93 protein-coding genes, 2 tRNA genes and 1 pseudogene (1 of these 96 only partly in view) are annotated in these 115,343 nt (G+C 59.7%); 40 read left to right on the forward strand and 56 right to left on the reverse strand.

The window, feature by feature from the left end:
- Window positions 1-51: 51 nt before the first annotated feature.
- A complete protein-coding gene (locus TSACC_RS16370) occupies window positions 52-1,167 on the forward strand; it encodes a GntR family transcriptional regulator (protein ID WP_075080296.1) in 1,116 nt (371 codons plus the stop codon).
- A gap of 18 nt (window positions 1,168-1,185) precedes the next feature.
- Here TSACC_RS16370 and vccD read toward each other — a convergent pair whose 3' ends face one another.
- The 4 genes from vccD to vccB are packed head-to-tail and all read right to left on the reverse strand — an operon-like array spanning window position 1,186 to window position 6,765.
- Window positions 1,186-1,815, reverse strand: coding sequence for a Verru_Chthon cassette protein D (vccD, locus tag TSACC_RS16375; protein ID WP_075080297.1), 630 nt, complete (start codon window positions 1,813-1,815; stop codon window positions 1,186-1,188).
- Entirely contained in the window at window positions 1,812-5,297 is a 3,486-nt protein-coding gene (gene vccA / locus TSACC_RS16380) for a Verru_Chthon cassette protein A (protein ID WP_075080298.1), read from the reverse strand. Before vccA ends, vccD begins: the two co-directional genes overlap by 4 nt.
- Window positions 5,294-6,313, reverse strand: a complete 1,020-nt coding sequence (gene vccC / locus TSACC_RS16385) for a Verru_Chthon cassette protein C (RefSeq protein WP_075080299.1) — start codon at window positions 6,311-6,313, stop codon at window positions 5,294-5,296. Before vccC ends, vccA begins: the two co-directional genes overlap by 4 nt.
- 11 nt (window positions 6,314-6,324) lie before the next feature.
- Window positions 6,325-6,765, reverse strand: coding sequence for a Verru_Chthon cassette protein B (gene vccB, locus TSACC_RS16390; RefSeq protein ID WP_075080300.1), 441 nt, complete (start codon window positions 6,763-6,765; stop codon window positions 6,325-6,327).
- A 132-nt stretch (window positions 6,766-6,897) separates the two neighbouring features.
- Between vccB and TSACC_RS16395 the strand changes: the two are divergent.
- The 3 genes and pseudogenes from TSACC_RS16395 to TSACC_RS16405 all read left to right on the forward strand — a co-directional run.
- A pseudogene (locus TSACC_RS16395) lies at window positions 6,898-8,910 on the forward strand (glycoside hydrolase family 38 N-terminal domain-containing protein); the annotation flags it as partial.
- A 676-nt stretch (window positions 8,911-9,586) separates the two neighbouring features.
- Window positions 9,587-11,632 (forward strand): sodium:solute symporter family protein, encoded by a 2,046-nt coding sequence (locus tag TSACC_RS16400; RefSeq protein WP_075080302.1) that lies wholly within the window; start codon window positions 9,587-9,589, stop codon window positions 11,630-11,632.
- Window positions 11,625-12,755, forward strand: coding sequence for a DUF2264 domain-containing protein (locus TSACC_RS16405; RefSeq protein ID WP_075080303.1), 1,131 nt, complete (start codon window positions 11,625-11,627; stop codon window positions 12,753-12,755). Before TSACC_RS16400 ends, TSACC_RS16405 begins: the two co-directional genes overlap by 8 nt.
- Window positions 12,756-13,164: 409 nt before the next feature.
- Here the strand turns inward: TSACC_RS16405 and TSACC_RS16410 are convergent, their stop codons facing one another.
- The 12 genes from TSACC_RS16410 to TSACC_RS16465 all read right to left on the reverse strand — a co-directional run bounded on the left by TSACC_RS16410 (window position 13,165) and on the right by TSACC_RS16465 (window position 34,541).
- Window positions 13,165-16,317, reverse strand: a complete 3,153-nt coding sequence (locus tag TSACC_RS16410) for a glycoside hydrolase family 2 TIM barrel-domain containing protein (protein WP_075080304.1) — start codon at window positions 16,315-16,317, stop codon at window positions 13,165-13,167.
- 240 nt (window positions 16,318-16,557) lie between these two features.
- Entirely contained in the window at window positions 16,558-18,432 is a 1,875-nt protein-coding gene (locus TSACC_RS16415; RefSeq protein ID WP_075080305.1) for a beta strand repeat-containing protein, read from the reverse strand.
- Between the two features lie 418 nt (window positions 18,433-18,850).
- Window positions 18,851-19,795, reverse strand: a complete 945-nt coding sequence (locus tag TSACC_RS16420) for a glycoside hydrolase family 130 protein (protein ID WP_075080306.1) — start codon at window positions 19,793-19,795, stop codon at window positions 18,851-18,853.
- 43 nt (window positions 19,796-19,838) lie between these two features.
- Window positions 19,839-23,237, reverse strand: coding sequence for a DUF4838 domain-containing protein (locus tag TSACC_RS16425; protein ID WP_075080307.1), 3,399 nt, complete (start codon window positions 23,235-23,237; stop codon window positions 19,839-19,841).
- Window positions 23,238-23,313: 76 nt separating this feature from the next.
- Window positions 23,314-23,895: a carbohydrate binding domain-containing protein gene (locus TSACC_RS16430; RefSeq protein WP_075080308.1), complete on the reverse strand. Its 582-nt coding sequence runs from the start codon at window positions 23,893-23,895 to the stop codon at window positions 23,314-23,316.
- Window positions 23,896-24,209: 314 nt separating this feature from the next.
- Window positions 24,210-25,211: a hypothetical protein gene (locus TSACC_RS16435; protein ID WP_075080309.1), complete on the reverse strand. Its 1,002-nt coding sequence runs from the start codon at window positions 25,209-25,211 to the stop codon at window positions 24,210-24,212.
- A complete protein-coding gene (locus TSACC_RS16440) occupies window positions 25,208-28,240 on the reverse strand; it encodes an alpha-mannosidase (RefSeq protein ID WP_084400550.1) in 3,033 nt (1,010 codons plus the stop codon). The genes TSACC_RS16435 and TSACC_RS16440 overlap by 4 nt, the downstream gene beginning before the upstream one ends.
- A 24-nt stretch (window positions 28,241-28,264) precedes the next feature.
- Window positions 28,265-28,903, reverse strand: a complete 639-nt coding sequence (locus TSACC_RS16445; RefSeq protein WP_075080311.1) for a hypothetical protein — start codon at window positions 28,901-28,903, stop codon at window positions 28,265-28,267.
- Window positions 28,896-32,357: a hypothetical protein gene (locus TSACC_RS16450; RefSeq protein WP_075080312.1), complete on the reverse strand. Its 3,462-nt coding sequence runs from the start codon at window positions 32,355-32,357 to the stop codon at window positions 28,896-28,898. Before TSACC_RS16450 ends, TSACC_RS16445 begins: the two co-directional genes overlap by 8 nt.
- A 7-nt stretch (window positions 32,358-32,364) precedes the next feature.
- Window positions 32,365-33,318 (reverse strand): prepilin-type N-terminal cleavage/methylation domain-containing protein, encoded by a 954-nt coding sequence (locus TSACC_RS16455; RefSeq protein ID WP_169809684.1) that lies wholly within the window; start codon window positions 33,316-33,318, stop codon window positions 32,365-32,367.
- 19 nt (window positions 33,319-33,337) lie between these two features.
- Window positions 33,338-33,802 carry a hypothetical protein gene (locus TSACC_RS16460; protein WP_075080314.1) on the reverse strand — a complete coding sequence of 155 codons (465 nt, stop codon included), beginning with the start codon at window positions 33,800-33,802 and terminating at the stop codon, window positions 33,338-33,340.
- A 1-nt stretch (window position 33,803) separates the two neighbouring features.
- Entirely contained in the window at window positions 33,804-34,541 is a 738-nt protein-coding gene (locus TSACC_RS16465; RefSeq protein ID WP_075080315.1) for a hypothetical protein, read from the reverse strand.
- A gap of 120 nt (window positions 34,542-34,661) precedes the next feature.
- Between TSACC_RS16465 and TSACC_RS16470 the strand changes: the two genes are divergently transcribed.
- Complete coding sequence (locus TSACC_RS16470) at window positions 34,662-35,798, forward strand: GntR family transcriptional regulator (RefSeq protein WP_237763986.1); 1,137 nt, start codon at window positions 34,662-34,664, stop codon at window positions 35,796-35,798.
- Between the two features lie 253 nt (window positions 35,799-36,051).
- Window positions 36,052-36,900, forward strand: a complete 849-nt coding sequence (locus tag TSACC_RS16475) for a hypothetical protein (RefSeq protein ID WP_153811487.1) — start codon at window positions 36,052-36,054, stop codon at window positions 36,898-36,900.
- Between the two features lie 1,425 nt (window positions 36,901-38,325).
- Here TSACC_RS16475 and TSACC_RS16485 read toward each other — a convergent pair.
- The 5 genes from TSACC_RS16485 to TSACC_RS16505 form a co-directional block, all read right to left on the reverse strand.
- The gene (locus TSACC_RS16485; protein ID WP_075080319.1) at window positions 38,326-40,275 is read right to left on the reverse strand and encodes a sodium:solute symporter family protein; all 1,950 of its coding nucleotides are present in this window, start codon (window positions 40,273-40,275) and stop codon (window positions 38,326-38,328) included.
- 74 nt (window positions 40,276-40,349) lie between these two features.
- Window positions 40,350-42,401, reverse strand: a complete 2,052-nt coding sequence (locus TSACC_RS16490; RefSeq protein WP_075080320.1) for a cellulase family glycosylhydrolase — start codon at window positions 42,399-42,401, stop codon at window positions 40,350-40,352.
- Window positions 42,402-42,449: 48 nt separating this feature from the next.
- The gene (locus tag TSACC_RS16495) at window positions 42,450-43,163 is read right to left on the reverse strand and encodes a type II secretion system protein (RefSeq protein WP_153811489.1); all 714 of its coding nucleotides are present in this window, start codon (window positions 43,161-43,163) and stop codon (window positions 42,450-42,452) included.
- A 50-nt stretch (window positions 43,164-43,213) separates the two neighbouring features.
- Window positions 43,214-43,936: a discoidin domain-containing protein gene (locus TSACC_RS16500; protein WP_075080322.1), complete on the reverse strand. Its 723-nt coding sequence runs from the start codon at window positions 43,934-43,936 to the stop codon at window positions 43,214-43,216.
- 40 nt (window positions 43,937-43,976) lie between these two features.
- Window positions 43,977-44,984, reverse strand: a complete 1,008-nt coding sequence (locus TSACC_RS16505; RefSeq protein WP_075080323.1) for a LacI family DNA-binding transcriptional regulator — start codon at window positions 44,982-44,984, stop codon at window positions 43,977-43,979.
- 108 nt (window positions 44,985-45,092) lie between these two features.
- Here TSACC_RS16505 and TSACC_RS16510 point away from each other — a divergent pair, with 108 nt between their 5' ends.
- From TSACC_RS16510 to TSACC_RS16530, 5 genes are all read left to right on the forward strand, one after another.
- Entirely contained in the window at window positions 45,093-47,555 is a 2,463-nt protein-coding gene (locus TSACC_RS16510) for a beta-mannosidase (RefSeq protein WP_075080324.1), read from the forward strand.
- A gap of 2 nt (window positions 47,556-47,557) precedes the next feature.
- Window positions 47,558-50,383, forward strand: coding sequence for an alpha-L-rhamnosidase-related protein (locus TSACC_RS16515; RefSeq protein WP_075080325.1), 2,826 nt, complete (start codon window positions 47,558-47,560; stop codon window positions 50,381-50,383).
- On the forward strand, window positions 50,370-51,362 hold the full coding sequence (locus TSACC_RS16520; RefSeq protein WP_075080326.1) for a sugar phosphate isomerase/epimerase family protein: 993 nt from the start codon (window positions 50,370-50,372) through the stop codon (window positions 51,360-51,362). The genes TSACC_RS16515 and TSACC_RS16520 overlap by 14 nt, the downstream gene beginning before the upstream one ends.
- Window positions 51,359-52,069, forward strand: a complete 711-nt coding sequence (locus tag TSACC_RS16525) for an SGNH/GDSL hydrolase family protein (RefSeq protein ID WP_075080327.1) — start codon at window positions 51,359-51,361, stop codon at window positions 52,067-52,069. Before TSACC_RS16520 ends, TSACC_RS16525 begins: the two co-directional genes overlap by 4 nt.
- A 294-nt stretch (window positions 52,070-52,363) precedes the next feature.
- Window positions 52,364-52,439, forward strand: a tRNA-Arg gene (locus TSACC_RS16530).
- A 27-nt stretch (window positions 52,440-52,466) separates the two neighbouring features.
- Here TSACC_RS16530 and TSACC_RS16535 read toward each other — a convergent pair.
- Window positions 52,467-52,748 carry a hypothetical protein gene (locus TSACC_RS16535; protein WP_075080328.1) on the reverse strand — a complete coding sequence of 94 codons (282 nt, stop codon included), beginning with the start codon at window positions 52,746-52,748 and terminating at the stop codon, window positions 52,467-52,469.
- 157 nt (window positions 52,749-52,905) lie between these two features.
- Between TSACC_RS16535 and TSACC_RS16540 the strand changes: the two genes are divergently transcribed.
- Window positions 52,906-53,226 carry a hypothetical protein gene (locus tag TSACC_RS16540; RefSeq protein WP_153811490.1) on the forward strand — a complete coding sequence of 107 codons (321 nt, stop codon included), beginning with the start codon at window positions 52,906-52,908 and terminating at the stop codon, window positions 53,224-53,226.
- Window positions 53,227-53,288: 62 nt separating this feature from the next.
- Here the strand turns inward: TSACC_RS16540 and hisI are convergent, their stop codons facing one another.
- A complete protein-coding gene (gene hisI / locus TSACC_RS16545) occupies window positions 53,289-53,687 on the reverse strand; it encodes a phosphoribosyl-AMP cyclohydrolase (protein ID WP_075080330.1) in 399 nt (132 codons plus the stop codon).
- Between the two features lie 42 nt (window positions 53,688-53,729).
- Between hisI and TSACC_RS16550 the strand changes: the two genes are divergently transcribed.
- The 6 genes from TSACC_RS16550 to fabF all read left to right on the forward strand — a co-directional run bounded on the left by TSACC_RS16550 (window position 53,730) and on the right by fabF (window position 59,026).
- Window positions 53,730-55,616 carry a roadblock/LC7 domain-containing protein gene (locus tag TSACC_RS16550; RefSeq protein ID WP_075080331.1) on the forward strand — a complete coding sequence of 629 codons (1,887 nt, stop codon included), beginning with the start codon at window positions 53,730-53,732 and terminating at the stop codon, window positions 55,614-55,616.
- 39 nt (window positions 55,617-55,655) lie between these two features.
- Entirely contained in the window at window positions 55,656-56,288 is a 633-nt protein-coding gene (locus TSACC_RS16555; protein WP_075080332.1) for a MotA/TolQ/ExbB proton channel family protein, read from the forward strand.
- Window positions 56,285-56,695: an ExbD/TolR family protein gene (locus tag TSACC_RS16560; protein ID WP_075080333.1), complete on the forward strand. Its 411-nt coding sequence runs from the start codon at window positions 56,285-56,287 to the stop codon at window positions 56,693-56,695. The genes TSACC_RS16555 and TSACC_RS16560 overlap by 4 nt, the downstream gene beginning before the upstream one ends.
- Window positions 56,692-57,414, forward strand: a complete 723-nt coding sequence (locus TSACC_RS16565) for an energy transducer TonB (protein WP_075080334.1) — start codon at window positions 56,692-56,694, stop codon at window positions 57,412-57,414. Before TSACC_RS16560 ends, TSACC_RS16565 begins: the two co-directional genes overlap by 4 nt.
- Window positions 57,411-57,650, forward strand: coding sequence for a hypothetical protein (locus TSACC_RS16570; RefSeq protein WP_075080335.1), 240 nt, complete (start codon window positions 57,411-57,413; stop codon window positions 57,648-57,650). The genes TSACC_RS16565 and TSACC_RS16570 overlap by 4 nt, the downstream gene beginning before the upstream one ends.
- A 128-nt stretch (window positions 57,651-57,778) precedes the next feature.
- Window positions 57,779-59,026: a beta-ketoacyl-ACP synthase II gene (gene fabF, locus TSACC_RS16575; protein ID WP_075080336.1), complete on the forward strand. Its 1,248-nt coding sequence runs from the start codon at window positions 57,779-57,781 to the stop codon at window positions 59,024-59,026.
- Window positions 59,027-59,329: 303 nt separating this feature from the next.
- On the opposite strand, the gene TSACC_RS16580 is transcribed toward fabF, so the two are convergent.
- The 4 genes from TSACC_RS16580 to TSACC_RS16595 are packed head-to-tail and all read right to left on the reverse strand — an operon-like array spanning window position 59,330 to window position 60,949.
- Window positions 59,330-59,746, reverse strand: coding sequence for a hypothetical protein (locus TSACC_RS16580; RefSeq protein ID WP_075080337.1), 417 nt, complete (start codon window positions 59,744-59,746; stop codon window positions 59,330-59,332).
- 3 nt (window positions 59,747-59,749) lie between these two features.
- A complete protein-coding gene (locus TSACC_RS16585; protein WP_075080338.1) occupies window positions 59,750-60,172 on the reverse strand; it encodes a hypothetical protein in 423 nt (140 codons plus the stop codon).
- A 54-nt stretch (window positions 60,173-60,226) separates the two neighbouring features.
- Window positions 60,227-60,427 carry a DUF2905 domain-containing protein gene (locus tag TSACC_RS16590; RefSeq protein WP_075080339.1) on the reverse strand — a complete coding sequence of 67 codons (201 nt, stop codon included), beginning with the start codon at window positions 60,425-60,427 and terminating at the stop codon, window positions 60,227-60,229.
- Between the two features lie 39 nt (window positions 60,428-60,466).
- The gene (locus TSACC_RS16595) at window positions 60,467-60,949 is read right to left on the reverse strand and encodes an NUDIX domain-containing protein (RefSeq protein WP_075080340.1); all 483 of its coding nucleotides are present in this window, start codon (window positions 60,947-60,949) and stop codon (window positions 60,467-60,469) included.
- Window positions 60,950-61,009: 60 nt separating this feature from the next.
- Here TSACC_RS16595 and TSACC_RS16600 point away from each other — a divergent pair, with 60 nt between their 5' ends.
- Genes TSACC_RS16600 through purM form a run of 3 tightly spaced genes read left to right on the forward strand, consistent with a single transcriptional unit; the run spans window position 61,010 to window position 64,058 of the window.
- On the forward strand, window positions 61,010-61,555 hold the full coding sequence (locus tag TSACC_RS16600) for a hypothetical protein (RefSeq protein WP_075080341.1): 546 nt from the start codon (window positions 61,010-61,012) through the stop codon (window positions 61,553-61,555).
- 47 nt (window positions 61,556-61,602) lie between these two features.
- The gene (gene purF / locus TSACC_RS16605; protein WP_075080342.1) at window positions 61,603-63,039 is read left to right on the forward strand and encodes an amidophosphoribosyltransferase; all 1,437 of its coding nucleotides are present in this window, start codon (window positions 61,603-61,605) and stop codon (window positions 63,037-63,039) included.
- A complete protein-coding gene (gene purM, locus TSACC_RS16610) occupies window positions 63,036-64,058 on the forward strand; it encodes a phosphoribosylformylglycinamidine cyclo-ligase (RefSeq protein ID WP_075080343.1) in 1,023 nt (340 codons plus the stop codon). The genes purF and purM overlap by 4 nt, the downstream gene beginning before the upstream one ends.
- A gap of 60 nt (window positions 64,059-64,118) precedes the next feature.
- On the opposite strand, the gene TSACC_RS16615 is transcribed toward purM, so the two are convergent.
- From TSACC_RS16615 to TSACC_RS16630, 4 genes are read right to left on the reverse strand one after another with little or no spacing between them, the layout of a single operon-like run.
- The gene (locus TSACC_RS16615; protein WP_075080344.1) at window positions 64,119-66,278 is read right to left on the reverse strand and encodes a glycoside hydrolase family 9 protein; all 2,160 of its coding nucleotides are present in this window, start codon (window positions 66,276-66,278) and stop codon (window positions 64,119-64,121) included.
- Window positions 66,279-66,307: 29 nt separating this feature from the next.
- Window positions 66,308-67,240 carry a GDP-L-fucose synthase family protein gene (locus TSACC_RS16620; protein ID WP_075080345.1) on the reverse strand — a complete coding sequence of 311 codons (933 nt, stop codon included), beginning with the start codon at window positions 67,238-67,240 and terminating at the stop codon, window positions 66,308-66,310.
- A 49-nt stretch (window positions 67,241-67,289) separates the two neighbouring features.
- Window positions 67,290-67,688, reverse strand: a complete 399-nt coding sequence (locus TSACC_RS16625) for a GNAT family N-acetyltransferase (protein ID WP_075080346.1) — start codon at window positions 67,686-67,688, stop codon at window positions 67,290-67,292.
- Window positions 67,685-68,605 carry a LysR substrate-binding domain-containing protein gene (locus TSACC_RS16630; RefSeq protein WP_075080347.1) on the reverse strand — a complete coding sequence of 307 codons (921 nt, stop codon included), beginning with the start codon at window positions 68,603-68,605 and terminating at the stop codon, window positions 67,685-67,687. The genes TSACC_RS16625 and TSACC_RS16630 overlap by 4 nt, the downstream gene beginning before the upstream one ends.
- Window positions 68,606-68,692: 87 nt before the next feature.
- Between TSACC_RS16630 and TSACC_RS16635 the strand changes: the two genes are divergently transcribed.
- Entirely contained in the window at window positions 68,693-69,445 is a 753-nt protein-coding gene (locus TSACC_RS16635; protein ID WP_084400553.1) for a pirin family protein, read from the forward strand.
- A gap of 85 nt (window positions 69,446-69,530) precedes the next feature.
- Here the strand turns inward: TSACC_RS16635 and TSACC_RS16640 are convergent, their stop codons facing one another.
- Window positions 69,531-69,878 (reverse strand): hypothetical protein, encoded by a 348-nt coding sequence (locus TSACC_RS16640; RefSeq protein WP_153811491.1) that lies wholly within the window; start codon window positions 69,876-69,878, stop codon window positions 69,531-69,533.
- Between the two features lie 201 nt (window positions 69,879-70,079).
- Here TSACC_RS16640 and TSACC_RS16645 point away from each other — a divergent pair, with 201 nt between their 5' ends.
- On the forward strand, window positions 70,080-70,871 hold the full coding sequence (locus TSACC_RS16645) for an Fpg/Nei family DNA glycosylase (protein ID WP_075080349.1): 792 nt from the start codon (window positions 70,080-70,082) through the stop codon (window positions 70,869-70,871).
- Window positions 70,872-70,909: 38 nt separating this feature from the next.
- On the opposite strand, the gene TSACC_RS16650 is transcribed toward TSACC_RS16645, so the two are convergent.
- A complete protein-coding gene (locus TSACC_RS16650; RefSeq protein ID WP_075080350.1) occupies window positions 70,910-71,677 on the reverse strand; it encodes an NAD(P)H-dependent oxidoreductase in 768 nt (255 codons plus the stop codon).
- An 83-nt stretch (window positions 71,678-71,760) separates the two neighbouring features.
- Between TSACC_RS16650 and TSACC_RS16655 the strand changes: the two genes are divergently transcribed.
- The 3 genes from TSACC_RS16655 to TSACC_RS16670 all read left to right on the forward strand — a co-directional run bounded on the left by TSACC_RS16655 (window position 71,761) and on the right by TSACC_RS16670 (window position 74,437).
- Window positions 71,761-72,153 (forward strand): winged helix-turn-helix transcriptional regulator, encoded by a 393-nt coding sequence (locus TSACC_RS16655; RefSeq protein ID WP_075080351.1) that lies wholly within the window; start codon window positions 71,761-71,763, stop codon window positions 72,151-72,153.
- 318 nt (window positions 72,154-72,471) lie between these two features.
- Complete coding sequence (locus TSACC_RS16665; RefSeq protein WP_075080353.1) at window positions 72,472-73,470, forward strand: CBS domain-containing anti-phage protein; 999 nt, start codon at window positions 72,472-72,474, stop codon at window positions 73,468-73,470.
- Window positions 73,471-73,498: 28 nt separating this feature from the next.
- Window positions 73,499-74,437 carry a 5'-nucleotidase gene (locus TSACC_RS16670; protein ID WP_075080354.1) on the forward strand — a complete coding sequence of 313 codons (939 nt, stop codon included), beginning with the start codon at window positions 73,499-73,501 and terminating at the stop codon, window positions 74,435-74,437.
- 194 nt (window positions 74,438-74,631) lie between these two features.
- On the opposite strand, the gene TSACC_RS16675 is transcribed toward TSACC_RS16670, so the two are convergent.
- The 4 genes from TSACC_RS16675 to rfbA form a co-directional block, all read right to left on the reverse strand.
- The gene (locus TSACC_RS16675) at window positions 74,632-77,091 is read right to left on the reverse strand and encodes a right-handed parallel beta-helix repeat-containing protein (RefSeq protein WP_075080355.1); all 2,460 of its coding nucleotides are present in this window, start codon (window positions 77,089-77,091) and stop codon (window positions 74,632-74,634) included.
- Between the two features lie 135 nt (window positions 77,092-77,226).
- Entirely contained in the window at window positions 77,227-77,727 is a 501-nt protein-coding gene (locus tag TSACC_RS16680) for a hypothetical protein (protein WP_075080356.1), read from the reverse strand.
- Between the two features lie 167 nt (window positions 77,728-77,894).
- Entirely contained in the window at window positions 77,895-78,359 is a 465-nt protein-coding gene (locus TSACC_RS16685) for a GNAT family N-acetyltransferase (RefSeq protein WP_153811492.1), read from the reverse strand.
- A 203-nt stretch (window positions 78,360-78,562) separates the two neighbouring features.
- Window positions 78,563-79,426: a glucose-1-phosphate thymidylyltransferase RfbA gene (gene rfbA / locus TSACC_RS16690; protein ID WP_075080358.1), complete on the reverse strand. Its 864-nt coding sequence runs from the start codon at window positions 79,424-79,426 to the stop codon at window positions 78,563-78,565.
- Window positions 79,427-79,531: 105 nt separating this feature from the next.
- On the opposite strand from rfbA, the gene TSACC_RS16695 reads away from it, so the two are divergent.
- On the forward strand, window positions 79,532-80,689 hold the full coding sequence (locus TSACC_RS16695) for a M29 family metallopeptidase (RefSeq protein WP_075080789.1): 1,158 nt from the start codon (window positions 79,532-79,534) through the stop codon (window positions 80,687-80,689).
- Window positions 80,686-81,438 carry a putative 4-mercaptohistidine N1-methyltransferase gene (locus tag TSACC_RS16700; RefSeq protein ID WP_075080359.1) on the forward strand — a complete coding sequence of 251 codons (753 nt, stop codon included), beginning with the start codon at window positions 80,686-80,688 and terminating at the stop codon, window positions 81,436-81,438. Before TSACC_RS16695 ends, TSACC_RS16700 begins: the two co-directional genes overlap by 4 nt.
- A 242-nt stretch (window positions 81,439-81,680) precedes the next feature.
- On the opposite strand, the gene TSACC_RS16705 is transcribed toward TSACC_RS16700, so the two are convergent.
- The 9 genes from TSACC_RS16705 to TSACC_RS16745 form a co-directional block, all read right to left on the reverse strand.
- The gene (locus tag TSACC_RS16705) at window positions 81,681-82,580 is read right to left on the reverse strand and encodes an ROK family protein (RefSeq protein ID WP_075080360.1); all 900 of its coding nucleotides are present in this window, start codon (window positions 82,578-82,580) and stop codon (window positions 81,681-81,683) included.
- Between the two features lie 45 nt (window positions 82,581-82,625).
- Window positions 82,626-83,723 (reverse strand): DNA polymerase III subunit beta, encoded by a 1,098-nt coding sequence (gene dnaN / locus TSACC_RS16710; protein WP_075080790.1) that lies wholly within the window; start codon window positions 83,721-83,723, stop codon window positions 82,626-82,628.
- Between the two features lie 161 nt (window positions 83,724-83,884).
- Window positions 83,885-85,273, reverse strand: coding sequence for a chromosomal replication initiator protein DnaA (gene dnaA / locus TSACC_RS16715; RefSeq protein ID WP_075080361.1), 1,389 nt, complete (start codon window positions 85,271-85,273; stop codon window positions 83,885-83,887).
- 496 nt (window positions 85,274-85,769) lie between these two features.
- A complete protein-coding gene (locus TSACC_RS16720; protein WP_075080362.1) occupies window positions 85,770-87,401 on the reverse strand; it encodes a sodium:solute symporter in 1,632 nt (543 codons plus the stop codon).
- Window positions 87,398-88,678 carry an amino-acid N-acetyltransferase gene (argA, locus tag TSACC_RS16725; RefSeq protein WP_075080363.1) on the reverse strand — a complete coding sequence of 427 codons (1,281 nt, stop codon included), beginning with the start codon at window positions 88,676-88,678 and terminating at the stop codon, window positions 87,398-87,400. The genes TSACC_RS16720 and argA overlap by 4 nt, the downstream gene beginning before the upstream one ends.
- A gap of 27 nt (window positions 88,679-88,705) precedes the next feature.
- Window positions 88,706-89,698: an alpha/beta fold hydrolase gene (locus TSACC_RS16730; protein WP_153811493.1), complete on the reverse strand. Its 993-nt coding sequence runs from the start codon at window positions 89,696-89,698 to the stop codon at window positions 88,706-88,708.
- A 144-nt stretch (window positions 89,699-89,842) separates the two neighbouring features.
- Window positions 89,843-91,213 carry a UDP-glucose 6-dehydrogenase gene (locus TSACC_RS16735; protein ID WP_075080365.1) on the reverse strand — a complete coding sequence of 457 codons (1,371 nt, stop codon included), beginning with the start codon at window positions 91,211-91,213 and terminating at the stop codon, window positions 89,843-89,845.
- A gap of 60 nt (window positions 91,214-91,273) precedes the next feature.
- On the reverse strand, window positions 91,274-92,209 hold the full coding sequence (locus tag TSACC_RS16740) for a UDP-glucuronic acid decarboxylase family protein (protein ID WP_075080791.1): 936 nt from the start codon (window positions 92,207-92,209) through the stop codon (window positions 91,274-91,276).
- Between the two features lie 219 nt (window positions 92,210-92,428).
- Window positions 92,429-93,205 carry a PhzF family phenazine biosynthesis protein gene (locus tag TSACC_RS16745; RefSeq protein WP_075080366.1) on the reverse strand — a complete coding sequence of 259 codons (777 nt, stop codon included), beginning with the start codon at window positions 93,203-93,205 and terminating at the stop codon, window positions 92,429-92,431.
- A 229-nt stretch (window positions 93,206-93,434) separates the two neighbouring features.
- Between TSACC_RS16745 and TSACC_RS16750 the strand changes: the two genes are divergently transcribed.
- Window positions 93,435-93,824 carry a VOC family protein gene (locus TSACC_RS16750; protein ID WP_075080792.1) on the forward strand — a complete coding sequence of 130 codons (390 nt, stop codon included), beginning with the start codon at window positions 93,435-93,437 and terminating at the stop codon, window positions 93,822-93,824.
- A gap of 159 nt (window positions 93,825-93,983) precedes the next feature.
- On the opposite strand, the gene TSACC_RS16755 is transcribed toward TSACC_RS16750, so the two are convergent.
- The 3 genes from TSACC_RS16755 to TSACC_RS16765 form a co-directional block, all read right to left on the reverse strand.
- Window positions 93,984-94,835, reverse strand: a complete 852-nt coding sequence (locus TSACC_RS16755) for a glutamate--tRNA ligase family protein (RefSeq protein ID WP_075080367.1) — start codon at window positions 94,833-94,835, stop codon at window positions 93,984-93,986.
- A gap of 35 nt (window positions 94,836-94,870) precedes the next feature.
- Entirely contained in the window at window positions 94,871-95,185 is a 315-nt protein-coding gene (ppnP, locus tag TSACC_RS16760) for a pyrimidine/purine nucleoside phosphorylase (protein ID WP_075080368.1), read from the reverse strand.
- A gap of 43 nt (window positions 95,186-95,228) precedes the next feature.
- Window positions 95,229-95,300: transfer RNA gene (locus TSACC_RS16765), tRNA-Thr, on the reverse strand.
- 279 nt (window positions 95,301-95,579) lie between these two features.
- Here TSACC_RS16765 and TSACC_RS16770 point away from each other — a divergent pair.
- A complete protein-coding gene (locus TSACC_RS16770) occupies window positions 95,580-96,104 on the forward strand; it encodes a hypothetical protein (RefSeq protein ID WP_075080369.1) in 525 nt (174 codons plus the stop codon).
- A 26-nt stretch (window positions 96,105-96,130) separates the two neighbouring features.
- On the opposite strand, the gene TSACC_RS16775 is transcribed toward TSACC_RS16770, so the two are convergent.
- From TSACC_RS16775 to hemL, 4 genes are all read right to left on the reverse strand, one after another.
- The gene (locus TSACC_RS16775; RefSeq protein ID WP_075080370.1) at window positions 96,131-96,826 is read right to left on the reverse strand and encodes a type II secretion system protein; all 696 of its coding nucleotides are present in this window, start codon (window positions 96,824-96,826) and stop codon (window positions 96,131-96,133) included.
- Window positions 96,827-97,074: 248 nt separating this feature from the next.
- Window positions 97,075-98,043 carry a tRNA preQ1(34) S-adenosylmethionine ribosyltransferase-isomerase QueA gene (gene queA, locus TSACC_RS16780; RefSeq protein WP_075080371.1) on the reverse strand — a complete coding sequence of 323 codons (969 nt, stop codon included), beginning with the start codon at window positions 98,041-98,043 and terminating at the stop codon, window positions 97,075-97,077.
- Between the two features lie 31 nt (window positions 98,044-98,074).
- Window positions 98,075-98,647, reverse strand: coding sequence for a sigma-70 family RNA polymerase sigma factor (locus TSACC_RS16785; RefSeq protein ID WP_075080372.1), 573 nt, complete (start codon window positions 98,645-98,647; stop codon window positions 98,075-98,077).
- Between the two features lie 52 nt (window positions 98,648-98,699).
- Complete coding sequence (hemL, locus tag TSACC_RS16790; RefSeq protein ID WP_075080373.1) at window positions 98,700-99,983, reverse strand: glutamate-1-semialdehyde 2,1-aminomutase; 1,284 nt, start codon at window positions 99,981-99,983, stop codon at window positions 98,700-98,702.
- A 121-nt stretch (window positions 99,984-100,104) separates the two neighbouring features.
- On the opposite strand from hemL, the gene TSACC_RS16795 reads away from it, so the two are divergent.
- From TSACC_RS16795 to TSACC_RS16805, 3 genes are read left to right on the forward strand one after another with little or no spacing between them, the layout of a single operon-like run.
- Window positions 100,105-100,485, forward strand: coding sequence for a VOC family protein (locus tag TSACC_RS16795; RefSeq protein ID WP_075080374.1), 381 nt, complete (start codon window positions 100,105-100,107; stop codon window positions 100,483-100,485).
- Between the two features lie 24 nt (window positions 100,486-100,509).
- On the forward strand, window positions 100,510-100,788 hold the full coding sequence (locus TSACC_RS16800; RefSeq protein WP_075080375.1) for a BrnT family toxin: 279 nt from the start codon (window positions 100,510-100,512) through the stop codon (window positions 100,786-100,788).
- A 4-nt stretch (window positions 100,789-100,792) separates the two neighbouring features.
- Window positions 100,793-101,071, forward strand: coding sequence for a CopG family antitoxin (locus TSACC_RS16805; RefSeq protein WP_075080376.1), 279 nt, complete (start codon window positions 100,793-100,795; stop codon window positions 101,069-101,071).
- Between the two features lie 295 nt (window positions 101,072-101,366).
- On the opposite strand, the gene murQ is transcribed toward TSACC_RS16805, so the two are convergent.
- Window positions 101,367-103,121, reverse strand: coding sequence for an N-acetylmuramic acid 6-phosphate etherase (gene murQ, locus TSACC_RS16810; RefSeq protein WP_084400555.1), 1,755 nt, complete (start codon window positions 103,119-103,121; stop codon window positions 101,367-101,369).
- Between the two features lie 21 nt (window positions 103,122-103,142).
- On the opposite strand from murQ, the gene TSACC_RS16815 reads away from it, so the two are divergent.
- The 7 genes from TSACC_RS16815 to TSACC_RS16845 all read left to right on the forward strand — a co-directional run bounded on the left by TSACC_RS16815 (window position 103,143) and on the right by TSACC_RS16845 (window position 113,404).
- Window positions 103,143-103,535 carry a VanZ family protein gene (locus TSACC_RS16815; RefSeq protein ID WP_075080377.1) on the forward strand — a complete coding sequence of 131 codons (393 nt, stop codon included), beginning with the start codon at window positions 103,143-103,145 and terminating at the stop codon, window positions 103,533-103,535.
- Window positions 103,516-105,534: an NAD-dependent DNA ligase LigA gene (ligA, locus tag TSACC_RS16820; RefSeq protein ID WP_075080378.1), complete on the forward strand. Its 2,019-nt coding sequence runs from the start codon at window positions 103,516-103,518 to the stop codon at window positions 105,532-105,534. Before TSACC_RS16815 ends, ligA begins: the two co-directional genes overlap by 20 nt.
- Window positions 105,535-105,592: 58 nt before the next feature.
- Window positions 105,593-106,780: an aspartate aminotransferase family protein gene (locus TSACC_RS16825; RefSeq protein WP_084400634.1), complete on the forward strand. Its 1,188-nt coding sequence runs from the start codon at window positions 105,593-105,595 to the stop codon at window positions 106,778-106,780.
- A 67-nt stretch (window positions 106,781-106,847) separates the two neighbouring features.
- On the forward strand, window positions 106,848-107,744 hold the full coding sequence (gene argF, locus TSACC_RS16830) for an ornithine carbamoyltransferase (RefSeq protein WP_075080380.1): 897 nt from the start codon (window positions 106,848-106,850) through the stop codon (window positions 107,742-107,744).
- Window positions 107,745-107,779: 35 nt separating this feature from the next.
- Window positions 107,780-109,387, forward strand: coding sequence for a CHASE4 domain-containing protein (locus TSACC_RS16835; protein WP_075080381.1), 1,608 nt, complete (start codon window positions 107,780-107,782; stop codon window positions 109,385-109,387).
- Window positions 109,380-111,167 (forward strand): GAF domain-containing hybrid sensor histidine kinase/response regulator, encoded by a 1,788-nt coding sequence (locus TSACC_RS21935; protein WP_075080382.1) that lies wholly within the window; start codon window positions 109,380-109,382, stop codon window positions 111,165-111,167. The genes TSACC_RS16835 and TSACC_RS21935 overlap by 8 nt, the downstream gene beginning before the upstream one ends.
- A 161-nt stretch (window positions 111,168-111,328) precedes the next feature.
- Window positions 111,329-113,404, forward strand: coding sequence for a sodium-translocating pyrophosphatase (locus tag TSACC_RS16845; protein ID WP_075080794.1), 2,076 nt, complete (start codon window positions 111,329-111,331; stop codon window positions 113,402-113,404).
- A 47-nt stretch (window positions 113,405-113,451) separates the two neighbouring features.
- Here the strand turns inward: TSACC_RS16845 and TSACC_RS16850 are convergent, their stop codons facing one another.
- A complete protein-coding gene (locus tag TSACC_RS16850) occupies window positions 113,452-113,802 on the reverse strand; it encodes a hypothetical protein (protein WP_075080383.1) in 351 nt (116 codons plus the stop codon).
- Window positions 113,803-113,997: 195 nt separating this feature from the next.
- Window positions 113,998-115,343: the 3' portion of a monocarboxylic acid transporter gene (locus TSACC_RS16855; RefSeq protein WP_075080384.1), read on the reverse strand. Its footprint extends 283 nt past the window's final position; 1,346 of the gene's 1,629 nt are visible here — the last part of the coding sequence; its start codon lies beyond the right edge, outside the window — the gene reads right to left on this strand; its stop codon occupies window positions 113,998-114,000.

Below are 115,343 nucleotides of genomic sequence, written 5' to 3' on the forward strand. Positions count from 1 at the left end.
CGCATACAATATTGGATTCTTTCGCGTATTTGAATAACCTGAGACCAGACCGTGGCTAAATCATCGTTTCTACCCCGCTACCAGAAGGTTGCGAACGTCGTCCGAAAACGCATCCAGCAAGGAGACTACGCCCTGAAAGCCATGCCCTCGGAACGCGGCTTGGCGCAGGAGCTGGGAGTCAACGCCATGACCGCCCGGCACGGTCTGCAGATCCTCGAGAAAGAGGGCCTGCTCGTCCGACAGGACAACGGTCGCGTCGCAATCCGCAAGGCGCAGCATGGCGTCAAGAAGCACCTAAACTTCGCCTTCCTCGTCCCCACCCTCGCCTCTCACGGAATCGAAAAGTGGAGGCTCGCCATCGAGGCAGTCACGGCTCACCTCCAGTGCAATGTCAGAACGGTCGTTTATATGCACTGGGACGACCCGCTGGTGCTGGACGCCTTGAACGGATTTGACGGCGTTTTCCTCGATCCGTCCCCGGAGCCCATGCCCGAGAGCGTGAGCGAGCAGCTCCGGAACAAGAGGCATCCGGTCGTCTCTGTGGATCACGACCTGAGCATGCTGGGAGTTCCGTCGATCCAGCTTTTTCCACCCGCATTCACCCAGAAGCTGCTCGACCACCTGGATGCCGTCGGTCATCGCAAGATCGGCTGTCTGAACACCCAGCCCGACGATCCTGTGATCGCCGAACGCATCAACATCTGGCGCTTCTGGATGGGAGCGCATGGATACCATGGCCGCCTCGTGAATGAGCCAGTAGCCCCCTATGGCGACGCCATGAAGGCAGGCTATGATGCGATGGCCCGGCAGCTATCCTCTGCACGAGTGCAGGAAACCGCATGGTACTGCACCACGGTCGACTGCGCCATCGGAGCCATGAAGGCCATCCTCGACCGCAATCTCAAGCCCGGCAGAGACATCGCGATCTGCGCAGCAAACGGAGAAGGTATTGCCTCATACTACTACCCGGCGATCACCGCCCTGGAGGCCGCGGACCCTCATCCATTTCTCTCCCTGTGCGTGCAGTGGATGATGGATGGACGCGACTGGCAGGGGCCCCTGCTCATGCAACCTACGGAGATCCCGCTCATGATCCGCGAGTCTTCCGACCCTCGCCTCGCCGCCCGTCTGCCGCTGCTCGACCATCCCGGGGATCACAGCCACTAGGCTTGCCTCGCCACGACGTTAAGGCCGGAAGGTCTGCACTGCCCCGGTCAGGGAATCGATCTGCACAGCGAACCAGTTTTGCGCCGGAGCCGACCCCGAGGTAGGCGCGTTGCCCGGATACAGCGTGGCAAACGCAGAACTCGCCAGCGATGTGGAGCCGTCTGGACGAAAGCGAAAGGCCCGGTAGTTGTAATTACCCCCCACCCCCGGCAGGGTGACGCCGCTGTCGGCACCAGAACCCTGCGTAACATCAACGCGCGATTGATCTAGCAGGCTGGAGTAGGTCGCCGAGTCTGCCATCCTTACCTGAGCCGGGAAATAGACCGGACGCTCAGCAGCGACGAGCCCGTCTTCCTCCACGATAAAAAGCTGCAATCCTCGCCAGGCTTTCTTCGATGCATCCGAGGGATCGGGCAGTTGATAAAGCCGCACCTCAACCGGGCGATTCCTCGTTACCGCCTGCTGTCGCGCAAGCTTCAACTGATCCACCAGACTCTCGGAGGCCGATGAAAGCGCCGTGGCCGACTGGATCTGGTTCATCGCAGGCAGGGAAAACCCAGCAAGAATCGCGATGATGGAAATGACCACCAACATCTCGACCAGCGAGAAAGCCCTGGTGGGAATGTTTTTTCGGAGGAGAGCGATCATGGATTGAACTGTTTGGTTACGGGAACGCGAAACTTGTAAAACCTATCCAGCGGCGCAGCATTGGGAGTCGTGGCATAGTCGGGAATCCGGGAATCATTGGGATCGATATATCGCTCGATCAGCGCCGATCCACGATACTCCCCGGTCACCCGTCCCCTGCCCTCCGTCCACTGGTTCGCTGCATCGCCCTTCCGGTTTTGCAGGGTCTGCACCCGGCAATGCACGGTGAAGGTATTCGATTTAGTGGTCAGGCGCGGATAGATATTGGCGTAGGGACGTTCCTTGGAGTTGTCGCCCGTGAGCAGATAGTTGTCCCAAAAGGTGCTCATTCCCGCGAGGGTCGTGCCTGCCGGATCTTTGGGAATAAGCGGCAGTTCACAAATCTCCGAAGCGGAGTGATAAATATCGTTGCCGGCAAACCGCTGACGCACACCCTTCATCGTCTCATCAACATTCAAATCAAACCGGAAGTCCGCATCCGGCAGCGTGGAGGCCGAAAGTTTATTCAGGTTCTTGTAGTTATTCACCTTCGACTGGGGGATAGCCAGGATGCGCTCCGCCTTCACCGCGGCGCGCAAACCTGTCTCCCGGGTGATGAAGGAAAACGGCATGATCTGGGTATTCAGGTTGATTTTTCCCGCCGTGGAGAATGGCTCACTAATAGCATAAGGCTCGATGACAGGCATCCAGAATAAGTCCATGAAAAGATGGTCCGGCAGCCCGGCGGAGCCCGGATGCTTCCCTGAGGGATCAGGCCGGAACAGCAGGGTGCGCCATGGTTCGCCCGCTTTCACTCCGGTAGAGAGGGAGCCGAACATACCCGAGGAAGGCACCTGCCGGTTCGGGGAAAAATACGTCGTGTTGACCGCACTGTAAGCACCCCAACTCTTGAAGTACGGAGTCTCCCCTGCTGCGCTCATCCCGCTGAGGTCGCCCTCGTCCGGCCTGTTGATGTACGATCCATCTGGCATGGAGGCGATGCCGTTGTCAAAATCCCCGACGGGCATCGCCGGGTCGCCATTGACATGGACCCCGTTGACCGCAGCGGGCAGCACGTTGGCAAACAAGGTGGAGCTGACGTTTTCGATCAACTTTCCCTGCCTGGTGCGCGCAAAGAAGGAAAATCCGCTATTCGCACAAAAGCTGCTCCTCACATTGGGCGCGTCTGGATTGTATGGAGTGTCCGCATAGAGGGTGCCGGACACGTTTCGGAGAAAACTCGTTCTCGCATCTCCCGAGGCCAGCGCCACGGTAACTACTGTATCCTTCGCACTGCCATCACCAGCGCCAAACAGCCGCCAGGTTCCCCCTGTGTCGCCGGAATCGCACTTGGCAAAACGGTCTCCGTAGCTGCCAGAGCCATGTCCCGTGCCAATAAGCCGATATTGATCCTCCGCCTTTCCCGGAAGCGGTATCCTGGGTGACGGGATCGTCACGTTCAGGGTTTGGACAAGATCATCGGCGGCCGTTCCATTACCGGCAAATATCTTTACCGTGATCTCGCCTCCCTTGAAGTCAAAGTACGTGCCGCTGTATCCCAGCTTCGTCGTCGGCAGCACGATCGGCAGGCTGAAAAAGGGATACCTCTGTGGGTCCGAGCCGGAGGCATCAAACCTCTTCCCGATTACAAACCAGCGGGGATCGAGGCCACCCGCGGGAGGCTCATGCCCAAAGAAATCACTGGCGGCAGCCCTGTTAACATAAGTCGACCCCGTGGACGGAAAGCCCATCGCAGCACCGTTGATCTTGAAGTTCTGGAGCCCCTCGACCTGCACCGTGAAGCTCGGGATATAGCTCGGATATCCCATGGCGGGATTCATGAAGCTCATCACCAGATATCCCAGGATCACCTCCGTATTGACGGGAGGCTTCCCATTTCCATCAGTGCCGACGTAGCTGGGTCGCTGGTCTTGGCTGACTGGTGAAGCCGCTGTCACCGGAGTACCCGAGAGATCTCCATTTCCGAGATAAGCAAACGCGACCCCCACCTCAGCCACCGTGGGAAATCTGCCAAAGCCAAGCGTGTCCATCGCGCCGATATAAATCGGTGTCACCTGGCCGGAAGGGGCAAATGGATTTGTCACCCCCTGGTCGTTCAGATTGGTCGCCCGGATATAGTCAAAGGCTTCTGTCAGGATCTGGTCTCGATCGGAATCGTATTTTGCCAGGAAACTGCCATCGAATCCCGGCACCCTGGCTCCCATAAGCCTTTGCAGATAGGAGATCAGTTGCCGGTTCCTTTCGATATCCTGATAATCGCTCGTGGGACTCAGCGAGTCGGCACGTTGAAAATAATACGGCAGCCCGTTGATCGTGGAGCTAAAGGCGATGGTCTGGTCCTGGACTGTGCGATACGCGCTCGAGGACTGACTGTGAATCGGCCACATCGCTACACGCGGCTGATTGAACATATTGACCTCCGGCGCCCGGCTGGCCGTCGTGATGAAGAACCGGCTCTTATCGAGATCCTCCCTGGAAATTCCCTGCGGGTTGCGATCCGGATCAAAAACAAGCTCGTCGACCGAGGCGTACAGTCGATCGTGCTTCAGCTTGACCGGCGTCGTTACATTGCTGACCGTCCCTTCCCGGGAGCCCCCATCGACATACCGCGGCGAGACCGAATACGCCTTGGTCGGCGTGTTGATCGCCGGAAGCGCCGCCGGGAGGTTAACCATCGCCGGATGACCAGGGTATCGCTGAAACTCATTTTTAACCGGCTGGTATTTGCCCAGCTTGCGATCGTAATCCGTAATGACCCGGGGCGTATCCCAGAACGTCCCCTCCGAGGCCGTATTGACATTTACCTTGGCCGTCTCGTCATCTGCCCAGAAGGCGATGCGACCGATGATAGGATTCGCACCCGATGCGCCCGGCACGACCGCGGTGCGGGTGGCGGAGGCAGCAGCATCCGGCGCGACAATGGAGCCATCCTTGAGCACGTAAAGCCACTCGACCGGCATCTCTCCCTTGGCCACACCCGCAGGCAAGGAGGAAAACGAAAACCCCTCGATCACTCCCTCAGCCCCGGGATCAAGGATGGGATATTGCGAGGAGACGGGGGCGTTCAGGTCGGTATAGTGTGCCGGCTTGTCCCTCCAGTTGACGAGGGCCGTAGCCTCGGCCGCCGCATCGACAGAGTTTGTCAGCACCCACGAGCGCGATGAATACAGCTTGTAAGCCCGCAGCAGGTCACCCTTGGTATCATAGGAGCGGATCATTCCCGGCTGGGATGCCCAGGCGACATCCGCCGATGCATTTGTGCCCGCCGTCGCTGTTTTGATCTGGGCCATCACCAGATTGACCGCGCTATCCGCCAGCATGCGGGCCGCCGCGCCATCGGCATAGGCTTTGGAAGACTTCAACTCCGTCCCCACTCCCGCCAGGAACGCCAGCGCGAGAGCGGAGAGAAAAATGAGGCTCGCCAGCACAATGACGAGTGCGGAGCCCGCTTTCCTTTTCTTTGATCTGATCCCGCCTTTCATTGACTCCACTTTGCCCCGCGTATTCCGATATCTGCCTGAAAAACCTGATAATTCAGATTCCGGGATTTCAGCGTGCCCTCGAGTGTCGCGATATCATCGTCCAGCTTCGACGGGTCGTGAAAGAGGGACGGAATCCCGAGATCCGGAGCCGCGTCTCCCACACAGACTCGCTGCGCGGATGGCTCATCCAGGGCGACCATGACCACATGCAGGATCGGAGGCAGCTGATTCATCTGCTGCGGCTGGGTCGTTCCCGACCAAGGGGTGCGCGAGTCGAAGGTGTAGTCAGTGGTCAGCGAGGTCTCGCTGGCATCATCTGCCGCGGACTTCTTCGGAAGTATGACCAGAGCGATGATATTGTCCGCAAGGGGGCGTGTACTCGCGTTGTTCCCTGCTGGAGCAGTCCCACCTGTGAACCACCCGGTACCGGTGGCATTTGCCGTCTTGAAGATATTCAGGTCCTGCAGGGACTGGGTAAACTGCATAAGCCGGAAACGGTGCTTGAGCGGGCTGAGCGCCTCGCTGACAAATCCTGGGCGCCCGCCCGTCGCCGCGTCGTCGTTGTAAGCGACATAATACCCGACCGCATTGAGCGCCCCATCGAGCCCGGACCACGCCGTGCTGTTCGCATATCCGAGCGGAGCCTGAAAGAATACGGCGTGACTGATCTGCGATGGATTGGTCAGCAGGCCGGGACCGGAGATAAAGTGCAAATCGGACTGCCGACCGTACCGCGCAGGCTGCCCGTCATAAGCCGGATCCCGCGGCGTCCGGCCGCTTGCATCGAAATAGTCGTAGTATCCGTTCAAAGTCGCTTGGCCAAGCTTCCTGGTGAGAGACTCAAATGCCGCCCGCGCTCCTTGGAAGGACTCGATTTTTGCCTGGGAGCTCTTCCAGACCCGCCCCGTCTGCTGTGTGATCGAAAAGATAACCAACAGAATGATCGCCAGGATGGCGGTCGAGACCAGCAGCTCGACAAGAGTGAATCCCCGGTGCTTCTGAAGATAAGCGCTCATTTCACCCCTCCCTAGTCATTCTTCACGACCACTGTGGCGATGGTCTTCACCTCGTCGGGTCTGGTGCGATTGCGGATCGTCACCACGACATTTTTTGCCACATCCGGAGACAGGCTTTGCGTGATGGAGTTTGTCAAATTCGCCAGCGTCACACCCATCGTATAAACTCGCTGCTCATCTCCTGCCGAAACAGGGCGCCCGCTTTCATCAAAATAGGCCTCGTACGCCTGCAGCTTGCTGAAATCCGTCAGTACGGCATCGCTGATCGCCTTTTGGGCGATCCGTGATTGCACAGAGGTATCGATGGACGCCCGGAAGGTGTTCATTCCCACCGCAATCAACCCAACGATACCCATCATCGCAAAGCTGACTATCCCCAAGGCGATCACGACTTCGACGAGGCTAAAAGCTCGGCGTCTTTGTCTCAAGGCCATCAAACCGGGGGATTTCATTCTTCGGGGAAGTTATTCATTTTGCATATAAAATATTACTTTTATTGCAAAATATAATACCGAAAACCTGCCATAGGATGCAGGATTGTAAAGGTAAAATCAGCAAAATGCAGGGCCCCTCTTCCAATAAACATGACGGATAAAAAGCACATTAAATCATGTATTTTGCATAAAATATTGATTTCCGCATATTCTTTGGATATCAATTTTACGTTCCAAACACTCACAGCAGTGAACTCCAGCCGCCCCATCTTTCATCTCCTTCCCAACGCGCATCTCGACCCGGTCTGGCTCTGGGACTGGCGGGAAGGTCTCAACGAAGGACTCGCAACTGTTCAGTCCGTCCTCAATCTCATGGATGAGTTTCCCCAACTGACATTCATCCGGGGCGAGTCGGCGATCTATGAGCATGTCGAGAAGACGAGTCCCGCCCTTTTCCGCCGCATCGCCAGGCAGGTGGAGGAGGGACGCTGGGACATCGTGGGAGGCACGCACATCCAGCCGGATTCGAATCTCGCTTCCACGGAGACCCTGTGCCGACAGTTCGAGTACGGGCTTGATTATTTTCGCTCGCGGTTCGGCACGCACCCCACCGTGGCGTGGCAGGCGGATTCCTTTGGCCATACGCCAGGATGGCCCAACATCCTGCATGCCTTTGGGATGACGGACTTTACTTTTACCAGGCCGCAACGCGGACAGTTCCCTCTCGATACGCCTGCCTTCTGGTGGAAAGGAAGCCATGGGAATCGCCTGCTTTGCTATCGACAGCACTGGCCGTGGTATTGCAGTGAAAGAGCGAATCTCCCGGAGATTCTGGACCTCACCCAGAAGGAATCCTCCGGGTTTGGCTTTCGTAATATCGGCATCCTGATGGGGCTGGGCAACCATGGCGGAGGCCCCTCCCGGCGACATATCCTCGAGGTGGAAAAATGGCGGGAACAACATCCCGAGATTGAAGTGCGCTACTCGACCTTGCATGGCTTCTTCCGGGCCCTTCATTCCGAAATCGACGACCATCCCGAAAGCGATGTCCCCACAGTGAATGGCGACCTCGGCTATTGCCTGCGCGGCTGCTATTCCTCCGTCCAAAAATTCAAGACCCTTTACCGGCAGGCGGAGAGCGCAGTCACCGAGGCAGAGTGTACAGCCGCTCTGGTCGAGCAGGCGTTCGACGTTCCTGCCCGTCCCTTGGAGGAAGCCTGGAAGGCGGTTTTATTCAACGCCTTTCACGACATCCTCCCTGGCTCCAGCATCGAGAGAGCCGTCGAAGAACAAAGCGCGTGGATGGGGCTCGCGCTCCATCATGCTCAGGAAGCCCGCTTTGCGGCGCTCAATGAACTGGCCTCCCGCATCGACACCTCCGTCGCCGCCCCGGCCCTGCCAGACCACCCGACCGCTGTGCCCATGTTGGTCTGGAACTCCCAGCCGCATCCTTTCCACGGCCTCGTCGAGATCGAGACATCTGTAGACTACCGGCCCATTTACTCGTACGAAAACCGCGCCGACGAGGTCCCTCTCTCCGTCCATGACTCCAGAGGAAGAAACCTGCCGCTGCAATCTATCAGTACGGAGCATACCTCCATGCCCCATCTACCCTGGCGCAAGAGGGTGCTCGTGCCATTGACTATTCCCCCCTGGGGCTGGCACGTGGTGCGTTTTGCCTGGGATGAGCTTTCCAGCCCCTCGCTGCCAGGTGGCAGTCCAGCCCTCACCGGGAGAGCCGGAAGCACCGGCATCACCAATGGCGACTGGACGATCCATCACGCAGAAGACTCTCTCCGCATCGAACGCAACGGGCTCAATTTCTGGAACACCGGCCGGGATATTTCCCTGCAAGTCGTCGAAGATCCATGGGGCTCATGGGGTGGAATGAACGAGGAGGTGGACTCCTACCAGCTCGATAAAGTAAGGGAAACATGGCGGCTCACCGCGAGCGAGGTGATCGAGACCGGCCCGCTCCGGGCCAAGCTCTGGACCCGCTGGGAGGGAAAGAACTCCTGGATCACCCTCACCTTTTCCCTCGAGCAGGACAGCCCGGTGGTGAAGGTCGATGCCCGCCTGCTCTGGAACGAACGAAGCGCCCGGCTCAAGCTCGTCCTTCCCTGCTCGGGAGACATGGAGTTTGACGTGCCGGGGGCCACGATTCATCGCGCTTCCGCCGGCCAGTTACCGAGCGGGCGATGGGTGCGCCGCGGCACCGGAGGCGGGGCCGCCGGATTTGCCAGCACGGCGTTGAGTGATATAGACTTCTCCTCCGACGAACTCCGCATCACCCTGGCCCGGGCGACGCGTTACGCCAACGACGTACCGACAGGACCGGAGGAGTTTCCATGGCAGCCGGCCGTTGACTGCGGAGAGCTGAAGTTTGCGTTTTCCCTTTTCTCCAGCGACATCGCTCCCGACTCAGCCGCCAGCGCACTCCTCCACCCTCCGGTCGCTCAGATGGTCCACGCCCACCAGGGCGACCTCTCCAGCCTCGGCAGTCTCGGGCAGATGAAGCCGGAGGGCGTACGCGTCCTCTCTTTGCAAAAGCTCCCGACCGGAGAGGTCTTTGCCCGTATCCAAAATCGCAATGACCATACCTGCCACGCCACGGTCGAGGTTTCCGGAGGAGCAGGCAATGCCAGCAATCTGCTGCCGCAGGAAATCCGGACCATTGCCATAGTGCCGACGGCAGCGATTCACCGGCCCAGAGAAGCCGCCGCCACAGCGGTCTCGGCCGCCTAAACCCGGGCTTCCCCCTGTGGGGAACCCTTCCCTCAACTCCCACCGATCCTCCGCCGGACCGCGAAGTGCGCAAGGCGGTCGGAACCCTTGATCCATGCACCTGCTAGACTGGCTCCTCTTTGCCCTCCCCGTAGTCCTCGTCCTCGGAATCGCCGTCGCGGCTCAACGCTACATGAAAAGCGTTGCGGATTTCATGTCGGGAGGGAGGCTCGCCGGTCCCTATCTCCTGGCTGTTGCGTCGGGCGAAATGCAGGCGGGCGCGGTGGTCTTCGCCGCCATGTTCGAGTTGATCTCCAAGTCGGGCTTCACACTGACATGGTGGTGGATGATCGGCACTCCCATCAGCATCATCGTCACCATCTCGGGTTTCGTCTTTTACCGGTTTCGCGAGACCCGCGCCCTCACTCTCGCGCAATTTTTTGAGCTTCGCTACAGCAAGCGCTTCCGCCTTTTCACCGGCATGCTCGGGTTCCTCGCCGGCATCATGAATTTCGGCATCATCCCGGCCATCGGTGCGAGGTTCATGGTGTATTTCCTCGGCCTGCCCCCAGAGGTTCATCTCTCGGGATTTTCCCTTCCCACTTACGTGCTGATCATGGGGGCGTTTCTGGGCATCACGCTATTCATGACTCTCACGGGGGGATTCCTCACCGTCCTCATCGTGAACTGCGTCGAGGGCATGATCACCCAGATATTCTATCTCATCATCATCGGCGCGCTGCTTGTGATCTTCTCCTGGCCCGAGATCAACGCCGTGTTGATCGACCGCCCGGCCGGACAATCGCTGATCAACCCCTTTGATTCTCTCTCCCTGAAGGATTTCAACATCTGGTACATCGTCATCAGCATCTTCGTCGGGGTATACGGCACTGGAGCCTGGCAGAATGCCAGCGCTTACAAATCGGCAGCGATCACTCCTCATGCCTCGGTCATGGGCAATATCATGGGCCGGTGGCGGGACCTGGGCAAAAATGCCGTTGTCACTTTGCTCGCCGTCTGCGCGCTGACCTTCCTCAATCATCCGGATTTCGCCAGCCAGGCTGCGGCAGCACATGTCCAGTCGGCCGCGATCGAGAGCGCCCAGGTGCGCGGCCAGATGGAGGTGCCCATCGCCATGTCGCACTTCCTCCCATGGGGAATCAAGGGCGTCCTCTGCGCCATTCTCCTGATGGGCATCTTTGGCGGCGATGCCACGCACCTGCACTCCTGGGGAACGATCTTTGTGCAGGACATCCTCGTACCCTTGCGCAAGAAAGCCTTTGATCCCAGGCGGCACATCCTCGCCTTGCGGCTGTCCGTTCTCGGAGTGGCAATCTTTGCCTTTATCTTCGGGTCACTGTTTCAGCAGACGGAATATGTCTTCATGTGGTGGGCTGTCACCACCGCCATCTATGTCGGAGGCGCGGGCGCATGCATCATTGGCGGGCTATACTGGAAAAAGGGCACCACCATAGGCGCCTGGGCAGCCCTGCTCTCTGGATCGCTCCTGTCGGGAGGCGGCATCCTGGCGCGCCAGCTCCTCGGCACGGCTTTTCCGCTGAACGGCACGGAGATTTCACTCGTCGCAACTCTGGTTGCCATCAGCATATACGTGCTCGTTTCCCTGCTCACTTGCCGCGAGGATTTCAACCTCGACCGCATGCTTCATCGCGGAAAATACGCTGCTGCTGCTGCAGAGGATCTCGGCGAACTCCCGCAGAAAAAACCGACCACCTCCCGCCTCCGCTTAGGTATCGGCAGGGTCATTGGTATCACGGAGAATTTTTCGACCATGGACAAATGGATCGCTGGCGGGCTCTTTGGCTGGAGCATGCTCTGGTTTGTCATCTTCGCCGTGGGCACGATCTGGAATTTTATCGCACCGTGGCCGACCTCCGTATGGTCGGGCTACTGGCATATCGCAGGGATCGGCATCCCGATTTTCCTGAGCCTCGTGATGGCGATCTGGTTCACTTGGGGAGGCCTGCGCGACATGCGCGAGCTCTTCCGGCGGCTCCGCGTCCAGAAAGTCAACGTCCTCGATAATGGCACCGTGATCGGCGACCAGAACCTCGACGAAGCTGGCGGGAAGGCATTGCCGGAAAAATCAAACTCCTCACCGATGGGATGCCTCCCGAGAAAAATATCGCCCCATGAATGAACGCTACTACTGGACAGGAGTTCTCAAGCGGATCGCATCGCCGGTGCTGCTTCACCTCTCCCGTCGCACCCTGCGCGAGCGCATGCCTGTAGAATCTGGAGGCGACCCGGCCCGTCAGAACTTTACACATCTGGAAGCCATCGGTCGCCTGCTGGCCGGCATCGCTCCCTGGATCGAACTCAGAGAGGAGGACTCTCTTCCGCTGGCGCGGCAGGCACTAGACTCTCTCGATGCCGCCACTGATCCCGCATCACCCGATTTTTGCAACTTCAGCCACAGCTCCCAGCCGCTGGTGGACGCCGCTTTTTTGTGCCAGGGACTGCTCCGCGCTCCGCGCGCGCTATGGGAGCCACTTGACCTGCGGGTAAAGCAAAATGTCATCCGCGCCGTGAAGCAAACCCGCGCCATCCGCGCCTCTCCGAATAACTGGATACTCTTCAGCGCGATGGTCGAAACCGCCTTGTTCGCGTGGGGCGAACCCGACTGGGATCGCATGAGAATTGACTATGCCATCCGCCAGTACCAGCAATGGTATCTGGGCGATGGAGTCTATGGAGACGGCTCTGATTTCCACGCCGATTACTACAATTCCTTCGTCATCCAGCCCATGATGGTTGATATCCTCCGCCACATGCGCGACCAAGAAGACTGGGATTCCTTTACGGAAAAAATCATAGCCCGCGCGCAGCGGGGAGCGGCTATTCTGGAACGCCTGATCTCGCCCGAAGGCACCTTTCCGCCGCTTGGCCGTTCCCTCGCCTACCGGTTTGGTGCCATGCACCTGCTCGCTCAAGCTGCCCTGCTTCATTTCCTTCCCGAAACCATCCGACCTGCGCAGGTGAGGGAAGCCCTCGGCGCGGTGATCCGCCGTATTGTCGAGGCTCCTGGCACCTTCGATGCAAACGGATGGCTGCGCATTGGCTTCTGCGGCCACCAGCCCGAAGTGGCGGAATCCTACATTTCCACGGGAAGCCTCTATCTCTGCGCCACCGTCCTGCTTCCGCTTGGTCTTTCTGCTAATGCGCCTTTCTGGTCCGACCCGCCTTCTCCGTGGACATCGGTCCAAGCTTGGGGCGGCCTGCCGCTGGCGAGTGATCATTCCCTCAATGAGGCGCTTCTGTGACAAAAACCATCAAACGATCCATGGCAGGTGTGATGACTATTGGCCCGAACAATGGCGGTGCCGCAGCTTAATTGCCGCAGACGTCCTCCCCTTCAAACTGGACCTATTTCAGGGGGACCCAGCCACCCGACTGTCCTCAACGGATGATTCCCATGGGAGCAATCCCTTCAGAACCACCTCGCGACGATTGAAGGAACTGGGCTTCGTTGAGAACGAAACCGTAGAAAACCTTCATGGCTATGAGATCCTCAAAAAGGAATCTTTGAGTGTAGTCAATATATCTGACTCCTCGCCATAACTCCGATCTCGATAAAGACAAGCTTGGGCTCGTGCGCGACGAACCCGACACCGAAGAATCCATTTCGCTGGGAGTCTACACATGTCTTAACTTTGCCAAAACAGGCAAAACTCAGCGCACCGTCCACTCCAGATCGAGGGCGAAGCGCTTGGCCTTGATCCGGTAGGGCTCGGTGGTGTCGGGGCCGCAGCTGGCGGTACCGAGGCCGCGATGGGCGGCGTCGATTGAGAGCCAGACTTCGTCGCGCGGCACGAGGTCGATCGTGTGCTTCGCCTCGGTGAGATCCTGCGCGTGCAGGTGGCTCGCCGAGAAGGCGATGGGCGCGGTCGAGGTGACGCGGAGTTCGTTCTCGCCGTTATTCAGCGCGATCCAGCGGGTGTTGCACTTCAGCCCGTGCTCCTGCGGCATCACGTAGGGCACATACTCATTGGTGACGGTGCTCTGGTGCACGGCCTCCCACGAGGATGCCTGACGGTCGGGGTAATTCTCGAGCGGTCCGAGACCGAGCCAGCTCAGATCCTCAAAGCCCGGGGCGACCCGAAAGAGGAGGCCGACGCGCGGCGGATCGGAGATTTCCTTGCCGGTTTCGATCTGGGCCGAGATGCGGACGACGCCCTCGCCAGGAAGCGACACGCGGTAGCTCCAGGAGAAGTCATCCCATTTCTCGCGGCCCGTGGATTCGAACCGATACGTCCACACCGCGCCCGTGTCCTTCGACTGGCGGAAGGTGGAACTCACGAGGCGGGTGACCACCTTGTCGAGGCCCTGCGCCCGGTAGCGGCCGAGCGGCTTCCAGTCCTGGCCGGTCCAAAGTTTAATGCCGTCGTTGTCGGTCGGAGCGCGCCAGACGTTGAGTTGCGGAGCAGCCGTCAGCACGTCCTCGCCGTGAATGCGGATGAGCGAAAGCCCGCCCTCCGTCGGATCGAGGATGAGGTCGAGGTCGCCCGTGCGCACCTCGAAGCGGTCGCCAGAGCGCTTGGTGATCTCAAAGCTCGGCACGAGGGCCGGAGCGGCCTTCGGCTGCGTGAGGATCGAGGCGGGCAGCGCGAGGCTGTCCCAGGCCACGAGGTGGCCCTTGCCGCACCAGTCGGTATCCACGCGGGAGTAGAAGCGCACGAGGAGCGAGGCCTTCTCGCCGACGAGTTTTTTCGCCGGAGCCTTCCACGGCACCTTGGCCGAGGAATGCGGGGTGATGTCGGGCAGGCGGAACTTGCCCGTGCCGGAAACGACGCCGTCGACGAGGAGTTCCCACTCGCACTCGAGCCAGCCGAGGGAGCGGAAGTCGTTCTTGTTCGTGATCTCGATGGCAAGGCCGCGGCTGTCGACGAGCTTCACGCCGACCGGCTGCGCGAGTTTCTTGAACTCAAACAAGGCGGGGTGCGGGTTGCGATCGGGCCACACCATTCCGTCGCAGACGAAATTTGCATCATTCGGCGTGTCGCCATAGTCGCCGCCGTAGACCCAGTACTCCGTGCCATCCTCGGACTTCCGTCGGAGGCCGTGATCGATCCACTCCCAGATGAACCCGCCCTGCAGGCCCGGAATGGTTTCAAAAAGTTCATAATACTCCGCCAGCCCGCCGTTGCTGTTACCCATGGCGTGCGAATACTCGCACATGATGAGCGGGCGTCGCTGGTCGGGATGCGTCGGATCGGTCGCCCACTTCAGCAGGTTCTCCAGACCCGGGTACATCGGACATACGATGTCCGTGACCCTGTCGCCCATCGCATAAATATGCGTCCAGGGGTGCTGCTCCTCCCGCAATCCCTGAATCCAGATCCCCGGTTCATAATGCAGCGGACGTGTCTCATCACGACCGCGCACCCACCCCGCCATGCCTTCCTGATTCGGCCCGAGACCTGTCTCATTGCCCAGCGACCAGAGGATGACCGAAGCGTGGTTTTTATCCCGCTCCACCATGCGGACCGCGCGATCGAGGAATGCGGTAGCCCAGCGCGATTCGTGGCCGAGTTGATAATAGTAACCGTGGGCCTCGAGATCGGCCTCGTCGATGACGTAAAGACCGAGCTCGTCGCAGAGATCGAGCCAGTACGAGTCGTTCGGGTAATGCGAGCACCGAACGGCGTTGACGTTGAACTGCTTCATCATCAGCGCATCGAGGCGCATGGTTTCGCGATCGAGCGCCTTGCCCTGCGTGTCGTGGTGATCGTGGCGGTTCACGCCGTGGATGAGGACGCACTTGCCGTTGACGAGGAGCTGCCGGTCGCGCACCTCGACGGTGCGGAAGCCGACGCGAGTGGAGGTCGTCTCGACCTTCTCGCCAGACGGGCTGATGAGCGTAACAACCAGCGTGTAGAGATTCGGAATCTCCGCCGACCACTGGAGAGGCTTGCTCACCGGGAGGGAGAACCTCGCCAGCAGGCGGTCGATGACTCCCGAACGATCGGCGGGAATCTCCTTCTCGGCCCCCTTTTTCAGGACCGCCTTGCCCTTGGGATCAAAGAGCTGCACGGCGACTTTCCAGCCCACCTCGGGAGAGCCCGGGAAACCCGCGCGCACGGTGATGTCGAGCAGGCCGTCCTCGTATTCCTCATCCAGCTTGCCCTTGGCAAAGACGTCGGCGATGTACACCGGTGCGGTCGAGTAGAGATAGACCTCGCGATGCAGGCCGCCCATCCACCATTGGTCCTGGTCCTCGATAAAGGTGGCGTCCGACCACTTTACGACCACGGCGGCGATCGTATTGACGCGACCGACTTTGACGAAGTCCGTGATGTCAAACTCCGAGGGAAGGCGGCAGTCCTTGCCAAAGCCCACCGGCTTTCCATTCACATACAGAAACAGCACGCTCTCCGCTCCGCCAAAGTGAGTGACCACCCGGCGTCCCTTCCAGTCGCGCGGGATGCGCACCTCACGCACGTACACGCCCGTCGGGTTCTCCTTCGGCACGGTCGGCGGCTCGTCGTTGAAGGGCATCTGCACGTTGGTGTAGTGCGGCGCGCCGTAGCCCTGGAGCGTCCAGTTGCCCGGCACGGCGACTTTGTCCCAATCCTCGCGATCCGTCTCCACCGCTACATCAGCCTCCTTCAGCAACTCGGGGCGGTCGACCATCTTGAAATTCCACTGCCCGTTGAGGAGCTGGAACCACGGGGATTTCTCGCGGTCGAGCGTGCGGGCGGTGTCCACGTCGGGGAATGGGTAGGCCGTTGCGCGCATTGGCAACCGGGCGGCGCACAGCAACTCGGGTGACGTCCAGGTGTTGGAGGCGCCGAAACTTAAAAGAGGCAGGAGAGATTGAAACATGATGGTATGGCGAAACGAGATGACTTCAGAAATTTACCACATCGCACTTTTAGGATGGGAAACCGTCTGTATGTCGACGTCTGGCAGGCGATTCACACCAGGTGGCGGTCGGCCCCCTCTTTCGACAAGACACAGGCATCAGGACTTTACCAAGACATGCCCCGCATAAGCGGGGACACACGCAAGAGCGTGCATCCATCCGCCTCGGGATATCACCATCTCACAAGACTCTAGTGTCCCCTAGGACCGTACCCGGCGGCTTCCCGCTCGCACCAAGACCACGCCAAGGCCGAGACCCAGCAACACCCAGGTGGTTGGTTCGGGCACAGCGGTGATATTGACATAGCTGCCTCCAATATACTCGGTGCTGAAGTTGCTCCCACCAGAGGTGGCGTTATAATCGATCGCCCAATCTTGGCCATTGAAGGAGAAGACTGCGCCATCGGCGAGTTGGTTCCCGCCGAAGGTGAACAATCCACTGTTCCAAACACCGCTGTAGTTGATGAGAGTGAATGTCGTGTTCTCAGCAAAGGCAACGGGCGATCCGGCGATATTCGTCAGGGTCAGCTCCACGGTACCACTCAGCGAGAGATTACCATTTGCCAGTTGCAGATCCGCGCCAGCGCTCAGAGCGGCGCTGGAGTTCACCTCGTAGGCAAACTTCGATCCTGCTACAAATGACACCCCGCCGGAAGCAAGGGATTCAATGCTCTCACCAGGTGCCAGCGTACCGCCCAAGGCGACAGAGACATCTCCCGTGAAGGCGCCCTTGCCTCCCAATATACCGCCGGAGTTTACTGACACATTACCTGATCCCAAGCCACTTCCAGATGTATTGCTTACGAGGATGGTGCCCGCATTCACGGTGGTGCCACCCTGATAAGTGTTACTGCCGGAAATCACGAGACGGTTGCCTGAGCTGGCTACCGTGGTGGTAACCCCCCCCACGCCGGAGATCACACCGGAAAGCGTAAAATTCCTGCCCGTTGAGCTATTGTTATTCTTGAGTTCAATATTGCGATCGATCTGCACGTTTCCAGAATAGGTCGTCCCGCCGCCGGTATCGGAGTCATAGCTACTCAGGACGGCCGATCCGGAACCATTGCTGGTAAAGCGCGCATCATTAAGAATAGCCCCTCCATTTTGATTAAGATTCAGGCTGATATTGCTCGATCCCGTATTGGCATCACCGAGCACGATCACTCCCGTGCCCGCAACCTTTCCCGAGCCATTCAACCTCAGCCCACCCTGGCTGACCGTCACGCCACCCTCGAAGGTATTATTTGTCCTCCTGAGCACCAGTGTTCCGGCACCCGTCTTCAGGATGCCGCCTGTCCCGGAAATCAAGCCCGTGCTTATCAGGACGGAACTGGAGGAGGTGTTGAATGTCGCACTCTTGTTCAGAATGATGGAACCCGCCAGCGTATTACCGTTGGCTATGGTGTAGTTGATCGAGGCCGTACCGGTTCCTCCCGCGGCCACCGTGATACTTCCAATGTTCATGGCGGCGTTGACGTTCAGGGACAAGGTCGCGTTATTGACACTGCTGTCGAGGGTCACCGCCACGTTGCGAAAGGCATTTGCGGCATTCATCCCGAGCGTCCCCTCACTCACGGTGATGCCTCCGGTGAATGCGCCGCTCGTGTTGTCCGTGCTGACATTCAAGGTTCCCGCCCCAGTCTTGTTGATACTGCTACTGCCAGCCAGAACCAGATTGGATCCTCCGATCGCAGCAGTTCCGGTATTGACTGCGATCGTTGAAGTTCCTCCTCCCGATCCATTGGCGTTCAGAGTCAGAGTGCGCGTACCGGAGCTGGAACCAGTGATGGAGTAGTTATTGACTGGCGCGACCGTGTCTGTGAACGAGAGGTTCCCGATCGTGCGGTCGGCATCAAGGGTAATGGTGATGCCCCCGGTCAATCCTGCATTAAAATCCGCCGTATAGGTCGCGCCATTCGCCACCGGGCCGGAGCCGGAATTCCAGTTGGCGATATCCGACCAGTTGCCGCTGGCCGTACTTGTCCATGTGCCATTGTCGGCCCGACCTGCAACCTGCGCTAAAGCAAGCACGAGAATACCAAGTGCGACATTCCGGGGAAGTGGGGATCTGTTCATAGATAGTTTCATCAATTTCGGGGGTTAATGCGGCTCTATTGGTTCCGACTTTGACAAAATGGTAAAGTGCGGAAAACCGGATGCAAAGGGCCTCGAAAGGACAAACTGGAGATTTGGCGTGCCAATTTTTCGGACACCAAAATGCTCAATTTCCCCTTAATCCCTGAGTGCTCGCGCAAAGTCAGTGATGCCTGAGCGTGTCGACCCGCGTTGCTCCATGCCACCAGATACCGAAGGTCGAAATATTTGTTCCCACCGACCTCGGCAGAAGTTTCCGAAAAGATCGAACGACTAAACCATCATTCAACTTCTGCGCCATAGAGTTCCCGTAAGGATCCGCCAAATGACCGACGCGATCCGGCTTCCTTAAAGCGCACTGCGGCCCTCGGAATTCCGGCCGGCCCTACGTCGATCCGGATCACCGGCCTTTGCGACAGGCTTCAACAACAGCTGAGAGAGAACCTGTCGCCAGACCGACCCGGGTATCGGCCGCCCCATAGTAAACGCGCAGTTCGTCAGCCTCCAGATCGGCAAGAGCGCCGCATGGGAACACCACGTCGTTTACAGTGCCGCGGGTCTCGTAGTCTTCCTCGGGTGCGAGCAGCCAGCTCTGGGTCTTGCCGATTACCCTCCAGGGTTCCTCCAGATCCAGGAGGAAGGCGCCGATATGGTAGTGGCTTGCCCCCGCCTGCCAGGCCCAGACGCCATGCATGATGACCAGCCATCCCTCGGGGGTACGAATGGGCGGAGTCGGGCCGATCTTGGTAATGTTCCAGATCGAGTAGCCCGGCTTGAGCACAGGACGATAGCATCCCCAATGAACGAGATCCGGGGAGGAGGAAAGCCAGATCGAGGCCCCTGCGTCATGACCCGGACGCTCAAGGCGGTAGTACTTGCCGCCGATTTTCTCGGGGAAAACCGATGGCACCCGATTGACCGGGGCAGCGACGATCTCGATCGGCTGATAGGACTGAAAATCCTCCGTCACCCCCAACAGAGTGAACGGACCCTCGCCATCCTGATAGACTGGGGAGTTAATATAATAACGATTTTCAATCTGCGTGATGCGGGCATCGATCAAGGTGCAATTCAGCTTATCAAACGGCGCGGGCGCATCGATCAGATCAATGAGCGGCTCCGCGCCAATCTCGAAATGCACGCCATCATCGCTCATGGCCACCCAGCCTCCCCGCGCCCTCTTGATCTCCGGCCAGCTCCATTCATAGGCGGAGAGCAGCAGAACCGTGCGCCCCCGGTACCAGGCTGGACTTGGATTGAAGACCACTGCCGCCTGCGGCATATGCGCAGGCGTTATGATGGGGTTCGCCGGGTGGCGCTGCAGGATCTGCGTGGCGTTCAACATCTGGATTACCGTGGTTTCTATCGGTACAATGGGTCGGAAAATCCTATCTGGCCGCACCAGCACCTTCTTTGGCGCGGACCAGGATGAACCGGTCGACGTAAATGTTCTTAACCTTTTTCGAACCGCCACCGCGAATAAATGTGATCTTGCCATCACTCTGATCAAACCGGAAGGGGCCGCCGGTCGTCTTGATCAGGTTATATTGGCCTGGTTTGAGCTGGCTAAACTTGATTCCCATGCCGCCTGTCTGGGGAGGATTATTTCCGATGAAAAAGGCAATCTCATCCGGACCCGCTCCATCCTCGGCCTCCACCCGCACATCGGCATAGATATCCCATAGCCCTTCCTCCGGCAGCTTGTGATGCTTGAGCTGGATGAAGGGACCGCTGATGTCGCCCGGCATTTTCACCGTACCGCCATCAGAGGCCAGAGGATCAGGGGTGATCACGATCTTGTCGAAATATCGATTGAAGCCGATGTCATTGATCTCGACCCAGTCGGCAGGTTGCAGGTTTCGCGCGATCTCCGGAGGCGTGGAGTCCTTGCGCTCCATGTTGATCATCGTGGCAAGCTCACCCGTCGCGATCGTCTTGGCCTGACGGAATTGGGTCACCTTCTCATCCTCGATGGTTTTGTTGAACCGCGCCTTGCGATTTTCGTAATCAAGCACGAAGCCCGTCTTTTCCCGGGCCGCCGCATCGGCGTATTCCTTGCGGCGCACGAGGATGACGTAGTCGACGCACATGCGAGCCTGCCGGACATGCCTGAGATAGGTGGGATCATTGGCCACCGCGGCTTCAGCCTGGGCAAACAGCGCATCCGCCTTGGTGATAAAATCCAAGGTAAACATTGCGCTGTCGACATTGGTCTTCTCCCAGATTGCCGCACGAGAACGCACAGACGCCTCGTGCATAAGATCGATGTACTGCTTGAGGTACTTTCCAGCGGGGCCGAAATAACCATCGCAATATTCCGCCACTGCACCCTGAATATTGGTCTGAGGGTCCCATAGCATCCTTCCCATAAGCCATACGCGGAGAGAGGCAAACTCGGCACTCTTGGTATTCCAGCTTCCCTCGGCGAAGTATCCAAAGACATTTTCCAGCCCGGATAGCCATCGAATGCTTTCGGCGATGGGATAGATGTTCGGAGTAGGCTGGATGAATCCGTTGAAGTTGGTGACGTGATCCCAAAGCAGGATGGTCTTGGCAATGCGGTTCCAACCCGCAATGTCTTCACCCAGCTTCTTGTTGCGTCCCTGGTTCAGCGGCGTGCTGTAGTCCACGTGAATGGTCATCGGATATACGAGGATGTCCTCAGGGATCGCCATGTTGGTGGGAGGAGTAAAGCTCCAGTGGTAGGCGTTGAAGGCCAGCTTGGCATCGGGCAACACCTTGCGAACCCGCTGTTCCACATCGACCGTCATGTCAACGCGCGGAGCGGACGGAGCCCCGTCATGTTCTTTGGCGAATGCCGCGCTCGCGGGATCCATGTCCCACCCCCAGTCGTTGTCCATGAAGCCAAACCAGTAGTCGCCGTAGTTCGGCACGCCGCGCAATCGTTCGATGATCCCGTCGGCCATGATCTGGCGCACCTCGGGATTCATCATTGCGACCTGGCCGCCGGCGAACCAGTCTGGATGCTGGCTCATGTACTGCTTGGGCGGCATGAGCTGATAAAAGCTGGCTGTGAGACCCGGGCGCTGCCAGGAGCCATCCCAGTGATCAATCTCCGGCGCGGGCAGAATGCTCGCCGCTCCGTGGGAATTTCCGTTCAGGAGATTGCGGGCGGCAAAGGGCTTGTCCTGCCCCTCGACACTCAGGATCTGGCGAAACTTGAATCGCGGAATTTGCACTTCATTCGGCGCCGCCAGTTCGATGCTCGGAGAAGAAGGCACATGAGTATAATCGGGACTCAGCCACTTCACGCCCAGCAGGTGATCGAGGAACCAGTTCACGCCATACATCGTGCCTCCGGGAGTATTTCCCGCGATGACGATATGCTGTCCGACGGTGCGCAGGACAAAACCATCCTCGCCGAGCTTGGCGTAGTCAATATCCGGACAAAGCCTGGCGGTGAGAGCATTATCCCGGCCCACCACGATCAGCGGACCATCGAGAGGATGTGCATCGTGGGAGAGTAGCTGGAAATTGCCTCCGGTGATCCTGCCGAGGTAGTCGGCCAGGTCATTGGCGGAATTAAGTTCGATCACGCCGGCGTCCGTTCCGACATGCACCCGATAGAGCGCCCGGCCATTCTCTGCGAGTTTCAGCCGGGCCGGAGCTGGCGAGGTTCCCACCGCTGCTGCTGCGGCGAGTCCCGCAGCGGCTTCTGCTTCCGGCAGCGCAGGACTCAGCCATTTTGCGGCAAGCTCCTCGCGGCGCAGCCCGGCCGCTGTCGTCTCCGGTTCCTCCGTGGGCAGCATGCTCACGTCGTCAAAATACGCCACTCCATCCGTGCCATCCTTTTTCCGAAGATAGATGAGCATTTGCTCTGCAGTGGGCGGTGCCTGCACGACGCACGAGTACTCCTCCCAGCCATGGGTGCCGCCCGTGACAAAGAGCGCCTTCTCTGTGCGCTTGTCGACATTGACGACATTGGGGCCGAACCATCCGCCCTTGATGGATGCTCCGCGATAGCTGAGCTGTACATAGACGGAGCCTTCCGGGGCGTTCTCACTACGGATCTTCATCGTGATCTTGTACCGCCTGCCTTCCTCCACAGGACGTCCGTCCTGGCAGAAGAAGCTGCTTGCAACCTTGAGACTCTGGAGCCCCCCTGCGGGCATTTCCGTCACCACCCCGCCGGTTTTCGCTCCGTTGCCCCACCAGCCCGAGGCTCCCTTTTCAAAGCCGCCATTGGAAACGATCTGTCCATCAGGCGGCAGCGGCGGAGGCTGCGCCTTGGTCACACCCTCGCTGGTCGGCTCGACCTGGACTTCATCGAAGGCGGCCGTACCCGGAGTGCCGTTGATCTTGCGCAGATACAGCAACATCTGGTCCGCTCCATCCGGCGCACGAACCACAACCGAGTAGTCCTTCCAATCCTGGGTGCCCCCGGCGACGAAGAGCGCCTTCTCTGTGCGGCCATCCACATTCGCCACGGCAGGCCCGTACCAGCCGGGATTCGCTCCCCCGCCGCGGAAGCTCAGTTGCGCATAGACTGCTCCCTCCGGCGCCCCCTCACAGCGGATCTTCATGCTGATCTTGTAGTTCTTCCCGCCAGTCACCGGGATGTGATCCTGGCAGACAAAGTCCTCGGCAATCTGCATGCTTCCAGTCCCTGCGGCAGGTTTGTCGGGAATGACACCGCCGGTCTTGACTCCTTTGCCCCACCAGCCGGATGGCCCATCTTCGAAACCGCCGTTCTTGACGATATTCTCCGCCAGTAGTGGGGAGACCGGAACAAAGACCGCCCCTGCAAGAAGGAACACAGAGGCCATCCAGGAAAGTACACGCACGTGTCGGGAGGAGTTTTTCACAGAATCGGGAATGGAAATGATGGCGGTCACGGGCTTGCTAGTTGGCAGGTTCGATCTTCACATCGTCAAAAGAGGCCGTGCCAGACGTTCCTCCGAGCTTCCGAAGGTAGATCAGCATTTCGGTCGCATTAGCCGGAGCATCGATGACAGAGGCGTATTCCTTCCACCCCTGGGTGCCCCCCGTGACGAAGAGCGCCTTTTCCGAGCGGCCCTCGACCGTGGCGACTTCAGACCCGTACCAGCCAGGCTTGACGCCCTCTCCGCGGAAGCTCACCTGCACGTAGACTGATCCCTCGGCGGCATTCTCGCTTCGGATCTTCATGCTGATCTTGTAGGACTTTCCGCCCTCGACCGGCCGCTTGTCCTGGCAAACAAAGCCCTCCGAGAGATTCAGGCAGTTCGCACCTCCGCCGGCCTGATCCGAAACGACCCCGCCACTCTTGAGACCCGGCCCCCACCAGCCCGAGGCACCGTCCTCGAAGCCCCCATTTTTGATCAGGTCATCCGCTCTCAATGCGCCTGCCGATAGCATGACGGCTGTACCAAGCAGGATGAAAAGCAGCGCACCGCGCTGGGGCAAACGAAGAGAGGGGGCGTCAATGTGATAAGTTGTGTTCATGGTATCGTCCTGGTCTGGGGTAAGTATGGTGAATCTCCCAACGGCGGCTGCGAGAAATCCTCTCGCAGCGCTCCTTTTCACCGTCAAAGCACCGATGGCTGGCGGCACAATATCGCTGGGGTGAAAGGGATCTAGCAGGTGCAATGGGAGGTACTGATCCTAAGTATTGCAAATCGGCACGCTGTTCAAAATCTTGTTTACCAAAATCCCCTCGTTTGGCTTACCAATAATGTAACCCACCGAGACGCGATCAGGGGGAAAAAGAACCTTATCCGCCGGAAAGGATCGGAAAAATCGCGACATCAAAAGCTCAGCTAGTCATCTAGAAATGTGTATTTTCTGGTCCACGAGTGCGACCCGCCAGGCGGCAGTATGATCTCAATGAACTGTTCCGGAGAAATATAGTCCGCACGTGCGTGAATATCGGTTCGCAGCCCGGGATCGGAGGTCTCGCAGATGATTTCCCGTCCGGCCCTGGGATGACGGAGGGTTACGATGTTTCGTCCGGCATAGCCGGACGGGTAAGCGATCGTCGCATTGATCCACCTGGGTATGGCACCCGTAAAATGTATCGATCGTCCGGCGAGTTTCTGCCCCTCTTCCAGGCCTTTCGGCTGAATGTCATAGGGAAATGAAAGAATGTAGCCGGATGCCGTGGGCCGATCGGCGATGCGGAAGAAATTATGCGTATATTGCCGCGTGGTAATCGGTTTCGTTCCCGTGTTGGTGAGCTTCCAATCGACCGCTAAGCTCGCTCCCTCCAGCGACAACACGGCATCCAGGCGATACGAGTAACCGGGAGTCGTCCTGCCATCGAAGATCTGATGAAACACCGCCCGGTTCGCCTGCCACTCGACCGTCGTCACAGCAGGCTCCAGCAGTGCGGGAGTCATAAAGAGGTGATAAGTCTTTGCCGGTTTGCGCAGGGCGCCCACGCCGATTTTTAGGAAACCCTCCCCGACTGCCGCCTCCTGATATCCCGACGGCAGGGCATCGGCCGGACCATCCGGGATGCAGAGATCGAACTCCGCAGCCAGTCCGGCGTGGTCGTTGATCGGATCGTGCGTTTCCGGCCGGTAAAGATACTCCACGCCATCGCGACGCACACCGAGCACGGCAGCAATCGGAGTAAACCGCGTCCCGCGATTGTATCGCCCGGGATGGTCGGGCACCATCACCCGGACTTCCAGTCGGTCATTTCGAAGGAGGCGTTCCGCTCCGTCCTCCGTCCCCGAGGATACACCAGGCACGCACAGCAGCAGCCATGCAGTCAGGCAAAACAGGGAGCGCATCGTGATGGACGACTGGAGACTCACGCGGCAGGCGTGAAGAGGATGCTTGCGACCTGATAGGGCTCGTACTCAAGCGCATTGCCCTCGCCGAGCTCCGTGATCGTCCCAAGAGAAAGATCGGTAGCCTGCAAGGTCCATCCGGTTGGCGGAGCGAGCCGGATCACACCTCGCCTTCCCGCCGCCTCATGGAGACGCAAGACCCAGCGGCCGCCATCCAGCGGCGCAGCCCAGCAGGGAATCAATGTCTCCCCCCCGGAAACCTCGCCGAGAGCCGAAGGAATGGGGCGACCCCGATAAACCAGAGGCGCGGTAAATTCCGTCTCAGCCACGGAGGCTGGCTGTGAGGCACGGGGGAGGGTGATGTCGTAGCGGCCAAGAACCAGGCGGATCCGATGCGCTCCCATGTCGCTGTAAGCGGCGGGCGCTTCGATGCGCGAAAGATGCTGCGGCCAGACCGAGGCGTGCACATTATCCATCCCTGTCACTCTCGGGCTGCGCACCAGGCTCACACCTGCCACTCCGCTGCGCACGGAAACGCCGTACTTTGACTCCGTCGCAACAAACATTCCCTCGCGCTCTCCCTCGTCGAAAATCGAGAAATGCCTGCTGAACGGCACCTCCCACATCGCCTCGGAAATCAGCCCATCGGGAATCTGCGAACGCAGGGTGCTCCCGAAGGGTGCTCCATAACGGGCATTCGCTCCGGCATAGCGGGTTGGAAACACCATCTTCAGCAGCTTCTCCGGCTCCTGCCAGTCGAGCTCCACCTCGACATGCAGGTGCGGGCTGCCCGCCTCCAGATAAAAGATCACCTCGGCAGTGCTCTTGGCACCGATCGAGCGACGGACACGAAAGCCAGCACGATGAGGCGCGTCCGACCATTGAGCGATTGCGGCAACCCCTTCGCAAGGCTGGCCAAGTGAGAGCGTGTTTCGATCAATATCCCAGGCTTCAAAATTCGCCGGTCGATCCGGATACATCACGAGACGGCCGAATGGACCGCAGATCGGAACCTTCGCCCCCTCCCACGCCACACTGTCGATCCATCCCTCGTCAGCGAGGCGAAACTCCACCAGTCCATTGGAGACAGTGCGACCAGAGACCTGTACGGCATCGGGATTCCCGCAGGACCCGATTTCGGCCCCAGCCAGGGGAGGAATGGTCATCCACACGGGGTGGCCTGTGGACGGATCCTCGATCCAGCGTCGAACCTCAACCGCGTGGGGATTGAAAACGCACACGCTCTCATCGCCCCCCTGCTCGAGCGCAGCGTGAGCGCGATCCATTTGCGCGACGGCATGCTTTTCTAAGTCAGGCACTCCCTCGGCATAGACATCCCATACGGAGCTCCCCGGGATGTAATCATGGAACTGGGCAAACACGAGGCGGCGCCAGGATTCCTCCATATCCCACCGATGCCCCGTAACCACGGCAACGGCCTCGGCACAGCACATGGCCCGCTCCAATCCCCGGAAGGCGGCCTTCAAGTTTCCATGGGTCGTATAGGTGCCACGGTGAAACTCGAGATAACACTCGCCCTGGTGAACTGGGAGTTGGTCGCGCAAGCTCGCCAGGCGCTCAAAGAAGGCCTCCGGCTGGTCCCATGCGAGCTCCGGCATCCCAGGCAATGCCCCGAGACGCCGAGCCCTTTCGCAGATCTCCGCCGTGGGCCCTCCGCCTCCGTCGCCAAAACCTGTCGGCAGCAGGCACTCCTGATGAATGTCCCCCTGCTGATGTCCGAGCACGCAGGCCCGGATCTCCGGCACCTGGACAAAGGTGTTGTAGCCCGCATCCCGCGTAATGTGGCCGATTACCTCCGAGCCATTCGACCGCCAGATGAAGCTGCTGTAGGGAAAGGGATTGATCGAGTTCCACGTCACCTTGGTGGTGTAAAAGTACTTCACTCCGGTCTGGGCCATGATCTGGGGCAGGCAGGCCGAGTACCCAAAGGCGTCCGGCAGCCAGGTGAGCTGGGCAGGTCGTCCCGTCATTTCCTGAAACCCTTTTTGCCCAAGCAGGAAGCTGCGCGCCAAAGCCTCGCCGCAGGCCAGGATCGTATCGGACTCGACATACATCGCTCCCGTAGCCTGCCATTGGCCGGACTCCATGCGCCCCTTCACCCTCTGATAAAGCTCCGGAGCGCGGCGGCGCACGGATTCATAGCTCGCGATCTGGCTATAGGCGAAGCGGAACTCCGGATAGTCCTCCATCAGCCGGTTCACAGTGGAGAAGGTATGCACGGCCTTGAGCTCGCCGATCCGCTCAGGCCACAGCCACACGAGGTCGATATGCGCATGGCCGGTGAGCACGCATCGCATGAACGTCTTGTCGACACGCAAATCCCGATACCCTTCCGCCAGCCGCTCACGCAAGGCATCCAGCGCGCCGGTCCTGTCCCAGGCATCGACCGCTTCGTTCATGATGCGCAGCAGGAGACGAAACGCGGGCGAGAAGCGCTCCATCGGCACCTGCAAGCCGAAGGGAACGATCCCGGCGGTCAGCCGGCTGTCCTCGCGTCCGCGCTGGTCGGCGGCGAGATCAAAGAGACATTTCAGATCATTGTATGCCTGCCAGGCTTCTTCATTCCTCCAGCCAAGAAAGGCCCCTTCAAAATAGCTTCCCGCCGCATCCATGGGCGAGGCTTCCGGATGCCAGATCGCGCTTTGGATGCAGTTCGACTCGACCCATGCCTCAGCCGCACCCGCAGGCAGCCTGACATGGCGATGCCCGACATCGAAGCCGAAATATGGCTCGCCATTCACATAGAGCGTGTCCTCGCTCTGGCTACGCCAGTTCAGCCAGAACGGCTCGGCCGAGGACGGAATATCAAGCCGATACCATCTCTGATCAAACAACCTTCCCCAAAACGAGCAGGGTCTGACCGGGCTCAATAGCTGCCGCCGCGCCTGCGCGACATCGTATTGCTGCGGGCCGGAAGGAGTAGCTGATACATCGACCGGCAGGAACCCCTGCCATATCTCTTCGCGAAGCCTGCGGATCGCGCCGTCGATGCGGTTGATGATGAGCTGGGGCAGATGATGGGACGGTAACATGAAGGATATGGGAAAAAGGTGCGCCTACTGGGAGTCGGCTTTGAGATATTTGTTCAACTCGCCGAGAAAGGGCTCGGGCATGCTGAGGTTTTCCGGGGGAAGAAATCGATAGGTGAAGACCCGGGACCCCTTGCGCCAGGCGACCGGGAGTTTGGAGTCCGCCGCGATCCAGGCTTCGCAATCCGCCTCGGGATTCACGTAATGTTCGCAGAGTTTTCCGTCCTTCGTTTCCGTGCCTGCGAGATACTTCGGATCGAGCCAGGTCGTACCCGGGAAGGCATCGCGGAAATCCGACATACCGTCATCCAGAGGCGTTGCGCGATCATTGAGCCGGGTGACATAGATATCCGGGAAAGCCGGGAAGCGGCTCAGCAGATAGTCGTCGGCAATCCAGCTTTCCACGGTTGCTCCATTGGAGATCGTTTGAACCATCCGGGCGCGGGAACCCGACCTCCAGATCTCGATCTCCACGACTTTTGGCGTGCGGTCATCCGTCCTTGCCGCCTTTTCGCCTTTGGCATCTGTCACGATGATCTTCCACCGCCCCTGTTCCGGCGGGACTGCTGCGACCGCCGGCCTGGGCGCCGCCGGTTCCTGGCCCGGCGACCATACGACCGACAGCAGAAAGAAGGATGCGGCAATACAATAACAAAATCTATTCATAAACAGCCTCCAGCTCCCTGGCGACGACCTCGCCCGTATAGCGGTCGATCGCGAGGTGCAGCCAATAGCGGCGCTCTCCCTGCACAATGAAGGAGCTGTTGAGCGCAGCCTCCGTTTGCGGGGCATTGGCAGCAAACATGCCGGTCTGGGCCACGACATCGATCAGGAGATTCCAAGTCCGGGTGTCGGCCGCATCCACGAGGGCGCGCATCGCAGCTTCCCGGCGCGTCTTGAAATACCCGTCGCTCGTGTTGGTGGGTCCATTGTCAAACGCGGTCGGGAGGTCGTCGCCCACCCGGGTGGCAAGCTCAGCCACATTGCGGAACGGCGCCGAGGCACGTTTCTGAATGATCAGATCGGCGATCTTGCCAGCTTCCGCCGGGGAAAGTACGGGAGGAAGGGTCGTTCCGTCGTCGGCTTTCTGCGCACCGGTGAGGATGGCGGACAGCACGGCTCGGGATGCAGTGTTGAGATTGACACGCCCGGCGACCACAGGCTCGTCCACGACCGTGAAAAAATCCATCAGCGCCGCGTCTGCGCTATCCGAGCTGAAAAGGTTGAGCGATTTCCAGGGGTCTCCCCGCATGGCAAATCCCATCTCTCCAACCGAGCGAAATGGCCGGTTCAGCATCGTCGGCCTCATCGCCCGCACGGCCTGTGCGGTCGTCCCAGAGGCCACCTGCCAGAGAGGGGACACCTTGTTGCTTTCGTCGCCATCCGCCCTCCGCACGACTCCATCGAGATCCGTGACGAAGCTGCTCGCCCCCGCCTTGTTGTCCGCCGTCTTGGCTGGCTGAAAGGTGTTGTTCGTGCTCCATCCGGTCCACATGGTGATTCCGGCGGGATTCTTCGGGTACCCCGAGTTCGATGTCGGCTCGGAGTCAAACCGATTGGCCCAACTATTGGGCCGTATGGTGGTTTGCGCGACAATCGGGCGGCCATTCAATCCGATGGTGCTGACCATGCCACCACGCTTTGACCTCGGGTCCATGGCGCTCAGCGCGGTTAGGCCAAATGCCAGTCCATTGCCGACCGAGGTGCCGCGCCCGTTGTCAGAACCCCAGCCAGAATTCAGGTTATACTTTCCGGTCAGCCAGGTGGTGCAGCTTTTGAATCCGTACTGGTACCAATGATCGAGATAGAAGCTCCGGGCCTGGACGGACTCATATGTACGCCAAGTGCCGTCATCATCCTGATACTGGAGGGCGAACGTCGGATATCGCCCCCCGCTGCCCAGGGCGTTGCGGGCGTGGTAATACGAAAGCGACGCCGGATCGGAAGGATTGCCCGTGATCGCACGATCTCTGGCGGGCTCCCCCGTGATCGGATTGACCGCGGAACCAAGATAGAAACCCACCAGATAACAAGGCGAGGTGGTCGTAACCGCCGTCGTGGAGGATGCATAGGAAGGTTGCGCCGGGCTGCCAAAGTAGCCAGAGGGGTCATTGGTCGCATCGATCGGCGCTCCGGAAAAGGTCACGCCACCGGTCATGGTGGAGCTTGGGATCAGCAACTGCGGTTCCGCAAACGTAGAACCGCGGGCCGTGAACTCCAGGTAACGTCCGGTAAGATTTTGCTGCGCCGAGAGAAAATTCGTTCCGCTGCTGGCTTCAAGGTAGGCTCGTCCGTCGGTGCCGATGATCCGGTACTTTCTGTCGGCCGTCTGGTCGGCAGCGTTTCCATTCGGATTCCAAAGTCCGAACTGAAGCCAGCCCTCCAAAGTGGGATACTTGGGGTCGCCGCGATTCGGCCGGAAGATGGTGACATAGAGGTGATTGAGATATGGCAGGCTTTCCGTGCCATAGATGGGATCAAACGATCCAAACTTGATCACGGTCGGATGATTGTCGGCATCGTACTGATCGATCAGGTTGGCTCCGATTTGGAATATCTGGACGTCTTTGTTTTGATCGATGGTCTTCGTGACGAGATGATTGTCGTTGTCGCTGTATTTGCCGAGGGAACCGGCGAGGATTGCCGCCTTAAGCAGTTCGAAAAAATCCGGCTCTCGCCCCTGGGCGGCGACCTCGTCAAGGGTGGCAATGCTCGTGGCTCCGCCTCGATACACCCACGGCTCGTCCTTTGCTGTCGCTCGGGTCAGCCCAAAGAACCTCTCGATATCCGAACCCTCCGCAGCCGTGGCCGAGTCCGTCACCAGAGCCAGCCGGGTCAGCGGAAACCGTTGATTGACCAGCACCTCGCCGATCTCCGCTCGGGACCCATCTGCACGAACGAAGGCTTTTTTTGTCCTCACATTCGGGACATTGCGATTGGGCGACACGGACTTCTCCGCGTCGGTCTTGTATAGGAATCCGTTGCTGGCATCGGCCTGCGGACTCCACGAGGGAGCATTCAGTGAACGGGAGAACGTGCCCAGATACTGGAGCGCGTTGGGATTGAAATTCTCCGTACCAATGCTTGAGCAAAAGCGGATGAGCGCCTGCCGGGATGGAAATGCCTGATCAGTGCGCCCGTTGGGATCCGCCACGGAGCGCACATCCGGGGAGTCGGCCGAGCCAGATGCCGCGAGATCAACGTAAGCCGGATAGACTGACGGCCCGCTAAAGGAGAGAGCAGGGAATACACCATCGGGCTGCCCCGAAGCGTTGCGCAGGGAGGCGTAGTCCCGCCATCCCACGGTGGAGTTGATCCCGGCTCCCGTCATCCACGCATTTCCCGAAGCGTCCTTCAACTGGGTCAGATCGGCAAAAGCCAGCGATCCCTTCAAGGCATAGCTTGGCGGCATGGTCGAACCGGAGGCATATGGAAGCGGTGACGGATACCCGGCGACATTCATATCCAGCAGCGCCCCTTCGTCATAAATCGCGTAGGCGTAGCGCCCAATAACGGCCTTGTCGGGGGTAGCCAGCTTGACCGGACCCGCATTGGTCACATACACCCAGCCCGGCGCCGTGAAAGCCTCCGCTCCGCTGCTCACCGGCGTCGTGTCCTGCGGTTTTGCAGGGTTTCCCAAGGGCAGCAGGTAATGACTGTTCCACCGCTTGAGTGAGATGCTCCGTCCGTTTGCCGACGGCGTGGTGGAGTTGGCCGGAGAGGCCGGATGATCCGCTCCGGGCGCGCCAATATCCGTGGCGGTGCTGACACGCAGCAGAGTCGGAGAGGGATTGGTGGGAGTATTTCTTACCGGCACCGCTCCGGCAGTGGAAACCGGCGTGTAAATCGTCGTGGCTCCCACTGTCGTCTGGGTGGAGCCGTTGGCGATCTCCTGCTTGAGATCACCAGTGACGATATCCATCGCGCTTCGCGCCAGCTCGTCGGCCATGGCCTGATGCAGGCTGCTGTTGGAAAGCTGCCGATCCCACATCGAACGCGAGAAGTACGCGACCACCAGGCCCGTCAACAGCACGACCAGCGCAAGTACGATCACCAGCGCGACGCCTTTCTCAGGCCCGCGGTTCGCGACGAGGTCGATGTTTGAGGAGCGCAGCTTCATCCGGTGTTCAAAGGGCGGGGGACAGCGAAAACGTGCGTTCGTAGGTGTGCAGAGCGGCGGAGGCGGAGGGGGGGATGCCATTCCCGGCGTCTTCGATCATGGACTGCCACTGCGTCTTGAGGTCGCCAGGAGAGGTCATCGTGGAAGCATCGAAATCCTTCATCCTGTCGGCCAGCGCGGCGAGCTGCTCATCCGTGATCAGCTTCCTGCTCTTGGGATCCACGACCGCGATGGTCACGACGATGGCGGCAACATCGCGCAGCCCGTCGACCGATGACCGTCCGGGTATACGGGTATCCCATGGCGTCGCGCTGGCCATGGACGGGAAAACGACCCCATTCACATTCTGTCCGCGCAGGAGATAATAATACTCCAATCGGAAGACCTGCGGCCCGGCATTCTCATAGCGGGAATCCGCCTGGGTGGCGGATACTGCCGCCGGCCAGTTGGAGGAGATCCTGTTATCCCCCGAGGCGGAAACGAGCGGCCCTGACGGGCCCGAGTAAGCGACGGACGATGCGCCGCTCCACTCCAGCCCGCACCCCAGCCGCTCCAGGTGATTCAACGGCCCTCCGGCATCGCTCTCATTGATCCGCCAGGCAACGACGGAGACCGGACTTTGCATCGCAGCGCTAGCCGAGGAATACCCCGGGACCTGACTGTAGAAAGCCATCCGGTCATTGCCCGTCTGGGGATTGCTGCCGGAGGCGTCGCCCACCGCCGACTTCAGAAAATAGTCCACATCCGGCCGCCGCATCATCTGCGCAAAATCCACCGCCATCCGGCCAAACACCGCCCTCGCCTGGGCATCCGCATCCATGCGCTGGTTCCGGGACCCCGTCACTGCCGTCGCCGAACCAAAGATCTGGCTGATGAAGACCAGCAGCACGGCGAGGACCGCCAGAGATACGAGCAGTTCCACGAGACTAAAGCCACGCCAGGCCGCCCGATTCCATCTCATGGTGAATATCCTGGCCACGTCAGTTTCGATCCAGGGCAACAAAGGATTCCGCATATGCCACGGGTTCCGCCGCAGAAGACGGCCAGGAGATCTTCAGATGAGCAAGCGTAGCCCTTCGGCTATCCGTCCCATTGGGAGGAAATGTGACGGTCAAGCGGTACCGTGACTTTGAATCCGCCGTCTTCGACCAGCTGCCATTTTCGTCGAGAAAAAGCGTGGCGACGCTTTGCGTGGTGACGGGGTTGGCTGGAATCTCGATGGCGTAACGCTGCGAGGCAGCCTTCTGCCCCGCAGGACTCGTCCCCGGCGTTGCTCTCAGATCGGCGGCAATGCTCGAGAGAAAGCCAGCCGCCGCCGTCTGCTCGACCGCCGCCTGATTACTTCGCAGTCCGACGGGGATCAGGCCAAAGACAACGACCAGACAGAAAGCAGCCACCCCGAGGGCAAGCGTCACTTCCACCAGGCTGAAGCCCCTCGCCTTCATCCTACCTCCGATAGATCTTTACGTTGCCAGCAACTCCGCTCACCTGGATGGCGGTCAGGTTGCTCTCCTGAGGATCCACGACAGCTCCTCGCGCAGGCTGCAAGCCGATCTCCACCACAGGCCGCAAAGCGCTGCCCGCATTGTTGATACGCGCTTCCCCGCGAGGATTGAACTCGATGGCTTTTTGAAAAACATAGCCCCCCATGGAAAAGGGTGTCTGCGAGACCGCGCCACTTTCAACCCATGCTCCCCCGTCGTTCGCGGGCGGGCGTGAATCAAAATCCGCCCCGCCGCCCGTCCCTTCCGGGAAGGTTTTCAACTGCATGTTTTCGATTTTCACCGCCCGGCTGAGAGGCGCGACCCGGTCCGCAGGAAGCTGCCCGGGGCTGGCCAGATCATAAATCATGGTGCCATCTTTGGAAGCGACCACCCCGACCACGATCCGGCCCTTCCCCGCGCTCCCGGGCGTAGTTGCAGTGACGTTCTCCTCAAAAAATCCGACCCATACATAAGTATTGCGCGACATGGCATAGGAGCGCGCGTTCTCGATGATCGACGCCACCTCATAAGCCGCCGACGAAACATTCGCCGCCCGATTGATCCCGGTGAATGCCGGAGCCGCTATGCCCATGATGGTGATCATGATCGCCATCACCACCAGCAACTCCACCAGGCTGAAGGCTGCCGAGGAACCTTTAGCCAGAGAGCATTCCACTGGTGTGCTGGATAGTTTGGTCATTCAATCAGGGGGAGTGGATGACTAAAAACTATCGCGCCACCGACACGCATCAAAGTTTCGTTTGAAAAAAACTTTCAATTTGGCTGACCATTTTAAAGAGTGCGAAATCCCTCCATCGACATGACTCCAGGCTCTCCATCGCTATTCCAATATCAGGACACCGTCGGAAAACTCCGGCTGTATATCGAGCAAGAAAAGCTGCGTCACGGCGACAGGCTCCCGCCGGAACGAAAGTTCGCCGAGCTGTTTGGCGTAGGTCGACCCACGGTTAATAAAGCCATCGCCTGCCTGATAGCGGAGGGATTCCTCCGCCGCGACGGATACAAACTCTATGTCGCCGGATCACCGCTGACAGCGCCAAAGGCAACGCACATCGGCGTCCTATGCCCGCACCCTCTGCACAAGAAGCAGCGCATCTTTCATAACCTCGTCGAAGCCGCCCACGACGTGTGCCATCTCGCCAAGGTGGGCTTTACCCCAATGCTCTCGGTGGATGGTCCGCAGCAGCAGGAGCAACTCTCCGAGATGCTAAAGCTGAAGACTGACGGCATCGTGATCTGGCCTCATCCCGATCACGACTACATGGAGACCTTCAAGCGCATCACGGATCGCAATATTCCACTCGTGGTCAACGACTGCAACTGGGGGCCGTTTGATTATGTCGGTGTCGATAACTTTGCCGGCATCCAGACCATCCTGGAACACCTCGAGAAACAGGGACATCTCCACATCGCCTACGTCACAAAGCACATGTCCTATCCCAACGTCGAACAACGATGCGAAGCATATCGTTACCTGGCCGCCCGGATGTTCTCGGAATCCTCGCCCGGCAGGGTCTACCAGATCCCGCTCGAGTCCGAAGAATCCCTGCCGGAAATCATCAAAAAGATTCAGCGCAAGGACAAGGAGGTGACCGCCATATGCTGCAGTCATGACATGGTCGCCATCGAGGTCATCCGCGCCTGCCTCCAGCAGGGCATCGATGTTCCCGAGCAGATTTCCGTCACGGGATTCGATGGTATCGAGGCCGGGGAAACCTGCCACCGCCCTCTGACCACCGTATGTCAGGATTTTTATCAAATGGGATTGCTCGCGGTGGATCTGCTGATTCGCCGGATCCGTATGAAACACATCCGCCACGCCGCTCAAATCCAGCAAATCCGCGTCATTCCTCACCTCGTCGTCCGTTCCTCTACCGCCCCCGCTCCCCAAAAATCTCGTCGCAGGCCCGCAGCAACGGCAAGAAAGCACAACTAACACCGGCTTCACGAGGCATCCGCCGGGACGAGCGGAGATCACCTTTTCCTTTTCTCCGCCTCATTCCAAAGCAAAAGACCGAACGCCTTTCTTCGGAATGCGCCTACAATTTGGAAAGCCAATTTAGAAACTAGGTTTTACTTTTCGATTGGGAAACAGCGCTTCAAGCGAGAAACTCGACACGAAGCCATTTCAGAACCGATCGCGCAGCGTTGCTGGACGCAGGAAGGCCGCAAAACTATCGAACCCAAACATGAGAATACCCCCTCTGAACATGATCGCCCTTTCGGCGATCATTCTGACATCGCCTCTGTGCGCAAACACTTTCGTTTACGAGCCATTCGCCTATTCCCTGGAAGACGGAGCCGATATGAAAGGCGTCTCAACAACCGCCCAGGGGCTGAATGGCAAATACCGCCTGAAGATCACTCCCACCTCGGCGAGTGATGGCACCGGAGCGGCCACATTTACCGCCATAGGACTCGAATTTGGGAAGGGCTTCCATCCGGTGTCGGGCGGTGCCGTCACCGTCACCGCTACGGCAGGCAGCGAAAAGAACGGCCTCCCCACCCGTACCGAGCTCTCCGTAAGCCTGAGCGCCGCTCCGACAGGCACCGTCTACTACAGCTACCTGTTCAAATTCGATAATGACTTTCCGCCCCAGAATTCCGGCAGCACCACCACTTCTGTCCGGTTCGGCGACCTTATTCTGGCCCCAAACTGCTCCCGAAATTTCCGAAATTCCGCCGGAGTCGGCCTGGGAAAGATCACAGCGATCAGCAGCGATTTCAATCCGTTGGGTGAGGCCGTCTATCTGGTGATCGGCAAGCTATCCGGTCCAGAAGCCTGGATCTGGATACTGGATTACCCGAGCTATGAGCAGTGGGTCCAAAAAGGCGCTAGGGAGGATCAGCTCGCGGGTTTCTCCCTGGCCTCGGCAATAGCGGCCCCGGCAACGGGATCTGTCAATACATCTGGCGAGTGCAAGATCGAGGTGTTTTCCGGAAATTTCGCTGGCAAGGCAATGTCCATGTGTCTTGACGAAATCGTCGTCGGAGCCTCCCTGGTCGACGTAACCACCGGCCCTGCCGCACAAAACTAACAGCCGACATCAAAGATCGCCAAATTTCTGCGATGCCAACAACCTTAGCATCAGTCAATATTCATGTGACGCCCTGGTTACCAGCAAGCATCTCAGCAAACGCAAGGCGGCCTCAGACCTGCGCCGGCAATATCCAGACAGGAACGGAAAACAACGGTCGAACCTATAGGTCCCGCGGCTGGAGACGAAATCTTTGCCTGCTTTAGTTTCTCCGACGACGTGCGCGGAACATTCGAGAGCAGACGCAAGCTTCCCGGTCCCTCAGCTGGAATCGTCCAGATGGGACTTACCATAGTGGGATCGAAAGGCGCTCTGTCCATGCGCTTGAATGACGCCACAACCCCGGTTTGCAAACTGCGCATCAGGCGCTCCCTCTCCCCACTGGAAGACGAGACTCTCTTTGAGGAAGTCCCGTCGAGAGAAAAATGCTTTATTGCGGGATCGGAACCGCTCGACCACTCCTTATGCGGGCGCCCAGACATTCCTCACGCCCCTTTCTTCCTTGAAGCCAATCGCTTTGCCGCCTCGGACTTGATAAATTCCATTAATGAGAACCGGCATCCTGTCTCCAACGTGTTCAACGCTCGAATGGCGCAGGAAATGATCTACGGCGTTTACGCATCGACTTTGACGAAGACAAAGATCGATTTCCCCTCGCCAGCCGACAGCATTCGCTGGAGCAATGACTGTAAGTAGTGCCCGCGATGCATAGGGACCTATTTCCAGCCCTCAATTGACAGTACCCCTTGCGGAGCCCCGATCCCTCTCTCCACGGAAAAGTGAGAAGGGCAAGTCCTATTTTGGCGTCTGCCGTAGCGACCTCTACCTCCACCCGCGCTCGCTGCTCGTTTTTGACCTTCGAAAGCCGGACCTCGGCCACGGAAAAATGGGATGTCTCGAGCGCCTTCCAAACTTCTTTGCCGTTGCTCCAGATTCGGGCATAGTAGCGGCTGCTCTCGCCTTGCCGAATGAGGTTCTGCCGGAGCTGTTTAGCCCATCTTTTTGGGGATCGTGGAGCCGGATTTCGCATCCGCACCGCAGAACAGCACCGTAGAAAAAATCAAACGGAGGATGAAAGGAGTATGCTCGCAGCAACAAGTTTAGGCCAGTTCTCAAGAACTGGTTTAATATCTCCATAGGGAATCGCTCGGCCGTCCATTAAATTCGCCACCAATCTGATCCGCCGCACGTTTAAGATCAATAGATCAACAACTCGCACCATATGGGATGCGATCAAGCGCATCCACGACGCACAGGAAAACTTCTCCTCCAAAGATCACTCCATCCGGGATCTTGTTTCAGGATAGTCCAGAAGAACTACATGAGAGCCATCTTTTGAGCGAAGCAGATCGGCTTCCAGAGCTTCCAAAACCATGGATGAGAATCCGTCTATTACGCACACCAATTCCTAAGGCAACGAAGGCTTCAGTGATCACTGACGTTGTGGTGATTGACGACCATGCCGTTGTCGAGAACGTCGACTCGTTCCTGACGGAGGCGGCTGAAGAAAAGCTTCATGTCGCGGATGCCTCCCCAGGTGAACCAGATTGCCGTCGCCGCGGCGAAAAAGACGGGGATGCCGATGCCTACGATATGCCAAAAGTGTGACCAGACCGCGACCGGCCATGGGGCGATGAGGTTCCACGCGGTACCAACGACGAAAACGATAAACCAGATCATGCTCCAGACAAAAATGCCGCCTGCGAGCCACTTGTCGCCACTGGTAAAGTGCTCGTCGAGACCGATAAGCTTGCCCCAGGTGACGCGTTTTTCCGAGCGAGTTTCAAACTTCTTCTCCGAGGCGACGGCGTACTGTCCGCGATGCAGCATGCGGTCCATGTTGAAGTCCTCGCGACAGGTCAGGAGCGAGACCGCACCGTAAACGACACAGGCCAGGATCGAGCCGAAGAAGGAAATCTGCATGCCATTGAGGGGAAAGGCATCACCCCAGATCTGCCGGGCGATGATGCCGGAGGAGACAAAGGTGAAACCTGTGAGCAAGCCCGCCCAGGCCCCGGCGGTGGTGCCTTTCTTCCAGTACAATCCCCCGACGATGGCGATGCCTGCGCCGCCTACGTAGAGGGCCTCGGTCACCGCAAACCACATCATCACGTACTCGGTTTGCTTGAACATGCACCCAAAGCAAAAGGCGAAGAGCGCCACGCCGACCATGGACCACCGCAGGAGGCGGATGTGATCATTGGGCGCAAAGGGCTTTTTGCGCAGCGGCAGGATGACGTCTTGAATAAAAAGGCTGCCCCAGGAGAGCAAATGCGTACCGTCTCCTCCGAAGATGCCCATGAGCAGCACGATGCACAGGAGACCCTTTATGCCTTCTGGAAGCATATAGACGATGGCAATCGGGACTGACATCTGCGATTGCATAGTCGGGTCTCCGATCCGGGCGATCTCCGCCTTGGCCACAGCGGAGGCCGCGGTAAAGTCGGGGTGCGCGAGAAAGGTCATCGCGCAAACAGCGAGGAGGGTAATGACCGCTCCGTTGCCGAGACCTTTCCAGTTGGCCATGATGCCGCCCATGCGCGATTCGTGCGCTGTCACGGCGGCAGTGCTATAGGCCCCCTGGTTCTGCCATGCCATCGTCCGGTAGATCATGCCAAAGATGATCATGAGCATGAACCAGAGGTTGAAATCCTTGATGGCAAAGGAGTCGAACGGGTTCAGTAGCGACTCGCCAGCCGGGCGATTCTCCAGCACCTGGGATACCTCGCCCCAGCTGAACATCGTCATGAGAAAGGCGATCACGATGACAAAGATGACCATCGTGACCATGCCCTCGATGCAGTTGGTCACCATGAGCGTGATGAGGCCGCCGGAGAGCGTCAGCGACAGGCTGATGATCAGGAGCAGGGCCATCAGCGGAATGTGCGTGGCGATTTGCCACCCAAACATGTTCACCGTCTGAGGAAGGCCGAGGAAATACGTCATGAATCTCGCCCCCACCACGGGGATGATGCCAAAGTTGGCCATGCCGGCGGCAAACCCGAGAAACCCGGTGAAGAGGCGGAACCGCTTGCTGTAGCGAATCTCAAAAAACTGCGCCAGCGTGAGAGCGCGTGTCTCGCGGAAGCGATAGATCACCCATCCGCTGATCGTGACAATCAGCATGATGGGGATGCTCAGCCACGTCCACCACGAGAGAACGAAGCCGGACCGCGATATCATCTCGAACGTTCCCACGAAGACCACCGCGCCCGCGCCCTGCTCTCCCTTTGCGACAGCCAGCAGGTAGCGACCGGCCATTCGTCCGCCAGAGAGAAAGTCCGCGACCCCTTTCATGTAGCTTCGCGTGTAGACCGCGACAAAAAGGAGGCCAATAAGGGGTAGCGAGATCAGCAGCCAGTCGATCGTATGCATGGAAAGTCAAGGAGTCGGAAAAACCCGACGGGAATGTGGGTGCGGTGGGAGAGACGTTGGAACCTTTCAGGGCATCAGCTCTTGGCCGCGGCCGTAGTCTCCGGCTCCCGTGCGGCGACCGTGACCTGAATCCATGCAGCGCGGGCTGTGACCCAGAGGGGAACCTCCAGGGTATTGTCCTCGGTCACGCGAAATCCAACCAGGCGCGAACGATCCTCGTTGAGATCAGTCAATTCCACCGATACCACCCGCTGATCTGGGGGAACCTTCAGGCTGATCTGCGAGGCAAAGTCGACGTCGCGCTTTTGCAGCTGGTTCATGCGCCAGAATCCGATGAGGTACGAACCACCTCGCGACCAGGAGAAGGACTTGATCTTTTCCGGCGCAACGGAGAAGGACACTGGCAGGTCGATCGCGGCCAGCGAGCCGACATCGCCAAAGGCTTCCGCGATGCGTCGATAGGCCAGGAAGGCGGGACGCAGGCGCGAGGTATCTTTGGCAACGATGCCAAAGTTTGCCTCGTAGTCGTAGTCCACCTCATCCTGCTTGAAGTCATACCAGTAGAAGCCCGCCACCGGCACGCCGCGCAGACGCAGGTTCAGGGCGAGCAGCACCTGGCGGGTGAGATAATCCGCCTGCCGGATTTCGCTATCGACCTTGCTGTAGCCCTGCTTGCTTACGGAGTATCCGATCTCGGTGATGTAGAAGGGGAGAGATTTGTTCTCCGGGGTCTTCGCGCGGCCGAGAGCCAGCCAGTCGCGGACTTCTTTCTCATAACCTTCCGGATCGAGACGATCCTGCAACACATCGCCACCTTCCGGGGCGGAGGCACCGCGATACGGATGCGCGCTGATTCCATCGGCAAACTTGAGCAGTCCTTGCTCAAAGGCTTTTTCCGACCAGATCCGGGCGATGTCTTTTGGGCCTTCCACGAGCTCCTTGAGGTTTTCGTGTTCCCATGCCCCGCCCCATCCCGAGACAGATCCCACGACGAGATGGGTGTCCGGCGCAACCTCGCGTATGGCTTTGGCAAAGGCCCGCGCGGAGGCTACGAATTCCTCGATCGATCCATCCCAGAATCCCTTGAGATTGGGTTCATTGTGCAGTTCGACTGCGGTAACGGAGGGATGGTCTTTTGCTAATTGGCCGATCCACTTTGCGAAGGCGGCGACATTGGGATCGGATTTCTTGCCAAACATCGGGACCAGCAACACCGAGATGCCAGCCTCGTCGTACTGCTTCAGGCATTTCTCGACGTGGGCCCGGTTTTCCGCAGCGGTACGGTTGTTGCCGCCAGCGAAGGGCTTGTCCCCGACGAAGAACGGTTGGTAAAGCGGCTCCCGCACGGTTTGGATGCCGCTTTGCTGCAGCAGGGGAAGGATATACTCCTGGCCCCAATAAGCCGGTCGGGGAGCGCCATCAACCGTTCTGGCCTTGGCGGGGAAAAAAAAATCGGTGTGCATGAGGTGTCCACACACACCGAAGAAGGGGATCGCCGCCCTCGCCCGGCCCGGCAGACCCGGGCTGGGCAGAAACGCCACCTCGCGATAGCTTTCAGTGGGAACTAGGGCTTTTTTTTTTGTCGGTTGCTCATCGCCTGCGGGCTGAGCGTCGAATGTCACCTCGGAGAGGACGATCTGGTTGTGATCCGTGACGAACTGAGTGCGGAGCTTCTTGGCCACGATCGGTGTCGCAAACTCCACGGACACCTTTTGGATCGCGCCAGATTCAAAGGGGATCTCGATTTCCGCCACCGGCTCGCCATTCAGGTCATCATCGGCATAAATCCGCACCCGGTCGGGATGGCTCTGTGGCAGGTCGGCCGCCGGATGGGTGATGACCACCTCCATGCCACTGAACTTAAGCAACTCGTCAAAGCTCCAGTCGATGCTGAGGTTTTTTACATCCCACGCACCGAAGACATTCTGCGGGCCGGTGGGACCAGAGTCCTTGTTGGTCAGCAGGGATTTGTTGGGGTCCGCCTCGATCAATTTGTCGAGACCCGGCTGCTCCGGATAGTCGTACGTGCCATAATAAGGCGAGCCAACCTCCGCCCAGGCAGTCGACAGCCCGAGAGCGATAGCAAAGGCTCCGGGGAGGGATTTTCGGAATAGGGAGTATTTCATGGAAATGCGGTAAATTTTGCGGATGGAATCCGTATCCGGATGGGAGTTTTACTTCTGGCCGTCATCCCAGAGGCCGCCCTGTCCCCAGCCATTCCAGCCAAAGGAAAAACCCTCAGGATTCTTCGGGTAGGCACGTCCCCACTGATTAGGCATGGATTCCACATGACCGTCGAGCAGCGCGACATTGGAGCGATCCTTGGGATGCCAGTAAACCGTGGGCGAACGCAGAAAGGTGGCATCGAAGGCAAGAATGACCTTTGATGGTTCCTCCACGGCGGCCAGGGTGCCAGGCACGGAATTGCCGGGCCGATATCCATTGGAGGCACTGAGGTAGGTCACGCCGCGTTCCGTGGAGTTGGCCACTTCGTAACTGTTGCCTGCCCATTTGAAGTTCGAGTTCTTGAGATCGTTCCCGCCAGCTCCTCCGATGTCTGCCGGGCAGTGAAAGACCTCGGCATTCGGCAGGTAGGGACCGAGTGTACGCTGGGAGAGGGAAGGCCCTCCCCACATGGGAGGATTGCCTCCCCAGCCGAGAAGGTTGTCCGTATCATAATTGCCGATACGTCCATTGTGCTCACCAGCATACATGATGAAGGCCGCGCCGATCTGCCGCAGATTGGCGACACACTTGGTTTCCTTGCTCTTTGCCACGGCGTTTTTCATCCCGGGAATGAGCAGGGCAGCCAGGATCGCGATCACTCCGATGGCGGCGAGCAACTCTACCAGAGTGAAAGCTTCGCCAGGGTGGGATCGGCGAGTCATGCGACGGCCCGGGTTCATGAGGTGTTCTGGGGGGGGAGGAGGCAGGCTGTTTAGGCTGCCTTGCGTCGTTTAATAATAGCGATGAATGCGAGTCCCGCAATGATCAGGCCCCAGGTCTTGGGTTCCGGAACGGTTCCCCAAACCGCCATTTCGCCGAGCACCACCTGATGGTAGTAGGTCTGGCCGGGAAGCACGGGTTCTCCGGCATTTGGAGCATAACGGTTGGTGTAAAACATCACGTATTGGGCGTTGACCGCAGCCGCCGGGTTGATCGTCAGGATCTGGTTGCTGCCATCGGATGGAGCGGGATCTGTCCAGCGACCGAAAAGTGTGTAGTTCACCCCATCAGTGCTGGTGTAGGCCTGGAACAAGCCGACACCCGCGGTATTGTTGGAGGAGTTGAACAGCGCGGAGATCGTGACGTACTCGATGCGGTAGACGTTGTTCAGATTAAAGATCGCGGTCTGTCCCACACTGGAGTCCCAAGCCGAGAAGGTGGCAAAGTTGCCGCCGCCGCTGGCGCTGGTTCCGTCCACCATCTTGGTAAACGAAGTGTCCTGCGCGAGGGTCTGGGAATCCGTGTTGCCCGGACCATTGCCAGCACTGGTATTAGTCCCCCAGGTGTAGGTAGCGCCGGTGGAGAGCTTTACGACACTGCCCGGATAGTCTCCGCTCGTATTGTTGTTGGACAAGAGCACCGCGGAGCACGGAGTGACACCGGCAATCACGAAGGCAACTGCCGCAGTAAGGATGGAGGTGTTGATGATACGCATGTGGGGAGGGAGTTGAGTTGCTGGAGGGGACAGGGAAAAGTCAGCGAGACGGCGGCGCGCAGGACTGGCGCACGATCAATTCGTTCTCAAGAACCTGTGTGGGAAGCTCTTCGGACTTGCCTTTCAGCTTCAGGTCGACCGCGCGCGCGGCGTCGTAGCCCATGCGGCGAAGCGGTTGGCGTACCGTGGTGAGCGGCGGATTGTAAAAACGGCTGCCAGGATTGTCGTCATACCCAACCACCGAGATATCCTCGGGCACCTTGAGCCCCATCTCGGCACAGCGGCAGATCGCGCCGCATGCCATCAGGTCATTAGTGGCAAAGATGGCCGTCACGGAGGGATCGCGATCCAGGAGCCAGCCCGCCTGCTTGTATCCGGCGAACTCGCTCAGCCCGGAGGCATCGTGCTCGACGATGAGTCCGCTCGGCAGCTTAATCTCCGCCTCCTCCATGGCCTTCTTGAATCCTGCCAGGCGTTCCTGGTGGTCGACGTTTCCGTCAAGCTGACCGCAGAGAAACCCAATGCGACGATGACCGAGGCGAATGAGATAGCGCGTCTGCTCATAGGCTCCCTGGAAACAGTTGCAGTCAATATAACCGACGCTCTTTTCCTCGCGGCGGGAGGTGACCAGTACGAGCGGAATGCGCGCCGCCTTCATGGACTCGACATCATCCGCTTCGGCTGGCGAAATCATAACTGCACCGTTGCAGCGCTTTTTACGCAAGATCTCCGCCAGCGAAACCGACTCGCCGACCTGCTTCGGGCTAAAGTAAATCAGTGAGGTCTCAATGCCTGCCTCAAAGGCATAGGCCGACACGCCGGTAAATACCCGGGAGAAGAAACTGTCAAAGCTCGGCGCATCACTGCGTACCACGACACCTAAACGCGTGTTGCGGCGAACATTCCCGCGAGGCCGGTAACCGTTGCGCTCGATCACCTCCATCGTCTTGCGGCGCACTTCGTCGCTCACGCCGTCCTCGTGATTCAAGATCCGGGAGACGGTCGCAACGGAAACTCCGGAGGCTTTTGCGATCGCTGTAATGTTCATTGGTGCGAAATAAATTCCATTTCTCCCGAAATGTCAAAAGAAAGTTACGTAACTTTTAAATGGATTTCCGAAAGAGCAGTGTTACAGAGGTAGTTGTCTTTCCTGTTCATGAATCTTTCCTCCTCCCCTTCGATACGGTGGTTTTTCTCGGAATCCGACGCGCCCAAGTGGCATGAAGCCGAGGTTCCCGGCTGTGTTCACACCGACCTGCTGCGACACAAACTGATCCCGCACCCCTTTCTGGAGCAAAACGAGGAGAAGGTGCAATGGATCGAAGAGCGAGCCTGGAGGTACCGCTGCGACTTTGACCTGGAGGAGGGAACCCTTGCATCGGAGCACGTTGAACTCGTAGCCGAGGGCCTCGATACGCTCGCGGAAGTGATCCTCAACGGCGAGATCATCTCGCACACCGAGAACATGTTCCTGGAGTACCGGTGGGACGTTCGCTCGCTGCTTAAGCCAAAGGGCAATCGCCTTGAGGTCGTTTTCTCCAGTCCGATGGAGTACATCCGGGCGCGGCAAAGCCCTAGCGACATGCCGGAGGCCAATGATCCGGTCGGCGGCTCATCGCACATCCGCAAGGAGCAGTGCTCTTTTGGCTGGGACTGGGGTCCGCGTCTCGCCACCTGCGGGATTTACAAACCGCTGCGCCTGCACGCGTGGTCGCGCAATCGTATCCGCTCGGTGCGCGTCGAGCAGCGACATGAAGCGGGAGACGTCACGATCATAATGCACCCAGATCTCGCAAGGAAAGGACAGGTCGCGGGAGTGATCCGGCGCCAGGGGAAAACGGTCGCCACGCTCAAGGACGGAGCCTTTCACATTCGCAAGCCCGAGCTGTGGTGGCCCGCCGGGCATGGATCGCAGCCGCTCTATGAGATCGAGATCACGCTGATCGAGCGCGGAGAGGTGGTGGATACCTGGCAGCGACGCATCGGCCTGCGCACGATCGTGCTCGACCGGCATGCGGATGAGTTTGGTGAGACGTTTCAATTTGTCGTCAACGGACGTGCGATTTTCGCCAAGGGGGCCAACTGGATTCCGGCGCATAGCTTTGTCACGGAGGTACGGCGGCAGGATTACGACGATCTGCTGACTAGTGCCGTCGAGGCCAATATGAACATGATCCGCGTCTGGGGCGGCGGGATCTACGAGATGGAGGAGTTTTACGATCTCTGCGATGAAAAGGGGCTGCTCGTGTGGCAGGACTTCATGTTTGCCTGTGCGCTGTACCCCGGCACCAAGGAGTTCCTCCGGAGCGTCGAGCAGGAGGCCCGCCATCAGGTCGCGCGGCTCGCCCATCGAGCCTGCCTCGCACTCTGGTGCGGCAATAATGAGATCGAGCAATCACCCGCCGAGATTCTGAAAACCAAGCAGCGGAAGGCGGCCTACGAGAATGTCTTTTACCGAATTCTCCCGGATGCGGTGGCCAGATACGATGGGGTAACGGCCTACTGGCCATCGACTCCCCATAACCCCGCGGGGTATGAACTCGGCCACAACAGCGAGGACGCAGGCGACAGTCACTTCTGGGAAGTCTGGCACGCGCGCAAGCCGGTGAATACCTACGAGACCAAGCGGTTCCGCTTCTGCTCGGAATTTGGCATGCAGTCGTACAGTTCCCCGCAAGTGGCGCGCACCTTCTGCCCGACCGGCGAACTCAATGTTCTCAGCCCGGTGATGGAGGCCCACCAGAAAAATCCCGCGGGCAATCTCATCATTCTCGAGTACATCTCTCGCCGCTACCGTTTCCCGCTGGATTATGCCAGCCTCGCCTATCTCTCGCAGCTGAATCAGGCGTACTGCATGAAGGTCGGCGTGGAGCACTTTCGCCGCTCGATGCCTTGTACGATGGGCTCACTATATTGGCAGCTCAACGACACGTGGCCAGGCTTTTCCTGGAGCAGCCTGGAGTTTGGCGGACGCTGGAAGGCGCTGCACTATGCGGCGCGGCGTTTCTATGCTCCGGTGCTGGTCTCCGCCCGTCTGCTCGGCGACGAGACGCAGGAAAAGCACAATCGCCTGCGCAATACGATCCACGAGGTGGCACTGTATGCAGTCTCCGATCTCGCCAAGACAACAAAGGCTCGCCTGGAGTGGACTCTATACCACATCGATGGTCGGCAGGTTCTTTCCACCGGGCGCAATATCCGACTGGAGCCGGGAAGCTCGCGGCTCGTTGAAAAGCTCGACCTCTCGCATGAGATCGCCCGGTACGGGCGCAACGTCCTGTATCTGCGCGTCGCACTGCGCGTGGCGGGCGAGATTCTCTCCCAGGATACGGTGTTTCTCACGGCTCCGAAATTCATGGAGCTGCCACGAACGAGGATTCGTTACTCCGCCAGGCGGAAGACCGCAGGCCATTGGGAAATGGAGTTTCACAGCAAGGGGTTTCATCATCAGGTGGAATTTGATCTCGGGGATACTGCTTTTCGCGCCAGCGATAATTTCTTCGATCTTTATCCCGGTGAGAGTCACGCCGTCCAGGTGCGCCTGAGCGACGATCTCACCCTCGCCGAGCTCAAGCAGCGCCTCACGATACGCTCGCTCGTCGACACCTACGGAGAATAGCCGTGTCCAACACACCCTTCGACGGTACGAAACGGATCTGGGCTGGGGATCACCAGGCCGGAGAGGTCAATTCCCATTTCCTCTTCGAGCGCGACATCACCCTGCCCGCCATTTCCGGGCAGGCGATGTTCGCGCTGGTGGCCGAGAGCCGCTACCGGCTGCGGGTGAATGGGGAGTGGATCGGGGACGGACCAGCGCGAAGCTATCCCGATCATCGATATTATGACGATTGGGACATAACGAAGCACCTGCGCTCAGGCAGCAATCGCATCGAGATCGCCGTGACTCACTGGGGAGTGGATACCTTCCAATCCCTCAATACGCCTCCCTTTCTGCTCTGCTCGTTGCGCCTGGACGGCCAGACGGTACTGAAGAGCGATACGTCGTGGACGGCTCGGCGCGACACCAGAAATCTCCAGCACGTCCCGCGGGCCTGCTGCCAGCTCGGTTTTGAGGAGCATTACTCCGCCACGGCATTGGAGCAGGCAGGCTCTCCCGCGATCGAGGCACCGGGCGCAAGCGAGTCGTCATCTTCCCTTTTCCCTCGCCCAACCCGGCCGCTGACCCGCATTCCGCGCGACTTCCGTTACGCACTCGCGACCACCTGTGTGATGCCGATCGACCGCTCGTGGACATTTCCCGTGAGGCGGCTTTTTTCCCCGCAGCCGTTGGGTATCAACATCCTCGGCATGGCCGGAGTGCTGGGAGCAACCTTCTCCTGCTCAGCGAAAACCACAGCAGACTTCCATCTGCTCGGCCCGGTTGCCTCGGTGCAGGTGAATGGTGTTTCCCTCCCATTGGAAAAAGAGGACGATCTGTTTCGGACCACCGTCCAGCTATCGCCCGGCGAATCCTGGATATCGATCGCCGTCTGCACGGAGTACGATCACGCGACCGAGCTGGCTTTCGGGTACTGGGCGGACCACCCGATCGAGTGGCCCGCCTCGCCATGGCTCTCCAGCGGCCCCCTCTGGACCACCGACATCCTGACGAACAACTTCCTCAACCCGGCGGACGAGGCCAGGCTGGTCCGGCCTTTCGCGCCATCGTTCGGAGGTATGTTTCAGGCGGATCAAAAGGAAACCAGCCGCGTTGTTTCACAGTTTACCCAGGCGAAGAATGAGGCGTCTTTCCGCTCTGTATCCGGAAGCAAGACCCGTGTATTGCCTCACTCTTCAGCAGTCACGAAGGATGCCTATTTTGCGATCCGCACCGATCGGGTGAAATCAGCTGAACCTCTCGCGGCAAGCCCCATTCCCACGCAAATCTCCCGTGCAGGCACCCGTCTCCTGATAGACCTCGGGGCGATGAGCGTCGGCTACTTTGAAATGGATTTTGATGCCCCGGCGGGAGCGGTGGTCGATGCCTATTTCTTCGAGCATCTGGAGCGAGATGATGACGGCTCGGCGACGATTCAATATCTCTACCAGGAGTCGATCTCGTACCGCAATTCACTCCGATACACGGCGAGAGAGGGACGGAATCACTTCATTTCCCGACAGCGGCGCGGGATACGATACGCCTTGCTCGTCTTCCGCGACGCGCCTGTGGTGATCCATGCGCTACGGGTCATTGAGTCGACCTATTCACCGGAAACCGTCGGCACGTTCTCCTGCTCCGACGAGGAGTTAAACAGGATCTTTGCCATCAGCCAGCGCACGCTCCTTCTTTGCATGGAGGATACCTACACCGATTGCCCGACGTATGAGCAGACCTACTGGGTGGGGGATGCGCGAAACGAGGCGCTCTTCTCCGCGCACGCTTTTGGCGCGTATGACCTGTTGCGGCACAGCGCAGAGGTTGCGAGTCATTCGCTTCGAGGTTCCGCTTTGGTAGTCAGCCAGTGCCCGAGCGGGTGGGATGCGGTCATACCGTCCTTCAGCTTTCTCTGGGGCATCGGCGTGTGGGACACGTATTGGCAGACCGGCGACGCCGACTGGCTGGCTCGCATTTTCCCAGCCGTCCTGAAGAATCTCGACGAGGCCTCCCGGCTCTGCACCGACCGTGGACTATTTTCCGCGAAAGCGTGGAATTTCTTCGATTGGACGCCCATCGACCAGAACCAGGAAACCGTGCTTCACAACAGCCTGCTGCTCGCCGGGGCGCTGGAAGCAGGGAAGCGTTGTGCGGAGGTCCTCGGGAAAGCCGGGGACGCCTCGCGCATCGCCTCCCGGCTGGCGGAACTGAGGTCCTCCATCAACCTTCTGTGGGATGACCAGACCGGCTCTTTTCCGGATGCCATCCTGCCCGACGGAATGCCCAGCCGAAAAACCAGCCAGCACACGTCATTTCTGGCCCTCCTCTTCGGCGTTCTGCCTGAGAGCCGTCGCGACAGGGCCTTGGAAAATTGCCTGCGCCCTGCACCGGACATGGCCCCGGTCGGCAGTCCCAATGCTCTTTATTTTCTCCTCAGCGCCATACGGGAATCTCATCCCTCGGAGGTGATCAAAATGGTGCGCGATTTCTGGGGGAGAATGGTCGCCGCCGGGTCGACTACGGCGTGGGAAATGGTCAATCAGGAGCAGTCAAGATTTCCCACCCGCAGTCACTGCCACGGTTGGTCCAGCTCCCCGGTCTGGCTGCTGCCAGTGCATTTTTTTGACCTTCGCCTCCTGGGCCCGGGCTGGAGCAAGGTCTCCATCGCTCCGCGCGTAGAGGACGTCACCCACGCTAGCGCCGTCGTCTGCACCCCGCACGGCCTGTTGCGGCTCGCCTGGAGGCTTTGTGCCGACGGGAAGGTGGAGACGTCGGTACAGGCCCCGGTCGGCGTGGAGGTCTCCGTCCGGCCACCCATTTTCCCCACCACTCCCTCATATGATCACCCCTAACCGCTACTCCGTCATTCTCGGCAACCTCGGGAATACCTGCGACCGATTCCTCCCGACCGGCTATAAAGAATCCCGCCCCAAGGAGGAAATGATCCGCCAGGCTGCAGAGATCCCCGGTATCCAGGGCATCGAACTCGTCGGCTCCTGGGACATCACCGAAGCCAACGCCCGCGAGATGAAACACACGCTGTCCGCAGCCAAACTGGAGTGCGTCTCGATCATCCCCGACCTTTTCTCCCAAAAACGCTGGGGAAATGGCAGCTTCAGCGCAAAGGACCCGGGAACACGCCGCGAGGCGCTGGAAGAGACCCGCTCGGTCTGCCGCATCGCTCTCGATATCGGCTGCCCGTTGATCAACCTATGGCTGGGGCAGGATGGTTACGACTACCCTCTCACGGCCGACTACCGCCGCCAGCGCAGCGACCTCATGGAGGGAATCCGCACCGTCGCCGCCGAGTATCCCGGTCTGCGATTTGCCCTGGAGTACAAGCCGAAGGAGCCGCGCACCCATTCCTTCCAGGCGCGCGCGGCGGATACTCTGCTGATGGCGGTGGAGACCGGCCTGCCCAATGTGGGTGTATGCATCGACGTGGGCCACGCTCTCATGGCAGGAGAGAACGTCGCGGAATCTGCCGTGCTGCTCCAGCACCACGAAGAGCGGCTGTTCCACATGCATTTCAATGACAACTACCGGACGTGGGATGACGACATGATCGTCGGTTCACTTCACACGGTGGAGTACCTCGAGCTACTGCACTGGCTGAAGGAGACCGGGTACTCGGGCTGGTACTCGATGGACCAGTATCCCTATCGCGAGGATGGCGCAGCGGCGGTGAGCGAGAGCGTCGCCTTTCTTCGTTCGCTTGAGAAATTGCTTACTGCGGGGAGGCAGGATGAAATCCGCCGCCTGATCGCCTCCGGCGATGCCACCCGGTCGACGCGTTGGATGCGCGAACTGCTCTTTGGAGCACTGTCGTGAAGAGGTTTTTTGAGCGTATTGCCGAGAAGGCCCGTGATGTCTCCCAATCGCCGATCATCACGGTGGCTTTCGGAGACAGCGTCACTCAGGGCGTGATGGAGCATAATTTCCTGGATAGCCGCCACGTCTACCATCGCGTCCTGCAATCAAGCCTCGAGGATTTTTTCCCCAATACGACCTTTTCCACCATCAACGCCGGAGTCTCCGGCGGCGGCTTACCTCAGGCGCTCGAGCGTCTCGACCGCGATGTCATCGCCTATCAGCCGGACCTGGTGTTAATCGCATTTGGCCTGAACGATTCGCTTATGGGCGAGGCGGGGTTATCTTCATTCGGCGAGGGACTCAGCTCCATCGTTCACCGCATCCGGGAACAGAGTAGTGCAGACATCATACTGCTAACGCCACCATTCATGGCTCGGAAGCCGAGTCATCGCATTCATCCCGAGCACCTGCCCATGACGGACAAAATCCTTGAGACGCAAAATAGCGGCATGCTCGGACGCTACGCAGACGAGGTCCGTCGTGTCGCAAGCCAATATCAGGTCCCATTGGCAGATATACACAAGGAATGGCAACGACTGGCGCGTTGCGACCTGGACACCGATCTCTGGCTCATCAACGGACTAAACCATCCCGATCAAAGAGGTCACAGACTAGCTGCGGCATCAATCTTTCATCTCTTGCTAAAGCATAGGCGTCCGTTGTAGCAACCTCTACGTTCGCCCGCGCTCGCTGCTCGTTTTTGACCTTCGAAAGCCGGGCCTCGGCCACGGAAAAATGGGACGTCTTGAGCGCCTTCCAAACTTCTTTGCCGTTGCTCCAGATTCGGGCATAGTAGCGGCTGCTCTCGCCTTGCCGAATGAGGTTCTGCCGGAGCTGTTTAGCCCATCTTTTTGGGGATCGTGGAGCCGGATTTCGCATCCGCACCGCAGAACAGCACCGTAGAAAAATCAAACGGACGGCGAAAGCAGCCAGATAAAGACGTTGATTATCAACAATTTGCGCCCGTAGCTCAGTGGATAGAGCACCGGTCTTCTAAACCGATGGTCGCTGGTTCGATCCCAGCCGGGCGCGCCACTTTTGATCGTGACGAGTGGATTTCGCTCAGGAGCCGGCGATTTCTTTTTGGAGGGCGTTGATTTTGTCCTGCAGGGCCTTTTTGTCCTTCACGCTCGTGCTTTCGCGAAGTTGCCGTTGGTAGGTTTTCAGGATTTCCTTGCGATTCCGGACTTGTTCCGGAGTCAAACCATGGGGCTGGGGAGCTGCTGCGTTGAGGGATGGGACGGGGGGCGACTGCGCCGCCTCATCCGCGGCGAGGAACTTCGTATAGATCAACCATGCGACGGTGACTATGACAACGGCGGCAAGCAGGTAGAAGGGCCTCATATCGTCGGTGGCGTGCCACCTGGTCGGCGGCGCGACGCGTATCTTCTCAAATTTGCCTCCGGGCTAAAGCGAAAAAGCGAAGGTCGCCCACTCACTTTTGTCGTGTTTTCCGGAAAATCGGGTGACAGACTGCCTTGAGGTAACCCCATTTCGCACGATGAAAGCATTCGCCTTGGCAATCGCTCTGGTGCTGGCAGCTGGCACGTTGCAAGCAGGTGTAGACACAGTTCCCACTGGAGGCTCAGCCTCAGGGGTTCCGAGGATTCCCCCGGAGATCCTGCTTGGGATCAAAAACCGCGTCGTTCTCTTCCATCCCGGACAGCCGAAGGTGCAGATGGAGCGTATCTGGGAGGAAATCGAGGCCTATCAGGCTCTGAAGCGCATTCCCAACAATCCCGCCAAGCGCGAAGCGGCCGAGAAGTATCCGTTTCACTACACCAAACAGCTCTATCTCGCGCAAAGGCCCCTCTGGGGGTAGGAAATCTCCCTGGCGACTGGGAAGCGCCCCAGCCGCCATTGTAAAGGAGAACGCAGAGCGGGCTACTTCTTGTAGACGGCGGAGTCGTCGAAAGCCTTCTCTTCCTTGATCGGGAGGGATTTCCCTTCCATATCAAGTTCCTGAAAGAAACAGCTCTGATAGCCGGTGTGGCAGGCTCCGCCGGTTTGCGAAATCTCGAAGAGGAGCACATCGCGGTCGCAGTCCACATACCAGCGGTGAATTTTCTGGGTGTGCCCGCTGGTTTCGCCCTTAAGCCAGAGTTTCTGCCGTGAGCGGCTCCAGTAGTGCATGAGCCCGGTGGAGAGGGATTTTTCGAGAGCTTCCCGGTTCAACCAGGCAAACATGAGGATGCGGCCGCGTGGTGCGCCTTCTCCTCCGGTATACTCCTGGAGGATGGCGGGAATGAGGCCATCTGAGGTAAATTTGAAATCGAGTTCCACTGTTGCAGGATTAAGCCATCGTGGGATAATCGCAAACTCCTCGTGAAACAATCCAAAGTGCCGAAACCATCTCAACAGTCTGCATCATCGCCCGCTTCCGTCGTTCCCGCGGGGCCGCGTTACCGGTACTACCAGACCCCTCCGGAGAAACTCTCCCTGCGCGCTGGCGACCTGCTTGCCATCGTCCCGGATGCATACTGGGTCCGTGGCTATAATGCGGAAAAGCTGATCGATCTCCCGGCCACTGAGGTCCTGACCGGCCCCGTGCCAAAGGTCTCCATGAGCCGGCTGGCAGAAATCGCCCCGGAGTGTTTTCAGGCGGTTGGCGAGGATATCAAGGTCGCTCTGCCCATCGCCCGCCTGGCAAGGACGTACACTCTTGAAACCCATAGTGAGGTCATCAAGGAACCCGCACCGCTCATCGACATCGTCCTGCCCTCGAGCGACGATGATCAAAAGGAGAGCAATGATTTCGCGCCGAAGGAATCCAAAGACGCACTTGAGGACAAAAAGGTCACGAGCCGCCTGACTCCCTTCAAGCTTCGCCCTGACACGGAAGACCTGCTGCCCCTGCCACCAAAAGCCCCTGAGGCAAAATCGGAAACGCCATCGACCACTGAGTCAAAGCCGGAATCCACGGCACATGCCCAGGAACACGCAAAACCTGAGGCTCCGAAACAAGAGCCTCAGCCAAAACCAGGCTCCGACTCCGGCGACTCATTGGAGAAAACGGGTTCCCTGAGCCGACCGGCCCGGCCCCTCCCACCGCGACGCCCGGAGACCCCGGCTATCGGGAGCGAGACCGTTGCTCCGCCGCCTCCAGCGCCAGCGGCCGAAACACTCGCGCCTGCCACACCGCCTCCAGCCCCGATACCTGCTCCGGTGCAGCCGCAGCACCCTCCAGCCAAAACGATTTTTTCCATGCTGCCGATCTTCAAGCGCAAGGCAGCACCTCCGCCGACGCCCATCTCGACTACTCCTCCCGCTCCTCCTACCCCGATCACAAAGCGGGCGAGAGTCGAGTTGCCCCCGCCGAAGATTCACATCGCACCTCCGGCTCCTCTCAGTGGCGAGCATCCCTTGCCCGCGGGCTTTACCCCGCCGCCTCCTCCGCCTCCGGTCGATCCTCTTCCCAAGCCGGATACCGATCCTGAAGTCGAAAAAGCCGAGACCCAAAAGGGCGAAATCGCCGTCAAGGAGTCGATCAAATCCCCGGGGGACACGGTAAAGTCTGTCGAATCCGCCAAACCGCCGATCACGGAAGTGTCGGTACCTCCGGATGCCCCGATCGCTCCGGCCTCCGAGTCGCCCTCCAGGAGCGAGCAAACGCCGACACTCGAGCCGGCAAAGCCCGAACCCATCAAGGCGGAACCCGTCGCTAAGGCAGAGCCGATGAAGCCGGAGTCTCCCATCCCTCAGCCTTTGGCAAAAGCCTCTCCAGCGGTGCTGGTCGAGACCGAGCATCTGCCGAAAAAGGGTCCTGACGCCGTGGGCAACCAGGACGAGATCCAATCCATCTTTCTTACCGAGGAGTACCTGTCGGTCGATCGCATCGTCCAGTTGTGCGGAGCACTGCCGGGCATCAACTCATGCGTGCTATCCCATGGTGCGAGTGTTATCGCATCGCACAATGTCCCGGACTCCATCGATCTCGTCTCCCTCAGCGCCCATGCGCTGGAGATGCTGCGAGCGATGCGGGAATCCTCCGCCAAGATGGGCATTGGCGCAGTGCCCGCCGTGACGATCCACTCGGAGAAAGGCCCGATCACCTTCTTCCATCAGGAGGATCTGTGCCTGCTCGTGCTGCACAAAGACCGGGGCTTCATCCCCGGCGTACGTGAGAAGCTCCAGCTGGTCATCGAAGCTCTTGGCAAAGCCAACCTGCCCAAACCCCTGCCATCGTCGCACCCCGCGACGCTCGAAGGGTGAATTGAACTTTTCCGCGGCACCGGATAAACCGAAGCGACGATGTTGGATCTTTTGCAAAAAGGCGGCCCGATCATGTGGCTGATCGTAGTGTGCAGCGTGGTAGCCCTGGGGGTGTTCCTCGAGCGGCTTCTCTACCTGCACCGGGCCTCCATCGCCGTGGGGGATCTGCTCCGGGGCTTGGCCAACATCCTGCGCAAGGGTGACTATGCTGAAGCGCTGCAGGAGTGCGCCACCACACCCGGCCCGGTGGCCCGCGTAGCGCACGCCGTAATCCTCCGCCACACTCGCCCGCGTACCGAACTGCGCGAGATCGCCGAGGAGGCGGGTCAACTGGAAGTCCCCAAGCTTGAGCGCAATCTTCCACTCCTTGCCACCATCGCCTACGGCACTCCACTGCTGGGGCTACTCGGCACGCTGCTGGGATTACTCAGCGCTTTCGAAACCATAGCCGCCCAGAGCGGCTATGCGACCGCAGCCGACATTGCCGACGGCGTGTATCTGAGTCTGCTCACCTCCGCCTCCTCGCTGGCGGTGGCCATTCCGGCCTTCGTCGCCTACAGTTATCTCTCGGCCCGCGTGAATGCGCTTATTCATGACATGGAGCGCACGGGCATTGAGATCCTGGGCATCCTCGATGAGGTGCAGGGCCGCAAACCGACCTCCGCCTCGTGAAACTCCGGCGGACAGCCGCCCCCATCCCGGGGGTTCTGTACCTCGCGCCAGGCATTCAACTCGCGCTGGTGCTGATCGTGTTTCTGCTCATCAGCTCGAGCTTCCTGCTCCAGCCCGGCGTCGCCGTCAACCTGCCCAAGTCGCCTTTCATCCTTTCCCCGCAACGCAATCCACGCGTCATTGCCATCACTCCCCCGCCTCTTTCGGCGATCTATTTTGAAAACCAGCAGGTGAGCGAGGCCGAGTTGCGCACGCGACTCTCGTCGCTGAAGGGGCGCACACAGACGATCGTAATCAAGGCCGACAAGCGGGCCTTCTATGACCAGATCTCCGCGGTGATGAATATCGCTCTCGAGTTGGGATTCCCCGTCGTCCTCGCCTCCACCGAGCAGACTCCTGGCTTGTGAAGCTGTCGCTTTCCCACTTTGAGTGGCCCTCGCGGCACAATATCCACATTGCCCTTCCCCTGATGATCGTGGTGGCCTTCCTCCTCCACGCCGCGTGCATCGTGGTCTTCCAGATCACTGATGTGAAGGCACCCCGGCGCGCCGACCGTTCCGCCCAGGTCTTTTTCCTCCGCACCGACTCGACCGAGGCCGGAGGGATTCGTGCCCTGCTCGATGCCTCGGACCCCTCACTTTTTTCCCCCGAGCAACGCGGAGAGCGGGAAGCCTGGCGGTCACCGGAGACTACCTACACTGCCAGCTACGAGGCCAATCCTCCAGCGCTTGACGCGCTGCCCGCCGCCCAGCTCAAAACCCCGCCCCTTGCCATCGATCCGCTCTCGCGAGAAGCCGGCCCCCCGAAGTTCCCCGTTCAACCAGGGTTGCCCACCGCGGTAAGATTCTCCGGCGATCTCGCCACTCGCGCCTTCACACCTCCTGAGAAGTTCGAATTCGTCGCCCCGACCAAGATCGTCCTACGTCCCATCGAGGTGCTGGTCGGCGTGGATGCCGATGGCAGGGTGGTCCACATCGCCCCGCTGGAAGAGTCCTCGGGCAACGAAATCCTCGATCGCTGTGCCATCGAGTACCTCGCGCGCGGCCGATTCGCCCCGGGTGCCGCGGGCTGGGGAGTTGCGCGTTTCCTCTGGGGGAACGATATTCGACGCTCCACCGACTCATGATCCGTCTGTCCCTGCCCACCCTCGTCTTTGTGTACGCTGCGGTCTTCCTCGCAGGGATTTTTGTAATCTGGATGTCTTACGAACTGGTCCGAAAGGCCCGGACAAGGCGCGCCCTGAGGGGGCGGCTGAAATGCGCGGTGTGCGGAATGGAGTTCTCCGATGCCTCCAAGGCGGAACTGCCCCGCTGCCCCGGCTGCGGCGGCCTGACCGAGCGAGACAAGGTTCGCACCTTCTAGCCTTGCAAAACGTGCGGCGAGCACCGAGTTTCCTACCGCCGAAAGGCAGCGAAATAAAGATTGCCAACCGCAAGGGCTTCCCGCTGTCTTAGAACTCCCCTCGGGGATCAACCTTTTTATCTACCGAAATGAGCGAACGCAGAGTTGTAGTCACCGGATTGGGCGTTGTCAGCCCCGTGGGCAGCGATATTGAAACCTTCTGGAAGAGCCTTACCGAGGGACGCAGCGGCGTTCAGCGCTATACCGCCTTTGATTCCGAGATCTACGACTGCAAGATCGCCGGCGAGGTACGGGATTTCGAGCCCGCCAAGCACTTCAAGTCCCCGAAGGACGCCCGTCGTACCGACCGCTTCACCCAGCTCGCCATGGCTGCGGCCAAGAGCGCCCTGGCCGACTCTGGCATCGACCTCGACTCCGTGGACCGCGAGCGCTTCGGCGTGATGATTGGCTCCGGGATCGGCGGCCTCAAGAGCATGGAGGACGAGTGTCGCCGCCTTTTCGAGCGCGGCCCGTCCCGCGTCTCCCCTTTCACCATCGCCATGATGATCAGCAACATGGCCAGCGGTCTCGTCTCCATGGAGTACGACCTTCGCGGGCCCAATATGTCGATCGTCACGGCCTGCGCCACCGCCAATCACTCGATCGGCGAGGCCTGGCGCATGATCAAGTTTGACGATGCCGACTTCTTCATCGCAGGCGGCACGGAAGCGACCATCACCCAGCTCGGCATGTCCGGTTTTGCCGCCATGCGCGCCCTTTCTCTCCGCAATGACGAGCCTGAAAAGGCCTCGCGTCCATTTGACAAGGACCGCGACGGATTCGTAATGGGCGAAGGTGCCGGTCTCGTAATCCTCGAGGAGCTGGAGCACGCCAAGAAGCGGGGAGCGCACATCTATTGTGAGCTCGCAGGCTACGGCCTCAGCGCCGATGCCTACCACATGACCCAGCCCCTCCCTGAGGGCGAAGGCGCCGCTCGTTGCATGAAGAGCGCCATGCGTCATGCCAAGATCAATCCTGAGCAGATCGACTACATCAACGCCCATGGCACCTCGACCCCGATCGGTGACCTTTGCGAGACCAAGGCGATCAAGCTGGCCCTCGGCGACCACGCCAAGAAGACGATGGTAAGCTCGACCAAGTCCATGACCGGCCACCTTCTCGGTGCGGCGGGTGGGGTGGAGTTCGCCGCCTGCGCGCTGGCCATCAAGCACGGGATCATTCCGCCGACCATCAATCTCGATGAACCCGACCCGGAATGCGATCTCGACTACGTGCCAAAGATCGCCCGCGAAAAGAAGGTCACCGTGGCAATGAGCAATTCCTTCGGTTTCGGCGGTCACAACGCCACCCTGCTCGCCACGGAATTCAACAGGTAATCAACATCCCTTTCCTCCCCGATTCGCGGGGCAGGCCTCCGGGTCGCCCCGCGTACGAGGGAGGGGTTAAATTTTTCCCTCCAAAAGCACGCCCTTCCAACCGGAAGTCGCGCAGCTCTGAGGCGTACCGCTCTCCGAGAACCTCAAAGAGAAAAGGACATGCCCTATTTAGGGCGAGCTCGAGATCACTCTCCCTCGCCCAATAATGCGAGCTCACACGCGAGTGCGTGGTCTGAGAAAAACCCGGGCTGGACGCCTTTCGCCCAGCCCTTTTCAGTTTTCCTACGTTCGTTTCCTGAGTCCCTAGCGGCGCTCGAGGCGGAAATCGCCCCGATTCCACTTCTGGTAGGGGATGCTGCGCGAGTAGCGTCCCTTGAGGGAATACTCACCATCGCGCTCGAGGATCACACTGTAGTAATCCCAGCCATCCTGGCTGGCGACGAGATAGGCCTTGTTGCCACTCACGACGCCTTTGATGGCGTAATTACCCAGATTACCGGTCACACGACGACCCTCCTGCGAGAAGGAGGCGTAGCCCCAGTCACCCGAGTGCCAGTTGCCGCCGATATTGATCTCCGCAGGCATCGTCTGGTCCGAGAGCCATTCCCGACCCTTGGCATTGTTGCGCGAGTAACGTTCGTCACTGATCTCCGAGAACACTCCGCACCCGGACAGACCGAGCACGGCTGCCAGGGAGACAATCGAAAGCAGGCGTTTCATACGCTATCTATCGATCCTGTAGAGTTCCAAGGGTGTCTTGTCCTTGTCGGAAAATGGCACGCTGGACGAATAAAAGCCGGTGAGCTTCTCGGTGCTCTGGCGCTGGAGCTCCACCGTGTATTCGGTCCAGTCGTCATCGATGAGGACGAGGTAGGCGCTCTTGCCCACGACCCAACCCTGCACCCGATAGGCATCCTGGAAGATACCGGTCAGCTCGCCCTTGGGCGTCTGATTCAGCACGACCACACCCCACTGGGGCGAGTACCAGAGACCCTCGACATTCGTACGCGGGGATCCTGTGTTTTTACTCTGCAGGTAGGCCGCGGTGGCTTTGCCATTCGCGTCATATTTCGCCTGCAACATACCGCAAGCATTCAGGGAGAACGCGAGCACAACGGCGCCGAGGAAAGTCGCCAAGGTTTTCATGCGGGGTAGCAAACACCCGATGCTCGCGCTTCGCGAGCAAAAAAGCAGGTCGAACTATCGCCGAAAAAGATTCAGCACCACTGTCAGCACGATGCTGATGAGGATGCACGTGACGATAGGAAATCCAAAGGAGAAGCCTCCTCTCTCGACAAAGATATCGCCAGGCAGACGAAACCCTTTACCCCACCAAAGCAGTCCGCCGATCACCGCCAGCACCACTCCGGCAATCACCAGCATCTTGCCCATCTCCTGCATAAGAATAAATCAGGCGGATTCCCGATAGGTGCAAGCCGGTCAGGCCGCAGCCTCGTCGCTCATTACGCCGCCGCCCAGCTCGATACCGAAGAAATCCCGCAGCACACTGGCGTAGACCTCACGCTTCATCTCAGGCACCCAATTCAGGTCAAACGCAGCCGGCCGGATCCAGCGCGCGGCGCGGAACTCGTCAGACTCCCCGTCAAAGCGCACTTTCGCGTCGGGATTGATCAGACGGCCCAGGAAATAATACTGCTCCTGCCCGTCGAATCCCTCCTTTTTGCGGCCATTGACAAAAAGATACCGGTATGGACCCCGCGAAGAAAGAACCTCGTAATCGGAGCGCTTCAGGCAGAGTTCCTCCTCCACTTCGCGGTAGAGCGCGTCGATGAAAGCCTCCCCGCTCTTTACCCCGCCCTGGGCAAATTGCCAGCACCCGGCCCAATCGCTGCGTTCGCACACGAGGATCTCCCCGGCAGCGTTGCTCAGGATGAAGGCGACATTCGGGCGATAATTGGGCATGCGGCTATCTATCGGCAGATTCTGATTTGCGCGAGAGGGAAAAAGCTGGGATTCTGGGGAATGCTCAATCTGCGGCACTGCTTGCTGGCGACCGCATCGGTGCTGGCTCTCGCCAGCTTGCCGGATCTTTGCGCGCAAACGGCCAGCCCATCGGCATCTCCCTCCGCCTCAGCCACTCCCGCGATGACCAATCGCGACTTCCTTTGGCTCCAGCTCCCGGGAGGCGACTTCCTCATCAAGCTCTCAAATATCAGCACGCTCAGCACCCACGAGTACGTGGTCGACGGCGCCGCACGGGTTTATGAGGCCAATATCGGCACCTTCGGGTCCGAACTGGCCCGATTTTACTACATCGAGCCCAACGTGCCCCAAGCCCCCGATGGGATCGGGCAGAGCACGATCAATTTCGCCAAAGCCAAGATCGATGAAGCCATGGAGCGCACCGAGACCAGCGACGTCTGGCGCAAGGTGACGAAAAACTACCCCACCACGACCCATGCCCACACGGTGGAATACCGGCTCGCTTCCCGCGATCAGCTCAACCGACTTTTCGATATAGTGCAAAATGCCATGATGTCCGGACGCGGAGGACGATTCAAACCTTGAAAGACTCACAAAAACCTAGCAAGTTGCCGCCTCTTCAAGCCTTGCCGTTGAAACACAAACCCACTCATGAGTGCGGCGTATTCGCCGTTTTTGGGCATCCCGACGCCGCCCTGCTGACCTATTACGGACTCTTTGCGCTCCAGCATCGCGGCCAGGAAAGCGCCGGTATTGTCTCGGCCAAGGGGTCGGACAGCACCTTCCAGCAGCACAAAGGCATGGGCCTCGTCTCGCAGGTGTTCAAGATGGACGACCTCGATGAGCTCAAGGGGACGCGTGCCATCGGCCACGTGCGCTACTCGACCACCGGGTCCAGCACCGCCAAGAACGCCCAGCCTTTTGTGGTGGATACGAATCGCGGCCAGCTCGCTGTGGCCCACAATGGCAATCTCGTCAACGCTGCGCAGCTCCGCGTCGAGCTCGAGGCCAAGGGTTCCATCTTCCAAACCACGGTCGACAGCGAAATCGTCCTCCACCTGCTGGCCCAGCCGCGGGGAGACGGCGGTGCGTTGGCTGCCCTCCGCCGCATTGAAGGCGCCTTTTCCATCGTGCTCATGAGCGAGCGCGAAATCATCGGCTTCCGCGATCCGCACGGCTTTCGCCCGCTGTGTCTGGGCAAGAAAGATGGTGCCTACGTGCTGGCATCCGAGAGCTGCGCCTTTGATCTCATCCAGGCGCAATTCGTTCGCGATATCGAGCCGGGCGAGGTGGTCATCATCGACAATGGCGGCATCCGCTCCGAGTTCCCCTTCCGGGAGACTCGCAGCGCATTCTGCATCTTCGAGTACGTCTATTTCGCCCGGCCCGACAGCAACATCGCAGGCGTCAACGTCTCCGACGTGCGCGTGCGCATGGGCCGCGAACTCGCCCGCCTGCATCCCGCCGAAGCCGATCTCGTGGTTCCCGTACCCGACTCCGGCATCTTTGCCGCCCTCGGCTTCTCCGAGGAACTCGGTATCCCGTACTACCCGGCCTTTGTGCGAAACCACTACATCGGTCGCACCTTCATCCAGCCATCGCAGAGCATCCGCGACTTCAACGTCCGCGTGAAGCTCAACCTCATCACCGAGATCGTGAAGGACAAGCGCGTCGTGGTCGTGGACGACTCCATCGTGCGCGGCACCACCGCCCGCTCCCGCGTGGTCACGCTCCGGGAGGCTGGAGCCAAGGAGGTGCACATGCGCATCAGTTGCCCGCCACACCGCTTTGCCTGTTACTACGGCATTGACTTTCCCAACCCCGACAAGCTCCTCGCCAACCAGTGTACCATGGAGGAAATCCGCAAGTATCTCGGGGCGGACTCCATCGGCTACCTCGACCTCGAGGGAATGATCCGCGCCACCAAGCGGCCTGGGAACGACTTTTGTACGGCATGTTTCAGCGGGGACTACCCCGTGGGATTCGATGCCGAATTCGACAAACTCATCATGGAAAAAAGAGCCCGCCGCGTGCGCCTGCTCGATAACGAGGAACCCCGCCTGATATGAAGCAGGTCAAAGTAAAAGCCTACGCCCGGGCGGGCGTGGATGTGGATTTAGGAAACGTCGTCAAAAGCGGCATTCAGGCGCTGGTGCGCTCGACTCATGGCCCGCAGGTGCTCGGCAAGATCGGCGGCTTCGGCGGTCTCTTCCGCGCGGACTTCGGGAAAATGAAGGACCCCGTGCTCGTCGCCAGCGTCGATGGCGTCGGCACCAAGCTCAAGGTCGCCTTCATGGTCAACAAACACGACACCGTCGGCCAGGATCTCGTCAATCACTGCATCAACGACATCGCCGTCGTCGGGGCGCAGCCGCTTTTCTTCCTTGATTACGTCGCCGCCGCCTCGCTCGAGCCCCCGGTCTTCCGCCAGCTCCTCACCGGTTTTGCCAAGGCCTGCCGCGCCGGAAGCTGTGCTCTCATCGGCGGCGAGACCGCCCAGATGCCCGGCATGTACCAGGCAGGAGAATACGACGTCGCCGGCACCATCGTCGGCGTGGTCGACCGTCCCAAGATGCTCGACGGCTCCAAGGTCCGCGTGGGCGATGTCCTCATCGGCCTCCCCTCGACCGGCCTGCACACCAATGGTTATTCGCTCGCCCGCAAGGTTCTCTTTGAGACCATGGGCTTGAAAGTGAACTCCCGCCTCCCCGAGCTCAAGCTCCCGATCGGCGAGGAACTCCTCCGCGTGCACAAGAATTACCAGCCCCTCATGGCCTCGCTGCCGGACGGGCTGCTCCACGCCGCAGCGCACATCACCGGCGGCGGCCTCATCGACAACCTCCCGCGCGTCCTGCCCAAGGGCACGCAGGCCAACATCCGCCGCGATTCTTGGAAGGTGCCAGCCCTCTTCCAGATCATCGAAGCCGGAGGCAAGGTCGATCCGCTCGAGATGTACCAGGTCTTCAATATGGGCATCGGCATGGTTCTCATCGTCGATAAGAAGCGCCAGGCCGAGACGGTGAAACTCACCCGTGGCAAAGTGATCGGCGAGATCGTCGAAGGCGATCAGACTGTCACCATCATCTAGTTCCCCAGAAGGATTTCCCTTCCGAGAAACCTGCCTCCGCCCCGTGCTGAGGCAGGTTTTTTATTTGGGCGGAAAGACCGCCATCGGCTTGCCGCCATTCAACATCACCATACGGGCGAGAGCGCCAGTGAGGCCGCCATTGTAATCGAGCGCCACCTCGTTCTGGCGAACGTCGCGGCGATTATCCTCATAGTCAAAATCGTCGAGGCTCGAAGGGCCACCTACCAACGCTCCGTAAAGGATGTGTGCGTTGTTTGCCGGGTTATTGATGTCGTTGTCGGGCGAATCGTGCGAAGCTCGATGATGGGGATTCATCGGCGGGTTATTTCCAAAGCCGACAAGGTAGCTCCGCCTGGCGGGATTGTCGCCGAGGATATAGTTGATCTGCCGCTTCGCAAACCGGTGGTACATGTAGCGGTAATCCGCCACGCGATCGCTGTACACAAAGGCAAGGAATGCCGCATTTGCCGCGTAGCGCAAAGGGCCCCATTCATTGTGCCAGGCCAGTCCGCCCGGGGTATATCGCACCCGCGGGCCGAACCGCCCATCCGTCCAGTAGTCGAGAAACTGCTCGGCGTCCCTCTTGTAAATGTCCTTGCGTGTGATGCGCGCCATCAGCACCGCGAGCGCGGGCCGCTTGTCATCCCAGCAGGCCGCTGCACCGGTCAACCGCCCTTGAATAGAGTCCTTGTAAATCGCCGTAGCGTCATCGAGATAACGCTTCTCCCCAGTGGCCGAGTAGAGCCATGCCGCGGCCCAGGCCACCTCATCCTGGTATCCGTAGCGCGAGGGATAAAACTCCTTCGCCGCCGGGACAGAATCGCTGTACGACCCGGGGAAGGCCACCGCAAAATCATAGAGTTCGCGCGCGTGCCGCAGCAGGAGGGCCGCGTAGGCTGGGTCCTCCTTGAGAAATAGAATCGACGCGGAGGCCAGCGCTGCCGATGCCTCGCCAGCGAGATCTGAACCGGGAGCCTTTACGGTGATTTTGTAGGATGGACGCTTCATCGTCATCCGCTCCGGCGGCCCCCAGTAGGCGTGGTCAAGCCGCCCATCTCCCACCTGCGCATAGAGTTCGTTGGGCGCGACGTGCGCCTTGATCAACCAGTCCGTCCCCCACCGCACAGTATCGAGAAGCGCGCTCCATTGACCTGCCTTTTCATACCCGGCCCGGTACTCCAGCCCGCCCCACGAGAGAATCGATAACGCCGAACTGAGCGGAAAGGTAAACTTCATATGGTCGCCGGCGTCGTAGTATCCGCCCGTGAGATCTACGCCCTTGTCCGCCCCGTCACTGAGCCCGGAATCCCGCCGCCACGCCACCCGGGTGTCCCCAAGCTTGCCCGAGCGTTGCGCCTCGTAAAAATACAGCGACATCTGGAGAGCTGCGGCGTAGTTGAAATCCGGTCGGCTTTGCGATCCTGAGCGCGCACGGAAAAGCATGCGTCGAGGCGGATCAAGCTTCAGACCCGGCTCCGCCCACAGGGTCAATCGCAACTCCCCCTTGGGCGGGATGGGCAATACTGAGTCCGAGTCCAGCCGATGGTTGGCTCCCGCCTGGGCAGTTTGCGTGCCACCTTGCACGGCGGTGATTCGCCGGGGGAAATCGAGAAAGATCGTCCAGTCGCGCAAGGTCTCCCAACTGTTATTCCTGATCAGGACCTCCGATTCCATCTTGTGGCCGTAATCCTGCACGACGCGATAGATCAGCTCCACCGCTCCATAACGGAGCCGGGCCAGAGCGGGACTGCCATTCCCTGCCAGAGGCTCCGGCTGGGTACTACGCCCAAATCGCGGCTCCCCCAGCAGGAAAATGTCGTCCGGCTTTTCCTCCGCGTTGCTTGCTGGAACACGTTTCGTATCGACCTTCACCCGACGTGGGAGATATCCACCCGGCGACATGCGGAGTTCCACCGTAGCCGAGCGGTCCGGTGCGATGACGCTGTTCCACTCCACCGGCCGCACAAGGTACTGTGTCCCGTCCTGATCGATGACCGTCGCCCCTGAGATGCCCTCGATCTTGCCTGGATAATCAAACCTCAGCGTCCAGCCGTCGATGTCCTGGCCGGTCGGGTTGTCGATGGTAAACTCCCCTGTCACTCCGGAACCCCAGTCATTCACCGTCCGCCACGTCGCGCGTGGCTGCAGGGGCTTGAAGATCTCCCCGATCATCAGCACGCAGATGACGAGGAGAAATCCGAGAATGAGACGGCGAAACATTCCAGCCGCGGGTCTATGTCCGGCGGCGATTACCGCGAACCGTGTTGCAGATACCAGTCGTAGGCTCCGCGAATGCCCTCGCGCAGCGGAATGCGGGGCTTCCAGCCCATGGAAAGCAGCTTCGACATGTCGAGCAGCTTGCGGGGAGTGCCATCGGGTTTCGTCGTATCGAAGACCAGCTCGCCCTGGAACCCGAGCACGTCGCAGACCGTCTCGGCCAGTTCGCGGATGGTCACATCCTCGCCGCAACCGATGTTTACGATCTCCGGCTCGTTGTAATTCTCCAGCAGGAACAAACACGCCTCGGAGAGATCGTCGACGTGGAGGAATTCCCGCCGGGGCGAACCCGTGCCCCACACGACATACGACTTGTCGCCCCGCAACTTGGCCTCGTGGACCTTGCGGATCAGGGCGGGCAGCACGTGGGACGTGTGCAGGTCAAAGTTGTCATTCGGGCCGTAGAGATTCGTCGGCATGCCGGAGATGAAATTCTTCCCGTACTGCTTTGCGTAAGCCTGGCAGAGCTTGATGCCCGCGATCTTGGCCAGGGCATAGGCGTCGTTCGTTGGCTCGAGCGGACCGGAGAGCAGCGAATCCTCGGTGATCGGCTGCGTGGCCAGCTTGGGGTAAATACAGGAGCTGCCGAGAAAGAGCAGCTTATCGACGCCGAAGTCCGCCGCCGCCTCAATGATGTTGTTCTGGATCGTGATGTTCTGGAGCAGGAACTCCACCGGTTGCTCGCTGTTCGCAATGATGCCGCCGACCTTTGCCGCGGCGTCCACCACGAGGCGAGGGCGCTCGGTTTCAAAAAAGCTCCGCACCGCAGCACGATCCAGCAGGTCGAGTTCGGTGCGAGTCCGCGTAAGGATACGGGTATACCCCCCGCGCTCCAGGGCGCGTACGATGCCGCTTCCCACCATCCCCCGGTGGCCTGCCACGTAGACTGGTACGTCTTTACTCATGCAGCCTCCTAGTTATCCGTACAGATACGGATTGGCAATCGGGGTGTTGTCAGGATTTGTCCCGCACCCACGCGCGAGGGTGTCGCTGAAAGCCCACTCCGCCGTAGTACGTGTCGGCTTTCGGGGCGGCGAGGAGGATGATTTTGCAATGCGGTCCCAGTCGCTGCGCGGTGGCCTCGATGAGCTGCCTGCCGATGCCCTGTCGCTGGTACGCCTCATCGACCGCGAGGTCGGAAATATAGCAGCAGTAGGCAAAATCCGTCACCGACCGCGCGATGCCCACGAGCAACTCGCCATCCCACGCCGTCGCGAGGAGCGAGGCATTGGTCAGCATGGCGTCCAGCGTATCCTCGCGGTCGAGCGGACGTCGCTCGCCCAGGGTGGAACGCACCAGGACGTCGCGGAATTGCCCGACCGTGATCGTCTCCGTGGCGGAGTACCGGATCATGCAGCGGCGAGCTGGCGCGAGGCCGCCCGGGTGAGGCGCACAGCCACGCAGGCCTCGGCGAAGGCCAGCAGCTCCGGGCGGCAATCGTCCTTTCTCCGCACCAGGGCAGAAACCTCCGCAGGCACCGAGGGTTGCAGGGTCAGAAAGACAGCGTGCGGGTGCGGCAGATGATCCGCGTCGTCCGGCATGAGCGTCACGCCTTTGCCGGAGGAGACGAGCGCGATGGCGGCCGCGAGATTGTGCGCCTGCTGCTCGATGCAGGGAGCGAACCCTGCTCCCTCGCAGGCTTGGCGGATCGCCTCATTGCGCCCAGGAAAGGTCTGCTCGCAGAAGCCGATGAATTTTTCCTCCTCCAGCTCGGTGAGCTTCACCTTCTTGCGTAAGGCGTACTGGTGGTGATCCGAGACCACGGCGGCCAGCGGCGTGCGGTTCAGCTCGGTGACGTGAAATTCCTTCGCCACCTCGGGGCAGGGCTGGCCGACGAGGGCGATGTCGATCTTCGCATCGCGCAGAGCGGGAATCTGGTCGCCGGGCGAGAGTTCGATGAGATCGACAACCACATCGGGGTACGTCTCGCCAAAGGCCCTCAGGGCCGGCGTCACCACCACGGAGAGCATCGGCGCGATGTAGCCGACCACGATTTTCACCGGGGCGGGATTGCGAAAAGCCTGCAAACGGTCCACCGCCTCGCGGCTTCGGCGCAGAATGTCCCGCGCCTGGGGCAGGAAGGCCTCACCTGCGGGCGTAAGCCGGAGTCCGCCGGACTCGCGCACAAACAACTCCACGCCGAGCTCATCCTCCAGGTCGTGAATCTGCCGGCTGACGGCGGGTTGGGAAATGCGCAGCCGGGACGAGGCGCGGCTGATGTTCAGCTCCTCGGCCGCAGTGACGAAATAGCGCAGGTGGCGAAGTTCCATGCCGGTAAGGGACCGATAACCCAAAGTTATACTCTTTCCAACGACGAAGTATGAGCGCCCGCGCTGCAGCCATGCGACGCTCATTCCATGCAGACGACAACCTTCAAGACCAATCAAACCGCCAGCGGCGACGAAACCACGCCCCGCGTGACCAAGCTCGCCGCCGACCGGCGCGGTCGCACGAAGTTCGGCTGGCTCGACAGCCGCCACAGCTTTTCCTTTGGCGAATACTTCGACCCCGACCACATGGGCTACCGCTCGCTGCGCGTCATCAATGACGACATCGTCTCGCCCGGTGTAGGCTTCGGGATGCACCCGCACCGCGACGCCGAGATCTTCACCTACGTCATCTCCGGCGCGCTCCAGCACCGCGACAGCATGGGCAACCAGGGCGTCATCCGCCCCGGCAACCTGCAATACATGAGCGCAGGCGACGGCGTCCTGCACAGCGAGATGAACGCCTCGCCGTCCGAGGCCGTCCACTTCCTGCAAATCTGGCTGCGCCCGAATGAACACGGCGGCTCGCCGCGCTACTCCGAGCGCCCGCTCGGCGACGCGGCCCGGCCCGACGCGCTCACCCTGCTCTTCGCTCCCGAAGCCCGCGACGGCGCGGTGGCGATCCGCCAGGACGCCGAGATTTCCTTCGGCAAGCTCGGAGCAGGCAAAACCTTAAGCATCGACGTCCCGGAAGGTCGCGGCGTCTGGGTCCACCAGATCACCGGCGAACTCACCACCGCAGGCGAATGCCTCACTCCCGGCGACGCCGTCTCGATCGAAGGCGCCACGAAGCTCGACCTCACCGCCCGCCGCGACGCCGAGTTCCTCGTCTTCGTCCTGTAAGCAAAAACCTAAACTAAAGAAATCGCCGCCAGCAGCCGTACATTGGTTCGCTGGCGGCTTTGCGTTCGGTTCACTCGCCGAAAAATCAGCCGCGCGATTGGGTGACGATTTCGAGTTCCAATCCGCACTCCGCCACGAGACGAGCGAGCTTATTCGTTATCCGCAGCATCGAGTCTTCGATGGCAGCGACAGAAAGAAACAGTACGAACTCCGTGCACCCACCGGCCAGGCTGGCAAGCTTTGAGCGATTTGCCTCCAGCTCACGCCGAATCTGCTCAAGCTGGACATCCGCATCCCTGTCCGGCTCCACCGCAAGCTCCCAAACCCAGAGCCCAAGGTCCGCACGTACCAACTCAAAAAGTGGTGCCGCCTCCCGCTCATCGCGCACGCAGCGGACCAGCGCATTGTCGATGATCGTCCTATCCTGACTCACCCCCGGAGTAAAATCCGACGTCGCCGGGAAAGAAAGCCAAGACCCTCCCTTGAGACGCCACAAGCACTTGCAGCCCTTGGCGTTCTTTGCGTCCTTCTGTAAAACTCCTCTGCCTTCCCCTTCGTTTCCTTCGCTTCCTTTTGTTCAAATTCCTTCCGTTCCCCGATTGCACACCGCCCGCAGTGCGCCCACTGTATCCCCATGCCTGAACTCGCCGAGGTTGAATATTTCCGTAAGCAATGGGACGCCGGGATCGGCGGCAAAATCCTCCGCGTCGCCACGCACCCGAAGGCCCGCCTCTTTCGCGGCATCGACATGCCCACGATGGAGCAGACCCTCACCGGCGCAAAGCTCCTCGGCTCCGCCGCGCATGGGAAGCAGATGCTCTTTCGCTTCAGCACCGCCACGCTCGGCGTCCACCTCGGCATGACCGGCAAGCTCCACACCGCCGACCCCGACTTCGAGCCCGCCAAGCACGACCACCTCGTCCTTTACGAAAAATCCGTCGCGCTCATCTTCACCGACTTCCGCCTCTTTGGCCGCGTCCTGTTCAGTCCCGGCAAGGCGGACCCGGACTGGTGGACCGCCCTGCCTCCGCAAGTCACCGCTCCGGATTTTACCAAGGACGCCGTCGCCGCCTTCCTCGCCCGCCGCAAGCAGGCCCCGATCAAAGCCGTGCTCCTCATGCAGGAGCGCTTCCCCGGCATCGGCAACTGGATGGCCGACGAAATCCTCTGGCGCGCCCACCTCCTCCCCTCCCGCCGCAGCGGCACCCTCACCCCGGAGGAAACCACCATCCTCTGGAAAGAAACCCGCGAAGTCTCCCGTCAGGCCCTCAAAACGATCGGCGAACGCTGGGAAGACCCGCCGGACACCTGGCTCTTCCATCACCGCTGGGAAAAAGACCACGCCTGCCCCCGCTGCGGCCTCGACCTCCACCGCGCCCAAGTCGGCGGCCGCACCACCTGCTGGTGCGCCAAGTGCCAGCACTAGGCAGTCAATACATTCCGCGTTATTGCCCGGGAACAGCCCTATGCAATATGCGCGGGGAAACCGGTCACCCCGGGAGCCACATCATCCCTGAGCGTATGCCGGTCGGGAAAGTCTCCTCCGTTCTGTGAGCGAAAAGGGATGGGCTCGTCGGTGAAAAGCCCCTCGACGCGATGCTGCCAGCCTGCTTTGACCACCTCGATTTCCTCTGCGGTCTTAAGGTGGGCGGCTCCATATACGGCGTGAATCGGCAGGACAGCCATGCCGGGGTAAAAGAGCGCGCCGTGCGTCAGAGGGAAGAGAATGTGATCGAGCGGCCCATTGATCCCACGCGGGCCATAGTCCACCTCCGGACCGCCGAGCGTCACGGAGACAAGAGCCCTCTTTCCCTTCAGCATCCCGTCGCCGTACCGGAACCGGTTCGTGCCATCCTCAAATCCATAGCCAAACCCATAGGCGTAAACCCGCTCGATCCACCCCTTCAGAATCGCCGGGACACCAAACCACCACAGAGGAAATTGGAGGATCACCGCATCCGCCGATATAAGTTTTGCCTGTTCCGCGACGACATCGGCCGTCTGATTTCCGCTCGCGTAAGCATGCCCAGACTCCTCAATGAAGGACAGCCGCTCCGGGTTCGCCCGGACGGGAAAATCATCGGCGTCAAAGACCGCCTTCCATTTCATTCCATAAAGGTCCGAAAGCACGACGTCATGACCCTCTTTCTCAAGGGTCTCAACAGAGACTTGCACGAGCTGGCGGGTCAGCGATGTTGGCTCCGGATGCGCAAAGACGATCAATACCTGCATGCCGACATCCTACAAATCGGCGGGCGCAAAACTAGTCCCCACCTTTTTGTAACCTACCAACCAAAAGGTATAAATTTCAGAAAATGAACTACATCGATTGCCCGGTTACCCGCACTTTGAATGTAATGGGAGGCCGATGGAAACCTGTTCTGCTCCATTACCTGATGGAAAAACCGAGACGGGCTGGAGAACTGACGCGCCTCATTCCCCAAGCCAGCCCGAAGATGCTTACCCAACAACTCCGCGAACTCGAAACCGACAACATCGTCCATCGCAAGGTGTACCACCAGGTTCCGCCGAAGGTGGAATATTCGCTCACCGATTTCGGAGAGTCCCTCCGCCCGGTCATGGACGCGCTCTGCGCCTGGGGAAAGATTCACGCTTCCAAGGTGGAGGCGGCGGAGAAAAGCGCGGATACTTTGCGTCAAGTCACTGCCGGACATTGCCCCGCTCGGGAGTCCAGCCAGCTCCCATAACCGATAGCAGCGGCACCCTCACCCCGGAGGAAACCGCCACCCTCTGGAAAGAAACCCGCGAAGTCTCCCTCCAGGCCCTCAAAACGATCGGCGAACGCTGGGAAGACCCGCCGGACACCTGGCTCTTTAATCACCGCTGGGAAAAAGACCACTCCTGCCCCCGCTGCGGCCTCGATCTCCACCGCGCCCAAGTCGGCGGCAGAACCACCTGCTGGTGTGCAAAGTGCCAGCAATGAAATCAACCTTCTTGCAAACAATAGCTTAAATCTTCTTTATGAGGTACTGATATACGTAAATATACACACCAACTATCCCCCCATGTGCCAAATCGAGGAAAAGCTAAAAGACATATCGGACAGTCTAAAAAAAGGCACTGCACCTCAAAAAGAGACCGTCAGAACCTTCTTGTCGTGGTTTGGATCTGAGCGGAGAGGATGGCGAACCGTAACCTGGATAAGAGAAACGCTGAAAAAATACGACCTCATCACTTATCCAGATTTCGAATCTACTTACATAGACGAATATATTTCCTTTTTTATCTCCAAGGGAGACGAATCAACATACACTACGCCCACACTTTCTGACCCAACCTACAGAGTCGGTCGACTGCCTGCAGCAAACAATCGCCCGTCATCCGTCAAACCCGACAGCACCTTACAGCAAATCATTACGATAATGCTTACAAGCGACTACTCTCAAGTCCCAGTAATGACAAGCTCCCGAGATGTCAAAGGCATCGTGAGCTGGAAGACAATCGGCAGTCGGCTCGCTCTTAAAAAAACTTGCGCTTTCGCACGAGACTGCATGGAGCCCGCTCAAACGATATCCTCTGAGGCCTCGTTATTCTCTGCAATCTCAATAATTACAACATCCGATTACGTTCTCGTTCGCTCCAGTGATCATCAAATTTCAGGAATAATAACTGCGAGCGATTTTAACGAGCAATTCCAAATATTAGCGGAGCCGTTTATTTTGATTGGCGAAATTGAAAATGGAATACGTCGCATGCTGTATGGTAAATTTACTCTACCTGAACTAAAAATCGCAAAATCCCCAAGCGATGAACAGCGAGAGATTAACGGCATCTCCGATTTGACATTTGGCGAATACATTCACCTTCTTGAACAAGAAAAATATTGGAAAAAGCTAAACCTTGAAATAGATCGCTCCGAATTCGTCAAACAACTCGATAAAATCAGGCTGATTCGCAACGACGTAATGCACTTCGATCCTGATGGTTTAGATCAGACGGATCTCTGTTCATTGAGAGAGTTCGCACAATTTCTCCGCAGATTACGTGATGTCGGCGCAATGTAGTTTATAAAACTAAAACAACCCCACCGCAGTGGCTTACCCGATAGAGAAGAAACTAGTTATCGCCATCTCCAGCAGCGCAGTGTTCAACATGACCGATGCTGACCAAGTTTTTCGAGAACAAGGCGAAGAAACCTATCGAGAGCATCAGCGCACCCACCTAGATATTCCGTTTTCAAAAGGTGTCGCATTTCCCTTCATCAGAAGGTTACTACATTTAAATCAGGTTTTCAAAAAAGAACTGCCAGTTGAAGTTGTTGTATTGTCGAGAAACGACCCAGATTCTGGAAGGCGCTTTTTCGCAAGTTGTGAGCACTATAAACTCAATATCTCGCGAGGTGCATTTTTGTGCGGAAAAGATCCATACCCATACATTGAATCATTTAACGCCTCATTGTTCTTGAGCGCAAATGACAACGATGTTCGCGGAGCCCTAAATGCCGGAATGCCCGCTGGCCTTGTACTTCCAACGAAGGCGCCAGACACCCCAGACTCTGACGAGTTACGCGTGGCTTTTGACTTTGATGGAGTTCTCGCAGGCGATGAAGCAGAACAGGTATATCAAGAAAAGGGACTCGATCTGTTTCATAATGCGGAAGTAATAAACGCCAACAAGCCATTAAAGCCTGGCCCACTTCATGACCTTGCTAAAAAGCTATCGTATTGGCAAAAATTTGAAGCAAAAAGAAAAAAGGAAGATTCAAATTTTAGGCCACTACTTAGAGTTGCTATCGTCACCGCTAGAAACGCCCCAGCTCACGCGCGATTTGTAAGAACTCTGGAAGAGTGGGGGCTAACGGCAACGGAAACATTCTTTATGGGCGGGATTGATAAGAGCCGCGTACTCCGTGTCTTCAAACCCCATCTATTTCTTGATGACCAGATCTCTCACCTAAAAGGAGTTGCCGACGAGATCCCCTGCGTACACATCCCTTTCGGGATCGTTAATCGAAAACAAGCAACAAGCTAGATTTTCAAAGATGCCGGACCTGCACTTTGAATTGGCAAGCGTACCCCGCCAAGTGGGGATCATCATGATTCTCTACCACACCAACCACGGGCGGCAGGCTGCGGAGGTCTTCTTTTTCAATCGGGCCGGGCTCGTCTGTCGCGCGGCGGCGCATTACACCGACTTGGTGAATTGACCGCTCCGCTACCCTTCCCCTACGGCGTCTCCAGGCGGTTCGAGCCGGGGGCGAGGTTGGTGACGGTGGAAGGGTTGAAGACGATGCCGACGGGATTGGGCGGGGTGAGGACGTTTCGCCAGGTGTTGCCGCCGAGGGCGAGGTCGTCGGAGAGGATGGCCTGCAGTGCTCCCGCGAAGGGCGTGACGTTGGCCAGGGCCTGATTGTACTCGATGCGGCTGTTTTTCACGATGACGTTGCTCGTCGAGGTCAGCGAGATGGCGGGGCCGGGGGAATTGTAGAATTTGTTGTTATCAAAGGTGAGGTTGGTAAACAGCGGCACGTCCGCCGGACCCCACGGGATCGTCGCCCCGACATAGACCACGGCTCCGGCCCAGCGCCCGATCTGGTTCGTGTTCTCAAAGGTGTTGTTGCTCACCAGGACATTCGACGCACCGCGCCCCTCCATGTACGCCGTGTCAACGATCTCCGTGGTGATCTGGATGCTCGTCGCCGAGACATTGCGGAAGTAAGTCGAGTCGATCGTCGCGTTCTTCGCCGAGAGCAGTACGCCGCGACCATTCGTGTACATGATCGTATTGGCCGCGATGCGCACGTTCTTTGTCTCAAACCGCGTATTGTTGGCAATCGAGAGCGGTGACAGGCTGGACGGCACGGGGCTGGCGAAGGTGACGACCATCGTCGTATTGACGTGTTCCGGATCACCATTCGGGCTGCTGTAGGTGGGCGTGCCCGTGACGGTCAGTTCCACTCCGGCAGGCGTGTAGTCGGAGTTGTAAAACCGGATGACATCGCCGCTCTTCACTCGCAGCTGATGCCTCGGGCAGTTGCGGAATTGCAGCTGGTTGCCCGTGCCGGGATTCACCAGCCCGCCCTGCCAGCAGTTGTCATGCAGATTGATCGCATCGTCGCCGAGCCCGGTGAAGGCGCACCCCTGGATGGCGATGTCGCCCTTCGACTCGCCGGAGTGAATGCCATCCGCCCCGGTGATGAGCGGCTGCCGGGAACCCGCGCGCCGCAGGAATTTGCAGTTCGTCCACTTCAGGTGATGGCTCTCCTCGGTGTTCAGCCATCCCATGCCGGGCACGCCGTAAAAGTTCACCGTGTCGAAGAGCACATGCGACGACGACGCGAGCTTGAAGCCGATCATCTCGTAGTACAGGTGTTTGATGCAATAGCTCGTGCCGACCGTGAGCGAAAGCGGATTAGTGAATACCGCAGTGATCTGGTTCGCGCTGGCCGTGAGCGCAGGCTGCGGCGTGTCCTTGAGCAGGAAGAAGTCCGGGCTGTTGCGATACAGGTACGTCGTATCCATGGGATGCATGGAATGCCAGAAAGCCTGCGCCGTCCGCAGCGTCTGCGCCGCATCCTGATCGTCAAACTGAAGCACCGCCGTCTTCTTGTCCGAGGAAAGGCTCACCAGCCGCCCGAGGCTGGCGATGGGCTTGTAGTCGGAGTTCCAGTCGATATTGAGATTCTTCACTACGAGCCGGTTGCATGCATTCACCATGAAGTGCGCGCCGTTGTAGAGCTTCTGAAAGATGAATGTCGCGCCCTGCCCGTCGATGGTCAGGTCATTCGTGCTGTCGATATTGAGCTGCGCGTTGGACTCAAAGCGATACGTCCCCGGCGGGATCGCGAGCTTCTTGGTTCCCGCCGTGTTTTTCGCCGTGGTGAGCCAGGTCTGGAGCTTGGTCGAGTTGGCCGCCGCCACCGCCGAGGTCACAGGCGTCGCGCCATCGGCCACGAGATCGGACGCCGTGAGCACCGTCACCGTGCCAGACGCCGGAGGCGAGATGGTAATGGCGGGCGACCCCGTGGCCGCACTCACCCCCGCTGGCAGCACCGAGGTCGCCGCGCCATTCAGGACCGCTGGCTCCCGCGTCAGGTCCCAGCCCTCCTTGATCACGAGGCTGTCGATGATGATGGTCCCCGTGCGCTTGCAGCCAAAATAGAAATGCCAGGTGCCACCGGCCACCGGCGGAAACTCGATGGGAAACTCGATGCGCCGCGGCCCGTCCGCGCTCTCGGAGACAAACCTCTGCCACTGCTCCGGCACACCCGCCATCGCGCGGCCATTCACATCGAGGCACCGCGCGAACATCCAGAAGTACTGCGGGAGCACCGTCGCCGTCACCACCTCAAAATCCAGCACCGCGCGAAACTGGTTCGTCGCCGTCGTGAGATACGAGCGAGGCACATCGAGGAAGTAATTCCACTCGTTCACGCTCGGCTCCGTGATTTGCAGGCTCTGCCCCGTGCCGTCCGATCCCGTCACCCAGTCGGTGGTGAAATTGTAGTTCTGTGGATTGTCATGCTGCCGCTGGTAAAGCAGCGCCGTATTCCACGTCCAGTCCGCTGCCAGCGCCGGGGAGGCTCCCACGCTGAGGCTGACGAGTAGACCGAGCAAGGCTGCGGATCGGGACAATGCAAGACGCGACAAGGCCGGGACCGCGCCTGCGGCGAGGGATGTTTTCATGGTTCCGGGGAGAGAGGATGAAATCTGGAGGTGAAAATCTAATCCGGATGTGATTTATACGGGAAACGCCGCATCTGTCAATGGGATTGAAACGTCACAGCGCGGATGCCGACAGCCTGACGCCGCTGCCAGACTTCATTCGCGGGCTCCCTGGGGCGCGATATCGCTCTGGAAGATCTGGAGCACATAGGCGAAATCCGACGGTCGCACCGTGCTCATTCCGAGCAGCAAAAACCGCCCCTCGCGCAAGGCGAATGTCCGCTGCAGCAGCTCCGCGGGATCGAAGCGAATGTAGCTATAGACGGAGGACTCCTCGCTCGATACGACGAAATGGATGGTTTTGTCGGGATGACCTTTCTTTTGCGTGAGGAGCAGGAGATTCACCGCAGACGCCCTTTTCGGCAAAGGCAGGTCCGACACCTTGCCCTGTGCCTGAGCTTCGATCCAGACCCAGTTCGCGCGATCAAAGGTGACGCGATACTTCTCCACCTCGTAATCCGCCTCCTTCAGATCCATCTCGCGAAAGATCCGGATATCATCCTTCGCCACCGGCACAGGGAAATACCCCACAGCGCCCTGTCCGGTCAGGCAGGACGTCACAAGCAGGACACAGGCCAGCGCGATCTGTCGAATCACTCAGCCAGCATGGGATTTTTCCCAAAAGCGCGCAACATCGGGGAATTTGCCCGGCGCAAGTTCACCCGCTCATTCCACAAAACGAACCGGTGGCTTTCCTCCATCATCGGAGGCGGCGAACTGAAGCATCACCGGAAAAACCGGGAGCCTTCAGCGCCAGCCCGGACCTAAGAGTGAATCACAGCTTCGGGTGCCGCGATACCTCCCAGCCCGGAAGGCTCATCATTCCGATGCGCCAGCGCCACCATCTCCCGGCGATAAACGCGGAAGCCGTTGGCGCGGAAGACCTGCTGCTCATCCACAAAGGGCATCGCGTAAACCGGCTGGCCGGAAAAATGAGTCAATACAGCCCGGAGGAGCAGACCGCCGATCGCCTCGCGGTCGTACTCGGGATGACAAATCAAGCTGTCGATGAAGACCGTGCCCAGCCCATTCGAGATGGCGCTGGCATAACCGACGAGAAGGTGCTGCGAGGTACGCACATGAGCCGCGAAATCGACCGCCGCAAAATGCCCCGCCAGGCGCTCCCCGGTAAAGTCACCGGCGTCGCCCCATAGGTTCAGCGCAGCAAGCTGTCCAAATTCCCATGGCTCGATGTTTCGGTCGGTGTGAAGGGAGTAGATTTGGTCCATGGGCGGAATGGTGATCGGATACAGACTCTTGCCGAACAGGGTTCCAAGAGCAATCCAGAGCCCTTCTGGACCAACCCGTCTTGTCTTTGATCCCTTCCTGCAAAGCCGAAATTCCAAGCGCTTCGCGGAAGGGTACGTATCCCCGAGACTCTCGACCGCGCCACCATCGTTCATCGAACGACCGGTGGCTCCCTTCACACTCCCTAAAAAACCAGCCCTTCCAGATACGCCCGGTAGGAGTTCCTTGGCAGGGAGTCGATGAGCTTCGCAAAGCCCGCGTCGTCGATGAAGCCGCGATAGCGGGCGATCTCCTCCAGGCAGGCGACTTTCACGCCCTGGCGATGCTCCAACGTCGCGATGTAGTTGCTCGCCTCCATGAGGCTGTCGGGTGTGCCGGTATCGAGCCAGGCGACACCCCGGCCGAGAGGCTCGACGTAGAGCTGGCCACGGCTCATGTAGGCGCGGTTCACGTCGGTGATCTCCAGCTCGCCGCGCGGGGACGGCTTGAGGGAACGGGTCACGTCGACGATCTGGTTGTCGTAAACGTAGAAGCCCGGCACGGCGTAGTTGCTCCGGGGTTGTTTTGGCTTTTCCTCGATGGAGATGGCGCGGCCGTCGGCATCAAACTCGATCACACCGTAACGCTCCGGGTCCTTTACCGGACAGGCGCAGATCGACGCCCCCTCCGTGCGGGCCAGCGCAGCGCGCACGAAGTCGAGCTTCCCGTGGAAAATATTGTCGCCGAGGATGAGCGCGGCTCCGTCGCCCGCGAGGAAGGACTCGCCAAGCAGGAACGCCTGTGCGATGCCATCGGGCTTTGCCTGCTCCACGTACTCGATGTGCAAGCCGAGCCGCGAGCCGTCGCCAAAGAGCATCTGAAACATCGGCAGGTCCTTCGGAGTGGAGATGATCAGGATATCCCGGATGCCGCCCAGCATGAGGACGGAGAGCGGGTAGTAGATCATCGGCTTGTCGTAAATGGGCAGGAGCTGCTTGCAGACGATGCGGGTGAGGGGATCGAGCCGGGTGCCTGAGCCTCCGGCGAGAATGATGCCTTTGCGAGCCATGGAACCCACAGAATAAGAGGACCTTGCCCCCAAGGGGGAGAGAAAATTCACGATCTGCGCATCGCCGTTGCGAGCGGCGGCGTATCCGTCTACCGTATGCCCACCATGACGATCGCCGAACAAATCGCCGCCCGTAAGTTCCCCCCATTCAGCCTTTCGGGTCTCCTCAAGTCCACTTTCGCGCCGGAACCCGGCCAGCGCGTCTGCATCCTGATCGATCTCGCCAACCCGCAGGACATCAAGGACTTCAAGTTCCTCGAAGATCCCAGCCTCACCATTCAGCGCAATGCCATCACCCATTTCTACGAAGGCTTGAAAAACGGCGCCCTCGCCGAGCTCGGCCTCACCGGCGGCGAGATTTTCGCCTATGAAGTGACCGGCGGCAGCAATCTCGATCTGCCCGATACCGCATTCACTCCGGAGGGCAAGGAGGTTAGCCTGTCGAAGGACGTTTACCCGAACTACGACATCATCCTCTGCATCTCGACCTACTCCGCCACCGCGCCGCTCACCGCTTTTGCGAAGCAGTATGGCTTCCGCGGCGCGACACTCCATGGGCTGAATCCGATCATCCTTTCCACCGGTCTCGCCGTGAACTACGACGACGTGAGCCGCGAGGCCGAGCTCCTGCGCCTCGGCATGACCCGCGCGGATTGGGTCGAGATCGACTTTGAAGTCGCGGGCCAGAAGCACACCCTGCACCTGGATCTCGGCCAGCAGGAGGCGCAAAAAAGCCACGGCCTCTGCCGCGGCAAGGAGCCCGATGTCGCCAACCTCCCGGCCGGTGAGATTTACTACGTACCAACCGGCGCGTCCGGTTCGTTCCCGATGAAGTACGAGGACGGCACCATCGGCATCATGCGCGTGGCCGACGGTCGCGTGCAGAAGGCCGACTTCCTCTCGGGCAACGCCAAGACAGTCGAGGAACACAATGCCAAGCTCGCCAGCGATCCCGTCACGGGGGAACTCGGCGAACTCGGCTTCGGCACGCAGCTCCTGCCCTTCTCGGGCCGCGACATCCAGGACGAAAAGGTGCGCGGCACCATCCACGTCGCCACCGGACGCAGCGACCATCTCGGCGGCAGTCTCACGCCGGAAAAATTCGCCAATCACAAGAACGCGACCCACGACGACATCCTCTTCGCGCCGCACAAGACGCCGGAGATTCGCGTTGTGCAGGCCCGCATGTTCCGCAATGGCGAAACCACCGTGCTCATCGAGGACTTCGAGCCCTCGGCGTACCTGAACGGCCTTCTCGCTTGAGCGCGAATCCCTACGAGTCCGACCGGTTTCTCGACGAGTATCTCCTCTTCCACTACGGAACGGCGGAGGAGATCCTCGGTGATGTGCCAGCACCGCGCGAGGCGCTGGACTTCGCCGTACGGAGCGTGACGTCCCTTATCGATCCGCCGGAGTCCCGCCTGCCTGTCGCGCTCGACATCGGGTGCGCCGTCGGGCGCTCGACCTTTGAGCTGACGCTCTTTGCCGACGCGGTCACCGGCATCGACTACTCCCACCGATTCATCCAGGCCGCCCAACACTTGCAGGCCCAGGGCAGCATAGAGGCCGGGAAAATCGTCGAGGGCGACATCAGCGAGCGCTTCCTCGCCGCCGTACCACCGGGTGTGATTCGCTCCCGGGCGCGCTTTTTCCAAGGCGACGCTATGGCGCTGCCTCAGGACCTCTGCCCGGCGGATATCGTGCTTGCCGCCAATCTCATCTGCCGCCTGCCCGACCCGGCCATCTTTCTCGCCCGACTTCCCTCGCTGGTAAAACCTGGCGGCCAGCTCCTGCTCACGACGCCATTTACGTGGCTCGACACCTACACGCCCCGTGACAAGTGGCTGGGCGGTCGACCTGGCGGCCCGAGTGGCTTCGAGGCACTGCAGACGAGACTGGAGGAGCACTTCGATCTGGAGCACACGATCGACTTGCCATTTCTCATCAGGGAACACTCCCGGAAGTTCCAATACGGCATCGCGCTCGGCTCCCGCTGGCGGCGAAAGCCCTGAGGGATTACGATTCCCACCCGACAGGGAAAATCCCGATCACGCTCAGGAAGCAGGCGCATTCAGAGCGCCAGATGCTCCGCATGATGGCTGGCGAGGTCAAGCAAGCTGCCAGACGCCTGCCGCCTGCGGGCGAGCTTTACGACATCGACAAATAACTCGCTCCAACTCGCCAGATCGATTCGTTCCCGAAAATCTCGAAGACCGCCAAAGCCTTCGCGCCCTTTGCGACCTTCTGTAAAAGGTCAGTCGATCGTCAGCATGGCAGCGCCGAAGACTCCGGCGCTGTCGCCCAGCGTAGGCTTCAGGAAGGCCGTGCGGACTTCGTGATTGAAGACAAACTTCGCCACCTCGGCGCGGGTCCTTTCGTCGTAAAGCAGGTCGATATTGCCCACGCCGCCCCCGATGACCACGGCATGCGGATCGATGATATTGATCACCACCGCGATGGCTTCGGCAAATTTCGTGCGCAGGCGCTCCAGCGTTGCCACGGCGGCGGGTTCGCCTGCTGCGGCTCGCTGGGAAATCTCGGGAAGGCGGATCTTCTGGCCGGTTTCCCCCGCGTAATAGCGCTCGAGAGACGGGCCGGCTATCACCTGCTCATTACAGCCGGATTTGCCGCAGTAGCAGGGCTCCGTTTCGCCGGGTAGGCGATTGTGCCCCCACTCCCCGCCGATGCCATGCAGGCCCTCGATGATATGCTGGTTGACCACGACTCCACCGCCGCAACCTGTACCGAGGATGAGTCCCATCACGACGGGAGCGCCCTTGGCTGCGCCAAGGGTGGCTTCAGCCAGCGCAAAGCAGTTCGCGTCATTGGCCAGCCGTACTTCGATGCCGAGCGCCTTGGCGATGTCCGCCCGCAGAGGCTGACCGTTCAGGCAGAGCGTATTGGAATTCTTTTGCAAGCCGGTCGATGGCTCGCTGGCTCCGGGCGTTCCGATGCCAATGGCGGCAGGCCGCTTGATGCCGGACTCCTCCTCGAGCATCGTGACCACCTTCGCGATCTGCGAGATGATATGCTCGTAACCCTGCGCTGATTCTGTTGGGACTCGGAGGCGATGAAGGGCTTTATCCGGTTTGGCCGGATCAAGAATTGCGCCTTCGATTTTTGTGCCGCCGAGGTCGATGCCCCAAAGATTCATGGATACAGGGAGAGGAAAGCTAACAGATAGAAACGGGTGCTCCGATCACACCGAGACACGCATCGGCATGAGGACGTAGAGGAACGGCGTATTGATTTTGATCACGCCAGGGCTCATTTCGTCGATCAACTCGAGGTAGATCTCGTCGTTGGTCAGGTTGCGAAGCGGGTCGATCACAAACTCCGGATTGAAGGCGATCGAGAAATCGCGGCCACGGTAAACGATGGCCATCGACTCGCGGGCTTCACCGACTTCCGGGGTGTTCGCGGTGATATCGAGATTGTTCTTGGAAAAGGCGAGACGCACCGAGCTGGTCTTGTCGCTGCTGAGGAGCGAGACGCGTCGGATGCTGGTGAGGAAGGCTTCGCGCTCGAGCGTGATGCGCTCCTTGGCTTCTCCCGGGATGACCTGGCGGTAGTTCGGGTAGTTGCCCTCCACGAGTTTGGAAACGAGCTGTCCACCGGCAACCTCGAAGGAAACGAGATTCTCCGCCACGGAGATCTGAACCTCACCCTCTTCACCGAGGAGGCGTTGGATTTCCGTCACGGCCTTGGTCGGAACGATAAAATCGCGCTCGTGACTCTGCGGGAACTCCATGTCGCTGTCGAAGAGCGCCAAACGGCGGCCATCGGTAGCGACCAGCGTGAGCTTGTTGTCCTTGAACGAGAAAAGGATGCCGTTGAGTACGTAACGGGTCTCGTCCACCGAGATGGCGTACGAGGTCTTGCGCAGGCCGTCGCGCAGGTCGTGCTGCTTGATGGAGTAGGTCTTCGCATCCTTGAAGGACGGGAAAGCCGGGAACTCCTCCTTGGCCAGACCGAAAATCTTGAAGAAGCTCGATCCGCAGCGGAGCGTTGAGATATTCTTGGCGTCGGTCTCGATCGTGATCTCCGAGGAGGGCAACTCGCGCACGATGGCGGCGAGGCGGCGGGCCGGCAGCGTCGTCGCGCCGGGCTTCTCGATCTGAGCCGCGATCTCGCAACGGATGGCGACCTCGAGGTCCGTGGTGGTCAAACGCAGACCGGTCTCTGTTGTCTCCAGCAGCGCGTTAGTCAATACCGGCAAGGTGCTGCGCGTGCTGACTACGTTCTGGATGCGTTGCAGGCCGTCTAGGAGGGCTTCTTTCGTGACAGAGAACTTCATGATCTCGATGGAAAACAAGTGATTTATGGATCGCCTCGACGGAAGTCAAACACCATCGCAAAGGGTGCCTGCCGCCGGAGCGTGCCGGAGACGGCATTTTTCCGCCTCCGGAGGGTGGCCGGGAAACCTGTGGTAAGGAACTTCTCGGCCATTGTGAATGGCTATCGCTGGAGCTGGCTGTCCAGCATCTTGATCGTGTGACGAGTCTTCTCGTCCTCATCGATGCGGCGCTTGATCAGCTTGCAGGCATGAATCACGGTACCGTGATCCTTGCCGCCGAAGGCGTCGCCAATGTCGTTGAGCGAGGAGTTCGTCAGTTCACGGGCGAGATACATGGCGACCTGGCGCGGGAAGGCGATATTCGCCGGGCGGCGCTTGCTCGTCATGTCGGCCAGGCGCACGTCATAGTGCTCGGCCACCTTGCGCTGGATCTGCTCGATCGTCACCGCACGACGCGCCTGTTCCTGGAAGATGTCGCGCAGCAGGTTCTCGATCACGTCCCGGCTGATCTCGCGATCGCTCAGGGACTTGTACGAGGCCACCCTCATAAGCGCGCCTTCCAGGCGTCGCACGTTATTGCGAATGCGGTCGGCGAGGAACTCGATCACCCAGGGCTCGACATTGATGTGAAGACCCTCCGCCTTCTTTTTCAGAATGGCGATCCGGGTTTCCATATCCGGGGGCTGTAGCTCCGCCGTCATGCCCCACTCAAAGCGGGAAACCAGACGCTGCTCGAGCTTCTCGATCTCGCTGGCAGGACGGTCGCTGGAGAGCACGATCTGCTTGTGCCCATCGTGCAGGGTGTTGAAAGTATGGAAAAACTCCTCCTGCGAGCGCTCCTTGCCCGCGAGGAACTGGATGTCGTCGATCATCAGCACGTCCGCCTGACGATACTTCTTGCGGAACTTCACCAGCGTGCCGTGCTGGATGGCGTCGATGAATTCGTTGGTGAATTGCTCGCTCGAAAGATACACGACGCGAGCCGATTTCTGGTTGGCCAGCACGTAGTGGCCGATGGATTGCAGGAGGTGGGTCTTGCCCAGTCCGCTGCCGCCGTAGACGAAGAACGGATTGTAGGTTTTCGCCGGGGATTTGGCTACCGCAATGGCCGCGCCATGCGCGAACTGGTTGTTGGAGCCAACGACGAAGGTTTCAAAAGTATTGCGAGAATTCAAACCACTGGCAGATCCGCTCACACCGGAGGAAGCCGGGGCCGAGGGGCGCTCACGTACGGTCACCTTGGGAGCCGGAGCCTCCTGGGGTGCCGCAGAGTTCGCTGCCATGGCCGCGCCATCCTCCCGACTGGGAGCGACAAATTGGATTTTCCGCGCCGAACCGAGCACTTCGGTGGCCGCGTCCTGCACGAGAGGCAGGTAGTTGCTTTCGATGAAAAACTGGTGAATCGGGTTTGGCACGCTCAGCACCATGCGGATGCCGTCGTCACTCACGATATCCACGCCATGAAACCAGCGCTCGTACCCGTCGGCGCTGATGCGCTGGCGGATCACCTCGGAGATCGATGACCAATTCTGCCCGCAATTCGATGTCATAGAAAGTTATACACTGGTTTCCCCGGCGTACTTCCGTCCATTACGACTAGGATCGGCAGTTTTGGCTGGCCCAGTAAAAGAGCAAAAAGGGCAAACCATGCCAAGCGATTTTTCCGAGACTTTTGGAGAAATAAGATTCATAACCAAATACAAATCAATTAGTTACAAACCAATCCCCTCGAGATGACTTTTCGCAGAAAAATTTCCCGCCCCAAGGCAGGTTTTGCGTCGCCGGGAGACGACTTGCGGAAGGTGTTGGTGGGGGTTTTCAATCTCTTCACAAGTTATTCACAGCACCCATTTCCCTAGGTGCCGCATGCGGCGCCAGAGTAATTTTTGCCCCCCCCTGCCTCAAGAAAAAATGGCAGGATCGTCACACAAAAAGATTGGCATTTTCCCCGAAAAATCTTGACCCTCCCGCCCCCTTTGATGGCTTCAAGGCCTGCGCCGGTGATCGATGTATTTCCTCACCTTTCCCCGCCCCTTTTGGGACGAGTCAAAGTTGGGCCGGATCGCTCTCTCGACGTGGAAAGAGGATTGCCAGAAGGAAAGTCACCGTGCAGCCGATGAAGACGTAGTAGGGCCATGCGATGGCAGGCCACCAGGCAGGCATCAGGGTGCCAAAGTCCCAGTTCACCGGCTGAAAATGGAGATCGGGCTGAAAGTGGAGGCTCACCCCAGGCAGATTGACCTTGCCGAGGAACAGCACGGCAACCACCCCGAGGAGCATCGCGACAACATTGGCCACGTCATTTCCCCGCTTCTCAGTCAAAACGCCAAGGAGAAACACGCCGAGGAGCGATCCGTATCCGTAACCGAGGACCCCGAGCGCAAGAGGAATGATCGTGATATTCGTCTCCAGCACGGTGTAGGCCGCGCCCGTGGCGACGAGGATCATCAAAAGGCCGAAAACCGCTGTCGAGATACGAGCGGCCCGGATCGACTGCTGCTCGGTGGCTTGGGGCCGAATGTAGGGCTGATAAAAGTCGCGGATAAAGGCCGTGGCCAGCGCATTGAGCGCGGCCGAGGTGGACCCCATCATGGTGGCAAAAACGCCTGCGATAATAATCCCCCGGATGCCCACCGGCATCTCGTGAATGATGTAGTACGCAAAAACCTCGTTGTGCGCCGAAGGGAGCGAGGAGTCGGGCGTCACCTGATATCTGACCCACAGGAGCATGCCCACGCCAAGAAAGGCGAGCACGATCGGAATATCGGCGAGCCCGCTCAAGACGAGGCTGAAACGCGACTTTGCCACGTTTTCCGCTGTCAGCATGCGCTGCACCATGTCCTGGTCCGTGCCATGGGTGGCCATTGTCAGAAAGGTCGAGCCAATGAGCGCGGCCATGATCGTATAGGGATTCTCCAGCATCCCCCTCAGGGCGTCGCCAAAGGGCTTGGCGGCATCCCAGCCCGTCTGGAACATCGAGGTATCCTGAGTTGAAAGCTGCCGATGGACCTCGCCGAGGCCGCCGGGAATGTGATTCAGGATGGTAAAGAGGGCAAAAACCACCGCCCCCAGCATGAGGCAGGCCTGAATGAGATCGGTCCAGACGACGGCTTTGATTCCCCCGATCGCGGTGTAAAAGGTCGTGACCAGCGTGATGAAAACGATGCCCCAGAAATAGGTCTCCAGAGTCACCGGCGCGCCCGGGAAAAGGAATCTCCAGATCACCACGAGAATCACCCCCCCGAGATACAGACGCACCCCGATACCCAGGACGCGACCAAGGAGGAAAATGCTGCTTGCCGTATCCTTCGTACGCGGTCCGAAACGAATCGTGAGAAATTCGTAGATGCTCTGCACCTTGTACCGGAAATAAGGAGCGATGAAGAGCCACGCGATGATGATGCGGGCGAGGACCGTTCCGATAGCGAGCTGCGCGTAGGCAAAACTCCGTGTTTTGAATCCTTCCGCCGGCGTGCCCAGGAACGTCGCTGCGCTCGTCTCGGCAGCAACGATCGACGCGAGTACGGCCCACCACGGGATCTTGTGCCCGCCCAGGGCAAAATCCTGCAAGCTCTTGTTATTACGTCCGGCGTAAAGGCCGATGCCGACGATGACGAGAAAGTACAGAAGGATGACAACGCCATCGATGGCGAGTCCCCAGCCGCTTGCGCCACTCATGCCGAGAAGATCTTCTCCAATACGCGGGAGTTTCGCCCGCTGGTTTCATACTTGATCCTCCGCACGGCAGGCAGCCGCTCCGGCGCAACTTCCACGAAACCGCCTTTTTGCTGGAGGTAATGCACCGCCTGGGTCGAAAGGGCGAAGATGCGCTTGAGGCCCTTTTCCCGGGCGATGTTCTCAACGAAGGCCATGAGCTTGCGCCCGTAGCCCTGGTTCTCATGCGTCTTGCTCACGTAGAGGCAGGCCAGCTCTCCCGACGCGTCCTCGGGGTAGACATGCAGGGCCACACAGGCCACCGGGGTCCGGTCGACCTCGAGCAGCCAGTAATCTTCGATCTTCTCTGTGATTTCGGTACGTGTGCGCCGAACGAGTTCCTCATTCTTCACCGATTGCCGGATGAGTGACATCACGGCCCGGACGTCCTTTTTGAAAATCCGGCGGATCTGCTGGTATTCGTTGGAATACACCATGGTGCCGAAGCCCTCGTGGCTGAAAATCTCCGTAAGCAGCGCCTCGTTCACGCTACCATCGAGCACGTGGACGCGCAGTACGCCCTGCACGCAGGCGCGGGCGGCGCAGTCGAGTTTCGACCAGATGCTGGGCGCAAGGTCGTCCTTCCGCCGCTTGAGCAGGTCATTGGTCTCCGCCACGGAAACCTGCCGCGGCAGCCCCTCTCCCGCAAAGGCGGAGTGCGGCGCGAGATAAATGATCTTCGAAGCTCCGAGCTCCTCGGCCACCTCCACGGCGGCTGCATCGGAGTTCACCCGGAATGTCCGACCCTCGCCGTCGAACCCGAGCGGTGGGATGATCGGGCAAATACCTTCATCAAGCAGGAGCTTGAGCGCCTTCACGTCCACGCGCTCCACCCGCCCGGTATATTGCTGGTCGACGCCGCCGAGGATGCCGGCGGGATGGGCGATCATGGCGTTGATGTAGGCGGCCCGCAGGTCCACGGCGGAAAGCCCCTCCATGATCTCGTTCGTCAGCCGGATCGCCGCGTCGATGCTCACCTGGAGAGTTGCCGTGTCGGTCACCCCCGTACCATCGGCATTGCTTAACTTGACCCCTCGCGCCGCCGCCAGCTCGGTGATCTGGTGGGCCGCGCCATGGACGAGCACCACCTTGATGCTCAAGGATCGCAGCACCGCCAGATCCAGCAGGATGTTGGGAAAATTATCGGAGGCCGCCACTTCGCCATCGATGGCAATGACGAACACCCGCTCGCGGAAGCGAGGGACATACTGGAGAATTTCGCGGAGATCGGAGACGTTCACTTCTTTACGAGGTCGGCCAATACCACGTCAGGCCACACCCTCAAGCCGAAAGTCACCATCAATCTCGGAAGTCAGGAGTTCCGTGATGCGCTCGGGAGCCTCCAAGGCTGCCAGAATGCCGCAATCCGGCACCTGCACCATCCGCACGTTCTCAATCTTTTTTGCAATCTCCAATCCAGTCTCGATGGGAAATCCCGTCGCCTTGTCCGGCCAAAGGATCGTCACGGGATGCAGCACCCGGCTCAACCTTGACTCGATGTCAAAGGCCAGCCGCCCGCGCAAAAATCCAAAAATCGCATGTTCGGCTCCCGCCTGCCGGGCGCAGGTGGAAAGCACGCGCACCATCTCCTCATTCACCCGTGAAGGATCGCCCAGGGCAAAACGGGAAAGCCATCCCCGGATGAATGGCGGACGCGAAAGATAATTCTGATAAACAAAGCGGTTCAAGCCAGGCAGACCGACCAGCGCCACCATGCCGGCGGCGCGCCATTTGCCGGATTCCTTCAATCCTGTAGGCAGCAGTACGACAAGGCGCGAGATGCGCTCGGGATGGCGCGAGGCGAGCAGCAACGCGATGCCTGCCGTCAATCCACTGGCGACGATCACGGGCTGACGACCGGGACATGTCTCGAGCAGGAACTCAGCCAGGCTCTCGGCGTAGTCCGTGGCGTCCATCGGTACGCCGGGCCGCTCGCTTTCTCCAAAGCCGACCAGATCCGGGACGATCACCTCATGACCCATGGTGAAATGCGGGTACACCTTGCTCCACTCGTACGACGATGCACCGAGATAGATGCCGTGCAAAAATACCAGAGGCTCCCCGGAACCGGAAATGTGATAAACCATCTCGCCATGCGATGTGCTCGCCACTCGGGTGGCAAAGATGGCAGGCGAAATATCGTCGGGGATGGGTTCGCGCGGGGTTCGCCGCATGCCATATCGCACTGCCAGCGCCACCGCACCCATCACGCCCACTCCGATGCCTATCCCCAGCACCGGCTTTCGCTTCCAGAAGTTCACTTCCCCCTCAGGGTGCTATCGACTCGCCCAAAGCGCAATCAGATTTGAGCACACCTCGCAGGCTAAAGCCTGGGAAGGCAGATGGGGAACAGCCGTGAGCGGACTGCTCCCCAGGCGCCAGTAATGCTGAACTTTCTAAAGACCTTAGGGCTTGCCGATGGCGTGGACCTCAAAGCCGATCTCACGGAGCTTCGCCCGGTCGAGGATATTGCGACCGTCGAAGGCGAACGCGGGCTTCTTCATGCCCGTGAAAATGCGATCGTAGTCAAAGCTCTTGAACTCATCCCATTCTGTCAAGACGGCCAGGGCGTGGGCTTGATCGAGGGCCGCGTAAGGGTCGTCCACCACGGAGAGACGGGCGAGCTGCGACTCCGGCACGCCGGCGTAGACGAGGTCGTCGCGGATGCCTTTCTCTGTCACCTGCGGATCGTAGACCGCCACCTCAGCCTGCTCGGCGAGCAGCGAAGCGCAGACGCGGATCGCAGCGGATTCGCGCGTGTCGTTCGTGTCCTTCTTGAAGGCAAACCCGAGGACGGCGATTTTCTTCCCGGAGATGGTATTGAACATTGTACGGATCATGCTGCGTACGAAGCGATCCTTCTGCCAGTCATTGATCTTGACCACGCTTTCCCAATACTCGGCCACTTCCTTCAGGCCGTAGTATTCGCAGAGGTAGACAAGATTTAGAATGTCCTTCTGGAAGCACGATCCGCCGAAGCCGACGGACGCCTTGAGGAATTTCGGCCCGATGCGCGTATCCTTGCCGGCGGCGAAGGCCACCTCATCGATGTCTGCACCCGTCGCCTCGCAAAGCGCGGAGATCGAGTTCACCGAGGAAATACGCTGTGCCAGGAGGGCGTTGGAGACGAGCTTGGTCAGTTCGGAAGACCACAGGTTCGTCGTGAGGATGCGCTCGCGCGGCACCCAGGCATTGTACACCTTGACCAGCGTCTCGACCGCAGCCTGTCCGCTCGGCGTATCGTCACCACCGATGAGCACGCGATCCGGGGCCTCAAGGTCGCTGATGGCGGTACCCTCGGCGAGAAACTCTGGATTCGACAACACCTCAAAGCGGTATCCGTTGCTGTTGGAATGCAGGACGCGCTTGAGCGACTCCGCCGTGCGCACTGGGAGAGTCGATTTTTCCACGATGATCTTGTCGCCTTGAGCGACCTCGGCGATGCGTCGGGCGCACAGCTCGAGATAACGCAGATCCGCCGCGCGACCAGCGCCCACGCCGTATGTCTTCGTCGGCGTGTTCACACTTACGAAAATAATATCTGCATCGCGGATCGCCTGATCGACGTCTGTGGAAAAAAACAGGTTCTTGCCACGGCACTCGCGAACAACCTCTTCGAGACCCGGCTCGTAGACTGGCAGTTCGGCGGAGTTCCACGCATCGATGCGCGCCTGATTGATATCGACGACCGTCACTTTGCAGAAGGTCGCCTTCTTTGCGATCATGGCCATTGTCGGTCCCCCGACATAGCCCGCTCCGATACAGCAGATATTCATAGTTTGGTGAATCTGGGAAATTGGTTAGTGTCTCAATTGGGTGGGGCTTCGTCCAGCGCGTTAGCCTGCCTGGATCTCCTTGCGGAAGTACTCGACTGTACGCCGCAAGCCCTCGACCAGCGGCACGGTCGGCTCCCAACCCAGGTATTTCTTCGCAAGCGTGATGTCGGGCCGGCGCTGCTTCGGATCATCCGAGGGCAGCGGCAGATGGACGATTTTAGAAGATCCACCTACGATCTCGAGGACGAGTTTCGCCAGTTCCAGCATCGTAAACTCGCCCGGATTGCCGATGTTCACCGGCCCTACGGTGAGCTCCTGGTTCATGAGCCGGAGGAATCCCTCGATGAGATCGTCCACGTAGCAAAATGACCGGGTCTGCGAGCCATCGCCGTAGATGGTGATGTCCTCACCGCGCAGGGCCTGCACGATGAAGTTCGACACGACGCGCCCGTCATTCGGGTGCATGCGCGGACCGTAGGTGTTGAAGATGCGGACCACGCGGATGTCGACCTTGTTCTCCCGATGGTAATCGAAAAACAGTGTCTCGGCGCAGCGCTTGCCCTCGTCGTAGCACGAGCGGCGACCGATCGGATTCACATTGCCCCAATAGTCCTCGGTCTGCGGATGTATGTTCGGGTCGCCGTAAACCTCGGAGGTTGAGGCCTGAAAGACACGCGCTTTCGTGCGCTTGGCCAAGCCGAGGCAGTTGATCGCCCCCATCACTGAGGTCTTGATGGTCTTGATCGGATTGTACTGGTAGTGCGGCGGCGAGGCTGGGCAGGCGAGATTGTAGATCTGATCGACCTCAAATTTGAATGGGTCGATCACATCATGCCGGATCAACTCAAAGCGCGGATTGCCAAGCAGATGCTCGATATTGGATTTCCGGCCCGTGAAAAAATTGTCGAGGCACAACACGTCATGCCCGCCAGCGATCAACCGATCGCAAAGGTGAGAGCCTAAAAAACCCGCTCCGCCAGTAACCAGGATACGCAACGACATAAAGTGAAGTGTTTAAAAGTGGATTCCCCGCCCCGCATTCATTCGGGTGGTAGCGATGTCATAAATATGCTCGAGCGCCCGATGACAAGCTTCCGTGTTTGAACCCCTCTCTCCTCCATGCATTCCATGCCCTTTGTTCCCGGCCGGTGCGTTATGCATTTTTCCGGCGTGTTCGGCGCTTCTTTAGCCATGGGTAGTGGATGGAATCAACCCTCAAATCGCAATCTCTCCGCGCATGTAGGTGACACACCGTCCTCCGATCCGCACCCGGTCATCAACCAGTTCGCACCACAGCTCGCCCCCGCGGGAGGAGACCTGCCTCGCAAAAAATGTGGTTTTTCCCAGCCGCTCGGCCCAATACGGCGCAAGCGTACAATGAGCCGACCCCGTCACCGGGTCCTCGGGAATGCCGCACCCCGGGGCAAAGAAGCGCGAGACAAAGTCGCAGTCGTGCCCCGGCGCAGTCACGATCACCCCGCGGGCATCCAGAGCGGCTATCGCTGCCATGTCCGGACTCAAGGACAGGATGTCCTCCGCCCGATCGTAAACGCAGAGAAAATCCTCTGCCTTGTGAACCTCGCATGGATCGGCTCCCAGCGCCTCGGTCAGCATCCTCGTGGCCGTTGCGGATTTTCCCGGGAGTGTCGGGAAATCCAGCACCAGGCGATCTCCTTCCGCCGATACGCCGAGTATCCCGCTTGCGGAATCAAAATGAAGTGGAGCATGGCAACGAGCCTCGGTCACAAGCACATGCGCTGCCGCCAGCGTGGCATGGCCGCACAGGTCCACCTCCACCGTCGGCGTGAACCAGCGAATGGAAAACTCCTCCCCATGCGGCAGCACAAAGGCAGTTTCCGAAAGGTTGTTTTCAAATGCGATTCGCTGCAACGTCGCGTCATCAGTCGTCTCACGTAGCAAACACACACCCGCCGGATTCCCCCGGAACATCTCCGAAGCAAACGCATCCACATGGAAATAAGGAACCTTCACCAGAGATATCGTAGAGTGACTTGAGGACGGAAGAAAGCGAAGTAAACCAAGGGGGAGACAGAAGTTCTTTTGCAGAAGGACACCAGTCTACCCGGTGCTTGAGGGAACGGCTCGGCTCAAACACAGCGTTGCGGATGTCGAGACCGCATGAACCCCAGGGATTACGATGGTTGTCCATCATTGACCCGTGGCACTGAACGCAATTAAGGAGGATCTCATTTCCTCCAACATGCAATTCGCCTACACGATCCTGTACGTATCAAATGTCGCTGCCTCTCTCGCCCATTATGAAGCAGCCTACGGATTTACCACTCGGTTCCTGCATGAAAGCAGCACGTACGGGGAACTGGAAACCGGGGCGACCACGCTCGGCTTTGCGGCGCGAGAACTCGGTGAGGAGAATTTTCCGGGCGGCGTGGAAACTCCGGATTGCAAGCGTCGCCCCTTTCCAAGTGAGATTGCTTTCGCCACGCCCGATGTGGACAGCGCCTACCAGCGCGCCATTGCCGCCGGGGCCATCGCAGTGGCACCTCCCAAGCTGAAGCCCTGGGGCCAGACCGTCGCCTATGTTCGCGACATCGACGGCCATCTCCTCGAGCTTTGTACCCCGATCGGTTAGCCCGTCGAGCACCCTTTCCAAGGGGAATATAACCGGCGGCGGAGTCCACCCAAACCGGAGCCGAGTGCCGTCTCCGAGCTTCGCTCGTCCCTAAAGAGGTCGCCATCCTTGCGTCCTTCTGCAAGAGACTGCTGATCTCGCAATCTCGCCTTCTTCTCGCTAAAACATCCCATTTTTTAACCGGTCCCAGAGACTCTGGGGAGTCGCTCCCTGTTCCCTCAGCGTCCGTAAAGCCAGCGCTCCGGTGCGTTTCGCCAGACGCCGTCCGAGTTCGTCGACGACCAGGGGGCAGTGGTAAAATCCCGGAGCTGGCGCCCCAAGCGCCCGGCAAAGCAATAGCTGCCGCGCCGTGGAGGTCAGCAGGTCTGCGCCACGCACCACCTCCGTGATGCCCATCGCGATGTCGTCGACCACCACAGCCAGTTCGTAGGCCGGGACATTGTCACGGTTCCAGATCAGGAAATCGCCGAAATCCACTCCGGCCACACGCCGAGTCTGGCCGAAGTGTCCATCCACAAACTCCACCGCCTCGCCATCCGGCACGCGGAACCGCCAGTTCGTTCCCGCCGGGTCCGCCCATTCGCGCGCCTGCGCGACGGGAACACGCCATCCCGGCGGAAAAACCGGCTCCTCCTCATGCGGTGCCAGCGCCGACGTCGCCACCTCCTTGCGCGAGCGAGCACAGGGATAAATCCATCCGCCGTCGCGCAGGGCTCGCCATGCCGCGAGAAAATGCGGGCGGCGTTCGCTCTGCCGGTACGGCCCGCAGGGTCCGCCGACATCCGGCCCCTCGGTCCAGGTGAGCCCGAGCCAGCGCAAGTCCTCCAGCGCCGCGTCGCAATACTCCGGCTTGCAACGCAGCGGGTCCAGATCCTCCAGCCGGAAAACCATCGTCCCGCCAGCCGCCTCACACCGCTCCGCCGCCCGGCGAAACGTCGCCGCATGCCCGACATGCAAGTAGCCCGTCGGCGTGGGCGCAATGCGCCCGCGATATGTGCATCCGCCGCTCATCGGAACCCGGGCGAAAATCCAGGTAGTCCGCCTCCTTATTTCAGGTACGAGCAGACGTATTGGCAAAGCCCCTTCGTCACCGCGATGGTGAATCCCGAGTTTGCCGCCACGTCAAATTCCTCGCCCGCCGAGAACGTCTTGTACTCCGTCGTCCCGTCGAACATCACATTGCACGCCCCGTCGGTGATCTTCATGTTCTCCGCCGCCTCGGTGCCGAAGTGATACGACCCCTCCCGGATGATCCCGAGCGTCTTGCGCTCGCCATCGGGGAAAATGATCGCATGCGACACCACGCCGCCATCGAAGTACACATTGGCCTTGGCCACCGCCGTCACGGGAGAAAATTCCATATCCCATCAACCCTGCCCCGAGCCATTCCGGGGAGCAAGAAAAAGCCGGCACTCGGGATCGAACCGAGGACCGACGGTTTACAAAACCGTTGCTCTACCGCTGAGCTATGCCGGCAAAAGAGGGCAGAAGATGGCACGTTTTTTCTCCGGCGGCAAGGGATTCCAACCAAGGTCCGGCGTTGATATCCTGTGATGCCAAATCACGGCCACGAACCGAATCAAGTGCGGAGTGACTCATGGAAGCTTTCCGCAGGACGAGTTTTCGTACGTCCAGAATTTCCACCCACCGATCATCGGCACGACAAGCCCATAATCAGCTCTCCATAAACTGCTAAGGAATTTTTCCAAGGAGTGGCACGACGGCTGCGACATCCGGTTCATCCAACATATTTTTATGGAAACCGAAACTCTGTCCGAATCGAGCTACACCTCCGTCATCAATGCCCCCATTGAAAAAATCGACCTTGCAGACTGGCTCTTCAGCTTACCGGATGCCGAGTATCAGCGCTGCTCGCCTGCCCATATCGCAGCGGGGACTTCGCGTACTGAAGATGGCAAGCGCATGTCGCTCAATGTCGAGTGCATAGGCGGCAGCATAGTCGTGCAGCATTATGTCGAGGACATCGCCGAGCCGCACCATTGCCGCGTGATCTCACTTTCCGATGTATTTTCGCCAAACGGTCGTACCAAGGTAAAGGTCACGTGGGAGTTGTCGGTTAAGAAAATCGATACGGAAACATGCGAGTTCACGAATCATGTCCATGGAGACGCCACGCCGGAGTTCCATGCCTTCCTGGATTCACATGGTCTGCCTTACGAGTCCGCCCAGCAGGCCCGCCAACTCGCTTCAGCCGCGCACAATCGCATCGAAACGCCATTGTTCGCGAAGAGCATCGAGAATCACGCCCTTCGACGCTGAATAATCCGGGTCAGGAACTAAGTGGCTTACGGATCGAAGTATGTATACCCCGTTCCGTCTTCCTTCACGCCTTCGTAGCGGACGGTCATGCGGGTGGGGTCGAAGGCTTTGAAGCCAGCCACGTGTCCATCGGCGAAGAGAATCTGAACGACCTTTCCGCCAGAACTGCGGAAGGCAGGATTGTTGTCGCCATAGTCGTCCTTGTCAGCGTCGTTGTCGGCGAAGTACCCATGACCCCCGACCTCCCCGCCGAGGACATGCATCGCCGGGCGCTGGATACGGTTGAGATTCATGGGAGCGAAGACCACCTCGCCCGAGCTTGATTCCTTTGAGGCGGCATATCCGGCCGCGAAGCTACCGAGGAAAAAGCTGTTGGTATGAAACGCGCAAACCGGGGCGCTAAAGACCTTGCGGGTACCGACGGAATCGGCGGTGACCTCCTCAAAGCCGATGTAGGAGTCGAGCTGCTGCTGCCAGGCGAGCGGATCGCCGTCGCGGGTACTTTGATACGGCACTGTGCCATGTGCGGCAGGAAGAAGCTGCTGGTGATCGGAGGCGTAACTCAGGAGCGCCGCACCGATCTGACGGAGATTGGCCACGACCTTGCCTTCGTTGCCACGGGCGAGAATTCCCTGCATCGCAGGCATGAGCAGCACGGCGAGGATGCCGATGATCGCCACCACGATGAGCAGCTCGACCAAGGTAAAGGCTCGGGTTTTCATGAAGGAAGAGCGTATTGATTTCTTTCGCCCCGAAATTGGCAAGCAATCGCCGCTCGCTCCTCGACAAAATTCTCCCCGGTCCATGGCAATTCCTGTCGGAAATGGCTCGTCCCAAGCCGTCAATACGAAGCGAATCGCCAAGAGACTGGCCGGCTCTCCCAGCTACACCGAATTCCGACATACGCACCCGTACGGCATGGTGAGACGCCAGCGGGATGGGCATTCATCACCTCGGGTGAACCCGAGGGCTACACGACAAGCATGCAATCGCCGTAACTGAAGAACCGATAACGCTCCCGCACCGCCTCCTCGTAGGCTCGGCGAATAAGGTCGGTTCCGGCCAGGGCGGAGACGAGCATGATAAGGGTGGACTTTGGGAGGTGAAAATTCGTCAGAAGCGCTCCGACATGTTTGAAGTGATACCCCGGGTGAATGAATATCGCGGTCGATCCGGAGTGGGGCTGAATCGGCCCGGCGGGCTGGCTCTCGAGCACGCGCGAGGCGGTGGTGCCAATGGCGACGATCCGTTTCGCAGCATTGATGGCCTGCGCGGCCTCGGGCGAGATACTGTAGCGTTCCTCGTGCATCACGTGATCAGCCACGCGGTCGACCTTCACCGGCAGGAACGTGCCGATGCCGACATGCAGGGTGAGAAAGGCGTGGGGCAGCGTGGAAAGAAGCTCGGGGGTGAAATGCAAGCCTGCAGTGGGAGCGGCGACGGACCCCGGCTCGTCAGCAAAGACCGTCTGGTAGCGCACGTCATCCTCGGCATCCGCCTCGCGCCGGAAATAGGGCGGAATGGGCATCGCGCCATGTGTCTGGAGATCGGGCGGGGAGGCAAACTCCACGACGCGCTCGCCATCGGGCAGGATATCGCGCACGGTGGCCACCGTACCGGCAATCTCCATGGACATGCCGATACGCAGGCGGCGACCGGGTTTGCCCAGGCACTTCCAGGCGGAGGAGTCAACTGGCTCCAGAAGCAGCAATTCCGTGCGCTGGTCAGGCGTGCGCAGGCGGGCCTTGATCACGCGCGAATCATTGAGCACCACGAGGTCCCCCGGCGCGAGGTAGGAGGGAAAGTCGCGGAAGGAACGGTGCGTGATCTCCCCGGTCGAGCGGTCGACCACCATCATGCGCGAGCCATCGCGGTCAGGCAGCGGGCGCGAGGCGATCAGCTCGGGCGGGAGGTCAAAGTCAAAGTCGGATACCAGCATGGAACGAGCGCGGGAGCTTGGCGTCGGACGCTCAAAGAGTCGAGCCGATCATCTTGCGCAGGCGCATCATGCCGCGCCGGATGCGAGCCTTCACCGTACCGACAGGCTCCTGCAGCCGGGTGGCGATCTCCTGCTGGGTGAGACCGCCAAAGTACGCCATCTCGATGGCCTCCCGCTGGTCGCGGTTCAGCTTCAGCACGGCGTTGCGTATGAGCTCACCCTTTTCGCTGGTGTCGAGATCCTCGAAAGGTTCACGCTGGGTGAGGAGATCGTCGGGAGCGGTCTCCCGCTGCACCTCGTCATGCAGACGGAAACGTCTTTGCAGGGAGCGCAGTCGGTCGATGGCCTTGTTCCGTGCCATGGTGATAGCCCAGGTGAGCGGCTTTCCACGTGCCGGATCATACATGGGAGCCTTTTCCCACAGCATGAAAAAAACCTCCTGGGCACAATCTTCCGCATCAGCGGGATCATTGAGGACATGCAGGACGGTCGAGTAAATGAGGCCGGAGAACCGATCATAAAATGCCTCGAAACTCGCTCGGTCCCCCATGCCGATCTTGCGAATCATCTCCTCGATCTCGGCTATGTCAGATTCCGGGCTCATCGCGCCGTTATTCTAGGCCTCGGGAGCCCGTTTTGTCATGTCGATTTTGCGCCTAGATCCCGGCAACCGCGAGAGCCTCCACCATGACGCGGCGGGTTTCCTCGATGTCCTCCGGCGTATGTGCCAGTGAAAGGAATCCCGCCTCGAATTGCGAAGGGGCGAAGTAAACGCCACGATCCAGCGCCGCGTGGAAGAAGCGGGCAAACTTCTCACGATCAGCAAGTTTTGCCTCAGCGAGATTTCGCACCGGGCCGGGGTGAAAGTAGAGACAGAACATCGACCCGATACGCTGAAACGTGAGCGGCTTGCCTGCAATGGCCTCGCGCACGCCCTCCTCCATGAGGTTGCCGAGCCGCTCGAGTTCGCTCCACCCCCCGCGGGCGACGAGCTCGTTGAGCTGGGTGAGGCCCGCAGCCATGGCGACAGGATTGCCGGACAATGTTCCTGCCTGGTACACGGGTCCGTCAGGCGAAAGATGATCCATGATGTCCGCACGGCCGCCGAAGGCCCCCACGGGAAGGCCGCCGCCAATGATTTTTCCGAGTGTCGTCAGGTCGGGAACGATCCCGTAAATTTCCTGCGCTCCTCCAGGCGAAAGGCGGAAACCGGTCATCACCTCGTCAAAGATCAGCACCGTACCAGATTCGGTACAGAGCGAGCGTAGCAGCTCAAGGAAACCGGGTTCCGGCAGGTAAAGCCCCGCATTGGCTGGAACGGGCTCAAGGATTACCGCGGCGATCTCGCCCTTGTTGGCAGCAAAGGCCTGTCGCACGGCTGCCGGGTCATTGAAAGGAACGGTAATCGTCAGATCGGCAAAGGCGGACGGGATGCCCGCACTATCCGGCGTACCGTGGGTCAGCGCTCCGCTGCCCGCCTTGACCAGGAGAGAGTCGACATGCCCATGGTAGCACCCCTCGAACTTGATCACCTTGTCGCGCTTCGTAAATCCGCGTGCGAGCCGCACCGCGCTCATGGTCGCCTCTGTCCCACTGTTGACCATGCGGACCTTCTCGATCGAGGGCACGAGATCCTTGATCGTTCTGGCCATCTCGACCTCGTAGGGATTGGGAATGCCAAAGCTGAGCCCGCGCGAGGCGGCACCACAGACAGCGGCGATGACGGAATCCGGCGCATGGCCGAGGATCGCCGGCCCCCAGGTCCCAACGTAATCGATCAACTCCTCGCCATCGACGGTGAGGATGTGTGATCCCTCCGCCTCCGCGACAAAGAATGGCTCCCCCCCCACGCCTCGAAACGCCCGCACCGGGGAATTTACCCCCCCCGGGATGTGCCGTAGCGCCTCGGTGAACAACTCGTGGGAATTCTGAGTGACCATGCGCGATGAATACGCAGCTTTTCCCCACGGGGGTACAAAAAACTGTCTCCCTCCGGCGCATCCCCGGCAACCGTACGGAAATCTGCTTCGACACGGTCGGAAAACCGGTTACACTCCCCCCATGGTGAAACGACTGCTGCACACGCGCTATCGCGTGAGCGACCTCGAGAAGACGGTGCATTTCTACAAAGACGTCCTCGGGCTGGAAGAAACCCGGCGCTCCCAGAGTGGGCGAGGCTCGCAACTCGTTTTCTTCAAGGCTCCCGGCAGCGAGGAAGAGATCGAGATTTGCAAATACGACGCCAGCGGTCCTGTGCAGGTCGGTCCCGACCTCACCCATCTCGCTTTTGAGGTGGAGGACATGGATGCCTTTGCCAAACACGCCTCCGCCCTGGGTTACCCGCTGAGCGACGGCCCCCACACCACATCGAGCGGTTCCGTCATCGCCTTTGTCGACGCCCCCGAGGGGTATGAAGTCGAGCTGATCCAGCACGCCAAGTAGATTTTCACCCCCCAAGACACCGCAATGGAGTTCGACTGGATCAATGCCCCCGCCGACCTCGGGGATCTTACCCCCCGTGAGGTTGAAGAAACTTTCGAGGACCCCTTCAGCATCCGGCTTCTGCCGGAGTTGGATGATTCCAGCGATGCGCGTTATTTCATCCTGGGCCGCGCGGTTTCGGGAAAACTGCTTTTCACCGTCTTCTGGACCGATGGCAAACGCTATCGCATCATCCAGTCGCGCATCATGACCGAAGCCGAAGCAGGCTTCTACGAGCGTAAAAACGCGGAACTGAATAACTGACATCATGAGGGTTCTCAGCAAATGGAGCGACGTTCCGACTTTTTCGGACGAGCGGGAAGAAGCGGAGTTTTGGAAAGAGACGTCCCTCGATCTGAGGCTCATGAATGCCTCGATGCTCAAAACGGACAACCGCGACTCCACGACGATCACCCTGCGGTTTGACCCCCGCATGCTCGCTCGCATCAAGCGTCTCGCTCGCTCGCGGTATCTCAATTACCAGAGCATGATCAAACAATGGCTCAGCGAACGCTTGGAGAAAGAACTCAAGGACCTCGAGTCCTGAGGACATAAAAAAAGCCAGTTTCGCTGAAAACTGGCGTGTGCGTAACAGGCCGGAAAATCCTCCAGCATCGTTTCCTTTTCCTCTCCTCTTGGCACCCTGTCCACCTTTGCCAAAAGGAGAAGAATAAAGAGAAACGAACAGCCCGGTCGTTTTGATTACCCTTGCCGGTGGTATCCCCCCTTACCATTCGGCTCCCTCGACCGGGCTGTTCTGTTGAGAGAAGTATAGCAGAGACCGTGCCAACTCTGAAAATACGGCAGCTTGGGGAGGAAATTTGGGTGGCTGGAGTCCCGCTTCAGGGGGAAATGTGGCTTTTTGTACGCAAGATGGCCTCTCGAATGTCCCAATTCGTGCAGCTCAGAAGGTCGAGGGCTTGCTCGAAGTCGATTTTCGCACAGTCCGCCACGATCTGAGCTGCACGGCGGCGAAGCTTCTCATTGGTCGGCTTCAAACAGGACATAGAATTCCCGTCCACCCTTCCCAGGCGCACCATCACACAGGTGGAAAGGATATTCAGGGCGACCTTCGTGGCGGTGCCTGCCTTGAGACGGGTCGAGCCGGTGATGATTTCCGGCCCGGTAGGCAGATCGATCTCGACATCGGCATGCCCGACGGCACGGTCCCTCCGGGGATTGCAGGTGAGAAATATCGTGCCCGCTCCGAGACGCCTCGCCTCGGCCAGAGCGCCTAATACGTAGGGAGTGCGACCGCTTGCCGTGATCCCGCAGACCACATCGGAATCCCGCACTCCGCGATCCCTCAATGCAAGTGCTCCGGCCTCGCGGGAATCTTCCGCGCTTTCTGAACTCCGCATCACTGCCGCCACGCCTCCAGCGAGGACTCCCTGCACCAGTTCCGGCTCAACGCCAAAGGTCGGCGGCATTTCACTCGCATCGAGCAGCCCGAGCCGACCGCTCGTACCAGCTCCGATGTAAAACAACCTCCCACCGGCTTGAAGCGAGGCGGTCAGGAGATCCACCGCAATGGCGAGTTCCGGCACACAGTGGCGGACGGCCTCCTCAACGGCCCGCTCCTCCGTGGCAAAAAGCTCCACGAGTTTTCGCGTGGGGAGGAGACCAAGATCCGCCGAACGCGGGTTGGGCTGCTCGGTTACCGCCTGGGCCACCTCGGATTCCGCGACGGTCTGGACGCGGACGGGGTCTGGCATGTGCCCCGCCGCGAGATAGACGGATCCCATGCTTCCCGGTGTCGTGCAGACATCGATATCGGCGGTAGGCCAAGCCTTGCGAAACTCTTGCTCGAACAGGTCTCTGTATATTGGCTGGCCAGTAAAAACCCCTCCTTGCAGGCGCACCACCGGAGAGTGAAACTCCAACCTCCGCGCCACGCTGCCGGCCAGTCGTGCCAGTGCCGCCGCGCCCCGCCGCAAGATGCGCGCTACCGAAAACTCTTCCGCATGGCGGAAGACGACCGGCGTGATCCGTGCGAGGTCACTCTTGTGCGCGGCCTGCGCCCATACGGTGAGTTCTGCCAGCGTATTGATACCGAGAAGCTGAAGCGTCTCGGCAGCCAGCGGGGTGATTTCCCTCGCGGTATCGTAGTCGTACAGGATACGTCGGAGGGCATTGATGGCGATGTCGTACCCGCCGCCCGAGTCTCCCAGGAGATGCCCCCAGCCGCCCGCCCGATCCTCGATCCCGCCAGCGCGCCCAGTTACCGCCGAACCCGTACCCGCGATCACAGCGATGCCATCGTGATCCTGAAAGGCGGCGGCAAAACCGGACTCCCGGTCACTCCCGACCCGCACTGTCGCATGCGGCCAGACGGAATCCGCCACCTCGCGCAAAACCTCGCGATCGCGCTCCGTCGCACATCCGGCCAGAAATACCCCCACCCGGCTCGCGTCCGCCGGCATCACAGAGAGAAGATGCCGGAGCTCCTCCAGGCTCAGGAGCCTCAGGCTGCCCGGACCGAGTACGCCTTCGGTGATCGAAACGAGCGACTCGTTTTCTTTCTCACAGAGAATCCACCGGGTTTTTGTCGCGCCGCCCTCGATTCCGAGGATTAAATTCTTGGAAAACGCGCCCACGCCGTAAATGTATCTGCGAAGTTGAAGGCTGACCTTAAATTTTTTCGTATCATCGTCTCCTGGCTCGGCGTCCTGCTATGGTGCGTAACTCTCTGGATTCTCTCCTCCATCCCGGGGGGAAAGCTGCCGGAGGTTGACGTCCCCAACATCGATAAGTTTGTCCACTTCGGCTACTTCATGGCTGGCGCGGCACTACTGGCCAATGCCTTTCATCAGTCGACCGCTTTGTCCGGACGGAAGCTCTTTCTCGTTGTCGTCGCGACGGTGATGCTGGTCGGCGCGGCAGATGAGATCCACCAACTCTTCACACCCAACCGCTCAGGCAGCGATTTCGGTGACTGGATCGCTGACGTCACGGGTGGCGTCGCCGGGGCACTCATCGTAGGATGGTTTTATGGCCGACGCCGCAAGTAATCCCCACGACCGCATCCGTCATCTCCGGGCCGAGCTCGCCCGCCACAATGAGCTTTACTACGCCAAGGCCGCCCCGGAGATTTCCGACCAGGAGTTTGACCGCCTCCTCCGTGAACTGGCCGATCTCGAGGAGGCGCACCCGGAGCTGGCCGATCCCGATTCCCCCACCCGACGCGTCGGCGGCGGACCACTTGAGGCCTTCACCCAGGTCCAGCATCTCGTCCGCATGCAGAGCCTCGACAATACGTACGACGAGACCGAGGTGGCGGAGTTCGTCGCGAGGCTGAACAAACTGCTGCCGGAAACCGAAATCCCGCTCACAGTGGAAGCCAAGGTCGATGGCGTCGCCATTTCCCTGCTCTACGAGAATGGCCGTCTCGCCCGCGCTGCCACGCGAGGCGATGGCGTGGCCGGAGATGACGTGACGGAAAACATCCGCACCATCAAATCCGTGCCGCATGTGCTGAGAGGTTCTGCCCCGGCGCGTATCGAGATTCGCGGCGAAGTCTATCTTCCCAAGGCGCAGTTTGCCCGCATCAACGAAGAGCGCGACGAGCAGGGGTTACCCGCCTTTGCCAATCCGCGCAATGCTGCGGCCGGTTCACTCAAGCAGCTCGACTCGCGCATCGTGGCAAAACGTGGGCTGGAGGCCATCTTCTATGGTTTCGGCGCATACGAGGGCGAGATGCCGTCCACCCAGCAGGATTTCTTCCAACAGCTTGGCGCCTGGGGCGTTCCCGCCTCCGAGTGGGTGCGCCGCACCGTGACGGTCGAGGAAACCCTCGCCGCCATCCGCGATCTCGGCACGGTCCGCCATGATTTTACGTACGAGACCGACGGCGCGGTGCTGAAGGTCGACGTCCTCGCCCAGCGCGAGCAACTCGGCTCCACCTCAAAGGCTCCCCGCTGGGCCATCGCCTACAAGTACGAGCCAGAGCGCGCCCGCACCAGGCTGCACGCCATCACCATCCAGGTGGGCCGCACCGGAGTGCTCACGCCCGTGGCTGAACTCGAGCCTGTGTTTGTCAGCGGCAGCACGGTCAGCCGGGCCACTCTGCACAATGAAGAGGAGGTTCATCGCAAGGACATCCGCGTCGGAGACTGGGTGCTTATCGAAAAAGCGGGTGAGGTCATTCCCGCCGTGGTCGAGGTACTGAAAACCGAGCGTACCGGGAAGGAAGAGCCCTTTCAGATGCCGGACCACTGCCCATCCTGCGGCGGCACTGTGCTTCGCGAGGAAGGACAGGTCGCCGTACGCTGTACGAACCCCTCCTGCGACGCGCAGCTCCGCCGCCGCCTCGAACACTACGCCCACCGGGGCGCGATGGATATCGAGGGCCTGGGCGAGAGCATGGTCGACCAGCTCATTTCCTCCAATCTGGTGTCTGGCATCACCGATATATACTCTCTCACCGCCGACCAGCTCCTCGGCCTCGAGCGAATGGGGGAAAAAAGCGCGTCCAATCTCCTCGCGGGCATCGACGCCAGCCGCAACCGCCCGCTGTGGCGGCTGCTCTTCGGCCTCGGCATCCTGCACGTCGGCGCCGCCGCCGCTCGCAAGCTGGCCGATCGCTTCCGCACCATGGAGGCACTGGCTACCGCAACGGAGGAGGAGTTGAAGGCGACCGAGGATGTCGGCGAGGTCATGGCACGCAGCATTCACCAGTGGTTCCGCAACCCCAAGGTGGTCGAGCTGCTTGAGAGCCTCAAGGCCGCCGGATTGAACTACGGCGAACGTGACGAGCATGGCGGGTCGGGCGATGGAAAATTCAAGGGGACCACGTGGGTCATCACCGGCACCCTCAGTTCACCCCGCGATGAGATTGCCGAGATAATCCGCCAGAATGGGGGCACGGTTTCCGGCAGTGTAAGCAAGAAGACCACCTATCTGCTCGCGGGTGAGGAGGCCGGCAGCAAACTCGAGAAAGCCCGCAAACTCGGCGTGAAGGAAGTCACCGAGGCCGAGTTCCGCAAGCTCCTTGAGGTGAGCGCGGAATAACCCGCAAAAACCGGCTTGGAGTTTCCCGCGCGACATGGGAAATCTTGCCGTCCAAATCATGAGCACTCTCTCCGATCTCTATAGCGAATTCGTCATGCCCACGTACGGCCGTTTCGATCTCGAGATCGCGCGAGGAGCCGGTTCGCGGGTGTGGGACTTCGATGGGAAGGAGTACCTCGACTATGGCGCGGGCATCGCGGTGTGTTCGCTCGGTCATGCTCATCCCGAGATCACGGAAACGATCGCGAAACAGGCCGCCACGCTCATTCACACGTCAAATCTTTACAAGACCCAGCCGCAGGCGCTCCTGGCGCAGCGGCTCGTCGGCATCACCGGTCCGGGCAAGGTTTTCTTCGGCAACAGCGGCGCGGAGGCTAATGAAGGCCTCATCAAGCTCACGCGGAAATTTGGCAGTGAGACGGGACGATACGAGATCCTGACTTTTCTTGGTTCCTTCCATGGTCGCACCATGGCGGGCATCTCCGCGACCGGGCAGGAAAAGGTGAAGAAGGGCTTCGCTCCACTGCTCGAGGGTTTTCAGCATCTGCCGTTTGGCGATATCAAGGCCGTGAAAGCCGCCATCGGACCCAAGACGGCGGGCATCCTGCTGGAGCCCGTCCAGGGCGAGGGAGGCATTCACATTGCCGCTGCGGACTTCCTACGCCAGCTCCGGCAGCTTGCCGATGAGCACAACCTGCTCCTGCTTTTTGACGAAATCCAATGTGGTCTCGGCCGCACGGGCGAATGGTGTGGCTGGCGGTCTCTCGCTCCCGACATCCAGCCCGATGGTGTGAGCTGGGCCAAGGGCATCGCCAATGGCGTGCCGCTCGGAGCCTTCTGGGCGTCGTCGAATCGCGGACTCTGCGATCTGCTGGGACCCGGCACCCATGGCACGACCTATGGGGGCAATCCGCTCGTGAGCGCCGTCGGTAACAAGGTGCTCGAGATCATCGAACGCGACAATCTCCTGGACAACGCCAAGGCTCGTGGCGCACAGCTTCGCGACGGCCTGCTGGCCGCAAACCACCCTTCGATCGACACGGTGCGCGCCCTCGGTCTCATGCTCGGCATCGAGCTTGTCCCTGGGATCACCGCCATCGACACGGTAAAGGCGCTCATGGCTGGGGGGCTGCTGACCATCCCGGCCGGTGAGAAGGTCGTGAGGCTGTTGCCTCCGCTCAATGTTACGCCGGAGGACACCGCCGAGTCGCTCGACCGCATCCTGAAAAACCTCCCGAAGGCCTAGGCGACGGGAGTTTTTCGGGACAGGTTCTCTTGTAGACAGGAAACCTGTTTTCCCTTACATCTCCCCGGTGAAACACCTCCTCTCCATCGAGTCGCTTTCCCGCGCGGAAATCGAACAAATCGTCGACCTGACGCATGAGATGAAGGCATCACGCGGCCAACATTCCTCCAAGCCGCTGCAGGGAGAATGCTGGGCCCTGATGTTTTCCAAATCGTCCACACGCACCCGCGTAAGCTTCGAAGTCGGCATCCGGGAACTGGGTGGCGACGTGATCTTTCTCGCAGCCGACGACATTCAGTTGGGCCGCGGCGAACCGATTCGCGACACAGCCCGCGTGATGGGACGCATGCTCCATGGCGCAGTGATACGTACCTTTGCCCAGACTGACGTCGAGGATTTCGCCTCGTATGGTCGCATCCCGACCGTAAATGCCCTCACCGACGAAGAGCATCCCTGCCAGATCCTTACCGATCTTTTCACGATCAAGGAACTCCGTGGTTCGCTCGACAATCTCGTCGTTACCTTCATCGGCGATGGAGACTGCAATGTCTCGCGCTCCTGGATCTGGGCGGCCGCCCGGCTCGGTTTTGAGTTGAGAATTGCCTCGCCCGAGAAATTCCAGCCACCGGCTGAACTCGTCGCCCGCTCGGGCGGCAAGATCACCGTCACCGAGGACGTCATCGGAGCTTCAGCCGGTTCCGACGTACTCTACACCGACGTCTGGGTGAGCATGGGCAAGGAGGAGGAGGCTGCCTTCCGTCTCGCTCAATTTCAAAGCTATCAGATCAATGACGAGACGCTGAAGGTCGCTCCCAATGCCCTTGTCATGCACTGCCTTCCCGCATATCGGGGCAAGGAAATCACCGAGGCCGCCTTTGAGCGTCACGCCGACACGATCTTCCGAGAGGCAGAGAACAGGCTCCATACCCAGAAGACGATCCTGTCCCTTCTCAAGCAAAGCTAAGGATTCATGAAGAACGAAACGGAGCAGCTCGACGTATGTTAACGCGACGCGGCTCCCTTCGTTTTCGTATCGGATTGATCGTGGGAGGGGCCATGCTTCTCTTCGCCGGCGTCTTTCTGGTCCTTAGTTCGTGGATCCTGACGGATTACTTTGGCCGGGTGCAGAACAACTTCACCCGCGAGCATCTCACGCAGTTTGCCACCGTCCTCAACCGCGAGGCAAAGTCCAAGCTGCGGCTCGTCCGTGACTACGCGCAGTGGGACGAGGCGTATAACTACATGAGGGGGCAGTCCCCTGGGTTCCTGGAGGAGAACTTTCTGCCCGAGGTCAACACCTCCGGCCAGGATCTCATCCTGTTCTTCGATCCATCGAAAAGGCTCCACAGCTTCGTATGCCCCTTCAATGCCCCGCAGGTCGAGGAAATGCCCGAGGGGGTCAATATCCAGCAGATTGCCAGCAGCAGGCTGCTCGCCACCCAGCCGAGAGCCAGCCTGATCGAAACTCCCGCCGGTCTCATGCTGCTGGCTGCCAGCCCGATCACCCGCTCCAACCCCTCCTCTGGAGAGTCCGCCGGGTGGCTCGTCTTTGGCCTCTTCCTCACACCGCCACGACTCTCCGAGATGGCCCAGGTCGCAGGCATCTCCAACTCAGGTCACCCCTTCCCAAAGGAAATGGGCGCATCCGATCAGATCCGCTCCCAGATCCTGACCGACATTCTCGGCCCGGTGACGATTTCCTTCCCATCCGTTTTCGCCAATCCAAAAATCGACGAGGGCATCGATGGCTCCATCAACTTTCGGCCGCTCTCGGATGACGGCGAGATGCTCATCTCGATCAAGGACTCGGCAACCATCTACCTCAATGCGATGGAGAGGAAAAACTGGGTGCTCATACTCTCCGCCGCCGGGATCATCGCCATCGTCGGCATCGGCTTCATCGTGATCGACTTTTTTGTCACCCGGCCCATTTCTCAACTCGATACCGCGATGCAAAAGATGTCGTCGGCCCCGGCGGCCATCTCGCGCATCGAGGATTCGCGCGACGATGAGATCGGCCGTCTGGCCGCCTCGGCAAATTCGCTCCTGGGTACAGCTCTCATGGAGCGACGCGACGCCATCCGCCAACGCGAACTGCTAGCCAGCATCCTCGACAGCGCCTTTGAGTCCATCCTCGCCTTCCATACCGTGCGAGACGCCGATTCGCGCATCGTGAACCTCGAGCTTGCTGTAATGAACCACTCCGCCGAGCGACTCTTCAGCATCTCAGCCGCCGATGGACGGGGCAAATACCTGACCGACCTCTTTCCCAATCTCGCCAATCCGGCGGTCTTCGATCGCTTCCGCCATGCCATCGACTCCCATATGCCCCTCACCTTTGAGCAATCGGCGGGAGCACTCCAACCCTCCGGCTGGTATCACTTTTCCGCCACTCCGTGGGAAGAGGGTCTGGTGATTACGATCAACGACATCACCGAGCGCAAGCAACGCGAGCAGGAGCTCGCCAAGACCTACGCCGAGATGGATCGTTTCAATGCCGCCATGGTCGGACGCGAGGAACGAATCATCGCCATCAAAAAGGAAGTGAACGACCTGCGCGGCCAGTTGAACCTTCCGCCGACATACAATGTGGAAGCCTATGAGTGAATCCGACTCCAGGGCCATGGACCAGGCCGAGGTCCTGCGCGCCGTCACCGAGGCGCTCTCCACTCTCCTCCAGCCGGGCGACCTTGAGGCATCCATGCAGCGCGCCCTGGAGATCATCGGCCGTGCCGTGGAGGCGGACCGCATGTATATCTTCGAGATCCACTCATCCCGAGCTTCGGATGAACTGCTGATGAGCCAACGGCACGAGTGGACGGCCGCAGGCGTGTCGAAGGAACTCGAGAATGCCGCGATGCAAAACCTCCCCTTCGGCAAATTCCAGGGAATGCTCGAAAGCCTACAGGCTGGCAACGCGTATGCACGCATCCGACGGCTTTTTTCCGAGGCTCAGCACGCCATCCTCGATCCTCAGGGCATTCTTTCCTTTGTCGTGATGCCCATCATGTTGAAGAACGAGTTGTGGGGCTTCGTCGGTTTCGATGACTGCAAGACCGAACGGACCTGGAGCGACGCCGACCTCGAAAACCTGCGGGCTGCCGCCGCCGGACTCGGCGGAGCGATCGTCCGCCAGCAGATGGAGCGTTCCTTCCGCCGTCAGACCGAGGAGCTCCGCCGCCACCAACGCGTCGCCCTCAGCCTGGCCGAGGACGCCCGCCTGGCTGAGCAGGCTGCCGCCAAGGCGAGCGCAGCCAAGAGCACCTTTCTCGCCATGATGAGCCATGAGATCCGCACTCCGCTCAACGGCGTCATCGGTTTTACCGACCTCCTCCTCGCCGAGGGCCTGCCCAACCACCAGGCCGAACTCGCGGAGTCCATCAAGACCTGCGGCGAAACACTCCTCAGCCTCATCAGTGATATCCTCGATATCTCCAAGATCGAGTCCGGTCGCCTTGACCTCAACTACGAGGCCACCGATGTCGCCGCCTGCACGCGCTCCGTCGTGGCATCCTTCGAACCCCTTCTCAGCACCCGCAACATCCACCTTGCCTGCAATGTCGCAGCCGAACTGCCGCAATGGCTTCACATCGACCAGAGCAGGTATTGCCAGATCCTCTTCAACCTCATCGGCAATGCGGCAAAATTCACCCGACAGGGTCACGTCTCCGTGGACCTCTGGACCGAACGGCATCTGGACCACATGTATCTCTGTGGCAGGGTGGCCGACTCTGGCGTCGGCATATCACCCGACGACCTGGAGAATGTCTTCGAGCCCTTTCAGCAAGGGGACGGCGCGCGCAAGCATGCCGTGGGCGGTACCGGGCTGGGCCTTGCCATCTGCCGTCGGCTTGTCGAGTCCATGGGTGGGCAGATTTCCGCGCAAAGCACGCTGGGAGTCGGCTCGACCTTCTCCTTCTCCATCGCCACCCGGCCTGCACAGGCACCAGCCGCCAAGCCGCTCCCGGAGCCTTCTTTTGGCCGCGATAGCAACCAGATGCGTATTTTGGTCGTGGATGACGTGCCGGTGAATCTCAAGCTCTCGTGCCGCCTCCTCGACAGGCTAGGATTCCAGGCCGACACGGCCTCAAACGGCGCGGAGGCCCTGTCGATGATCGCCGCTGGCGATTATGATGTGGTGTTCATGGATATCCTCATGCCGGAGATGGATGGATACGAAACGGCTCATCGCATCCGCCAGCAGCAGGCACAGAATTCCCGCCAGCCATGGATCGTGGCTCTCACAGCGCATGCCCTCGTCGAGAATCGCCATGCCTGCATCGAAGCCGGGATGGATGATTTCCTCACCAAGCCCCTGCGGGTATCCGACATGCAGGCCGCCATCGAGCGATGGCGCACCGGCGAGCGCGGGCTGGAAGCTCCATAGGAGAGCCCGGCTGGTCTGTTTCCTGATTGCGGCACTTTCCCCGTAAACTCCCGTTCCGAACCTCCGGAAACGCATTGCTTCCGCACGCCGTTGGGAGTTAAATTTTCCACCCCCCACTCCTCCACAATACCGTGAATTCGGCATTCCTCACCCAGCAGGGCATGGGAATCGCATTGACTGCCGCCATCCTCGGCCTGGTCGTTGCTGCGATCCTTATTGCAAAAATCCTCCGCTCACCCGCCGGCAACGACCGCATGCAGGCCATCGCCAAAGCCATCCAGGAAGGAGCAAGGGCATACCTGAACCGGCAGATCACCACGATCTGCATGATTTCGGTCGTGCTCTTCGTCCTCCTCGCCATCCTGCGCGACATGTCGACCGCACTTGGATTCCTCCTCGGCGCTGCATGCTCGCTGGCGGCGGGCTACATCGGGATGCGTATCGCCGTGCTGGCCAATGTACGCACCGCTCAAGGGGCCATTACGAGTCGACAGAAGGCGCTGCAGGCGGCTTTCAACGGCGGCGCGGTGACGGGTCTTCTCGTCGTTGCTCTCGCTCTACTTTCCGTCGGCATCTTCTGGTTCGTCATGTCGCGGATCAACCCGCAGGGTGCGATCGCCAGCCTGATTGGAGTGGCGCTCGGCGCTTCGCTCATCTCGGTCTTTGCCCGCCTCGGCGGCGGCATCTACACCAAGGCCGCCGACGTCGGCGCCGACCTCGTGGGCAAGGTGGAATCGAACCTCGAAGAGGATGATCCGCGCAATCCCGCCACCATCGCAGACAACGTGGGTGACAATGTCGGCGACTGCGCGGGCATGGCGGCGGACGTTTTTGAAACCTACGCCGTTTCGCTCATCGGCACGATTCTGGTGGGCGCGCTCACGATTGGCTTCGGCGCTCCCGTTGTCTTTCCGTTCCTGCTCGGGGCCGTGGCTCTCGTCGCCTCGATCATCGGCATCATTTACGTGAATGTGTCAAAGTCGAAGCCTGGCAATGCCCTCATGGGCGGAGTACTTGTCAGCGCGGTTCTTGCCGCCATTGGATTCTGGCCGCTCACCCATGCCCTCTTCCCAGATGGCATCAAGGTCGACGACGTTCTCACGGGCAAGGCCGCAGCCTACTCCGCAACCGGCATTTACCTTGCCACGCTCATCGGCCTGCTCATGACCGGAGCCTCTGTCATTATCACCAACTACTACACATCGACCGAATACTCGCCCGTGCGCAAAATCGCCCGGGCCAGCGAGACCGGGCACGCGACGAATATCATCGCTGGCATCGGAGTCGGGCTTCATGCCACGGCCCTTCCCGTGATCTGTATCGGCGCGGCCATCTGGCTCAGCTACTCCTCGGCAGGACTTTACGGCATCGCTGTCGCAGTCATGGCCATGCTCGCGATGTCGGGCATCATTATCTCGCTCGACGCGTTTGGCCCCATCACGGATAACGCAGGAGGCATCGCCGTCATGAGTGGACTCCCGCATGAAGTCCGCGACGTGACCGACGAGCTCGACGCGGTAGGCAATACCATGAAGGCCGTCACCAAGGGCTACGCCATCGCCAGCGCGGGCCTCGCCGCGGTAGTGCTCTTTGGGTCCTACTTCGTCGACCTGAAGCACCACCTCGAGGCCAATGCCGCGACGATGCATCTCGATCCTGCGGTGATCAATGAGATGCTTTCCTTCTCGCTGCGCGATCCGCAGATCATCATCGGTCTCTTCATCGGCGGTCTGCTCCCGTATCTCTTCTCCGCCTTCAGCATGAACGCCGTTGGCCGCGCTGCTGGAGCCGTGGTGCAGGAGGTGCGCAACCAGCTCGCCCGACGTCCGGGCATTCTCAAGGGCGAGGACGTGCCGGAGTACGGCGCCTGCGTCGACATTGTCACCCGCGCCGCGCTCAAGGAAATGATCGTCCCGGCCCTGCTGCCCGTCCTCGCGGTCATAGCAGTAGCCGCCGTACCCGGCGGCATGAAGATCCTCGGCGGTGTCCTCGTGGGCAGCATCGTTACCGGCCTCTTCATGGGCATCTCGATGACCTCCTCGGGAGGAGCCTGGGACAACGCGAAGAAATACATTGAGGAAGGCCACCACGGCGGCAAGGGCTCCGAGGCGCACAAAGCCGCCGTCACCGGCGACACCGTCGGCGACCCTTACAAGGACACCAGCGGCCCGGCCATCAACCCGATGATCAAGGTGGTCAACATCATGGCCATCCTCGTCATCCCGATCTTTTTCTAGGAAGTGATGCGCGGAAGCTTGTCCGCGCATTCAACTCCGGTCCGGGACTACTTCCAGCGAGTCTCGGGCTGGAGGTTGATCTCCTCCGGCTTGATGTCAAAACCGCAGCTGCGCAGGAGGTAATCGACACCCTCCTTGGTATCCATCGTCTCCCGCAGGCTGCGGGCGAAAATCTCGATGTATTCCTTGTAGCTGTCGAGAGCGAGTCGGCCCTCGGCGAAGTGCTTGGCGAGCTGGTCGTCGTGGTTCTCGATCAGGGCGATCAGGGCGCGGCGCAGGCGCTGGCGCATCGCGGGATCGACGACCACGCGGAACGGACTGGCGGTAGGATCCTGGGGGGTCCTGTCACTGGCGACATCAAAGGTATACGGCGTCAGGGTGTTTTCCGATTCGTTCATGGCTTGTGCGTTGGATCGCGCGCACTCTGTCGGAACCCCCCCGCAAAGTCGCGCACTTTATCAACGCAAACGCACCCCGGCCCGGTCGTGCGAAGTTTTCAGAAGACCCAATGCCTTCCGGCGTAGGGCGTTCCGGGAAGAAAAAATAAACCCGCCGCCCGGTGAGAGCGGCGGGTCTATACGGGAGAGATCGTATCAGTGCGAAACCGCCTTCTCGGCGCCGAGACCGGTATTCGCACGCACTTCCATCTCGGTGAAGCGAGCCTCGGCTGCCGGTTCGCGCGAGCACAGAGTGGCGATGATTGCGGCGAGGAAGCCGAGCGGAATGCTCACGATACCCGGGTTTTTCAGCGGGAAGAGCGGGGTGGCGTTGATGAGTCCCTTGCCGTCGAGCGACATGACGCTCGGGCTGATGATGATAAGGACGATGCTGGCCACGAGGCCGACGGCGAGGCCGGTCACCGCGCCTGCCGTATTGAAGCGCCGCCAGAAGATCGACAGTACGATCACGGGGAGATTTGCACTCGCCGCCACTGCAAAGGCGAGGCCGACGAGGAACGCGACGTTTACCGTCTGGAGCTTGATCGCGAGGAAGATCGCGATCGCGCCGACGACGAAGGCCGTGATGCGGGCGACGAGGACTTCCTCGCCCGGCTTGGTCTCTTTGCCGTGATGCAGCACGTTGGAGTAAAAATCATGGGCGAAGGATGTGCTCGCGCTGATCGTGAGGCCCGCCACCACCGCGAGGATCGTCGCGAATGCCACCGCGCTGATGAAGGCGAAGAACACCTCGCCGCCCAGGAAATGCGCCAGCAGCGGGGCCGCCATGTTGTCGGTCGGCTTGCCGCCCACCACGATGTTCTCCGGCGTGAGAATCGTCGCCGCGCCAAAGCCGAGGAAGGTGGTCATGATGTAAAACGCGCCGATGATCAGCATCGCCCACACGACCGACACGCGCGCTGTCTTGGCATCCGGCACGGTATAGAAGCGGATGAGAATATGCGGCAACCCCGCCGTACCGCCGATGAGGGCGAGGCCGAGCGAAATGAGGTCGAGCGGACCCCAGGGATTCACCGCCGCGCCGTAGACGAGGCCGGGCTGCAGGAAGTCTTTCGTCACCACGGTGCCATCCGCCGATTTCACCGGGACATGCGAGATGGCATCAAAGAACTTCGAGATGTCGAAGTTGAAATGCTTCAGCACCAGCACGCTCAGAAAGAGCGTGCCGCACATGAGCAGCACCGCCTTGATGATCTGCACCCAGGTCGTCGCCAGCATACCGCCAAAGACCACGTACACGATCATCAGCACGCCGACACCGGCTACCGCCACCTCGTAGGAAACGCCAGGCAGGAGAAGTTTAACCAGCGCACCCGCGCCGACCATCTGGGCGATCATATAAAAGGTCGAGACGGTCAGCGTGCTGAGCGAGGCCAGCGCACGCACGGGACGCGGGGAGAGTCGATATGCCAGCACGTCGGCCATGGTGTACTTGCCTGCATTGCGCAGGGGTTCCGCCACGATGAGGAGCACCGTGAGGT

The organism is Terrimicrobium sacchariphilum, assembly GCF_001613545.1.
Classification (GTDB): Bacteria; Verrucomicrobiota; Verrucomicrobiia; order Chthoniobacterales; family Terrimicrobiaceae; genus Terrimicrobium; species Terrimicrobium sacchariphilum.

Bases quoted from the DNA above. Each gene is read 5' to 3' on its own strand.
- TSACC_RS16795 (WP_075080374.1), top strand. From the start codon at position 100,105: ATGGTGAAACGACTGCTGCACACGCGCTATCGCGTGAGCGACCTCGAG.
- TSACC_RS16675 (WP_075080355.1), bottom strand. From the start codon at position 77,091: ATGAAAACATCCCTCGCCGCAGGCGCGGTCCCGGCCTTGTCGCGTCTT.
- TSACC_RS16440 (WP_084400550.1), bottom strand. From the start codon at position 28,240: ATGTTACCGTCCCATCATCTGCCCCAGCTCATCATCAACCGCATCGAC.
- TSACC_RS16540 (WP_153811490.1), top strand. From the start codon at position 52,906: ATGAAAGCATTCGCCTTGGCAATCGCTCTGGTGCTGGCAGCTGGCACG.
- purM (WP_075080343.1), top strand. From the start codon at position 63,036: ATGAAGCAGGTCAAAGTAAAAGCCTACGCCCGGGCGGGCGTGGATGTG.
- TSACC_RS16845 (WP_075080794.1), top strand. From the start codon at position 111,329: ATGGGAATCGCATTGACTGCCGCCATCCTCGGCCTGGTCGTTGCTGCG.
- TSACC_RS16495 (WP_153811489.1), bottom strand. From the start codon at position 43,163: ATGACTCGCCGATCCCACCCTGGCGAAGCTTTCACTCTGGTAGAGTTG.
- TSACC_RS16755 (WP_075080367.1), bottom strand. From the start codon at position 94,835: ATGAGCGGCGGATGCACATATCGCGGGCGCATTGCGCCCACGCCGACG.
- TSACC_RS16400 (WP_075080302.1), top strand. From the start codon at position 9,587: ATGCACCTGCTAGACTGGCTCCTCTTTGCCCTCCCCGTAGTCCTCGTC.
- TSACC_RS16800 (WP_075080375.1), top strand. From the start codon at position 100,510: ATGGAGTTCGACTGGATCAATGCCCCCGCCGACCTCGGGGATCTTACC.
- TSACC_RS16835 (WP_075080381.1), top strand. From the start codon at position 107,780: ATGTTAACGCGACGCGGCTCCCTTCGTTTTCGTATCGGATTGATCGTG.
- TSACC_RS16590 (WP_075080339.1), bottom strand. From the start codon at position 60,427: ATGCAGGAGATGGGCAAGATGCTGGTGATTGCCGGAGTGGTGCTGGCG.
- TSACC_RS16585 (WP_075080338.1), bottom strand. From the start codon at position 60,172: ATGAAAACCTTGGCGACTTTCCTCGGCGCCGTTGTGCTCGCGTTCTCC.
- TSACC_RS16625 (WP_075080346.1), bottom strand. From the start codon at position 67,688: ATGATCCGGTACTCCGCCACGGAGACGATCACGGTCGGGCAATTCCGC.
- TSACC_RS16470 (WP_237763986.1), top strand. From the start codon at position 34,662: ATGACTCCAGGCTCTCCATCGCTATTCCAATATCAGGACACCGTCGGA.
- TSACC_RS16460 (WP_075080314.1), bottom strand. From the start codon at position 33,802: ATGAAGGCGAGGGGCTTCAGCCTGGTGGAAGTGACGCTTGCCCTCGGG.
- TSACC_RS16685 (WP_153811492.1), bottom strand. From the start codon at position 78,359: ATGGACCAAATCTACTCCCTTCACACCGACCGAAACATCGAGCCATGG.
- TSACC_RS16735 (WP_075080365.1), bottom strand. From the start codon at position 91,213: ATGAATATCTGCTGTATCGGAGCGGGCTATGTCGGGGGACCGACAATG.
- TSACC_RS16770 (WP_075080369.1), top strand. From the start codon at position 95,580: ATGGAAACCGAAACTCTGTCCGAATCGAGCTACACCTCCGTCATCAAT.
- TSACC_RS16430 (WP_075080308.1), bottom strand. From the start codon at position 23,895: ATGAACACAACTTATCACATTGACGCCCCCTCTCTTCGTTTGCCCCAG.
- TSACC_RS16595 (WP_075080340.1), bottom strand. From the start codon at position 60,949: ATGCCCAATTATCGCCCGAATGTCGCCTTCATCCTGAGCAACGCTGCC.
- TSACC_RS16645 (WP_075080349.1), top strand. From the start codon at position 70,080: ATGCCTGAACTCGCCGAGGTTGAATATTTCCGTAAGCAATGGGACGCC.
- TSACC_RS16805 (WP_075080376.1), top strand. From the start codon at position 100,793: ATGAGGGTTCTCAGCAAATGGAGCGACGTTCCGACTTTTTCGGACGAG.
- dnaA (WP_075080361.1), bottom strand. From the start codon at position 85,273: ATGACATCGAATTGCGGGCAGAATTGGTCATCGATCTCCGAGGTGATC.
- TSACC_RS16615 (WP_075080344.1), bottom strand. From the start codon at position 66,278: ATGTTTCGCCGTCTCATTCTCGGATTTCTCCTCGTCATCTGCGTGCTG.
- vccA (WP_075080298.1), bottom strand. From the start codon at position 5,297: ATGAAAGGCGGGATCAGATCAAAGAAAAGGAAAGCGGGCTCCGCACTC.
- TSACC_RS16775 (WP_075080370.1), bottom strand. From the start codon at position 96,826: ATGAAAACCCGAGCCTTTACCTTGGTCGAGCTGCTCATCGTGGTGGCG.
- ligA (WP_075080378.1), top strand. From the start codon at position 103,516: ATGGCCGACGCCGCAAGTAATCCCCACGACCGCATCCGTCATCTCCGG.
- queA (WP_075080371.1), bottom strand. From the start codon at position 98,043: ATGCTGGTATCCGACTTTGACTTTGACCTCCCGCCCGAGCTGATCGCC.
- TSACC_RS16600 (WP_075080341.1), top strand. From the start codon at position 61,010: ATGCTCAATCTGCGGCACTGCTTGCTGGCGACCGCATCGGTGCTGGCT.
- TSACC_RS16630 (WP_075080347.1), bottom strand. From the start codon at position 68,605: ATGGAACTTCGCCACCTGCGCTATTTCGTCACTGCGGCCGAGGAGCTG.
- TSACC_RS16705 (WP_075080360.1), bottom strand. From the start codon at position 82,580: ATGAATCTTTGGGGCATCGACCTCGGCGGCACAAAAATCGAAGGCGCA.
- vccC (WP_075080299.1), bottom strand. From the start codon at position 6,313: ATGAGCGCTTATCTTCAGAAGCACCGGGGATTCACTCTTGTCGAGCTG.
- ppnP (WP_075080368.1), bottom strand. From the start codon at position 95,185: ATGGAATTTTCTCCCGTGACGGCGGTGGCCAAGGCCAATGTGTACTTC.
- TSACC_RS21935 (WP_075080382.1), top strand. From the start codon at position 109,380: ATGAGTGAATCCGACTCCAGGGCCATGGACCAGGCCGAGGTCCTGCGC.
- TSACC_RS16695 (WP_075080789.1), top strand. From the start codon at position 79,532: ATGACGATCGCCGAACAAATCGCCGCCCGTAAGTTCCCCCCATTCAGC.
- TSACC_RS16570 (WP_075080335.1), top strand. From the start codon at position 57,411: ATGATCCGTCTGTCCCTGCCCACCCTCGTCTTTGTGTACGCTGCGGTC.
- TSACC_RS16410 (WP_075080304.1), bottom strand. From the start codon at position 16,317: ATGTTTCAATCTCTCCTGCCTCTTTTAAGTTTCGGCGCCTCCAACACC.
- TSACC_RS16510 (WP_075080324.1), top strand. From the start codon at position 45,093: ATGAATCTTTCCTCCTCCCCTTCGATACGGTGGTTTTTCTCGGAATCC.
- vccD (WP_075080297.1), bottom strand. From the start codon at position 1,815: ATGATCGCTCTCCTCCGAAAAAACATTCCCACCAGGGCTTTCTCGCTG.
- TSACC_RS16420 (WP_075080306.1), bottom strand. From the start codon at position 19,795: ATGTTGAACGCCACGCAGATCCTGCAGCGCCACCCGGCGAACCCCATC.
- TSACC_RS16415 (WP_075080305.1), bottom strand. From the start codon at position 18,432: ATGAACAGATCCCCACTTCCCCGGAATGTCGCACTTGGTATTCTCGTG.
- TSACC_RS16520 (WP_075080326.1), top strand. From the start codon at position 50,370: ATGATCACCCCTAACCGCTACTCCGTCATTCTCGGCAACCTCGGGAAT.
- TSACC_RS16580 (WP_075080337.1), bottom strand. From the start codon at position 59,746: ATGAAACGCCTGCTTTCGATTGTCTCCCTGGCAGCCGTGCTCGGTCTG.
- TSACC_RS16505 (WP_075080323.1), bottom strand. From the start codon at position 44,984: ATGAACATTACAGCGATCGCAAAAGCCTCCGGAGTTTCCGTTGCGACC.
- TSACC_RS16425 (WP_075080307.1), bottom strand. From the start codon at position 23,237: ATGGCCTCTGTGTTCCTTCTTGCAGGGGCGGTCTTTGTTCCGGTCTCC.
- TSACC_RS16555 (WP_075080332.1), top strand. From the start codon at position 55,656: ATGTTGGATCTTTTGCAAAAAGGCGGCCCGATCATGTGGCTGATCGTA.
- TSACC_RS16750 (WP_075080792.1), top strand. From the start codon at position 93,435: ATGCAATTCGCCTACACGATCCTGTACGTATCAAATGTCGCTGCCTCT.
- TSACC_RS16650 (WP_075080350.1), bottom strand. From the start codon at position 71,677: ATGCAGGTATTGATCGTCTTTGCGCATCCGGAGCCAACATCGCTGACC.
- TSACC_RS16490 (WP_075080320.1), bottom strand. From the start codon at position 42,401: ATGAAATACTCCCTATTCCGAAAATCCCTCCCCGGAGCCTTTGCTATC.
- TSACC_RS16535 (WP_075080328.1), bottom strand. From the start codon at position 52,748: ATGAGGCCCTTCTACCTGCTTGCCGCCGTTGTCATAGTCACCGTCGCA.
- TSACC_RS16455 (WP_169809684.1), bottom strand. From the start codon at position 33,318: ATGAGATGGAATCGGGCGGCCTGGCGTGGCTTTAGTCTCGTGGAACTG.
- dnaN (WP_075080790.1), bottom strand. From the start codon at position 83,723: ATGAAGTTCTCTGTCACGAAAGAAGCCCTCCTAGACGGCCTGCAACGC.
- vccB (WP_075080300.1), bottom strand. From the start codon at position 6,765: ATGAAATCCCCCGGTTTGATGGCCTTGAGACAAAGACGCCGAGCTTTT.
- TSACC_RS16445 (WP_075080311.1), bottom strand. From the start codon at position 28,903: ATGAATAGATTTTGTTATTGTATTGCCGCATCCTTCTTTCTGCTGTCG.
- TSACC_RS16620 (WP_075080345.1), bottom strand. From the start codon at position 67,240: ATGAGTAAAGACGTACCAGTCTACGTGGCAGGCCACCGGGGGATGGTG.
- TSACC_RS16475 (WP_153811487.1), top strand. From the start codon at position 36,052: ATGAGAATACCCCCTCTGAACATGATCGCCCTTTCGGCGATCATTCTG.
- rfbA (WP_075080358.1), bottom strand. From the start codon at position 79,426: ATGGCTCGCAAAGGCATCATTCTCGCCGGAGGCTCAGGCACCCGGCTC.
- TSACC_RS16850 (WP_075080383.1), bottom strand. From the start codon at position 113,802: ATGAACGAATCGGAAAACACCCTGACGCCGTATACCTTTGATGTCGCC.
- TSACC_RS16655 (WP_075080351.1), top strand. From the start codon at position 71,761: ATGAACTACATCGATTGCCCGGTTACCCGCACTTTGAATGTAATGGGA.
- TSACC_RS16785 (WP_075080372.1), bottom strand. From the start codon at position 98,647: ATGAGCCCGGAATCTGACATAGCCGAGATCGAGGAGATGATTCGCAAG.
- TSACC_RS16665 (WP_075080353.1), top strand. From the start codon at position 72,472: ATGTGCCAAATCGAGGAAAAGCTAAAAGACATATCGGACAGTCTAAAA.
- TSACC_RS16500 (WP_075080322.1), bottom strand. From the start codon at position 43,936: ATGCGTATCATCAACACCTCCATCCTTACTGCGGCAGTTGCCTTCGTG.
- fabF (WP_075080336.1), top strand. From the start codon at position 57,779: ATGAGCGAACGCAGAGTTGTAGTCACCGGATTGGGCGTTGTCAGCCCC.
- TSACC_RS16405 (WP_075080303.1), top strand. From the start codon at position 11,625: ATGAATGAACGCTACTACTGGACAGGAGTTCTCAAGCGGATCGCATCG.
- TSACC_RS16825 (WP_084400634.1), top strand. From the start codon at position 105,593: ATGAGCACTCTCTCCGATCTCTATAGCGAATTCGTCATGCCCACGTAC.
- TSACC_RS16465 (WP_075080315.1), bottom strand. From the start codon at position 34,541: ATGACCAAACTATCCAGCACACCAGTGGAATGCTCTCTGGCTAAAGGT.
- TSACC_RS16635 (WP_084400553.1), top strand. From the start codon at position 68,693: ATGCAGACGACAACCTTCAAGACCAATCAAACCGCCAGCGGCGACGAA.
- hemL (WP_075080373.1), bottom strand. From the start codon at position 99,983: ATGGTCACTCAGAATTCCCACGAGTTGTTCACCGAGGCGCTACGGCAC.
- TSACC_RS16720 (WP_075080362.1), bottom strand. From the start codon at position 87,401: ATGAGTGGCGCAAGCGGCTGGGGACTCGCCATCGATGGCGTTGTCATC.
- TSACC_RS16450 (WP_075080312.1), bottom strand. From the start codon at position 32,357: ATGAAGCTGCGCTCCTCAAACATCGACCTCGTCGCGAACCGCGGGCCT.
- TSACC_RS16485 (WP_075080319.1), bottom strand. From the start codon at position 40,275: ATGCATACGATCGACTGGCTGCTGATCTCGCTACCCCTTATTGGCCTC.